The sequence below is a fragment of the Corynebacterium sp. UMB0012 genome (assembly GCF_030216265.1).
Taxonomy (GTDB): domain Bacteria; phylum Actinomycetota; class Actinomycetes; order Mycobacteriales; family Mycobacteriaceae; genus Corynebacterium.
Window position 1 is genome coordinate 1 of record NZ_JASOKQ010000010.1, and the last position, 83,709, is coordinate 83,709.

The 83,709-nt window shown below is 59.8% G+C and carries 79 protein-coding genes and 5 tRNA genes; 29 read left to right on the forward strand and 55 right to left on the reverse strand.

From position 1 onward, the window contains the following. On the forward strand, positions 1-521 hold a 521-nt coding region (locus QP324_RS06290), incomplete at its 5' end, for an IS30 family transposase (RefSeq protein WP_284815119.1). Positions 522-598: 77 nt separating this feature from the next. On the opposite strand, the gene QP324_RS06295 is transcribed toward QP324_RS06290, so the two are convergent. Then, positions 599-1,177, reverse strand: coding sequence for a TetR/AcrR family transcriptional regulator (locus tag QP324_RS06295; protein WP_225746569.1), 579 nt, complete (start codon positions 1,175-1,177; stop codon positions 599-601). A 333-nt stretch (positions 1,178-1,510) separates the two neighbouring features. Here QP324_RS06295 and QP324_RS06300 point away from each other — a divergent pair, with 333 nt between their 5' ends. Together QP324_RS06300 and QP324_RS06305 are read left to right on the forward strand one after the other, a co-directional pair. Beyond that, complete coding sequence (locus tag QP324_RS06300) at positions 1,511-2,353, forward strand: DNA adenine methylase (RefSeq protein ID WP_284815121.1); 843 nt, start codon at positions 1,511-1,513, stop codon at positions 2,351-2,353. Beyond that, positions 2,346-3,677 carry a hypothetical protein gene (locus tag QP324_RS06305; RefSeq protein ID WP_284815123.1) on the forward strand — a complete coding sequence of 444 codons (1,332 nt, stop codon included), beginning with the start codon at positions 2,346-2,348 and terminating at the stop codon, positions 3,675-3,677. Before QP324_RS06300 ends, QP324_RS06305 begins: the two co-directional genes overlap by 8 nt. Here the strand turns inward: QP324_RS06305 and QP324_RS06310 are convergent. The 17 genes from QP324_RS06310 to QP324_RS06390 all read right to left on the reverse strand — a co-directional run bounded on the left by QP324_RS06310 (position 3,674) and on the right by QP324_RS06390 (position 21,791). Next, complete coding sequence (locus tag QP324_RS06310) at positions 3,674-4,321, reverse strand: LysE family translocator (RefSeq protein WP_284815125.1); 648 nt, start codon at positions 4,319-4,321, stop codon at positions 3,674-3,676. The genes QP324_RS06305 and QP324_RS06310 overlap by 4 nt on opposite strands. Beyond that, complete coding sequence (locus QP324_RS06315) at positions 4,318-4,707, reverse strand: ankyrin repeat domain-containing protein (RefSeq protein WP_239273946.1); 390 nt, start codon at positions 4,705-4,707, stop codon at positions 4,318-4,320. Before QP324_RS06315 ends, QP324_RS06310 begins: the two co-directional genes overlap by 4 nt. A 10-nt stretch (positions 4,708-4,717) precedes the next feature. Further along, entirely contained in the window at positions 4,718-5,695 is a 978-nt protein-coding gene (gene holA / locus QP324_RS06320; RefSeq protein ID WP_239273947.1) for a DNA polymerase III subunit delta, read from the reverse strand. A 1-nt stretch (position 5,696) separates the two neighbouring features. Beyond that, positions 5,697-7,109 (reverse strand): ComEC/Rec2 family competence protein, encoded by a 1,413-nt coding sequence (locus tag QP324_RS06325; protein ID WP_284815128.1) that lies wholly within the window; start codon positions 7,107-7,109, stop codon positions 5,697-5,699. An 18-nt stretch (positions 7,110-7,127) separates the two neighbouring features. Continuing rightward, a complete protein-coding gene (locus QP324_RS06330; RefSeq protein ID WP_284815130.1) occupies positions 7,128-7,820 on the reverse strand; it encodes a ComEA family DNA-binding protein in 693 nt (230 codons plus the stop codon). 99 nt (positions 7,821-7,919) lie between these two features. Beyond that, complete coding sequence (locus QP324_RS06335; protein WP_284815133.1) at positions 7,920-8,795, reverse strand: DegV family protein; 876 nt, start codon at positions 8,793-8,795, stop codon at positions 7,920-7,922. Next, positions 8,795-9,493 (reverse strand): histidine phosphatase family protein, encoded by a 699-nt coding sequence (locus QP324_RS06340; RefSeq protein ID WP_284815135.1) that lies wholly within the window; start codon positions 9,491-9,493, stop codon positions 8,795-8,797. Before QP324_RS06340 ends, QP324_RS06335 begins: the two co-directional genes overlap by 1 nt. Positions 9,494-9,499: 6 nt before the next feature. Then, a complete protein-coding gene (gene rsfS, locus QP324_RS06345; protein ID WP_284815137.1) occupies positions 9,500-9,970 on the reverse strand; it encodes a ribosome silencing factor in 471 nt (156 codons plus the stop codon). Positions 9,971-10,089: 119 nt separating this feature from the next. Further along, positions 10,090-10,707, reverse strand: coding sequence for a nicotinate-nucleotide adenylyltransferase (nadD, locus tag QP324_RS06350; protein ID WP_269953599.1), 618 nt, complete (start codon positions 10,705-10,707; stop codon positions 10,090-10,092). 23 nt (positions 10,708-10,730) lie between these two features. Next, positions 10,731-11,999, reverse strand: a complete 1,269-nt coding sequence (locus QP324_RS06355) for a glutamate-5-semialdehyde dehydrogenase (protein WP_284768938.1) — start codon at positions 11,997-11,999, stop codon at positions 10,731-10,733. Positions 12,000-12,096: 97 nt separating this feature from the next. Then, complete coding sequence (locus tag QP324_RS06360) at positions 12,097-13,002, reverse strand: D-isomer specific 2-hydroxyacid dehydrogenase family protein (protein ID WP_284815139.1); 906 nt, start codon at positions 13,000-13,002, stop codon at positions 12,097-12,099. Beyond that, on the reverse strand, positions 13,002-13,931 hold the full coding sequence (locus QP324_RS06365) for a D-isomer specific 2-hydroxyacid dehydrogenase family protein (protein ID WP_284815141.1): 930 nt from the start codon (positions 13,929-13,931) through the stop codon (positions 13,002-13,004). The genes QP324_RS06360 and QP324_RS06365 overlap by 1 nt, the downstream gene beginning before the upstream one ends. Before the next feature lie 33 nt (positions 13,932-13,964). After that, positions 13,965-15,197: a glutamate 5-kinase gene (gene proB / locus QP324_RS06370; protein WP_284815143.1), complete on the reverse strand. Its 1,233-nt coding sequence runs from the start codon at positions 15,195-15,197 to the stop codon at positions 13,965-13,967. Between the two features lie 83 nt (positions 15,198-15,280). Further along, the gene (gene obgE / locus QP324_RS06375) at positions 15,281-16,813 is read right to left on the reverse strand and encodes a GTPase ObgE (RefSeq protein ID WP_239273958.1); all 1,533 of its coding nucleotides are present in this window, start codon (positions 16,811-16,813) and stop codon (positions 15,281-15,283) included. 237 nt (positions 16,814-17,050) lie between these two features. After that, positions 17,051-17,329: a 50S ribosomal protein L27 gene (gene rpmA / locus QP324_RS06380; RefSeq protein ID WP_005324079.1), complete on the reverse strand. Its 279-nt coding sequence runs from the start codon at positions 17,327-17,329 to the stop codon at positions 17,051-17,053. 42 nt (positions 17,330-17,371) lie between these two features. Beyond that, positions 17,372-17,677, reverse strand: coding sequence for a 50S ribosomal protein L21 (gene rplU, locus QP324_RS06385; RefSeq protein ID WP_005324077.1), 306 nt, complete (start codon positions 17,675-17,677; stop codon positions 17,372-17,374). Between the two features lie 226 nt (positions 17,678-17,903). Further along, complete coding sequence (locus QP324_RS06390) at positions 17,904-21,791, reverse strand: translation initiation factor IF-2 N-terminal domain-containing protein (RefSeq protein WP_284815146.1); 3,888 nt, start codon at positions 21,789-21,791, stop codon at positions 17,904-17,906. Between the two features lie 203 nt (positions 21,792-21,994). On the opposite strand from QP324_RS06390, the gene QP324_RS06395 reads away from it, so the two are divergent. Further along, positions 21,995-22,762, forward strand: a complete 768-nt coding sequence (locus QP324_RS06395; protein ID WP_284815148.1) for a hypothetical protein — start codon at positions 21,995-21,997, stop codon at positions 22,760-22,762. Here the strand turns inward: QP324_RS06395 and arsB are convergent. Continuing rightward, the gene (gene arsB / locus QP324_RS06400) at positions 22,759-23,823 is read right to left on the reverse strand and encodes an ACR3 family arsenite efflux transporter (protein ID WP_284815150.1); all 1,065 of its coding nucleotides are present in this window, start codon (positions 23,821-23,823) and stop codon (positions 22,759-22,761) included. The two genes, QP324_RS06395 and arsB, sit on opposite strands and share 4 nt — an antisense overlap. 108 nt (positions 23,824-23,931) lie before the next feature. Here arsB and QP324_RS06405 point away from each other — a divergent pair, with 108 nt between their 5' ends. After that, positions 23,932-24,282: a metalloregulator ArsR/SmtB family transcription factor gene (locus tag QP324_RS06405; protein ID WP_284815151.1), complete on the forward strand. Its 351-nt coding sequence runs from the start codon at positions 23,932-23,934 to the stop codon at positions 24,280-24,282. 13 nt (positions 24,283-24,295) lie between these two features. On the opposite strand, the gene QP324_RS06410 is transcribed toward QP324_RS06405, so the two are convergent. From QP324_RS06410 to QP324_RS06440, 7 genes are all read right to left on the reverse strand, one after another. Then, the gene (locus QP324_RS06410) at positions 24,296-25,600 is read right to left on the reverse strand and encodes an exonuclease domain-containing protein (protein WP_284766970.1); all 1,305 of its coding nucleotides are present in this window, start codon (positions 25,598-25,600) and stop codon (positions 24,296-24,298) included. A gap of 160 nt (positions 25,601-25,760) precedes the next feature. Further along, positions 25,761-26,171, reverse strand: a complete 411-nt coding sequence (gene ndk / locus QP324_RS06415) for a nucleoside-diphosphate kinase (RefSeq protein WP_005324068.1) — start codon at positions 26,169-26,171, stop codon at positions 25,761-25,763. A gap of 78 nt (positions 26,172-26,249) precedes the next feature. Then, the gene (locus tag QP324_RS06420) at positions 26,250-26,561 is read right to left on the reverse strand and encodes a hypothetical protein (RefSeq protein WP_204611171.1); all 312 of its coding nucleotides are present in this window, start codon (positions 26,559-26,561) and stop codon (positions 26,250-26,252) included. A 54-nt stretch (positions 26,562-26,615) separates the two neighbouring features. After that, a complete protein-coding gene (locus tag QP324_RS06425) occupies positions 26,616-27,122 on the reverse strand; it encodes a DUF4233 domain-containing protein (RefSeq protein WP_200435305.1) in 507 nt (168 codons plus the stop codon). Then, positions 27,119-28,654 carry a folylpolyglutamate synthase/dihydrofolate synthase family protein gene (locus tag QP324_RS06430; RefSeq protein WP_284815154.1) on the reverse strand — a complete coding sequence of 512 codons (1,536 nt, stop codon included), beginning with the start codon at positions 28,652-28,654 and terminating at the stop codon, positions 27,119-27,121. Before QP324_RS06430 ends, QP324_RS06425 begins: the two co-directional genes overlap by 4 nt. After that, positions 28,654-31,374: a valine--tRNA ligase gene (locus tag QP324_RS06435; protein ID WP_284815156.1), complete on the reverse strand. Its 2,721-nt coding sequence runs from the start codon at positions 31,372-31,374 to the stop codon at positions 28,654-28,656. Before QP324_RS06435 ends, QP324_RS06430 begins: the two co-directional genes overlap by 1 nt. Positions 31,375-31,454: 80 nt before the next feature. Next, complete coding sequence (locus tag QP324_RS06440; RefSeq protein WP_239278323.1) at positions 31,455-32,405, reverse strand: malate dehydrogenase; 951 nt, start codon at positions 32,403-32,405, stop codon at positions 31,455-31,457. Between the two features lie 373 nt (positions 32,406-32,778). Between QP324_RS06440 and QP324_RS06445 the strand changes: the two genes are divergently transcribed. Beyond that, positions 32,779-33,543: a TetR/AcrR family transcriptional regulator gene (locus QP324_RS06445; protein ID WP_049377220.1), complete on the forward strand. Its 765-nt coding sequence runs from the start codon at positions 32,779-32,781 to the stop codon at positions 33,541-33,543. Positions 33,544-33,612: 69 nt separating this feature from the next. Here the strand turns inward: QP324_RS06445 and clpX are convergent, their stop codons facing one another. After that, on the reverse strand, positions 33,613-34,908 hold the full coding sequence (gene clpX, locus QP324_RS06450; protein ID WP_049377221.1) for an ATP-dependent Clp protease ATP-binding subunit ClpX: 1,296 nt from the start codon (positions 34,906-34,908) through the stop codon (positions 33,613-33,615). 227 nt (positions 34,909-35,135) lie between these two features. On the opposite strand from clpX, the gene fabG reads away from it, so the two are divergent. Further along, positions 35,136-35,903 (forward strand): 3-oxoacyl-ACP reductase FabG, encoded by a 768-nt coding sequence (gene fabG, locus QP324_RS06455; protein ID WP_284815158.1) that lies wholly within the window; start codon positions 35,136-35,138, stop codon positions 35,901-35,903. Between the two features lie 96 nt (positions 35,904-35,999). On the opposite strand, the gene QP324_RS06460 is transcribed toward fabG, so the two are convergent. From QP324_RS06460 to QP324_RS06485, 6 genes are all read right to left on the reverse strand, one after another. Continuing rightward, complete coding sequence (locus QP324_RS06460; RefSeq protein WP_049377223.1) at positions 36,000-36,254, reverse strand: hypothetical protein; 255 nt, start codon at positions 36,252-36,254, stop codon at positions 36,000-36,002. Positions 36,255-36,418: 164 nt separating this feature from the next. Beyond that, positions 36,419-36,709 (reverse strand): hypothetical protein, encoded by a 291-nt coding sequence (locus QP324_RS06465; protein ID WP_049377224.1) that lies wholly within the window; start codon positions 36,707-36,709, stop codon positions 36,419-36,421. A gap of 3 nt (positions 36,710-36,712) precedes the next feature. After that, positions 36,713-38,011, reverse strand: a complete 1,299-nt coding sequence (locus QP324_RS06470) for an inorganic phosphate transporter (protein ID WP_284815195.1) — start codon at positions 38,009-38,011, stop codon at positions 36,713-36,715. Positions 38,012-38,329: 318 nt separating this feature from the next. Beyond that, on the reverse strand, positions 38,330-39,832 hold the full coding sequence (locus QP324_RS06475) for a peptide MFS transporter (protein WP_284766978.1): 1,503 nt from the start codon (positions 39,830-39,832) through the stop codon (positions 38,330-38,332). Positions 39,833-40,068: 236 nt separating this feature from the next. Continuing rightward, positions 40,069-40,692: an ATP-dependent Clp protease proteolytic subunit gene (locus tag QP324_RS06480; protein ID WP_005324052.1), complete on the reverse strand. Its 624-nt coding sequence runs from the start codon at positions 40,690-40,692 to the stop codon at positions 40,069-40,071. Positions 40,693-40,712: 20 nt separating this feature from the next. After that, positions 40,713-41,312, reverse strand: coding sequence for an ATP-dependent Clp protease proteolytic subunit (locus tag QP324_RS06485; protein ID WP_049377226.1), 600 nt, complete (start codon positions 41,310-41,312; stop codon positions 40,713-40,715). A gap of 138 nt (positions 41,313-41,450) precedes the next feature. Between QP324_RS06485 and QP324_RS06490 the strand changes: the two genes are divergently transcribed. From QP324_RS06490 to QP324_RS06515, 6 genes are all read left to right on the forward strand, one after another. Beyond that, positions 41,451-42,131, forward strand: a complete 681-nt coding sequence (locus QP324_RS06490; RefSeq protein WP_284815160.1) for a metal-dependent transcriptional regulator — start codon at positions 41,451-41,453, stop codon at positions 42,129-42,131. 115 nt (positions 42,132-42,246) lie between these two features. Beyond that, a complete protein-coding gene (gene nrdI, locus QP324_RS06495; protein WP_005324049.1) occupies positions 42,247-42,714 on the forward strand; it encodes a class Ib ribonucleoside-diphosphate reductase assembly flavoprotein NrdI in 468 nt (155 codons plus the stop codon). 50 nt (positions 42,715-42,764) lie between these two features. Beyond that, entirely contained in the window at positions 42,765-44,960 is a 2,196-nt protein-coding gene (nrdE, locus tag QP324_RS06500) for a class 1b ribonucleoside-diphosphate reductase subunit alpha (RefSeq protein WP_005324048.1), read from the forward strand. A gap of 52 nt (positions 44,961-45,012) precedes the next feature. Next, positions 45,013-46,038 carry a class 1b ribonucleoside-diphosphate reductase subunit beta gene (nrdF, locus tag QP324_RS06505; RefSeq protein WP_023020918.1) on the forward strand — a complete coding sequence of 342 codons (1,026 nt, stop codon included), beginning with the start codon at positions 45,013-45,015 and terminating at the stop codon, positions 46,036-46,038. Next, positions 46,019-46,294 carry a hypothetical protein gene (locus QP324_RS06510; protein ID WP_152691224.1) on the forward strand — a complete coding sequence of 92 codons (276 nt, stop codon included), beginning with the start codon at positions 46,019-46,021 and terminating at the stop codon, positions 46,292-46,294. The genes nrdF and QP324_RS06510 overlap by 20 nt, the downstream gene beginning before the upstream one ends. Before the next feature lie 39 nt (positions 46,295-46,333). Continuing rightward, positions 46,334-46,915 (forward strand): NADPH-dependent FMN reductase, encoded by a 582-nt coding sequence (locus QP324_RS06515; RefSeq protein ID WP_005324045.1) that lies wholly within the window; start codon positions 46,334-46,336, stop codon positions 46,913-46,915. Positions 46,916-47,093: 178 nt separating this feature from the next. Here QP324_RS06515 and tig read toward each other — a convergent pair whose 3' ends face one another. The 3 genes from tig to QP324_RS06530 form a co-directional block, all read right to left on the reverse strand. Then, a complete protein-coding gene (gene tig / locus QP324_RS06520) occupies positions 47,094-48,452 on the reverse strand; it encodes a trigger factor (protein WP_005324044.1) in 1,359 nt (452 codons plus the stop codon). 90 nt (positions 48,453-48,542) lie between these two features. Continuing rightward, positions 48,543-48,616 (reverse strand) — tRNA-Pro (locus tag QP324_RS06525). 134 nt (positions 48,617-48,750) lie between these two features. Then, complete coding sequence (locus QP324_RS06530) at positions 48,751-49,575, reverse strand: DUF1542 domain-containing protein (protein WP_284766979.1); 825 nt, start codon at positions 49,573-49,575, stop codon at positions 48,751-48,753. 121 nt (positions 49,576-49,696) lie between these two features. Between QP324_RS06530 and QP324_RS06535 the strand changes: the two genes are divergently transcribed. From QP324_RS06535 to QP324_RS06555, 5 genes are all read left to right on the forward strand, one after another. After that, positions 49,697-49,771: transfer RNA gene (locus QP324_RS06535), tRNA-Gly, on the forward strand. A 120-nt stretch (positions 49,772-49,891) separates the two neighbouring features. Beyond that, positions 49,892-50,089 (forward strand): nitroreductase family protein, encoded by a 198-nt coding sequence (locus QP324_RS06540; RefSeq protein WP_284815161.1) that lies wholly within the window; start codon positions 49,892-49,894, stop codon positions 50,087-50,089. Then, positions 50,035-50,583: a nitroreductase family protein gene (locus QP324_RS06545; RefSeq protein WP_284815162.1), complete on the forward strand. Its 549-nt coding sequence runs from the start codon at positions 50,035-50,037 to the stop codon at positions 50,581-50,583. The genes QP324_RS06540 and QP324_RS06545 overlap by 55 nt, the downstream gene beginning before the upstream one ends. A gap of 68 nt (positions 50,584-50,651) precedes the next feature. Further along, positions 50,652-51,284: a hypothetical protein gene (locus QP324_RS06550; RefSeq protein ID WP_239278334.1), complete on the forward strand. Its 633-nt coding sequence runs from the start codon at positions 50,652-50,654 to the stop codon at positions 51,282-51,284. An 18-nt stretch (positions 51,285-51,302) separates the two neighbouring features. Further along, entirely contained in the window at positions 51,303-52,136 is an 834-nt protein-coding gene (locus QP324_RS06555; protein WP_225746539.1) for an aldo/keto reductase, read from the forward strand. Between the two features lie 86 nt (positions 52,137-52,222). Here the strand turns inward: QP324_RS06555 and QP324_RS06560 are convergent, their stop codons facing one another. Then, positions 52,223-52,696 (reverse strand): ribose-5-phosphate isomerase, encoded by a 474-nt coding sequence (locus QP324_RS06560; RefSeq protein ID WP_005327249.1) that lies wholly within the window; start codon positions 52,694-52,696, stop codon positions 52,223-52,225. Between the two features lie 116 nt (positions 52,697-52,812). Between QP324_RS06560 and QP324_RS06565 the strand changes: the two genes are divergently transcribed. Next, entirely contained in the window at positions 52,813-53,217 is a 405-nt protein-coding gene (locus QP324_RS06565; RefSeq protein ID WP_225746538.1) for an MFS transporter, read from the forward strand. Here QP324_RS06565 and QP324_RS06570 read toward each other — a convergent pair. Beyond that, positions 53,214-53,837, reverse strand: coding sequence for a disulfide bond formation protein DsbA (locus QP324_RS06570; protein WP_284815164.1), 624 nt, complete (start codon positions 53,835-53,837; stop codon positions 53,214-53,216). The genes QP324_RS06565 and QP324_RS06570 overlap by 4 nt on opposite strands. A 98-nt stretch (positions 53,838-53,935) precedes the next feature. On the opposite strand from QP324_RS06570, the gene pepN reads away from it, so the two are divergent. Further along, positions 53,936-56,452, forward strand: a complete 2,517-nt coding sequence (gene pepN, locus QP324_RS06575) for an aminopeptidase N (protein WP_284815166.1) — start codon at positions 53,936-53,938, stop codon at positions 56,450-56,452. Here the strand turns inward: pepN and QP324_RS06580 are convergent. The 7 genes from QP324_RS06580 to QP324_RS06610 form a co-directional block, all read right to left on the reverse strand. Beyond that, positions 56,449-57,228: a GntR family transcriptional regulator gene (locus tag QP324_RS06580; RefSeq protein WP_284815168.1), complete on the reverse strand. Its 780-nt coding sequence runs from the start codon at positions 57,226-57,228 to the stop codon at positions 56,449-56,451. The genes pepN and QP324_RS06580 overlap by 4 nt on opposite strands. A gap of 75 nt (positions 57,229-57,303) precedes the next feature. Continuing rightward, positions 57,304-58,020: an SDR family oxidoreductase gene (locus QP324_RS06585; RefSeq protein WP_284815169.1), complete on the reverse strand. Its 717-nt coding sequence runs from the start codon at positions 58,018-58,020 to the stop codon at positions 57,304-57,306. Positions 58,021-58,085: 65 nt separating this feature from the next. Further along, on the reverse strand, positions 58,086-59,300 hold the full coding sequence (locus QP324_RS06590) for an alkylhydroperoxidase domain protein (protein ID WP_284815170.1): 1,215 nt from the start codon (positions 59,298-59,300) through the stop codon (positions 58,086-58,088). Positions 59,301-59,329: 29 nt separating this feature from the next. After that, positions 59,330-60,952 carry an ABC transporter ATP-binding protein gene (locus QP324_RS06595; protein ID WP_284815171.1) on the reverse strand — a complete coding sequence of 541 codons (1,623 nt, stop codon included), beginning with the start codon at positions 60,950-60,952 and terminating at the stop codon, positions 59,330-59,332. Then, positions 60,952-61,764 carry an ABC transporter permease gene (locus tag QP324_RS06600; RefSeq protein WP_284815172.1) on the reverse strand — a complete coding sequence of 271 codons (813 nt, stop codon included), beginning with the start codon at positions 61,762-61,764 and terminating at the stop codon, positions 60,952-60,954. The genes QP324_RS06595 and QP324_RS06600 overlap by 1 nt, the downstream gene beginning before the upstream one ends. Then, positions 61,761-62,774, reverse strand: a complete 1,014-nt coding sequence (locus tag QP324_RS06605) for an ABC transporter permease (RefSeq protein WP_284815174.1) — start codon at positions 62,772-62,774, stop codon at positions 61,761-61,763. The genes QP324_RS06600 and QP324_RS06605 overlap by 4 nt, the downstream gene beginning before the upstream one ends. Positions 62,775-62,777: 3 nt before the next feature. Beyond that, the gene (locus tag QP324_RS06610) at positions 62,778-64,433 is read right to left on the reverse strand and encodes a TIGR04028 family ABC transporter substrate-binding protein (protein WP_284815176.1); all 1,656 of its coding nucleotides are present in this window, start codon (positions 64,431-64,433) and stop codon (positions 62,778-62,780) included. A 202-nt stretch (positions 64,434-64,635) separates the two neighbouring features. On the opposite strand from QP324_RS06610, the gene QP324_RS06615 reads away from it, so the two are divergent. Further along, positions 64,636-66,504 carry an FAD/NAD(P)-binding protein gene (locus tag QP324_RS06615; RefSeq protein ID WP_284815178.1) on the forward strand — a complete coding sequence of 623 codons (1,869 nt, stop codon included), beginning with the start codon at positions 64,636-64,638 and terminating at the stop codon, positions 66,502-66,504. A gap of 35 nt (positions 66,505-66,539) precedes the next feature. On the opposite strand, the gene QP324_RS06620 is transcribed toward QP324_RS06615, so the two are convergent. Then, positions 66,540-67,697 carry a cystathionine gamma-synthase gene (locus tag QP324_RS06620; RefSeq protein WP_239278349.1) on the reverse strand — a complete coding sequence of 386 codons (1,158 nt, stop codon included), beginning with the start codon at positions 67,695-67,697 and terminating at the stop codon, positions 66,540-66,542. 144 nt (positions 67,698-67,841) lie between these two features. Between QP324_RS06620 and QP324_RS06625 the strand changes: the two genes are divergently transcribed. Beyond that, positions 67,842-68,852 carry a mechanosensitive ion channel family protein gene (locus QP324_RS06625; protein WP_239278351.1) on the forward strand — a complete coding sequence of 337 codons (1,011 nt, stop codon included), beginning with the start codon at positions 67,842-67,844 and terminating at the stop codon, positions 68,850-68,852. Then, positions 68,853-69,236 carry a globin gene (locus QP324_RS06630; RefSeq protein WP_239278353.1) on the forward strand — a complete coding sequence of 128 codons (384 nt, stop codon included), beginning with the start codon at positions 68,853-68,855 and terminating at the stop codon, positions 69,234-69,236. A 100-nt stretch (positions 69,237-69,336) separates the two neighbouring features. Here QP324_RS06630 and ald read toward each other — a convergent pair whose 3' ends face one another. The 6 genes from ald to QP324_RS06660 all read right to left on the reverse strand — a co-directional run bounded on the left by ald (position 69,337) and on the right by QP324_RS06660 (position 76,473). Then, on the reverse strand, positions 69,337-70,428 hold the full coding sequence (gene ald, locus QP324_RS06635; protein ID WP_239278354.1) for an alanine dehydrogenase: 1,092 nt from the start codon (positions 70,426-70,428) through the stop codon (positions 69,337-69,339). Positions 70,429-70,684: 256 nt separating this feature from the next. After that, positions 70,685-71,323, reverse strand: coding sequence for a hypothetical protein (locus QP324_RS06640; protein ID WP_239278355.1), 639 nt, complete (start codon positions 71,321-71,323; stop codon positions 70,685-70,687). A gap of 42 nt (positions 71,324-71,365) precedes the next feature. After that, on the reverse strand, positions 71,366-71,782 hold the full coding sequence (locus QP324_RS06645) for a thioesterase family protein (RefSeq protein ID WP_225746521.1): 417 nt from the start codon (positions 71,780-71,782) through the stop codon (positions 71,366-71,368). A gap of 25 nt (positions 71,783-71,807) precedes the next feature. Beyond that, a complete protein-coding gene (gene ettA / locus QP324_RS06650; RefSeq protein ID WP_284815186.1) occupies positions 71,808-73,478 on the reverse strand; it encodes an energy-dependent translational throttle protein EttA in 1,671 nt (556 codons plus the stop codon). A 119-nt stretch (positions 73,479-73,597) separates the two neighbouring features. Further along, positions 73,598-74,239, reverse strand: a complete 642-nt coding sequence (locus tag QP324_RS06655; RefSeq protein ID WP_225746519.1) for a single-stranded DNA-binding protein — start codon at positions 74,237-74,239, stop codon at positions 73,598-73,600. Between the two features lie 182 nt (positions 74,240-74,421). Then, entirely contained in the window at positions 74,422-76,473 is a 2,052-nt protein-coding gene (locus QP324_RS06660; protein ID WP_284815189.1) for a cytochrome c oxidase assembly protein, read from the reverse strand. Between the two features lie 66 nt (positions 76,474-76,539). Here QP324_RS06660 and QP324_RS06665 point away from each other — a divergent pair, with 66 nt between their 5' ends. The 3 genes from QP324_RS06665 (at position 76,540) to cmrA (ending at position 78,467) form a co-directional block, all read left to right on the forward strand. After that, positions 76,540-77,457, forward strand: coding sequence for a LysR family transcriptional regulator (locus QP324_RS06665; RefSeq protein WP_284815190.1), 918 nt, complete (start codon positions 76,540-76,542; stop codon positions 77,455-77,457). A gap of 39 nt (positions 77,458-77,496) precedes the next feature. Next, positions 77,497-77,570, forward strand: a tRNA-Arg gene (locus QP324_RS06670). Between the two features lie 96 nt (positions 77,571-77,666). Continuing rightward, positions 77,667-78,467, forward strand: coding sequence for a mycolate reductase (cmrA, locus tag QP324_RS06675; RefSeq protein ID WP_225746516.1), 801 nt, complete (start codon positions 77,667-77,669; stop codon positions 78,465-78,467). Here cmrA and QP324_RS06680 read toward each other — a convergent pair. Further along, a complete protein-coding gene (locus QP324_RS06680) occupies positions 78,464-80,011 on the reverse strand; it encodes a sodium:alanine symporter family protein (RefSeq protein WP_239278359.1) in 1,548 nt (515 codons plus the stop codon). The two genes, cmrA and QP324_RS06680, sit on opposite strands and share 4 nt — an antisense overlap. A 211-nt stretch (positions 80,012-80,222) precedes the next feature. Between QP324_RS06680 and orn the strand changes: the two genes are divergently transcribed. Together orn and QP324_RS06690 are read left to right on the forward strand one after the other, a co-directional pair. After that, positions 80,223-80,870: an oligoribonuclease gene (gene orn, locus QP324_RS06685; protein WP_250411916.1), complete on the forward strand. Its 648-nt coding sequence runs from the start codon at positions 80,223-80,225 to the stop codon at positions 80,868-80,870. A gap of 49 nt (positions 80,871-80,919) precedes the next feature. Then, a tRNA-His gene (locus QP324_RS06690) sits at positions 80,920-80,995 on the forward strand. Between the two features lie 28 nt (positions 80,996-81,023). Here QP324_RS06690 and QP324_RS06695 read toward each other — a convergent pair. Next, complete coding sequence (locus QP324_RS06695; RefSeq protein WP_284815193.1) at positions 81,024-81,980, reverse strand: MsnO8 family LLM class oxidoreductase; 957 nt, start codon at positions 81,978-81,980, stop codon at positions 81,024-81,026. Between the two features lie 29 nt (positions 81,981-82,009). After that, positions 82,010-83,239, reverse strand: coding sequence for an Ig-like domain-containing protein (locus QP324_RS06700; RefSeq protein ID WP_239278363.1), 1,230 nt, complete (start codon positions 83,237-83,239; stop codon positions 82,010-82,012). A gap of 212 nt (positions 83,240-83,451) precedes the next feature. Here QP324_RS06700 and QP324_RS06705 point away from each other — a divergent pair. Further along, positions 83,452-83,527, forward strand: a tRNA-Lys gene (locus tag QP324_RS06705). The last annotated feature ends 182 nt before the right edge of the window (positions 83,528-83,709 follow it).

The following is an 83,709-nucleotide window of genomic DNA, read 5'->3' on the forward strand; positions in this document are numbered from 1 at the left end:
CTATGGTGATGATTTCCGACCGGCCAGCAGAAGTAGATGACCGAGCAGTACCAGGTCATTGGGAAGGCGACCTCATTTTAGGCGCGGGTAATAAGTCTGCAATTGGCACGCTAGTAGAGCGAACCACGCGCTATGTCATCTTGCTGCATTTACCTAATGGGCATAGTGCTACCGAAGTAAATGAAGCACTTACTAAAGCGATTGCTACCTTGCCAGATCATCTCAAAGGATCACTTACCTGGGATCAGGGAAGTGAAATGGCCTGCCATAAGGCCTTTTCTGTAGCTACAAATTGTCCCGTGTTCTTCTGCGATCCTGGTTCACCGTGGCAGCGAGGCACCAATGAAAACACCAATGGACTACTAAGGCAGTACTTCCCTAAAGGCACAGACCTAAGCGTCCATAGTGCAGCGGACCTAGAATTCGTCGCCATGCAACTCAACCGCCGCCCCCGCAAAACCCTGGGCTTTCAAACACCAGCCGAGAAAATGGCCGCACTGATAAACTCAACCGAAACATAAGAAGTGTTTCCACGACCACTAGAATCCGCCGGGCGGCGGAACCGGCAGGCAGGGCCGGTGAGACTTAGGCGGGGCGCTTAGGCCAGATCGTCGTTGAAGTAGTCTTCGAAGATGGCGCCGGCGCTACGGAAGGCGTCGGCAAGCGAAGTTCCGCCACGGGTTTCCACGAAAGTCTCGAAGGCGGTCAGGAACTGGGTGTGGATGATATTGACGGTCGGCGTGAGACGCGGGTCGGAGGACTTCCAACCTTCGCGGGCCTGCACCGCCTGGCGGACGCGCTGAATTATGCGGCTATTGCGCTGGCAGTACAGAGCGCGCAGCTTCGTATCCTTAGCCAACGCCTGGGCCGTGAGCTGGGAGATTTCGGGGAAGAACTCATCGCCTACGGCACGATTGAATACGGTCATAGCCATGATTTTGGAATCTTCGCGCAGGCTTCCGGTGGGCAATCCTGCGGCGAAATTTTGGAATTGGTTCTCCACTTCCTCCGACATTTCGGGGCCTAAAACTGCCGATTCTTTGTCTTTTATGTAGTTAAAAAGCGTACGGCGGGAAACGCCCACTTCGTGAGCGAGCTCCTCCATGGTGAACCCGTCATAACCGTTCTCGATGACGAGGTTGAGCGCAGCGACTCGGATTTTTGATATACGCGGCATAAATGCCCCTTTCTGTCCCGACGCTCTTCAAGCTTCAGTAACTTTTCTTTCTCCCTAAGAAAATGTGAGGAAATTCTATTTTGTCTACAAACTAAGGGATTTTGGGGCGATTTTATTACCTTATATTCGGTCAGGGAAACCACCATACGCGCCATGAGGATCCCCCGCCGGCACGGCTGCGCGTTTGCGCCCGTCATGGCACCTTTCGGAAAAACTGTGACGTTAGACAACCAAGGCGCTAAGCTCACCCGGCCGCGCACTCGATTTATCCGCTCGCACGTTCGAAAGCCCGATGGTGCTCATGTCCGATGGGGCGGCTAAGATGAGTCAACGATGAAAAACGTTAAGCCACTGGTGAAATGGGCGGGCGGGAAGCGCCAGCTCTTGCCGCATATCCACGCCGCCCTGCCAGCGGATACCCCGCGGCGTTTCTATGAACCCTTCATCGGTGGCGGCGCGGTGCTTTTCTCTCTCGAACCGGCCAGCGCACGGGTCAACGATCTCAATAGTGAGCTCATTAACCTGTATGAGGTGGTGCGCGGCGGGGTCGATGAGCTCATTGAGGAGCTCGCGGGCTACCCCAATGAGGCAGAGTTTTTCTATGCGCTGCGCGCAGTGGACCGGGATGCCCACGAGTTTGCCGCCCTCTCCCCCGTCGAGCGCGCGGCACGAACGTTGTATCTGAATCGCACCTGCTATAACGGCCTGTACCGCGTGAACGCGGCCGGCCAATTTAATGCCCCGTTTGGGCGTTATAAGAATCCCACTATCTGCGATGAAGACACTCTGCGCGCGGTGCACCACTATTTTGCGGAGAATGATGTGGCCTTCTCGCAGGGCGATTTCGCCGCGGCGGTAGCACAGGCACGCGAGGGGGACTTTGTGTACTTCGACCCTCCTTATGACCCGGTGAACGTGACTAGCTCCTTTACCGGCTACCAAAAGGGCGGCTTTGACCGTGCGGAACAACAGCGCCTCAAAGAGGTCTGCGATGACTTGGATAGGCGCGGGGTGAAGTTCCTGTTGTCTAATTCGGCCACCGAGTTCATCCGCGAGCTTTATGCGGACTATGAAGTAGGAATCGTGGGGGCAACGCGGGCGATTAACTCCGTTGGTTCGAAACGCGGCAAAGTCGACGAGGTCCTGGTGCGCAATTACGAGGTCCGCGGTGACTAGCGGGCCGGAAGCGCCGGAGCTGCGGGCGCGCTTTGGTGTGCCGGAGTCGGTGAAGCTCGGCGTCAATGACTGGGGGTGGCTGCGCATCCTGGCGGCGGGATACGACGCGGAGCTGGAGCGGCGCGGGTATTTCTATATCGGCGCGCGGGAGCTAGAACGGCTGTCGGGCCGGCAGCCACGGCTGATGGCCAAGCATGATTTTTCCACCTCCCGGCCGTGGATTTTTCAGCGCCTCCAGCTGGGAATCGTACCGGTCAGCCGCAGCGAATATCTGGTGGGCCGGTTCAACCTCTACGAACGATTTCCAGAAACGCAGCGTGGCGAGGTACGCACACTGGAGTTGCCGGCGGGTCTGGACACCTTCTCGTTGGAGGGGGTGAGCTCGGAGGCGGTGGCGTTAAATGGGGCGTCGGCAAGCGGGATGCTGGAAAATTTTTTGGGGTGCGGGCCGCTGCAGGCGACGGTGGCCGGGCGCATGTCCACGCGCGGGCTTAAGGTGCGGCTGCCGGACTTGGGTGTAGATGTGGCAGTGGACCGCGCGCAGATGGAAATCGACGGCGGCTTTGAATCGCTCGAGCACCTGGTGCTGGTGGAGGCGAAGAACCACCTTTCGGATGATTTCAATATTCGGCAGCTGTATTTTCCGTATCGCCGTTTCCAGCAGCGTTTGGCCAAGGATGTGGTGCCGGTTTACCTGGTGTATTCCAATGGCATTTTCCACCTGTACCGCTATGAGTTTCGGGATCCGGCGGATTTTCGCAGCATTGCGCTGGTCGATAGCGCCCGCTACGCGCTGTCGGCCTCGCATTTGGACGCGCAGGCGGCGCTCGACATTGTGCGGGCGGTAGAGCCCGAACCCGAGCCGGCCGTGCCCTTCCCACAGGCTAATAGCTTCGAGCGGGTGGTCAACCTGCTCGAGCTCATGGCGCTGCAGCCGCTAAGCAAGGCGGAGATTACCCACCGCTATGACTTCGACCCGCGGCAGGCGGATTATTATGCCAACGCCGCGCGCTACTTGGGCCTGGCGGAGCCGGTGGAGGACACGTGGGAGCCGACGGAGCACGGACGGCGGGTTATCGAGCAGCCGCAGCGCGATGCCCGGAATGCGGCGCTCATACGGGCGCTGGCGGCGCGGCGGGTTTTCCGCGAAGTCCTAGAGCTCAGCCTGGCCCGCGGCGCGGTGGCTAGCACCGCGGAGATTTGTGCGGCCATGGAGGGGCTGGGGCTCAGCTTGGCGACGTCCCGGCGGCGCGCCTCCACCGTCGCCCGCTGGACCCAGTGGGTGCTGGACACGGTGGCCGAGGGCACGCCGCGCCTGTTTTAAGCCAGCAGGTTCTGCCCGCCGGAGATGATAAGGACGATGCCGGCGATGATAAAGAAGAGGCCAGAGCCGATGTCGATCCACGGGCCGGCGGCGATGAGCTTGCGGCGCACGGCATTGGTGGAAATTACCGTGGCGACGACGAGGAAGAAGAGGAAGGCCGACAGCGAAAGCGAGAGTGTCAGCGCAATCGCCAGCCAGACGGGTGGGCTGGCGGGAAGCAGCGGGGCGATCATCGCGGCAAGGAAAAGCACGATTTTCGGGTTGGACATATTCGTGGCCAGGCCGACCTTGAAGGCGGTGCGCAGGCGGCCGAGCTGGGCGGCGGCGTCTTCTAAGTCCACGGGCGGGTTGGCGCGCTGGGCGATGCCGCTGCGCAGCGCGCGCGAACCCATAAATACCAGGAAGCAGCCGCCGACGGCTTGGACCGCGCCGAGGATTTCCGGGAAGGCCGTCAGCAGCGCGGCGGCGCCGAAAACGGTGGCGGCGCACCAAAAGAGCACGCCGATCTGAATGCCGGCGGCCGCCGCAATGGCATGGCGGCGCGAGCGGGTGGCGTAGCGGGTCACCAAAATGATGTCCGGTCCCGGCGAGGCGACGCCCACCAGGTTCATCAACAAGAGGGTGAAAAAGGATGTCCAGGTCACTCCCCCGCCTCGCTTTCGAGGCGCGGGATGAGGTCCTCGCGGCCGAACAGGCGGGCGGAATCCAGCGCGGAAGGCTGGCCGGCGGTGGGGTCGGCGTGGGCGGAAAGGAGGGCGTCGATAACCGCGTCTTCCTTCTTGAAGATGGCGCCGGCCAGCGGGGACTGGCCGCGATCATTGAGCAGGTTGACGTCCGCGCCGGCGCGGGCAAGTGCGGCAACTAGCTCGGCGTGGCCATGATAGGCGGCGAGCATGATAAAGGACTGGCCTTCGTGGTTGACGAGGTCGATATTCACGCCGTGGTCGATATAGGCGAGGAGGTCCAGGTTGCCCTCGCGCGCCATGTCAAAGAGCCGACCGGCGAATTCTTGCACTTGCGTCTCAGACATGGTTTCTAGCTTATCGCGCCAGTTCCGCGACGCGTTTGACGGCCGCTTCTATGGCGAATTCGGGCTCACCGCCTTGGCCTTTGACGGCGGCATCGAGCTCTGAGACGAGGATGACAGCCTTGGTGACATTATCGGCGGACCAGCGGCGGGCCACCGGCTGGGTCATTTTGACCACGTAGGGTGCTAGGCCGGTTTGGCTCGCCAGCGAGTATTGGTCCCCGCGCGCGGAGTAGAGGCGGGCGACGGCGCCGACCTTATTGGCTAGCGCGGCGGCAATCGCTACGGGGCTCGCGCCCAGTTGGAGGGCGCGGCGGCAGGTGGATACGGCGGCTTCGACGCGGCCGGCGACGGCGGCGTCGGCAATGTCCCAGTTGGCCACCTCGGCCACGCCGACGTAGTAGTTTTGCACCGCCTCGCGGGTGACATTGCCGCCGGTATCGGAGACCAGCTGGGAGATGGCCGAGGCCAGCTCGCGCAGGTCAGAGCCCACTCCCTCGAGCACGGCGTGGATAACGTCCGGGGTGGGGCGCACGCCGTGGCTGGAAAATTCGCGGGTGGCCCATTGGCCCAGCTCATTGGGGTAGAGCGAAAAGACCTCGTGGACCTCCGCAATCTTGCGCAGCTTGGCCACGAGCTCGGGCTGTTTCTTCTTTTTCTTCAGCGTCTTGGCCGTCACGGAGTAGATGATGACCATGGTCATGCCCGGCGCGGGATTGGCGCAGGCGCGCAAGATGATATCGACTACTTCTTTGCCGGCGCGCTCGCAGTCGCTGATGACGATGACGCGGTTATCGCCAAACAGCGACGGGCTGGTGGCCTCCAGGATTTCGCCCTCAGAGACCTCGGAGGCTTTTAGCTTCGTCAGCTCGGGGCGGGCACCGGTGGGTCCGCTCTCCTCGGCCGCGGCGCGCTGGATGTGCAGGCGGGCGCGTTCGGTGAGGAATTCATCGTCGCCGAGGATGAGGTGTACTGGAGGCATGCCCGCCATTCTAGCCTGCGGCCAGGCCGAGCCAGGCGATGCCCGCCAGCGTCAGCACCAGGGTGAGCCACGGGCGGTGATAGAGGAGGCCGGCGATAATCCAGGCGTAGGCAAGCAGCGTAAAAAGCGGGGTGGCGGGGATGGTGACCACGGGCAGGTGGGCCACGCCGTGGGCGATGGTATTAATCCACCACGAGAAGGGCTCAATCAGGCGGAGCAAGCCGGCGCCCAGCACGTCCAGCGGGCCGAGCTGGGCAAAGATGGTGGCGATGAGCCCCACGATGGTAATCGGCACGGTGGCAGGCTCGACGAGGATATTGGCCAGCACGGAGACCACGGAGACCTCACCAGACATGAGTGCCACCAGCGGAAGGGTGACGATATCAGCGGCGATGGCCACGGCGACCACGCGCAGGAAGATGGCGGGCCAGCCGGTCACGGCCAAGTGCTTGTAGATGAGCGGACTCAGCGCCACGATGCCGAGCGTCGCGGCGCACGATAGGGCAAAACCAAAGTGCACGGCGAGGTCGGAATCCACAAAGAGCAGCGCGATGATGCCGAGGCTGAGCGCATGGATGGGCTCCATGCGCGTGGAATTGAGCACGGCAAGCAGGCCTACTACCCCGGCGACGGCCGCGCGTTGGACGGAGGGCTCGAAGCCCACAAGCAGAACATAGGTAGCAAGGGCGCACAGGGAGGCGGCCACGCGGGTGCGGGGACCGAGCGCGAAGGCGGCGCAGACCACGGCCGCGGCGGAGCAGACGATGGCCACATTGGCGCCAGATACAGCGCTCAAGTGCGAGAGCCCGGTGGCAATATACAAGTCGCGTTCGGCGGTATCTTGCAGCGCAGTATCGCCGAGCACCATGCCGGGAATCAGGCCTTGGCTGGAGGGCCCGACGGTATCAAGGACCAGCGCGCGGAAATTCTCGGCCACGCTGGCCGCCCAGCCGTCCAGGCCTTCGGGCTCGGCGGTCACCTGCACCTCGGTGGCATTGGCGCTGAGCTTTCCGACGCCCGCCCTATCCGACTCCCCTACCCTCACCCCGACCGTAAGCTCGGCGCCAGCAGCCGCCGGGACCGGTTCCGGGCTAAAGACCGGCAGCTGGGTCGGGTATCCCGGAACCTTGAGCTTGAGCAGCCAGCCACCCGTACTCGTCTGCGTCGGTGCAGTGACAAGGCGCCCGGTGACTTCGGTGCCGAGGTCGAAGGCGGCAGCACGAGCCTGGCGCACCGCGGCGACGAACGCCGCACCCCCAGCAACCGCCCCGCAAAAGAGCGCTTGGCCCCACTGACGGGCAACGAGGCACAGCGCGACGACGACCGCGATGAGTGCGATAGCCCAGCCGCGGCCGGCAAGCAGTACGGCGATGACGGCCAGCCAGGCGGTAGCCGCGCCGGGAACGAGCCGCAGTTCTCGCATCGCACGCTCGAATACGAACTAGAGCTGGACTTGGTCTTTGAGCTGTTCCAGCTTCGCCGGGCCGATGCCGGAGACTTCGAGGAGCTCTTCCACGTCCTTGAAGCCGCCGTGCTCCTCGCGGTAGGCCACAATGGCCTGCGCGGTCACCTCGCCGACGCCCTTGAGTTCGGTGAGCTCCTCGGCGGTGGCGCTATTGAGACTCACGCCGCTGCCGCTAGCGCTGCCGCCGGGGCTGCTGGAGTTGTCGCTGGCTGGGGCAGGTTCGCCGGGTGCGGGAGGTGGAGCGGCGCCGGAGGGCAGGATGTGGAGCTGTTGGCCGTCGGAAAGCTGCTGCGCATGGTTGAGAGCCATAGTCTCGGCGCCTGGTAGCGGCTGGGCGGCGTCGAGGGCATCGGCCACACGCGCGCCGGGCTCGAGTGTTTTCAGCCCGGGCTCTGCAACTTCGCCGATGACCGAGACGATGATTTCGCTGGGCTCCTCGCTAGGGGCATCGCTTAATGCCGCGGGCTCGGGCATGCCGGAGGATTCGTCCGAGCGTGCATTGATGCCGAGCCAGACCACCACGCCGATGACAAGGAGGACAGCCATGGCGCAGGCTTGCCAGGAGCTGATGCGCAGTCGCGGGCGCGGGTAATCGACGGCGAGGAGTTCTTCCTCGCCGGTGGGTTGGGTAAATTCGCGGAGTCGTTCGCTGATCTTGGGTGCCGCCATGGCGCTGAGGCTAAGCGCAGGCGCAATTTAGCGGTAGGTCGAGCGAAGGTAGCCTGTGGATAACTTGTTGTGGGCGTCAACGAACCCGGCGCGGTGGGCCTAGTTATCCACAGATCGGCGCGGCGGGAAGGCGCGAGGTCGACCACGTGTGTGAGAATGCACAGGTTCCGCGGGCGGCTCGGAGCTAAACACGGCGGAGACGCCAATGGCGGAGGGTCCGGCGTGGACAGCGAGGACGTCGTTAAGCGGAGTGCAGATAAAGGACGAACCTTGCGGCAGCGCCGCTTCAAGGAGCGCCTCCAGCTTGGCAGCCGCATCTTCGGCCTGGTTGTGCTGAATGGCGACGAAGGCCGGCTCACCGTCCGCGCGGGAGGCGATGAGGTCCACCAGCTTGGTAAAAGCCTTGGTCTGGGTGCGGGTCTTGCCCACCAGCTCCAGCTTGCCGCGGGTAATCGACATAATCGGCTTGGTGGCCAAAAGCGCCGTAGACAGCACGGCCGTGGCCGGGGAAAGGCGGCCAGAGCGGCGCAGATCCTCCGTGGAATGCAGGTAAACCCAGGTAGCCGCGCGTTTAAGGGTATCGATGGCCGCTGCGTAGCACTCGTCCAAACTGGCGTCACGGGAGGCGAGCTTAGCCGCGGACATGGCGGCCGCGCCCATGGCCATACCGGCCGAACCGGAGTCAATCACCCGCACCGTGTGCGGAAAGACGCCGGAGGCCGATACCGCGGCGGAATAAGTGGAAGATAGCTCTTTGGACAGGTGAATGGCCACCACTCCCTCATCTTGGGCGCGCTCCATTTCGCGGCCGTAGGCGGCGGCCAGCTCCAGCGCGCTCAAGCCCGAGGTGGAACGCTCCAGGCCATCTTTGCCGTGGCTTTCCATAAGGTGCAGGTCAACGACCGTGATGGATAGCTGCTCCGCCAGCTCCGGCGGCAGGCCCGCGGAGGAATCCGTAATGACGCGAACCGTCACTAGATATCCGCCCCGCCGTCCCCGGTGACCTCGCCGCCCATATTCCAGCCGTCGAAATACCACTGGGCGCTGCCCACATTATCTGGAGTGAACTCCAGCGAAGACAGCGGCGTGTCCGGGTTAAAATCAGGGCGGGCGGTCAGCTGCGACCAGTGGGTATTTTTCAATCCGGAAAGGATGCCGTACTGTGCATGGTCAAGGCCCAGCAGGTGGCAGGTCAGCGCCGAGATAGCGCCGCCATGGGCCACGATGAGGACGGGGCCCTGGTCCCAGCCGGCGAAGTCTGCCATGAGCTCATCGACGACGGGCCGGGCACGCTCGGCCACATCCACGCGGGATTCGCCCTGCGGCGGCGCCCAAGTGGGGTCGTGGCGCCAAATGGCGCGCGCGCCTGGAAACTCCTCATCCACCTCGGCGGAGGTCCTGCCCTGCCACCGGCCTAGGTGGGTCTCGCGCAGGCGGGCATCCGTGGTGAAATCCATGCCAAGGGCATCGGCGACCACGCGCGCGGTTTCGCGCGCACGGATGAGGTCGGAGGCGACAATTTTAGACACTCCCTGATCCTGCAGCAGGCGCGCGGCGGCGCGGGCCTGCTCATAGCCCAGCTCGGACAGCTCGGTATCCAAGTGGCCCTGCATGCGGCCGGTGGCGTTATAGGTAGTTTGTCCGTGGCGGATCAGGATCAGGCGGCGGCTCATGCGGGTTTAAAGCTCCTCGTCCTCACCAGGGACCTTATCGGCCAGTGGGAGCTCGTCGATGGAATCAACTTCGCGCGGGTTGACGCCATTGGTCCATTCGCCCGGGCGCTCTGGGGCCTCGATGCCCTCGATCTCCAGTGCTGGGCAATCGTGGTACAGGCGGTCTAGGCCGTAGAACTCGCGCTGGTCATTGCGCTGGACGTGGACGACGATATTGCCATAATCCAGCAGCACCCAACGGTTCTCTCGGTTGCCTTCGCGGCGCTGCGGCTCGAAGCCCTGCTTGGTCATTTCGTCTTCGACTTCATCCACGATGGAGCCCACCTGGCGCTCGTTGTCTGCAGAAGCGAGTACGAAGACCTCGGTAATGGCGAGGACATCGGAGACATCAATGGCCGCGATATTGGTGGCCAGTTTTTCTTGCGCGGCGTGGGCCGCGGTTTCTGCCATGCGGCGGGCGAGATTAGAAGTAGACAATGTGTAAAAATTCCCTTTTCGCGTCTGAATATATTCGGTATGAACTATCTCTATTGAGAGTCTATTCTTGCACGTTTAGCAGGCCCGTGCCCAAAATCTGGGGAAGGCTGCGGAAGTTTCTACAGGGGCTTATCTGGGTTAGGCCCGTAGAGATTGTTCTTGGTGATGTACTGCACCACCCCATCCGGAACTAGGTACCACACGGGCTGGCCTTGAGCGGCGCGTTCGCGGCAAGCGGTAGAAGAGATAGCCATCGCGGGAATGTCGATGAGATCGATATCCTCCTGCGCATCGGCGGGCAGCATATCTGCGCTTAGCTCATAGCCGGGGCGGGTAACGCCCACAAAGTGCGCCATCTCCAGCATCTCTTCCCAGTTATGCCAGCTCATGATGGATGCCAGCGAATCGGCACCGGTAATGAAATAAAACTCCGCCTCCGGGAAGAGTTCGCGCAGGTCGCGCAGCGTATCGATGGTATAGGTGGGCCCCTCGCGGTCAATGTCTACGCGCGAGACGGTAAAGCGCGGGTTGGATGCGGTGGCCACCATCGTCATCAGATAGCGGTGCTCGGCCGCCGTGACGTCGCGGTGGGACTTTTGCCACGGCTGGCCGGTGGGAACAAAGACGACGGTATCGAGGGCAAACCGGTGGGCAGCCTCGCTGGCCGCTACCAAGTGGCCATTGTGGATGGGATCAAAAGTGCCACCCATGATGCCGATGCGCTGTGGGCTAGTCATGGGTGATGATTATAGTCGCACTACTAGGGGCGGGTCTGACCGGTACCCTGCAGGATCCACTTGGTAGAGGTCAGCTCCGGCAGCGCCATCGGGCCGCGGGCATGCAGCTTCTGGGTGGAAATGCCGATTTCCGCACCCATGCCGTAGACCTCGCCATCGGTGAAGGCGGTAGAGGCGTTGAGCATGACTGCCGCGGCATCCACTTCGTTGCCGAACTTCACTAGGACGTCGGCGTCTTGCGCGGCGATGGCCTCGGTGTGGCCAGTGGTGAACTCGGCGATGTGGGCGATGGCACCATCGACGCCGTCGACCACCTTGGCGCAGATATCCATGGACAGCGACTCCTCGCGCCAGTCCTCATCGGTGGCTTGCACGGCATCCTTGACGCCGAAGGCCTCGAGCTCAGCGACGTCGCCGTGGATGGTCACGCCCGCCTCCTGCAGCGCGGTGATGATGCGCAGCTTGGCGGAGTCGTCCAAGGCGGCGTCGATAAGCACGCACTCCGTGGAGTTGCATACGGAGGTGCGGCGGGTCTTGCCGTTGATGACCATGTCGATAGCCTTGTCCAGGTCCGCGGAGGCATCCACATAGAAGTGGCAGTTGCCGGTGCCGGTCTCGATGGCCGGGACGGTGGCGCCGGTGACCACGGCTTCAATGAGCTTCGCACCACCGCGCGGAATGACCAGGTCCACCAGGCCACGAGCGGTGATGAGGTCCTGGACGGAATCGTGGGTCTCGCACGGCAGGAGCTGCACGGCCTCACGCGGTAGATCGAACTCGGCGAGGGTATCCTGCAGGATTTCTACCAGCTTGGCATTGGAGTTGCGGGCAGACTTGGAACCGCGCAGCAGCGGCACGTTGCCGGACTTGATGGCCAAACCAAAGGCGTCCACGGTGACGTTCGGGCGGGCCTCATAGACCATGCCCATCACGCCGAGCGGGACGCGCACCTGCTTCATCTGGATGCCGTTGTCCATGGTGCGGCCCTGCAGGATCTCCCCTACCGGGTCCTGGAGGCCGGCAACCTGGCGCAGGCCGCCAGCGATGCCCTCCACGCGGGCGGCGTCGAGGGATAGGCGGTCAATGAGGGACTCGGACATGCCGCGCTCGCGGCCAGCTTCGATATCTTGCTTATTAGCGGCGAGGATATCCTCGGTGTGGGCGATAAGGTTTTCGGCTGCGCGCTGCAAGATTTCGTTCTTGCGCGGCGTGGACAGCTGCGCCACGACGGGCGCAACATCCTTGGCAGCACGGGCTTTGGACAGAACTTCTTCGCGTTCAGTGTTGCTCATGCCATACCAGCCTAACGAAAGGCCACGCGCTTTTCAGCGACCTCAGCCGCGGTGGGGTTGAGCTGGCCATCATCAGCGCGGCTACCGGGACTATCCATCAGTAGCCGACTTCAGTATCTACTTCCGTAGGGATTGTCTCACCGGTGGCAAAGCGCTCCATGACCTTTGCTGCATGCGCGCCGATGCGGCGGCGCACCGAATACGGCGGATTGGCAAGGTGCGGGGTAATGACCACGTTGGGCATGTCCCACAGCGGGTGCCCATCGGGCAGCGGCTCGGGGTCGGTGACGTCCAGGCCGGCTCCGGCGATCTGGCCGGCGCGCAGGGCGTCGACCAGCGCATCGGTATCCACTAGCGGGCCGCGCCCAACGTTAATGACCACGGCGTGATTGGGCATGGAGCGGAAAGCGGCGGCGTTAAAAAGCTGACGGGTCTGTTCCGTGAGCGGAGCGAGCGCCACAAAATAGTCGGCGGCCGGCCACACGCGCTCGATATCGGAGGTGGAATAGGTTTCATCGGCGCCTTCAACCGGGTTACCGGAGCGATTGACCGCAATGATGCGTGGGCCGAAGCCTTCTAGCATGCGGATGAGCCGCTTTCCGATGCCCCCGGCACCCACCACCGCCACCGTCTTATCCTCAAAAAGGAAGCTGGTGTGGGCCTCGACCTCATCGCGGTTATCCCAGCTCGTTCCCACGCGCTTGTGCGCATGCAATTGGGCGAGCAGGAGCGCAATGGTGGACTCGGCCACGGTGGCATCATATAGCCCTGCTGCGTTCGACCAGCGGGCGGAGGTATTTCGCATGACGTCGAGCAGGTGGTCCACACCAGCAAACGGAACTTGGACTAGGCCCACGCTTGGCGGCAGCGGCTGTGGGAAATCATCCGGGCCACCGTTGAAGATGAGGGCTTCGGCCTCCTCCAGTGGGGCGCGTTCGTGCCCGGCGGCATCGAGGGCCTGCAGGGTTTCCTCCCACGGGGTGGGCAGCATCGCGTACTTCATTAGTATCCGGCCTCCACATCGACGCGGGTGGGCATGGCCTCTCCCCTCTCCCACGCCGCAGCATTGGCGTTGAAGATAGCGCCTAGGTGATATTGAGCTACGTGCGCGGAGGCGGCCATGTGCGGCGTCATGGTGCAATTGGGCAGATCATAAAGCGGATGGCCATCGGGCAGCGGCTCGGGATCCATAACCTCCAAGCCGGCGCCGGCGATGTCGCCGCTGCGCAAGGCTTCCACGAGGTCATCGGTTACTACGGTGCTGCCGCGGCCGACGTTGATGAAGATGGCGGAGGGCTTCATGGCGCGGAAAGTGGCGGCATCGATAAGCCCCTCCGTGTCTTTGGTCGCCGGGAGGATACAGAAAATAAAATCCGCCTCGCTCCACACGTGCTGGGCTTTATCCATGGGCACGACCTCATCGGCGCCTTCCACCGCGCGGCCGGAGCGATTGACCGCAGTAATGTGCACGCCAAAGGGCTGCAGGAGCTTAATGAGCTGCTTGCCGATGCCCCCAGCGCCAAAGATCGCTACCCTCTTCGGTCCTTGCTGGTTATAGAGCCAGGCCTGGGATTCATCCAGCTCCTTGGCCACCGACCAGGTAGCAGTTTGGGCGAAAGCCTTGTGGTGGTGCGCCTGGGAAAGGGCTAACCCGAGTGCGGACTCGGCCACGGGCTGGGCAAAGGCGCCGGCGGAGTTGCACCATGGCACGCCGTCTGGGGTAATGACGCCTGCATCGATGAGCTGATTGACGCCGGTATAACAATGCTGCACCCAGCCGATATTCGCCGGCATCTCCGGGATGCGGCGCGGGTTGGGCGCATTATTGATATAGACCTCGGCGTCCTCGATGCTGCTTACGCGTTGGTGCCCGGCAGCCTCGATGTCTTCTACCATCGGCTGCCAGGTTTCCGGTCCCATGAAATACTTCATGCCCCAACCATACGGGGAATCTCGGACTCGGGTTTAGATGCGGGAGGCGAAATTGGAGAGATAATCCGCGTGGACGACGGAACGGCGCTGCTCCTCAGGAAGCTCTTCCATCTTCTTGCCCTTAATGGCGTGCAGCTCCTCGGAATCGAAGCGCACTTCACCGCGGCCGATGACCTCACCATTCGGGCCCAGGATGTCGATGATTTCTCCCTTGTTGAACTCGCCTTGCACATCGGTAATACCAACGGCGAGCAGCGAGGTGCCGCCCTTGGTGACGGCCTCCTTGGCGCCTTCATCGAGGCGGACTGCTCCGCCGGTATCGGCGCAGTAGAGAGCCCAGAACTTCCAGGCAGACAGCTGGCGTTCCTCGCGAGTATGGAAGACGGTGCCCACGGAGGCGTCGGCAAGCGCGGGCCCAATATTGTCCGTAGAGGTCAGCAGCACTGGAATGCCGCCGCGGGTAGCCAGGCGGGCCGCGGAGACCTTGGTGGCCATTCCGCCGGTGCCGACCTTGCCGCCATCGCCAGCAACAACGCCCTTCAAGTCCTTGCCGGTGCGCACCTCATCGATGAACTTGGCATCCGGCTCGGCCGGGTTCTTATCGTAGAGGCCATCCACGTCGGAGAAGAGGAAGAGCGCGTCCGCGCCCACCAGGTTGGCCACCAGCGCGGAGAGGCGGTCGTTATCGCCAAAGTGCATCTCGGAGGTCGCCACCGCATCGTTCTCGTTCACGATAGGGATGGTGCGCAGCTGGCGCAGGCGATCGATGGTGCGCTGCGCATTGCGGGCACGGTCGCGGTGGCCGGTATCGGACGCGGTGAGGAGAACCTGGCCGATGGTGCGCTTATAGCGCGCAAAGGACTGGCCCCACACAGAGGCCAAGTGCACCTGGCCGACGGACGCGGAGGCCTGCTTGGTAGCCAAATCGGTGGGGCGCTGGTGCAGGCCGAGCGGGCCCATACCGGCGGCAACCGCACCGGAGGAGACGATGATGACATCGGAGCGGCCCATGCGCGCATGGACGGCATCAACGATGTGATCGATTTTTTCTTGAGAAACGCGGAAATTTTCATCCGTGAGGGAAGAGGAACCAATCTTGACCACTACGCGCTTTGCCTGCGCGATGTCGCGGCGGAGATCCGATTCAAAACCGGACGCCACCGGATTTTCATCGAGCGGTTCCGGGAAAGGGGTATCAGCGGTAGGACCGTCAAATGGCTCTACCGGAAGCGGAAGGATGGGCTCATTCTGTTGATCAGAAGACATAATTTCATAGTCTACAAAGGTTCCGAGCCCAGCACCCCGACTTTGGGGGCGCAGCGCACAAGGCCCGCGGCGGCGGGGCGGCTTTAGCCCTGCCACCTATCGCGGTTAGCGCCCTCGCGGGTGACCTCTTCATCGGTGCCGTAATCATACTCATCGATAAGACCACGGCGCGCCTGAGAAGCGCGCTTACGCTCGGCGGCGGAAACGCGGCCGGTGCCCTTCAGGCGGGCGTCCTCGCCACGGCTTGCCATTGTCGGATCACCGCCGGTCATCGGCTCCCACTCGAAGGTGATGCCACCGATGGTTACCGGGCAGCCCTCCACTGCGCCCTGCTCGCGCAGCTCATCCTCCACGCCGGCCTTGGCCAAGCGGTCCGCCAAGAAGCCCACTGCCTCATCATTTTCAAAGTCAGTCTGGGTAATCCAGCGATCAATCTTCTTGCCCTCAACAATGAAGCCACCCTCGACCTCAGGATCGGGCTTCACGGTGAAATCAGCAAACGCGCCGGTATGTTTCTTATGGCCCTGCGCCTTGGGATGGATAACGGTGTGGTTCTTATCCTTCTTTGGCAACGGCTGGGCCTTGCGGTGCTCGGTCACCATATCCATGAGCCGGAACTTCAGCGGGTCCAGACCCTTGCGAGCGACTGCCGAAATAATAAAGACAGGCCAGCCAAACTTCTCTTCCAGATCATCCTTGACAAATTCCGCCAGCTCTTCGGCCTCAGGCACATCTGCCTTATTCAAGATGATGACGCGGGGGCGCTCACGCAGATCCCCCAAACCAGTATCTTCCTGCAAAGCCTCCTGGTACTTTGCCAACTCATTTTCCATCGCCTCAATATCAGAGACCGGATCACGGCCGGGCTCAATGGTGGCGGTATCCACCACATGGGCAAGCACCGCCGTGCGTTCAATATGGCGCAAAAAGTCTAGGCCGAGCCCCTTGCCATCGGCCGCGCCCGGGATAAGCCCGGGCACGTCCGCGATAGTAAAGGAGCTATCTCCCATATCCACCACGCCAAGGTTCGGCTGCAGCGTGGTAAAGGGATAATCACCGATCTTTGGCTTCGCGGCAGAAAGAACCGAAATCAACGAAGACTTACCCGCCGAAGGGAAACCCACGAGCCCGACGTCCGCCATGGACTTCAGCTCGAGGATTAGATCGTGCGCTTGGCCCGGCTCGCCCTGCAAAGCAAAGCCGGGCGCCTTGCGGTTCTTAGAGGCAAGCGCCGCGTTGCCTAGGCCACCGAAGCCGCCTTCCGCAGCAACAAAGCGGGTACCAGGCACCGTCAGGTCAGCCAGGGTATCGCCCTTTTCATTGCGCACTACCGTGCCGGCGGGCACCTCGAGAATCAAATCCTCTCCGCGGGCGCCGTTGCGCATATCGCCGGCACCGTTGCCGCCGCGCTGGGCCTTAATGTGCGGACGGTAGTGAAAGTCCATCAGGGTATGGATCTGCTCGGAGACCTCGAGGACAATATCGCCACCGTGGCCGCCATTGCCGCCATCTGGGCCGCCCAAGGGCTTAAACTTCTCGCGGTGGACAGACACACAGCCGTGTCCACCGTCGCCTGCTTGCAGGTGCAGGACAACGCGGTCAATAAAACGTGCCATGGTCAAACCCTCCGTAAGTTAAATCTTTGTCCCCGCCAGTGTAATGCGTGTCTTGGGCTGGACTCCAACCGCAACCGGATTGAATCCGCCTACCTAGTCGGCCATCCCATCGGTTGTGTCCGCTAGCGTGGTGTATCTATTACCCGGATGGAGCCTCGTTTCGGTATGCACAAAACCAGAAAATCCTCGAGCCTCCCTCACCGGGGCAGACTCGAGGATTAACCTCATCGGCCTTAGTTAGGCAGTTGCCTCTGCAGCAACCTCTTCAGCCGGAACAATGTTGACCATGCGACGGCCACGCTTGATACCGAACTCCACGGAGCCAGCTGCAAGCGCGAACAGGGTATCGTCGCCGCCGCGGCCTACGTTCTCACCTGGGTGGAACTTGGTGCCGCGCTGACGCACGATGATCTCGCCGGCATTAACCTGCTGACCACCGAAGCGCTTGACACCGAGACGCTTGGACTCGGAATCGCGACCGTTGCTGGAGCTGGAAGCACCCTTCTTATGTGCCATGTGGTTTTCCCTCCTTTAGGGATAATTACAGCCGGTTAAGGCTTACTTGATACCGGTGATCTTCAAGGTGGTCACAGGCTGACGGTGACCCTGACGCTTCTTGTAACCAGTCTTGTTCTTGTACTTCAGGATATCGACCTTCGGGCCCTTACCCTGCTCAACGATTTCTGCGGAGACAGAAACCTTCTCCAAGTCGGAAGCCTTGGACTTAACATCGGCGCCATCGACGAGCAGAACCGGGGTGAGAGCTACGGCAGAGCCTGGCTCACCCTCGATCTTCTCGACCTTGACGAGGTCACCTTCAGCAACCTTGTACTGCTTGCCGCCGGTCTTGACGATCGCGTACATAGAGGGTTACCCCTTATCTAAACTCGCTCGGAAGCAACCGGGTAGGCCGCGTTCCGAATGGACACTTACACATTGCGTTTAGTTCCCGCGCGAACATGCCCGCACAGCTCACTAAGTGAGTGTCGGACTGATCCAGCGCCGTGAGTACTAAACAGCGACTGTCAAAGACTACCCCGTAGCGGGCACAAAATACAAACCACGCTTTTTGTGCCCGCGTGGCGTAGCCCTAAGACGTGCTTCGCCGTGCTACGCGGCGTCGGCCGCGCCCTGACTTTGCGGGCGACTTGTCCTGGTGCGCACCGCTCGCGGAAGCCTGCTTCTGCACTGCATTATGCTGCGCCTTTGAGGCCTTAGCGCTTGCCGACGCCCCCTTCTTGCGCACCGCCCTCTTCTTTCCGCGGCGCAGCACCTTGGTATCGCCCGTTGTCGCCCGCTGGCCAGCACCAGAACGCTCCGGCGAACCATCCTCCTGCGTCGAACGACCATGGGTAGACTTCGTTACCTTCGGATTCTCTGCTACCGCCTTTTTAGGAGCGGCATGGCGCACGGCACGGCGACGCCCACGGCCCTTGCCACCGGAACGCTCCGCGCGTGCGGCGCCAGCTGCCTTTTCATGGCGCTGCTCGGCGGACCCGCCCGCCTGCTTGTGTCCGTGCTCCTGTGCCTTTTCCTTGACCTCGTGCGGCACGCGCGAGGTGCTCCGGCGCTTGGCCGACTGGGTGCGCACTGAACGACGGCGGCCACGCCCGCGAGCCTTGCGCTCTTCGCGCGAGGTCTTCTGTCCGTGCTGGGATTCAGCGCCGCTAGCGTTACCGTCGCCGTCGGCAGAGTCCTGCTCACCGGCGGCCGCGAAATCCTGCGGCTGCGGGCGCCTATCGGAGCGCGAATTTCCGCGGGTGCGGCGCTTGCGACGCGGGGAAGCCTCAAACTCGGCTACTGCCTCGTCATAGGTCTTTCCAGTCGCTTTCTCCGGAGCTATTTTCTCCGGAGCGACTTCCTTCTCCGGTGCCTTCTGCTCGCCGCCTGTAGCCGCGCGGGTTACCTTCGAACGGCGCGTCGCCCGGCGCGGCTTTTTGCCGCGCTTGGAGCCGGCCCCTGCACCAGGGTGTGCCTGAGCAACGGCACCCGAGTCCGCGTCCGTATCCGCATCGGGGACGTAGGAATTAAATTCCTGCACCTCATCGCTCTCGGCGGCATTATCCGCCGCGGCGTACGCGATGGCCTCGATATCGGATACCTCAGTCTGAGTGCGCTTGCGCGCGCGGCGGCGACCGCGTCTGCGTCCGCGCTCCTTGTTGCGGTCGTGGTCACCACTCTGCTCTTCCGATCCAGCGTGGGACTCAGCCGGACCGCGCTCGTCAACAACGACGTTTGCGACGAGATCTTCCAACGACGTCTTGGCAGATTCCCGTGCGGCGTCCTCGCTCTCGGTGCCGTAGACCGGCGCCTGGGTCTTCTTGAAGCGCTTAGGCTTGGAGGAGTTTTCGGGGGCGTCGTCAAGTTCGTGCTTATGCATTGCCACAGCAGTCGGGTGCTGCTGCGGATCGTGGTGCTGCTTCTTGTGCGCCTTGGACTTGCGGCCAGAATGCTTGGAGCGCTGATCGTCCTCGGCCTCGTCCACCGGATACTGGTGAATGATAATGCCGCGACCGTTGCAGCATTCGCACTCGGTGGAGAAGGTCTCCACCAGGCCGGTACCCAGGCGCTTGCGGGTCATCTGTACCAAACCGAGCGAGGTGACCTCGGAGACCTGGTGGCGGGTGCGATCGCGGCCCAAGGCTTCCTTCAGGCGGCGCAGCACCAGATCCTGGTTTTCTGGCAGGACCATATCGATAAAGTCCACGACGATCATGCCGCCAAGATCGCGCAGGCGCATCTGGCGCACGATTTCTTCGGCCGCCTCGAGGTTATTGCGGGTAACGGTTTCTTCCAGGTTGCCGCCGGAACCGGTGAACTTGCCGGTGTTGACGTCAATGACGGTCATGGCCTCGGTGCGGTCAATAACCAGTGTGCCGCCCGAGGGCAGCCATACCTTGCGGGAGAGCGCCTTATGCAGCTGCTCATCAATGCGGTAGGCCTCGAAGGCATCCTGCCCGCCGTGGTCCTTGGCACGGTAGCGCACCACGCGGTCCGCAAGGTCCGGCGCCATGGAATCTACATAGGCGCGGACGGTATTGAAGGAACGCTTGCCATCGACGATGAGCTCGGTGAAGTCCTCGTTGAAGAGATCGCGCACCACCTTGATGAGCATGTTTGGTTCTTCATACATGGTCACCGGCTTGGCACCCTTGGAGGATTTTTCCTTCTTAGCGTGTGTCACGATGTCCTCCCACCGGCTGTGCAGGCGGTTGACGTCGGTAGCTATTGCCTCTTCTGGGACGTTTTCGGCGGCGGTGCGGATGATGGCGCCGCCATCGCCCGGCACTACGCGGCCGAGGATATCCTTCAAGCGCTTGCGCTCTGGGGCGGGCAGCTTGCGGGAAATGCCGGCGCTGCGCCCACCCGGTACGTAGACCAGGTAGCGGCCAGCGAGGGAAATCTGGGTGGTAAGCCGCGCGCCCTTGTGACCGATGGGATCCTTAGCCACCTGCACCAGCACCTGGTCACCAGACTTCAGGGCGTTTTCTACCTTGCGGGCGCGCCCGTGCAGCTTGGTCTTGCGCCAGTCGATTTCGCCGGCGTAGAGCACGCCGTTTCGGCCCTGTCCGATGTCCACGAAGGCCGCCTCCATGGACGGCAGCACATTTTGGACGCGGCCCAAGTAGATATTGCCAATGAGCGAGGCCTGGGACTCGGTGGTCACGAAGTGCTCGACCAACAGGTCATCTTCTAATACGCCCACCTGGGTGATGATGCCGGCGCCGTCCTCGCGCTCCTTATCGCGCACCACCATGGTGCGCTCCACGGCTTCGCGGCGGGCAAGGAACTCCGCCTGGGAGACGATGTGCTGGCGGGTGCGGCCTTTTTCGCGCAGCTCGGCACGACGGCGCTTCTGCGCCTCGATGCGCGTGGAGCCGCGGATCGCCTTCGGCTCTTCAATGTGCTCGGGCTCGTGTGCCTGCTCTTCACGCTTCGAACCCGCGCCGCGTCCACGGGATGCGCCGCGGCGCCCACGGCGGCGGCCCTCAGACTTTCCGGAACCACGGTCGGAGCCGGAGCCGGAGCGCTCACGGCTTTCGTCGGCGGAATCCGCCGCGTCCTCATTGTCATCGCGTGCGGCATCGTCGGTGGTGAAGTCCTCCTCTGCTGCATCTACTGCCGGTGCGAATGCCGCTGCCTCGTCCTGCTGCGGGGCCATAAAGATCGGCGCAAAGTCATAGTGCCCGGAGTCTTCCTCGGATTCAGCGCGCGGGACGATGTGCGGGGCGTAGTAGTCATCCTCGAAGTCCTCGCCGGCCTCGGCCAGCGCCTCGTGCAACTTCGCCGCATCAACCGTTCCGGTATCGAGCGCGCTAGCCGGTGCTTCGTCCGCCTCATCCGCAGGTACTGCTGCTTCGGGTTGTACCGCTTCAGCGTGCTCGGCGTCCTCGGCGGCTGCGCCAGTTTCGGCTGCGGCCTGGGCCAGCGATGCCTCTACCTTGTCTTCGATCTGGGAGATCTCATTGTCCACGTTCTTGCGCACGCGGTGGCGCAGGTGTTCTTCGTCTTCCGCGGACTGCTCCCCTTCCCCTGACTCGGCGGCATCTGCCGGCTCTTCAGGCGCTACAGCGGCGGACTTACGGGTGGCCTTGCGGGCGCGCTTGGCACGCTTCTTAGCTGGCTTCTTTTCCTGTTCCTCGTCCGCGTTTTCTTCCGGTTGCGCAGCGACCTTGCCCTCGGACTCTTCAGCCGGTACTTCGGTGGTGTCGCTCGCGGGGGCGTCGGCAACCGCGGCGGCGTTCGCTACAGCGTCCAGCACCTGGCCTGCTTCCTCGCGGGAAAGGGAGCTCTGCGCGCTCTTTTTCAGGCCCATATCTTTAAGCTGTGCCACCAGCTCGCGCGAGGAAAGCCCCAGCTGCTTGGCCAGGGAATACACGCGGGTCTTGTCCTTGAGCTGGCTGCGGTCCAGGTTCTGGGCCAAAGACGCCGCTGCCTTGAGGCTTTCAGTTGTTTCTTGAGAGTTCTGTGCCACCATGTTCGGGCTTACTCCTGTACATCGTCTGTATTTGGCGCGGCCTCGGGCGCAGGCACGGCCGAAGACCGTACCGCCGCCGCACGAGGCATAGTGCGCGCTAAAAAAGTTTGTGGGATATGAAGTTATGCCGCGTCTCGTACGCGCTATCCCCCATTGTGTCACAGAACCGCGGGCAAGCTGGCAGGCGGTGTTATGTTGGCGGGGTGGCAGAACTAACACGAATCCCCGCTCGCGAACTGGCGCAGCATCGGCAGCGCAATGAAGTCCCGGTGCGCTCGGCGCTCTACTTTGGCGTGCCGGCCGGCTTTGCCATTGGCTTCGCCAACACGGGCGTGGATTATATGTTGATGGGCGCCGGTGTTTTTGCCATTTTTGCGGTGCTGGGGTTGGTGCACCTCATCCGCAATTACCCGCGCGGCATCAACGCTGCGCAAGAGGAATTCCGCGATGGTGACTATCCCACGATTGCCTATATCGCCCCGTTTATTCCGATCGCTGCGCCGTTGGTCATGGCGCCACTGAGCGCGGCCGACCTGCTTCCAGAGGTAGAGCTGGCCCCGCCCGTTGCCGGGATGCTGTCCGGGGCGTGGTGGGCCTTTGGTTTGCCGCTGGGTATATGGGGCATGTTTTCCCAGTCCTTCCGCATCGGCCGGCGCCGCATTAACAAGATCCTGGAAAAAGACCCGCTCGACGGGGTTACGGAGGCTCGCTTGCAGCTTGCCGACGCCCACTCGGACATCCTCACCGCCCTCGTCGCCGCCGGCGCGGTGCAGGGAAACACGATTAATTCCACTGCCCTCTCGAAGTTCATGAAGGTAGACCTCGACCCTCTATCCGAGCACCTCGATGCTTTAGCAAAGGCGGACCTGGTGAAGCTCAGCCGCATGGGACTGCGCACCGCGCCCGCAAAGTGGACCATCACCATCACGCCGACTGGGGTTCGCTGTCTGTATCAGGTGGGCCGGCGTTAATTTGGCAAGCTTTTGTCTCCTGGGAAAATTTTCGGACCTATCCAGAGCATCGCGTAAACAAGTCCTACGAGTACTGGGATTTCAATCAGTGGCCCAATGGTACCGGCAAGGGCCTGTGCTGACGCGGCGCCAAAGGTGCCGATGGAAACTGCAATGGCTAGCTCGAAGTTATTTCCGGCTGCGGTAAAAGCCACGGAAGCAGACTGTGCGTAGTTCATTCCCCCGGCTTTTGCTACGCCCAAGGCAAGGAAAAACATTCCAACGAAGTAAATAACCAGCGGAATCGCCACTCTCACCACGGCTGTCGGCTGGGCTACCAGCTGCTCGCCTTGCAGTGAAAACAGCAGCACGATGGTGTAGAGCAAACCAATCATCGCCAAAGGCGAGACTGCCGGGAGAAAACGGTCTTCGAACCATTCGCGTCCTTTGATCTTTTCTCCCCACACCCGTGAGAGCACACCGAGCAGCAGGGGGACTCCCAAAAATACGAGCACCGCGGTGACGATGGACCAGAAAGAGAAATCAGCAGAGGTGGTATCTAGCCCCAACCACCCTGGCAAAATCTGCAAATAGAACCATCCCAGCACACCGAACATGGCTACCTGGAATACAGAGTTTATGGCGACAAGAACGGCGGTGGCCTCCCGATCGGCGCAGGAGAGATCGGACCACACAAGGACCATTGCGATACAACGGGCTAGCCCAACGATAATCAGGCCGGTTCGCAGCTCCGGCTGATCGGCAAGAAATATCCACGCCAGGGTGAACATCAATGCAGGCCCCACCAGCCAGTTCAACACAATCGATACCACCATCAACCGGCCATCGGCAGCAATATCTCGGGTCTTTTCATAGCGGACTTTAGCCAGGGGCGGATACATCATAACTAGCAGGCCCAGCGCGATTGGAAGAGAAATACCGCCAACCTCTAGAGCAGACAGTGCTTCTCCAATGCCTGGCAGGAAGTGGCCTATCAATAGCCCCACAGCCATGGCCATGATGATCCAAACGGGAAGGAATCTATCGAGAAATGACAACTTTGGGCGTTGCGCAACGGCCATGGCTCTCCTTGTGCGACGAGGAATTCAACTTTCGATCAGTACTTTAATCACCCATATTGATACTCGTCAATATAACGGAGTGGGAGGAAGGCTCCTTATACTGTGTGCATGGACTCCTCCCCTAGCAATGCCGACAACACCCCGGATGCACAGTGCTGTTCCCTGAGCAGTGGCCCGCTCAGCCAGGGCGACTCCCTCCGCTTTTCCCAGCAATTTAAAGTACTTGCTGACCCAGCCCGCCTGCGCCTGCTATCCATATTGTGCGACGAGGGCTGCGGCCCGATGAGTGTTACGGAGTTGACCGCGCTTTCCGGCCTTAGCCAACCGACGGTATCTCATCACCTCGGCAAGTTGAGGGAATCCGGTCTTTTAATCAAGCAACAATCGGGCCGTACCGTTACCCATCGAGTGCAAAAGGAAACCTTCCGCACACTGCGCCAGTTGCTCTCCTTCGATTAGAAGAACTCCAGTCCTAGTCTGCGAAGTGAATGACCTCACGGGCAACGTCTTCCGCAACGATGGGAATGCCGTACTGCTTCGCTTTCTTGGCTTTGCCCGATTGCGAGTCCGGGTCACCAGCGATGAGCACCTTGGTCTTTTTGGCTAGGCCGCCAATTTCCACGCCGTGCGCGGCAAAATACTCTTCCCATTCCGCAGTCGAGTAGGTCTTAGCGCCGGTAATGGTTACTCGCTCGCCAGCGCTCACCACAATGCCGCCCATGCTGGCGAGTCCGCCAATACTGCCGTCCTCTTCAGAACCTTGCGGTGCCTCTTCACTAGGGGCACCATGCCGACCTTCTGCCTGTGGAGCGGTATCGGGGTCTACGGCAGCCTCGATATCAGCAGCCGGGATCCCCAAGGCGCGGCCGGCAGAAGCCAGGATGGCACGTTCCTCAGCCGTGACAACACCATCAGCCCAGGCTTCTTCAATCAGCAGCGTGATATAGGCTTCATGCAGCTCGCGCAGACCATGTTCATCGAGCCCATGTGCTTGAGCAAAGGCCAGCAATTGGGTTTGCTCGGTGGCGGAGAGGCGGCGGTCAAGCAAGGCGGCATCGAGAAGCTTGAAATAGTCTTCCGCAGCCGTATTCGATGGCGTCTCACGTTGTGCGACGAGCCCAGCGAACCAGCCGCCGTACTGTGCCGCTTGCTTGGCGGATTCCGCAGCTGCGCGGCTGAGAAGTGCCGGCTCCGCCCAACCCGGGTGGGGTGCCAGGCTGCGATACAGCTGTTGCTCAGCCAAGCGCTCACTCATATAGTCCTCTTGGGCTGCCGGGGTATTGGCTAGGAAATGCTGGAATAGTTGGGCCGTGGCCATCGCATCCGCCAATGCGGAGTGTGCCAACTCATTATGAATTCCCAGATGGGCGCAGCAATCCCCCAGCTTCACCTTGGGAAGACCAAGATACCTGCGTGCCAACACGGCCGTATCGATCGCCGGCAACGCCTCTTCAGAACAGGCGCGACAAGCCAGCAGCTCGGACTGAACAAAGGTCCGATCGAATCCCGCATTGTGAGCAACGAATATGCGGTCTTCGAGAGAATTAGCCAGCTTGTCCGCTACTTGCGCAAAGGTGGGCGCGCCAAGAACATCAGAGGCGGAAATGCCGTGAATTTCCGTGTCCGCGATATGGCGTTGCGGGTTAATGAGCGTCTCCCAGGAATCCTGCACTGCTCCTTCCGGCGATAGCTCCACGACGCCAATTTCAACGATGCGGTGCCCGTGCTTATAGGAAAATCCGGTGGTCTCAATGTCTACGACCGCGTAGCCGCGCATATGCGCCTCCCTACGTCTTGTTGAAAATAGTTCTTAGCCGCACCAGTGTAGGCATGTTGCGCTCCTGCCCGCTGCCGATATGTCGGAAGACCAGGTGACGCTATGAATAAAGCCCGAGCCGGTGGCTCGGGCTTAAGTGCGTACGAAACGCTGGTAAGACTTAAAGGTTCGGGAACCAGATAGCGATCTCGCGCTCTGCAGACTCAGGGGAGTCAGAGCCGTGCACGATGTTCTCGCCAACGGTCAGAGCAAAGTCGCCGCGGATGGTGCCCGGGGTGGCCTTGGAAACTGGATCGGTGCCACCGGCCAGCTGACGCCATGCCTCGATGGCACGCTCACCCTCAACAACACCAGCGATAAGCGGTGCGGAGGTGATGAACTCGACGAGGTCACCGAAGAATGGCTTATCCTTGTGCTCCTCGTAGTGCTTCTCCGCGGTCTCGCGGTCAGCAACGCGCAGATCGAGCTCGGCCAGCTTCAGGCCCTTGCGCTCGATGCGGGAGATGATTTCGCCTACGTGGCCGTTCTTTACGCCGTCCGGCTTGATGAGAATCAGTGTACGTTCAGTCATGCCCCACACTGTACCGAAACCGCACGCATGCGTCGCGCGCTGGGGTATTCCTTTGGGGTAAAAGTATAGGGTCCAGGGCTATGCGAGTTGTTTAACTATCTCTTCGGCACGCTCCTGCGAGGTGCCCCGAAACCACAGGCGCACTTGGCCTACTGCGGCGCCAAACTGGCCATTGGCCAGCAAGCGTTGCAGCTCCGCGCGCTGTTCCTTATCCAAATCCTCGAAGGTGGCTTCTTTGGCCGGTTCGAAGTTGCTCCGCAGGGCCAAAACCAGAAAAACACCGCCAATAATGAGGGCGACTAGAGGTAGCCACGGCGTTCCCGTTGCGGCGCGGGCTACCACCGCAGCGATGCAGGCGAGTGCGGCAAGGACGAGATAGAGAGTGCGCATGGCCGCCAGTCTATCGCGTCTTGCCCACTCGCCGAAGGCGTCAAGGCTACCGTGCTATTTCTCGTTGAGGTGCTGCGTGGTGAGGTAACCGCGCTTCATGCGGGCGATGAGGTTGCTGCGCAGGTAGACGGCCAGCAGCCACTCCATGCCAAAGATGATGAAGATGGCGGCCACAGCCCAGTGGACCATAAAGCCCACAATGACGCACAACAGCTGCGCCCATACGATGACAGACAGCGCCCACTTCTTATTCATGAATGCGATCATCACGAGGTGGAATACCACTGCGGCGATGACAAAGCCGTAGTTAAAGGGGGTCCACAAGGTGCCGTCATAGAGCTTGTACAGCATCGGCAGTGCGAAGGATAGGGCAAGCGCCTCCATGGTCAGGGAGCTGGCAATGACCATCCCGTTAAAGCTTTTGAGCGGATCCTTGACTGGGGCTTGGCCCATGCCGAGGGGGCCGATCTCGCTTTCCGGGATCTGTTCTTCGCGGCCGCGGGTGCGGCGGGGCGGGCGGGGTTGGTGCTCTCCGCGCGGGTGGTGATTGTCGCGGCTCATGCAGGTTCCTTTCCAAACATCGCGCGGGCATCGCCAGCGGTGACGACCGAGCCGGTGATGATGATGCCGGAGCCGGATTGGACCTCGGCGTCCTCGGCAAGCTCCACGGCCTGGGCATAGGCGCCCGGCAGGCTATCGGCTACGTGCACGCGCTCTTCGCCAAAGATATCGCGGGCGGTCTCTGCCAAGTCGTAGGCATCGAGGGCGCGCGGCGAGGAGTTTTGGGTGATGACTACCTCGGTGAGGTAAGGCTCAAGTGCGGTGAGGATGCCGATGGAGTCCTTATCCGCGAAAATGGACAGCACACCGATGAGGCGAGCGAAGTCGAAATCGCGGTCCAATGCAGCACCTAGGGCCTTGGCGCCATGTGGATTATGGGCGGCGTCAATAAACGTCGTCGGCGACGTGCGCACGCGTTCCAGGCGGCCGGGTGAAATAGCTTGGGCAAAACCATTGCGCACGGTCGCAACATCCAGCGGGTGGCCGGCCGAGGCGCCGAAGAAAGCCTCCACCGCAGCAAGAGCCACAGCGGAATTTTTGGCCTGGTGCTCGCCATGCAGGGGCAGGAAAATGTCCTCGTACAGGCCGCCAAGGCCCTGGATGTTGACCTGTTGACCGCCGACGGCGATGCGGGACTCGAGGGCGGCAAATTCGGAGCCGGAGCGGGCGACGCCCGCCTCGACGTCCACGGCCTGCTGCAGGATAACCCGCATTGCTTCCGGATCCTGTTCCGCGATGACCACAATGTTTTCGTTTGGAGTCAGCGGATCATCGGCATCCTCGCGCGGCTTGATAATGCCGGCCTTTTCACCGGCAATCTCTGCGAGAGTGTCGCCCAGGTAATCCGTGTGGTCCAAGCCCACCGGGGTAATGACGGAGACGTCCGCGTTGACCACGTTGGTGGCATCCCACCGGCCGCCGAGGCCGACTTCAACAACGGCGACGTCCACGGGGGCGTCGGCAAACGCGGCATAGGACAAGCCGACGAGGACCTCGAACTTGGACATGGGGACGTCCGACTGGGCATCGACCATCTCCACAAAGGGCTTGATCTCGTGCCAGATGCGCACATAATCGCGCGGGTGGATGGGCTGGCCATCGATGCCGATGCGCTCCGTAACGCGCTGCAGGTGCGGGCTGGTGACAAGGCCGACGCGGCGGTGGAAGGCGCGCAGGAGCGAATCCACCATGCGCGCGGTAGAGGACTTGCCGTTGGTGCCGGCAATGTGGATGACGTCGAAGGAACGCTCAGGATGGCCGAGCAGATCCATGAGCATCTCGATGCGATCGAGGGAAGGCTCAATCTTGGTCTCGGGCCAGCGCTCATTGAGCTCTTCTTCGACCTCTGCGAGGGCGCGCAGCTCTTCGGCCGACACCTCTTGTGGTGCAGCCTCGTTGTACTCGTCCTCGCTGCCCATGCCCAAGTTGAGCGTCAGGCCGGACTCGGTGATTTCCACCGGGCCACCGTCGGTGCCTTCTTTGAGGGCATCGACGATTTCGAAGTCCTCTGTCTCCTTGTCCTTGTCCGCCACTACTTCAGCCCCTCCAAACGGCTGGTGATGCGCTCGACCTCTTCGCGGGCGACCTGCTGGCGCTCCTTAATCTTATTGACCACTTCTTCCGGTGCCTTGGACAAGAAGTTCTCGTTGCCCAGCTTCTTGCCGGTCTGCTCCAGTTCCTTATTGGCCTTGGCCAGGTCCTTTTCTAGGCGCTTGCGCTCGGCTTCTACGTCCACCGCGCCGTGGGTATCCAGGGTGACCTCCACGGTGGCCTGGGAAAGGCGCACCTCGATGGAGGCGGAAGGATCGAAATCCTCGCCCGGGGCGGTGGTATTGGCCAGATTGCGCACCAGTTCCTCTTGGCCGGCGAGATCCGCTGCGGTGAAATCGAGGCGGCCCGGCACCTTCTGAGAAGGCTTTACGCCCTGGTCCGAGCGGAAGCGGCGCAGCTCGGTGATGAGCTTATCGGCGTCCTCGATGCGGCGGGCGGCCACCTCATCCTTGGTGGCGCCACCATTGGTATCGGCAACGGTAGGCCACGGTGCAACGACGATGGACTCGCCGCCGGTCAGCGCCTTCCAGAGCACCTCGGTGACGAAAGGCATGGTCGGGTGCAGCAGGCGCAGGACGACGTCGAGCACGCGGCCCAACACGATCTGGGTATTGCGGCCCTGCTCGCTTACGCCATCGCGCGGGATCTGGGTCTTAGCAATCTCCAAGTACCAGTCACACAGCTCGTCCCAGGTGAAGTGGTAGAGCAGCTCGTTGGCCTTAGCAAACTGGAAGTCATCCAGGTAGGCATCCACCTTGGCGCGGACCTCTTCGGCACGGTCAAGGATCCACCGGTCGGCGTCGCTAAGCTCCTCGCGGTTCGGCAGCGCAGCCACACCCGCGCCATTCATGAGCGCGAACTTGGTGGCGTTGAACAACTTGGTGGCAAAATTGCGGGCGGCCGCAGCGGCGTCGGATCCCAGCGGCAAGTCGACGCCCGGGTTAGCGCCGCGCGCCAGGGTAAAGCGCAGGGCGTCCGCACCGTAATCGCGTACCCAATCCATCGGGTCAATGCCGTTACCCAAGGACTTGGACATCTTGCGGCCCTGCTCATCGCGGACCAGGCCGTGCAGGTAGAGATCCTTGAACGGCACCTGCGGGCGACCATCGGTGCCCTCACCCAAAAGCTCCGGGGTGTGGGTGCCGGCAAAGGTGCCGAACATCATCATGCGGACCACCCAGAAGAACAAGATGTCATAGGCGGTGACCAGCACGTTGGTGGGATAGAACTTCTCCAGATCCGGGGTCTTTTCTGGCCAACCCAGGGTGGAAAATGGCCACAGCGCGGAGGAGAACCAGGTATCCAGCACGTCCGGATCCTGCTCGTATCCTGCCGGCGGCTCATCATCAGGGCCGACACAGACGATGTCTCGCTGGCCGTCCTCGCCTTCTGGTCCATACCAGATAGGAATGCGGTGGCCCCACCACAGCTGGCGGGAGATGCACCAATCGTGCATGTCATCGACCCACTCGAAGTAGCGCGGCTCGAGCGACTGCGGGTGCAGGGTGGTATCGCCCTCACGCACGGCGTCGCCAGAGGCCTTGGCCATCTTGGCTACGTCCACAAACCACTGCAGGGACAGGCGCGGCTCGATAGGCTCGCCGGAGCGCTCCGAGTGGCCCACGGAGTGGACGTACGGGCGGATTTCCTTGACGATGCGGCCCTGCTCGCGCAGCGCTTCGCGGATCTCCACGCGGGCTTCCTCGCGGGTCAGGCCGTCGAAGCGGGTGCCGGTATTGGCAATGTGGCCGGTGGTATCGATAACGGTGGGCATATCCAAGTTGTGACGGGTGCCCATCGCGTAGTCATTCGGGTCGTGCGCCGGGGTGATCTTCACCGCGCCGGTACCGAATTCCATGTCCACGTAGTCATCGGCGATGATCTTGAGCGTCAGGTCATCGCGGAACGGGTGCGGCAGCTCCTTGCCCACCAAGTCAGCATAGCGCTCGTCGTCTGGGTGTACGGCAATGGCAACGTCACCCAGCATGGTTTCTACACGGGTGGTGGCCACGATGAGGTGCGGTTCATCGTCATTGAGCGAGCCATAGCGGATAGATACCAGCTCGCCCTCGACGTCCTTGTACACGACCTCGATATCGGAGACGGCGGTCTCTAGCACCGGCGACCAGTTCACCAGGCGGTTGGCCTGGTAGATCATGCCCTCATCGTAGAGGTTCTTAAAGATGGTCTGGACGGCGCGGGAGAGACCATCATCCAAGGTGAAGCGCTCGCGGGACCAGTCCACGGAGTCACCGATGGCGCGCATCTGGTTCTGGATGGTGCCGCCGTACTGCTCCTTCCACTCCCAGACCTTGCCAATGAATTCTTCGCGCTCATAGTCCCAGCGCTTTTTGCCCTCGGTCTCCTTGAGCTTGGCCTCGACCTTGGTCTGGGTGGCAATGCCGGCGTGATCGGCACCGGGCAACCACAAGGTGGCGTAGCCCTGCATGCGCTTGCGGCGGATAATGGAATCAATCAGCGTGTGGTCCAGGGCGTGGCCCATGTGCAGCTGGCCGGTCACATTTGGCGGCGGCAGCACGATGGAATAAGGCTCGGCCTCCGAATTCGCATCCGGAGTGAAGTAGCCCTTTTCTACCCAGCCCTCATAGAGGTCCTTCTCTACGGCCTGCGGCTCCCACGACTTAGGCAGCGCATCGGCGCGGTTGGTACCAACTAATTGCTCATTATTTTGCTCAGTCACCTGGCCGATTCTACCTTGCACGTCAACCGGCTCAGCCAGGCAGGGTGCGCACCGAGTATAAGGTGCGCACCGAGCGGGTTCTAGAGCAGGTCCGCCACGGCCTTGCGCTCCTCACGCAGCTCGGCCACGGAGGCCTCGATGCGCTCCTTTTGGAACTCAGTGAGCTCCAGTCCCTGCACGATCTCCCACTGGCCATTGCGGCTGACCGTGGGGAATCCGCAAATAAGGCCCTTGTCGACGCCGTAGGATCCGTCCGATGGCACCGCCGCGGTGCGCCAGTCCTCGGTGCCATGAATCCAGTCATGCATGTGGTCCACGGCTGCCGACGCCGCCGAAGCAGCCGAGGAGCTGCCGCGAACCTCAATAATCTCCGCACCGCGCTTGGCCACCTTGGGGATCATTTCTTCGCGGTACCAGTCCTGGTCCACCTCAGCGTTGGAGTAGGTAATATCCGGGAATTGGCTAGCAGAATGGTTGCCCCATACCGCCACCTTGTTGAAATCGGTGGTGGACTTTCCGGTCTTCAGTGCTAGCTGGCTCAGGGTGCGGTTGTGGTCCAGGCGCATGAGGGCAGTGAACTGGGAATCATCCAAATCCGGGGCATTATTCGCCGCGATGAGGGCATTGGTATTAGCCGGGTTGCCCACGACTAGCACGCGGACATCGCGCGCGGCGTAGTCATTGATGGCCTTGCCCTGCTTGGTGAAGATGGCGCCATTAGCCTCCAGCAGGTCGGCGCGCTCCATGCCCTTGCTGCGGGGGCGAGCGCCGACGAGGAAGGCGGCGGAGGTGTTTTCAAAGGCTTCCTTGAGATCATCAGTAACCGTAATGGAGTTAACCAACGGCAGGGCGGAGTCATTGAGCTCCATGGCAACACCTTGGGCCTTTTCCACCGCAGCGGGAATTTCCAGCAATGCTAGGTCCACCGGGGTGTCCTTGCCATACACATCTCCAGCAGCGATGCGCCACAGCAGCGAATACGCGATGTTGCCGGCGGCGCCGGTGACAGTGATTTTGACGGGCTGGGTCATGGTGTAAAGCCTCCTCAATAATGGCTGCGACATGGGCGGCACACGCGAGCCAGTGTGCTCGCACCGCCACGGAATGTAATCCACCACCGAGCTTAGCCCCACTGCCAGCATTCGCGCTGTGAATCTGGCCCCCTCTTTTGGAGGGAAAATCTAGAGCACTTGCGTTAAATTACCCCCATTTACCTCCAAATTAGCGCCCCCAATGGGCCAGATACTCCCGCACGGGGTGATTAATCGGGCATGATAGGAAAAGGAAATGCGGGACACTCCCCCACGCTGCACACCCAGAATGCCTAGGGATTTCCTACTCCCGCACTATGAGACATCAGTTCACCGCGCCACCGCCGCGCCGCAAGGATTAAGGACTTACGCAATGAGCACTGAGAATACTGACCCACTGCAAGCTGCAGACCAGGCAGATTCTGCTCTCGCGGCCCACGCGGAGTCCGTCAGCATTGACTCCGTGGTGGACGTTGCGATCAAGCAGTTTTCTCGCTTTGGCTTTGCAGAAACCAAGCTGGAATCCATCGCCCAAGAATCCGGCATGTCCAAGCGCATGATCCATTACCACTTTGGTGATAAGAAGGGCCTTTACCTACGAGCGCTGAGCACCGCCGCGCAGCGCCTCAATCCGCCTGAGGATGCCCTGGAAATCGATACCACGGTTCCGGTCGAAGGCGTGCGCAAGCTGGTGGATTGGCTCTTTCGCGAGCGCGTAGCCAACCCGGAGGCCATCCGCATGCTGGTGTGGGAAACTAACCAGCAGATTCTGGACCCGGCACAGCAGGCTATTGCCGACGTCGCCGGGGTAGCCCTCCACCTCGACCGCCTGCTGCTCTTGGGCCAAGATGCCGGCGCCTTCCGCCCCGGCATCTCCGCCAATGACATTTTCACCCTGATTTCCTCGTTGACGGTCTACCGCGTAACCAACCAGGTGATGGTGGAAAACATGCTGGGCGTTAATTTCAATACCCAAGAAAATATCGACGGCATGCATAGGCTCACCGTTGATGCTGTGCTGGCGTTTTTGACCGCCAATATTCCGGCCTCGGGCCACGAGTCCTACCTCACCTCGTCCTCGTTCGATACCAAGGAAGGCGACGAGGCCTCCCCGCAGGATATCTACAGCGAGGAGTAATAGCGCGGACCTTCCGACCCACGCCCTACCCTGCCTGCGGACAGTGGCAAGGATGTAAGCGGAGAGCCCTTAGGCAGATTCTTTTGCCTCATCCTTATAGCTAAACTGCGGCTCCGCGCCTTCGGTCACGCACTCTGGGGTGATATGCACCGTGGCGATGTCTTCGCGGTCCGGCAGATCGTACATGACCGGGACTAAAAGCTCTTCCATGATGGCGCGCAGGCCACGCGCACCCGTCTTGCGCTCCAAGGCGAGCTCCGCGATGGCATCCAAAGCCGCAGGCTCAATCTCCAATTCGCAGTCATCCATCTCGAAGAGGCGGCTGTACTGCTTAACCAGCGAGTTCTTTGGCTCGGTGAGCACCTTCACCAGGGATTCACGGTCCAGGTTATCCACCGTGGCCACGACAGGTAGGCGGCCGATGAACTCTGGAATAAGGCCGAACTTCACTAGGTCCTCGGGACGCACCTGGGAGAAAAGGTCAACCTTTTCGCGCTCGTCCTTGGTATCCAAGTTGGCGCCAAAGCCCACGCCTTTCTTGCCCACGCGATCCGCAATGACCTGATCCAGGCCTGCGAAGGCGCCGGCCACAATGAACAAGATATTGGAGGTATCCAGCTGGATAAACTCCTGATTCGGGTGCTTGCGGCCGCCTTGCGGCGGAATGGCCGCCACGGTGCCTTCTAGAATCTTCAGCAGCGCCTGCTGCACGCCCTCACCGGAGACATCGCGGGTAATGGACGGATTTTCGGACTTGCGGGAAATCTTGTCCACCTCATCGACGTAGATGATGCCGCGCTGGGCACGCTCCACGTCAAAGTCCGCGGCCTGCAGCAGCTTCAGGAGGATATTTTCCACATCTTCGCCCACGTAGCCGGCCTCGGTGAGGCTGGTGGCATCGGCGATGGCAAAGGGGACATCGAGAAGCCGGGCCAAGGTCTGCGCTAGGTAGGTCTTACCGGAACCGGTGGGGCCCAACATCAAGATATTGGACTTAGAAATCTCCACCTCATCGCCCTCGGCCTTCTTGCGGCGGGCCTCCAATGCGGCCGACTCTTCGGCCTTGATGCGCTTGTAGTGGTTATACACTGCCACAGACAAGACGCGCTTGGCCTTGTCTTGGCCGATGACGTACTTATCAAGGAAGGCGGAAATCTGCGAGGGCCGAGGCAGGCGCACCTCCGCATCGGAGGATTCCTGCGCCTGCTCTTGGCCCAGTTCCTCTTCGATGATCTCATTGCATAGCTCGATGCACTCATCGCAGATGTAGACACCGCCGCCGGCGATGAGCTTTTTCACCTGCTTCTGACTCTTGCCACAAAAGGAACACTTGAGCAGGTCAGCGCTTTCTTGCATACGTGCCATTAAGTTCTTTCACACTCGCTTTTCGTACCGCTATCCACAGTTGGAAGGACGATTCTACCCTTCCGAGCGGCTTAATCTTCATCTGTTTCTACCTTAGTAAATCAACCCGACAGGCCCTTCATTCATTCCCTCCCGCGTGGCGAATTTCCCAGGCCTTTCCTGCTCCTGCGGCCTAAACTAGAAGGTGAAATCACCCTCATCCCACCCCTTTTAGGAACAGGAGCATAATGTTCGATCTCACAGGACGAGTAGCCATTGTCACCGGCGGCGCCTCCGGCATTGGCCGCGGCATCGTCGCCTCGCTGCGGGAGGCCGGCGCCACCGTTGTCATCGCCGATATAGACCTCGACCACGCCACCGCTACCGCTAAGGAGTTGGGTGCCAGCGCCATTCGTGTGGACGTCACCGACCGCGCTTCGGTTAAGGACATGTACCGCCAGGTCACTGCCGAGCACGGCGGCTTCGACATTGTGTGCTCCAATGCCGGGGTCTTTCCCAACTGTCCGCTGGCAGAGATGACCGATGAAAAGTGGGAGGCGATGTTTGCCATCAACACCCACGGCACCTTCAAGGTGGTCCAAGAGGCACTCCCCTACCTCAAGCAACGCCGCTATGGGCGCATCGTCATCACCACATCTATCACCGGCTCACACACGGGCTTTCCGGGTTGGGCCCACTACGGCGCCTCCAAGGCCGCCCAGCAGGGGTTTATGCGTTCAGCCGCGCTGGAAGTGGCCCGCGATGGCATCACCATTAACGGCGTCCTCCCAGGCAATATCCTCACCGAGGGCCTCGAGACCCAAGGCCAGGAGTACCTCGATCAAATGACGCGGTCAGTACCGCTGCACCGCCTGGGCACCCCGCGCGATATTGGCACTGCTGCAGCCTTCCTGGCCTCGGAAGAGGCAGGCTACATCACCGGCCAAACCCTCGTCATAGATGGCGGCCAGCTCTTGCCTGAGACTCCCGAAGCCATACTGCCGCCGTGCGATTAGCCGCGCTTGCCGACGCCCCCCATGTGCACAAAGCACGAGGCCCCTCACTACACAGTATGCGGCGAGGGGCCTCGTGGGATTTCATTCATTTGCTACTTACTGTAGCCAGTCGAAGTCGAGCAGAAAAAGTTCTGCATCGAGCATCTCAAGTTCATCCGGTGCATGACCGGTAACGGTTTCTAGTGCCTCTGCAACGTCTTTGGTCGTAGCAGGAGTCTTATCAGCGTCAAGCAGGGTTTCTGCCACCAAAGCACGAACTGGAGCTTCCGAAATGGTGTCCAGGCCGGTACCAGTGGTGGAGCTCTTGAACGCATCAGCGATGCCGTCCATCAAAGAACGCATCATGTTCATTTCTCACACCTCCATGTGGCTTTCTCTCTGTTTGATACAGAGGAATATACGCGACATACCCTCGTTAGGCAACCCTTTGGTCGCTTTAAGTTAACCTTTTGTTAACTTAAAGAAAGTGTGTCGCACGCCACATTAGAGGTTTACCCCCAAGGAAGGACAATGACTTAGAGGTCACCAAACGGCGTGAAGCCAAAGTAGTGGTCCAGCGTATCGCGGGCAATCCACATGATGGCCACCAGGATAACTACGGCCAGCACCGCATAGACAGTCCAGCCAAGCACCTTCATCTGAGGGCTTGCAGGGGTATCGCCAACAACGACGCCGTTGTCGTCGCGAATGGGGTCACCGGTCATACACCGCATGCCCAAGGAGAAAAGTAGCGGAATGCCAGCGCCGAAGACCAACGCCAAGCCTGCAACGTGAATGAGGGACTGGAAGATTTCTGCAGCAGTCATGGTTTAGCGCTCCTCTTGAACAGTAGACGGCGCGGAGGCATCCTCCGCATTGGTAGCGGACACTGGTGCGGCGCCGGCAGCAACTGGCTCCTTGCGGTCAGAGCCCGCACCCATGGAAGAATCCACGGACTCGGAGTTTGGTTCCCAGTCGTTGTTGACGTTGGAAGCATCCACCGGGTTCATGCGGGAACGGATGACAATGAGCGCGGCCATTGCCAGCAGCAAGACGAAGTCCACGATGGCACCGGTTGCCACGTTAGTGAAGGAGGAGACGCCATACGCTAACCACCAGGTAGCAAAGCCCACGAACGCAGCGCACGGCAAGGTGATGAGCCATGCGGACACCATGCGCATGGCAACACCCCAGCGAACCTCGGCACCACGGCGACCCAGGCCGGTACCCAGGATGGAACCGGTGGACACGTGGGTGGTGGACAGTGCCATACCACCGGTAGCAGAGGTGAGGATGATGGCTGCAGAAGTAGCTTCAGCGGCCATGCCCTGTGGGGACTCAATCTCCACCAGACCCTTGCCCAGGGTGCGGATAACGCGCCAGCCGCCGGACAGAGTGCCGGCCGCGATAGCCACAGCACAAGAAACGATAACCCAGGTTGGAATGCGGGCGTCTGCAACCGCATGCCCAGAGGCAACCAGCGCCAGGAAGATAACGCCCATGGTCTTCTGTGCATCGCCAGCGCCGTGCGCCAGGGACACCAGGCACGCAGTGACGATCTGACCGTGGCGGAAGTGCTCGTTCTTAGCCTTATTCGGGATGGTGTTGGTTACCCAGTAGATAAGGAACGTGGCACACGCCGAAACCAGCGCCGCGATGATAGGCGAGGCAACGGCCGGGATAATGATCTTGCCGGCAATGGAGGACCACTCCACGCCAGCCGAGCCCATCGCAGCGAAGGCGGCACCAATAAGGCCACCGAACAAGGCGTGGGAGGAACTGGACGGCATACCCAGCAACCAGGTGAACAGGTTCCAGATGATGCCGCCGATAAGGCCAGTGAAGACGACCATCAACAGTGCCTGGCCGTCGGTATCAGCGGCGGCGCCAGACAGGTCGTAGGAATCAAGGTTAACAATGCCCTTTGCCACGGTCGCAGCAACATTGACCGAAAGGAAGGCACCCACAAGGTTAAGCGCTGCGGAGATGGCTACCGCGGTAAAAGGCTTCAAAGCACCAGTGGCAATGGACGTAGCCATCGCGTTGGCAGTGTCATGAAATCCGTTCGTAAAGTCAAAGGCAAGGGCGGTCACCACCACAATGCCGAGGATAATCAGAGTCGCTGTCACAGCGTTGGCCCCTTGGAAAGAAAAGATGAACACGGTACGCATCTGCGGCGCCTTCACACGTCGCGGACGAAATGCAGATTACTCCTGCACCTATCCGCAGACAATTGCTTTTCTTTAACATTTCCTTTGGTTAACCTTTTGTTAACCTGCTGGGGCTCAGAATCGAGCCCAAGAGAATTCCAAAGGGATAAAATTTCCCCAGCTAATGCCAATTAAATGCCCCCACCTCCCCTGCTTAACCCGAGTGATAAAAACCACTTAGGGAGTTATGCCAACATCACGCCGACATACCTCCCATTTAAGGATGTTTTACAGCATCTAGCGGAAGGTAGAGAACTTCTTTACCACCCAGCGGCTTAGAACAAGCAGGATGGCACCCAACACGATGGATACAACACCAAGGGAGATGAAGAAGGTATTCTCCGCGCCTGCATCATCCGGGTTATAGAAGCTAGCCAAGGAGCCGGCCAGCGAGGTACCCATAGCCACCGCCATCATCCACACCGCCATCATGCGGGACGGGAATGCCACCGGCGCCACCTTGGTGGCAAGCGCATTGCCCACCGGCGAAAGAAGGAGCTCCGCCATGGTGAAAAGGAAGAGGATGAAAACGATGACAAACATCGGGGTGGAGTTCGCTTCCGCACCCGAGAAAGGAAGGAAGAAGAACAAGGAGATGCCGATGACGATATTGGCTACGCCGAACTTTACTGGGGTGGACCACTGCCTATCCCCTAGCTTCGTCCACATCGTTGCGAAGACAGCGGAGAAAATAACAATAAAGATCGGGTTAATGGACTGTACCAGTGATGGCGGGATTTCCCAGCCAAACATGTGGCGGTCCAGGCGCACATCCGAATAAATCGTCATCACCGTAAACTGCTGCTGGAAGATTCCGAAGAACAAAACACCGGAAATAAACATCGGAATAAACCCCAACAGGCGGTTCTTTTCCTCCCGGGTCACCAACTTCGAGGTATACATCTGTGCCCACAGATAGATTGCTGCAACCAGAGCAACCGTGGTGACAATATTGGACAGCCAATCAACCTGAATAGCGCCGGTAGCCAATGCCACCACCATAACCACGATGATGGCTGCAACTACCACCACACCCATGAGCAATTGCTTCCGGCTAGCCGGGTTTGGAACCTCGTGCCCCGCATCCTTAATGGTGGTCTTGCGCATGAGCGAATACTGGATCAGGCCGAGCGCCATGCCAATTGCTGCAATACCGAAACCCCAATGGAAACCCTGCCAGCCCCACAGCGCGGTGGTGAGCAGCGGACCAACAAGCGCGCCGATATTAACGCCCATATAGAAGATGGAGAAGCCACCATCGCGGCGCGGGTCATCGCGACTGTACATAGCACCAAGCACGACCTGCGCGGTGGTCTTAACACCGCCGGAGCCGATGGCAATAAGGACGAGGCCAATAGCCAAACCAGTTATTTCGGGAACAAATGCCAAAGCAATGTGGCCAAGCATCACCATGCTGGCCGAGTAAAACAGTGTGCGTTCTGCACCCAAGACACGGTCAGCAACAAGAGAAGCCAATAAGCAGGCCATGTAGACCAAGCCACCGTAGGCTCCCACAATAGACGTCGCGTCCGCTCGGTCGAGGCCGAGACCACCATCGGTAGTGGAGTAATACATGTAAAGCAAGACAAGAGCTTGCATGCCATAGAAGCTAAATCGCTCCCACATTTCCACGCCAAAGAGGTTGGCCAAGCCCCATGGGTGGCCAAAGAATGTACGTTCGCCGCTCTGCGGCGTGGGCGTAGCAGCCTGGGCCACCGCGTCAGATGTGTGTTTCTCCATAAAAATATCTGACCACTTGGAGGCCTAAATCACAAATCAGTCATTATAAGTTTAGTGTCGCACGATAGAAATAAACCTAACGACCTGCAGATATTGCGCAGAGAGACTTACCCCATTCGGGTGCAGCAAGAATTACCGGGCATTGCCCCTTCCCTGCCCTACAATGCTGAAAGCCCCTGCCTCACAACCGGAATTCGGTTGAGCGGCAGGGGCTACCTAGAATGAGTTATTCCAAATTAAGCGTTGAGCTTGCGGTAATCAAAGACCGTATCGATGATGCCATATTCAACGGCTTCCTGAGCGGTCAGAATCTTATCGCGATCCGTATCAATGCGGATCTGCTCAGCGGTACGACCGGTGTGCTCAGACAGGGTGGTTTCCATCAGCTTGCGCATGCGCTCAATCTCGGCGGCCTGAATCTCCAGATCAGAAACCTGACCCTGAGTACCCTGAGTTGCCGGCTGGTGAATGAGCACACGGGAGTTAGGTAGCGCGGCACGCTTACCCGGCGCACCCGCAGCCAAGAGCACAGCGGCGGCGGAAGCAGCCTGACCCAGGCACACGGTCTGCACATCGGGACGAACGTAGCGCATGGTGTCATAGATAGCCATCAACGCGGTGAAGGAACCACCGGGCGAGTTGATGTACATGGTGATATCGCGGTCTGGGTCCTGGCTCTCCAGAACCAGCAGCTGGGCCATAATGTCATTTGCGGAAGTGTCATCCACCTGGGTGCCCAAGAAGATAATGCGCTCTTCAAAAAGCTTGGAATATGGATTGGTTTCCTTAGTGCCCTGTGCGGACTGCTCAATGAAGGACGGCAGAACGTAGCGGGAACTTGGCATCTGGGACTGATTCATAGTGATTTTCTCCTTATTCCCTAGTTACTCAGCGGGCCGTTGACGGACTCAATGACGTGGTCAACAATGCCGTAGTCCTTGGCCTGCTGGGCGGTCATCCAACGGTCACGGTCGGAGTCCTTGGTGATCTGCTCAAAGGTCTGTCCGGTGTGCTCGGCAATGAGCTCGGCCATCTCGCGCTTGGTCTGAGCAAATTGCTCAGCCTGAATGGCGATATCCGCAGCGGTACCGCCAACACCGGCAGAAGGCTGGTGCATCATGATGCGTGCGTGCGGCAGCGCGAAGCGCTTGCCCTTGGTGCCGCCGGAAAGCAGGAACTGACCCATGGAGGCAGCCAGGCCCATGCCGTACGTGGCAATATCGCACGGCGAGTACTTCATGGTGTCATAAATAGCCATGCCCGCAGTGACAGAGCCACCCGGGGAGTTGATGTAGAGCGAAATGTCGCGAGTGGGGTCCTCGGCGGACAGCAGGAGGATCTGGGCGCACAGCTTGTTCGCAATCTCATCATCGACCTGGGTTCCCAGGAAGATAATGCGCTCGCGCAACAGGCGCTCGTACACGCTATCGCTCAGATTCATACCCGTAGACGACGAGTTCATTGAAATCTTCTCAGACATTAGTGGTTCTCCTTCAAGTGAAGAATGCTTTAACTGGCCCCACCTTACCGGCATTCCTCTCAAACTTGGCCTCTGTTCGCTATGAGCGTTGGGCCACAGCGCCAAAGGCGCACACGGAAGCTGGGTTAACATTTACTCATGTCTGTTTCCGAGCTGTCCACCAGTACCCAGAACTATTTGAAAGCTATCTGGGGGCTAAAGGAATGGTCATCCGAGCCCGTTACCGCCACGCTTATAGCGAAACAGCTGGGACTCAAGCTCTCCTCGGTTTCCGATGCAGTGCGCAAAATGGCGAAGCAAGGGCTCGTGTCACACACGCCCTATGGCTCTGTGGAGTTAACCGAACTTGGCAGGCAGTACGCATTGGTCATGGTGCGCCGTCACCGATTGCTTGAGTCTTTTTTGGTTCAAGCATTGGGCTACACCTGGGACGAAGTCCATAATGAAGCCGAAAATCTCGAACACGCGGTGTCTGACATGCTCATAGAACGTGTGGATAAGTTCCTTGATTACCCCACTAGGGATCCGCACGGCGATCCTATCCCTACGGTTGATGGACAGATCACCATCCCCAGTGCGCATCGCCTCACCGACAGCGGTGCACAATCGCGGGTGACCGTGGAACGCATTTCTGATTCCGACCCACAACTGCTGAAGTTCCTTGAAGAGCGCGGCATTGTCACTGGGGCTGTTCTTAGCACGCGCGAGGGAGCGCCCTTTTCAGATTCTCTCGAAATACAGGTGGCCGGCGGCACTCAGTGGGTAGTACTTGGACGCCCAGCTACCGACGCAGTGTTTGTAGCACACCACAACCTTTAGACATTCCCCTTTGCATTAATCCTGCTCTCACCTGCCCTTTTCAAAACTACGTTAGACCGTAGTTGCAACTACGGCATTGCGTAGTTAGTCTTTTCGAATATCACCTACCCCACTTATGGCTAAGGCCAGGATGAGCAGGATTGCCATGTCAGACTCACCAGATTTGGTGTACTTTTCCAGCGTTTCAGAGAACACGAAAAGATTCGTCGAACGCTTAGATAGACCCGCGGTGCGCATTCCACTGCGCCCCAAGAAAACCGGGATGATCCAGGTTTCACACCCGTACGTACTCATCGTTCCCACCTACGGCGGCGGCTCGCTCAAACGCGCAGTCCCCAAACAGGTCATCGACTTCCTCAATGACCCAATCAACCGCTCCTTTATCCGGGGCGTTATTACCTCAGGGAATACCAACTTCGGAAGTGCTTACTGCGTCGCCGGACGCATCATTTCCGCCAAGTGCCACGTACCGGAGCTGTATCACTTCGAGCTTCTCGGCACCCAGAAGGACATCGCCGCCGTAAAGCAGGGCCTTCAGAAGTTTTGGGAGCAGCAAAAGCAGCTAACGATGACACCCCATTAATCCCCCACAAGATGAAGAACACATCCGCATCACACAGATTGGAAAACACAATGTGGCCTCTTGATGCCACCCCCACACAGACTATTGGCGCTACGCCCCGCACCGCTTCAGCAGACAATGCCGGCGGTGTCGGCAAGCGCAAGAGCTACCACGCACTCAACGCGCAGCTGAACTTGTTCGACGCTTCTGGAAAAATCCAGTTTGACAAGGACATTCAGGCAGCACAAGACTATGTCACGCACCATGTCGCTCCCCGCATGCATCAGTTCGATTCCACCAAGCAACGCTTGGAATGGTTGGTTGATAACGAGTACTACGAGCGGGATTTCCTTGAGCTTTATGATGACGCCTTTCTGTGCGCCATGTACGACAGAGCACATCGAGTTAAGCATCAGTTCCGCACCTTCCTCGGCGCATTTAAGTTCTTCACTTCATATGCACTGAAAACCTTTGATGGCTCCCGATTCCTAGAAGGCTACGAAGAACGCGTCGCCACCACAGCTTTATACCTTGCACAGGGCGACGAAGAGCTCGCAGAAAAGCTGGTGGATGACATCATGACCGGACGCTTCCAGCCCGCCACCCCTACTTTTCTCAACGCAGGCAAAGCCCAGCGCGGCGAAATGGTCTCCTGCTTCCTCCTGCGAATCGAAGACAATTTGGAGAGCATTGGCCGCTGCGTGAACTCTGCACTGCAACTATCAAAGCGCGGTGGTGGAGTGGCCCTGTTGCTGAGCAATCTGCGCGAATCCGGAGCCCCGATCAAAAAGATTGAGAACCAGGCTTCCGGCGTAGTCCCAGTCATGAAGATTCTCGAAGATAGCTTCAGCTATGCCAACCAATTGGGCTCCCGGCAGGGCGCTGGAGCCGTCTACCTGCATGCGCACCATCCAGATATTCTTCGCTTCCTGGATACCAAGCGGGAAAATGCCGATGAGAAAGTCCGCATCAAGACTCTTTCGCTGGGGGTTGTTATTCCAGATATAACCTTCCGTCTGGCCAAAGAGAACAAGGATATGCATCTTTTTAGCCCGTATGACATCGCTCGCGAGTACGGCGTAGCCATGTCTGACATGTCCATCACCGAGTACTACGACGAGCTGGTTGCCAATCCGCGAATCTCTCACACGACCATTAAGGCCCGCGAGTTTTTCACCACGCTGGCTGAGCTTCAGTTTGAATCCGGATACCCCTACATCCTCTTTGAGGATACGGTCAACCGCGCTAATCCCCTCAAAGGACATATCAATATGTCCAACCTGTGTAGCGAAATCCTCCAGGTCAACACGCCATCGACCTACGGAGCTTCGGGTGACTACACCACCGTTGGCCAGGATATTTCCTGCAATCTAGGTTCGCTCAACATTGCGAAGGCTTTTGAATCGCCGGACTTCGGGGAGACCGTCGAAACCGCAGTGCGTGCCCTCACGAAGGTTTCAGACCTGACGAATATCGAAGCTGTTCCCTCCATCGCTCACGGAAATGCTTCCATGCATGCCATTGGTCTGGGCCAAATGAATCTCCACGGCTTCCTTGCTTCACAGCGTATTCCTTATGGCTGCGCCGAGGCACTGGACTTTACAAATATCTATTTCCTCACGGTGACCTACCATGCGCTCCGCGCATCCCATGCACTCGCGGTTGAAAAAGGTCAACGATTCACAGGCTTCGAAGAATCCACCTATGCCACTGGCGCCTACTTTGACAAATACATCGACCAAGACTGGGCGCCAGCCACTGAACACGTAAAACAGCTCTTCCACGAAGCAGGCGTGCAGATCCCTCAACGCGAGGATTGGCTACGGCTCAAGAATCAAGTGATGCAAGACGGCATCTACAACGCCTACTTGCAGGCAGTTCCACCCACTGGATCAATTTCCTACATCAATGACTCCACCGCGTCCATCCACCCAATTGCCTCCAAAATTGAAATACGCAAGGAAGGCCGCTTGGGGCGCGTGTACTACCCCGCGCCGGAAATGACCAACGACAACCTGGAGTATTTCGATGACTCCTACGCCGTGGGATACGAAAAGATCATCGACACCTACGCCATGGCCACCCAACACGTGGACCAAGGGCTTTCCCTGACCTTGTTCTTTACCGCTGATACCACCACGCGGGACATCAACAAGGCACAAATCTATGCCTGGAAAGCCGGAATCAAGACCCTCTACTACATCCGTTTACGCCAATCCGCGCTCCAAGGAACCGAGGTCGAAGGCTGCGTCTCCTGTGCTTTGTAGGAGCACGGTCCTCCCCCTTGTCCACAACCATTCACTCAGAAAGAAAGAAGCTATGTCGTCAACATCGAATAGTGCTGAACTAACCAGCATTTCAGTTACTCCGCCGAGCTACCGGCATGATCCTTCAGCCCGCATCCGCGCCATCAATTGGAACCGGGTGAGCGATGACAAGGATCTTGAAGTGTGGAACCGTCTAACCGCCAACTTTTGGTTGCCAGAGAAGGTCCCGCTTTCTAATGATCTCCCGGCGTGGCAGAAGATGACACCCGAGGAACGCAACCTCACCATGCGGGTGTTCACGGGACTCACCACCCTGGATACTGTCCAGGCCACCGTGGGTGAAATCTGTCAGATTCAAGATGCCCGCACCGAACACGAGGAGGCCGTGTATACCAACATCGCCTTCATGCAGTCAGTCCATGCCCGTTCATACTCTTCAGTGTTTTCTACCCTGAGCAGTACAAAGGAAATTGATGAAGCATACCGCTGGGCGGTGAATAACGACCTTCTCCAGGCACGCGCTAAGAAAGTTCTCGCGCACTATTTTGGGCCGGATCCACTCAAACGCAAGGTGTCATCGACGTTGCTTTCCTCGCTGCTTCTCTACGCGGGTTTCTATCTTCCCTTGCACTTTTCTGTCCACGCCACCCTGACAAATACGGCAGACATGATCCGCCTCATTCTGCGTGACAAGGCAGTGCACGGCTACTACTCGGGTTACAAATATCAGCGCGGTCTGGAATCCACGACCCCGCTACGGCAGAAGGAGATGCATGATTTCACCATTTCTTTGCTCGAAGAGCTTTATGCACTAGAGCTGGACTATTCCGGCGAGCTATATGAGCCTTTGGGACTCATGGATGATGTAGCCGTGTTCGTTCGCTATAACGCCAATAAGGCACTCATGAATTTGGGCTACCCGGATTATTTCCCGCCCGAAGAAACGGAAGTGAACCCAGAAATCCTCGCGGCCCTAGCCCCCGGAGCAGATGAGAACCATGACTTCTTCTCCGGATCTGGTTCCTCCTATGTCATTGGTACTGCTGAAGAAACGAGTGATGATGACTGGGATTTCTAAACCTTTTCCGCGACCGGACCAAGGAAGCTGGCTTGAGACCATCGCGCTGTTTGAAGCCATCCGCGAAGGAAACCAACCCGCAGCCATGCGGCTGTTGAATACATCCGCCGCACGAGAGGCCGTCCTCGGGGGGCTTCTAGGACTCATCGAACTGTACTTCCGCCATGAAGAAGGAAACAAAGTAGATGGCTTCCTCACCGCCGCCCACGCTGCCGGCCCACCACCGGCCTTTGGCTGCAAGCCTTTTCTCCCTTGACCACGTCTCCCTACACCCAACTAAGAAAGAAGGTTTACCATGACCACCCCACGTATCAGCGTTATCGTCGGCAGCCTGCGCCGAGAGTCATTTGCACGCAAGATTGCACACGAGGTGCTCACGATGATCCCTGAAGGCTACGAGGCAAACATCGTGGAAATCCGTGACTTGCCGCTCTATGACTTCGACTACGATGACCCCGCCGTCACGGACAAGCCCACTCCGGCTGAGTACACCACCTTTCGCGAGACCATCAAGAACTCGAGCGGGATCCTCTTCATTACGCCAGAGAACAACCGCACTATCCCTGCCTGCCTCAAAAACGCAGTGGACATCGGCTCTAAACCCAACTCAGATGTGGCGTGGAAGAACCTTCCCGCAGGTATCATTAGCCACTCTGTAGGCCGCATGGGCGGCTACAGTTCACAGAAGAACCTTCGCCTCGCTCTGTCCTACTTCGACATGCCGCTCCCTGGTCAGCCCGAAGTATTTCTGGGCCAATCCCCCACCCTTTTCGAAGAGTCCGGACATCTCAATCAACGTACCGCAGACTTTGTCAAGGATTACGTTATGCGCTTCCTGCAGTTGACCGACGAGGCCTTTAGAGCCAAGAACGGCTAGCGGTATCCCCAGCCAACACACATCACATCACGCCCTCTTCGAAGTACTCAAAGACTCCTAGAGGGCGTCCACAATGACACAAACCCCGGATTCAGGCTCATCCTTGAGTTACCTGAATCCGGGGTTTCATGCGCGCTCGCCACCACACATGTGGCAGCAGCGCGTTACAAGTGGGAGATTACTTCTCCTCGGAAGCTTCTGCAGCGTCCTCTTCTTCGATTTCACCGAAGTACTGGTCAACGTCTACGTCATTGCCCTCTTCATCCTTGACGGTGGTGCGGCAGATAGCGGCAGCCAGTGCCTTGCCACGGCGCACGTCAGAGAAGAGGTTTGCGATCTGGCCGTTGGACTGCAGCTGCTGGATGAACTGGTTCGGGTCCATGCCGTAGGACTGAGCGGTGAACAGGATGTGGTCGGTCAGCTCCTGCTGGGAAACTTCCGGCTCTTCCTTCTCGGCTACGGCGTCAAGGAACAGCTGGGTGCGGACGGACTCTTCTGCTTGCTCGCGAGTCTGCTTATCAAACTCTTCGCGGGAGGTGCCCTGTGCCTCAAGGAGCTGAGCCAGTGCCTTCTCATCGTGAGCCAGCTGGCCCAGGATCTGGTGCAGCTGGGAGTGTGCCTGCTCGTCCACTACGGACTGCGGCAGTTCGAATTCAACCTCAGACAGTGCGGACTTCAGAACCTCATCGCGGATCTGTGCAGCCTGCTCAGCCTTCTTGGTCTCCTCCACCTGGGTCTTGGTGGACTCACGCAGCTCGTCCATGGTGTCGAACTCAGAAGCCATCTGAGCGAACTCATCGTCCATAGCCGGCAGCTTGCGCTCCTTGGACTGCTGGACGTGGACCTTGATGGTGGCCTCTTCGTCCTTGTGCTCACCGGACTGGATGGTGGAGGTGAACTCGTTATCCTCACCGGTCTTCATGCCGCGCAGGGCAGTGTCCAGACCCTTGATAAGGTCATCGTCGCCAATGCGGTAGGACAGGCCCTCGGTGGAAGCGTCTTCAATCTTCTCGCCGTCAATCTCAGCGGTGATGTCGATGATGGCGTAGTCGCCGGTCTTCATCTTGCGCTTGGTGTCCTTGAGCTCACCAAAGCGCTCTGCCAGCTCCTCCAGAGCCTTGTCGACGTCCTCTTCGTCAGCCTTCAAGGCCGGGACGGTAACGGAGATCTTGGAGAAGTCCGGAATCTCAAACTCAGGGCGGATATCAACCTCTGCGGTGAACTCCACGAAGTCCTTGTCCTCGATCTTGGAAATGTCAACGTCCGGCTGGCCGATGACCTTCAGATCGTTTTCCTTGACTGCCTGCTCGTAGCGGGAAGGCAGCATGTCATTGACAACCTGCTCCAGGATGGGGCCGCGGCCGAAGCGAGCATCAATAAGCTGGCGCGGTGCCTTGCCCTTACGGAAACCTGGAATAGAAACCTGCTGCGCGATTGCCGCGTAAGCTTGATCGATTTCCTGGTCCAGCTCCGCAAACGGAACGTTGACGGTGAGCTTAACGCGGGTATCGCTCAGCTTGTCTACGGTGGTCTTCACGAGTGAATCTCCCTGGCTTCATTGTTTTACGTACATAAACTTAAAGGGGGTCCGGAAATCCTTATTAGGGCATTTCCAGACCCCCATACGTCGGGGCGACAGGATTTGAACCTGCGACCCCCTGCTCCCAAAGCAGGTGCGCTACCAAACTGCGCCACGCCCCGTATGTAGGCCACCAAGTTGCCTTGGCTGCGTTGCATACCTGAGACAGTGTACCGTGTCCGTTTTAAATCTCCTAAACGGACCCCCACCTAATGGAATCAACGCAGCACAGAGGCCACTTTTGACAGCCATGCGGCTAGAAATCGAAATCAAACATTCCGTCAAAGAATCCGCCGCCATCACCATCGCCAAGGCCATCAAACAGGCCGCCGCCGTCATCGCCGCCGCCCATGTCACCGGCGCCGCCAGCATCGCCAGCGTCACCACCCATGTCGCCAGCATCGCCCATGCCTTCACCGCCACCCCAGTCGCCGCTTTCAGCAGCGGCCGCGGAATAGCCAATGCCAGACATACCGGAGAATAGGGCATTAAACATCATGGAGTAGCCCACCATCCACACGCCGGTCTGCAAAGCATCCGCCCACCACGGACGGGAATACCAACCCGCCGGAACCGGACGGCCGGCCACGGTTCCGCCTGGGTAGTAGTTCGGGGTATCCGCGGAGGCGTACGGCGAAGCAGTGATCTGCTGGCCATTCGCTTCCACCGTGCGCTTTTCCGTCACCTTGCCGGCGGCGCGCTGCCCCTCGAGCGGTGGCAGCTCTGGGCCCGGGTTCATGCCCATAATCTCGCGCGCGGCATTCACATAATGCATGCCTTCCAAAGCGGACTCACGCGCTAGGTTCGCCTGCTTTGCGGTGGTGGCGCGTGAAATCGCCGAGTTAGCTGCCGTGAAACGCTCGGACGCATCGGCCATTGCCTGTTGGGAGGCAGAGTCTGTGCCTGAAATCTGCATTACTTGGCCACCCAGGCGTTCAATCCACCGGCGAGCGTCAGCTTGTGCATCAGCCAATTGCTGCGCTTCTCGTTCCTCGCGGCGTTTTTGGGAGTTGCGCGAAGACATAAACCACGCGCCTCCGCCCACTGCCAGCACAAGGAGCAAAATTTCCACTACGATCATCGCTTTCTATTGGTAGGGCCATTCCTCTTATAACAACGGCTCAAGCGCCACCCTAGTTCCCTATTTTCATTTTTGCCCCCGCGTGCGCTAAAGTATGGCGCAGCGTTCAATAGCGCGCTGTGGGAATGTCGTATAGTGGCTAATACCTCAGCCTTCCAAGCTGAAGACGCGGGTTCGATTCCCGTCATTCCCTCCATTTTTCGCCCATCGTTCAGGTGGGCGATTTTTCGTTTTCCACTTACTCCAGTCCCGCCCATCCCCGCTGGACCCACATGGTTTACGGCGGACACATGCGGCGAAGTGTAGGGTGGCGCGCATGACTTCAACCAATAAGTATTCCGAATTTATCCGCAACCGCCATTCTCCCCGTGCGTTCCTGCCGGAACCCATGCCGGTAGAAGACATCAAGCAGGTCTTGGAGGATGCTCAATCCGCACCGTCCAACTCCAATACCCAGCCGTGGCACGTGCACGTGGTGGGAGGGGAAAGCTCAAGGAGCTCAGCGCTGCGCTGATTAAGGAATTCGATACCAACGGCCTTAGCCCAGACTTCACCACCGATTACGGTGAGGGCATCCACCCCCAGCGTTCCCAAGAACTGGCCGCCAAAATGTACGGGCTGCTTGGCATTAAGCGCGAAGATAAAGAAGGCCGCGTAGAGTTCATCCGCGAAAACCTGCGCTTCTTTGGCGCACCCCATGCGGTACTGCTTTTTATCCCGCCGATGGGCGACCGCATCCGCGCCGCCTTTGACCAGGGAACCTACACCGAAAACTTCCTGCTTTCCCTCGAGGCACATGGTTATCACGGCATCCCGCAAGGCATGATTTCCCTGATTGCGCCAACCGCACGTAAATTCCTCGGCGTGGATGAGGACTACAAACTGGTCACCGCCATTACCTTTGGTACGGCCGATGAATCTAGCCCAGTCTTTAACACGGCTCCGGGCCGCGCGCCGCTCTCAGAGACCGTGACGGTGCACGGCATCGAGGGACTAGAGCTCGATTAATACCGCGGCGGTGATTTGTGTGGGCAAAGTTGGCCGAAGGGGGCGTCGGCAAGCATAGAATTGAGTCCATGGATATCACTCTTGCGACCTTTGACCATGCGCCTGAGACCGCACTGCGCGGCGTTCGGTTTAAAAACACGTGGGTGCCTTCGGAAACGTATGCGGACTCCCGCCGCGGCACCCTGACCGGCCAGTACCCGCAGCGCCAGGCCACCACGCGCATCAGCGAGGTTTTTGCTGGGGTGGGCTATGAGGTCCGCGAAGACACGCAACCGGCCGGTGAAGACGTCTTTCGCCTCCTAGAACAGCCCAGCCTGGAGGAACTCGACCAGGTTGAAGGCGTCATTGCCGTCTGCTCCCTGCTGGGCGGAAATGCCCCAATGTCGGTGCTGTGGCCGGGTGTGGCGGAAAGCGGGGAGAATAACGAGCTGGTCTCCCCTATTGACTTGGCTCCCACCCTCGCCGCCATTGCCGGGCTGGATGTGCGGCCCAATGCGCGCCTGTCCTTCGATGGGTTGAACTTGGTTCCGGTACTGCGCCATGGTGCCTCGGGGCACGCCGCGTTGTTCTTTGACAATGGCGTGCGCATGATAGATGCCGCGCTTATCGACGACACCGCTACCCCACCCCATGAGCGCGCCCGCCTGCAAGATGAGTGGGAGACGTGGAATAAATTCATCACGCTCGGCCCGCTGCAGTAGATAGGTAGTCTGGGGCGCATGAGCGTACCTAACATCACCCTGAATGACGGCAATACCATCCCGCAGCTGGGCTTCGGCGTATTCCAGATGGACCCGGACAAGACCGAAGCGCTGGTAGCCGAGGCCCTGCGGGTGGGCTATCGCCATATCGATACCGCCGCTATCTATGGCAATGAAGAAGGCGTAGGTAAGGCTATTGCCAAATCCGGCATCCCTCGCGAGGAACTTTTTGTCACCACCAAGCTGTGGAATGACCGCCAGACCGATGCCGCCGCAGCACTCGATGAGTCTTTGGACAAGCTCGGCCTAGAGTATGTGGATCTCTACCTCATCCACTGGCCTACCCCGGCGAAGGGAACCTACGTCGAGGCCTGGCAGCAGCTCATTGAGCTGCAGAAGCAGGGCAAGGCAAAGTCCATCGGCGTCTCCAACTTTGAGCTGGAACACTTGGAGGAGCTGGAGCTCAAGACCGACGTCAAGCCGGCGGTCAATCAGGTTGAGCTTCACCCTTACCTGCAGCGGTGGCGCGAGCTGGATGCTTTCCGCGCCCACACCGTAGCTATCGAGGCATGGGGGCCTTTGGGCCAGGGTAAGAGCGATATCTTGGACGCGCCCGAGGTCACCGACGCCGCTGCGGCGCACGATGTCAGCCCAGCGCAGGTCGTCATCCGCTGGCACCTGCAGAATGGCGTCATCCTCTTCCCTAAGTCCGCCACGCCATCGCGCATCGCGGAGAATTTCGACGTCTTTGGCTTCGAGCTCACCGAGGACGAGATGGCTGCCATTACCGCCCTGGATGAGGGCGAAGAGGGGCGCGGCGGTCCGCACCCGAATGACATGAATGACGCTTAAGCCTTAGCGCCTCGGCCAAGCCGGCCGAACCACACAAATAAACGCCGCGGAACCAGCTTTGGTCCGCGGCGTTTATTCCTCGTGGCTTAGGCCTCCGGCAGCTCTGGGGCGATGCCGGTGCGCTCGTATTCCGCCAAGATGTCGATGCGGCGCTGGTGGCGCTCCGCGCGGGACCATTCTTGGTCCAGGAAAGCATCGACGATTTCCAGTGCCTGCTCCTCGGTGTGCATACGACCACCGATGCCGATGAGCTGGGCATTGTTGTGTTCGCGGGCAAGGCGGGCGGTCTCTGCGGACCACGCCAGTGCGCAACGAGCACCCTTGACCTTATTGGCGGCAATCTGCTCGCCGTTGCCGGAGCCACCAAGCACGATGCCCAGGGAGCCTGGGTCATTGACGGTGCGTTGTGCCGCTTCGATGCAAAATGCCGGGTAATCATCCTCGGCATCGTAGGTATGGGCTCCGCAGTCAATGACTTCGTGGCCCTGCTTGGTGAGGTGTTCAGCAATCAGGTTCTTGGTTTCGAAACCTGCGTGGTCTGCTCCTAGATATACGCGCATGGCCCACATCCTACCGGCCCGGCGCGCCTTGAGGAGGCTTAGCGCCCACCCTGTTTCGTATTACATTGTCTTGATAAGCTCGCGGGCAACCACTATCGCTATAAAGGAGGAAAGTCATGCCTATAACCAAACCAGTCCTCGCGCTCTACGGCGGGAGCCTTCTCGCCTGCATCATCCTGCTTGGTGTTCAGGTTTCCGGCGCCGGAGGCTTCCTCCTCCCGCTTATCACGAGCATTCTTGCCACTTTGGCTCACCTAGGCCTGGGTGTGTGGTGGATTGCACAAAAGGTGCGCGGGAACCCGCGGGCCAACGGGGGCGCGATTGCGGCCGGCATTATCGCGCTTCTCGCTGGAGCCTCGTGGGCATCCTGGGCGCTAGTCGCGTGGGACGACTTTCGGGCCGGCATGGAACTTCCCTCTATCAATATCGCAGGTCTGCCGGCATTCATCTTGACCCCACTGACCATCGCACTGTGTGTCGGCGCCGCAATTCAGCTGCGCCGACGTAAAAAGACCGCTTAGTTTTCCTCCACCTGCGGCATCTCGGTGCGGGAGCGCTTGAGCTCGAAGAAGTAGGGGTACTGGGCAAGGCGCAGGGAGGCGTCGAAAAGCTCGCCTGCTTCTTCACCGGTAGGGATACGGGTAATGACTGGGCCGAAGAAGGCGGTATCACCCAGCTTGATAACCGGGGTGCCTACCTCATCACCCACAGAAGAAATGCCGTTGTGGTGGTACTCATGCAGCTTTTCGTCATAATCCTCGGTATTGGCTACCTCGGCGAACTCTGCTGGGAGGTCCACCTCCGCTAGGGCCTGAGCGATGATGTCATCATAAGCGCCAAAGCCGGTGCGCCCGCCATTGCCCTTGGCGTGAACCAGGGTGCCCATCGCAGTGTAGAGCTCGTCTACCTTCTCAGGGCGTTCGGCCTTGACCTTGGCAAAGACGCGGGCTGGACCCCAGTTAGCCTTCATCATGTCCATGTAGGTGGAGTCAAGATCGCGGCCGTCATTGAGCACGGAGAGGGACATCGGCTCGAACTCGACCTCAATGTCGCGTACCTTTTCCACTTCCTTAATCCAGCGCGAGGTAGCCCAAGCGAAGGGGCAGGATACGTCGAACCAGAACTTTACTGCGTCAGCCATAAATACTCCTCTGATTGAAAAAGTTTGCCCCACCAGCCTAGGTGCACGACTACTGTGGATGCAGAACTATTTTTCAGCTTAGAAGGAGAATATAGGCTATGACCTCTATAAACCTGACTCGCGAGGAAGCTGCCCAGCGCTCCCGAATGATCGAGGTAGACCACTACGACGTCACTTTAGACCTCAAGTATTCAGACACCCACTTCCTGTCCACCACGAAGGTGAGCTTTACCTCGCGAGAGATCGGCTCGACCTTTATCGATCTGCGCGCCGAGGAAATCCAGGAGGTACGCCTCAACGGCAACCCGCTGCCCACTGATTCCTATAACCCCACCTACGGCATTCCCCTGTCTGGCCTCCAGGTAGCCGATTACACGCTAGAAGTCACCGCTACGATCCCGTATTCCCGCACCGGCGAGGGCCTGCACCGCTTTGTGGACCCCGCCGATGACAAGGTCTACCTTTATACCCAGTTTGAAACCGCCGATGCCAAGCGAGTCTTCGCCTGCTTTGACCAGCCGGATATGAAGGCCACCTACGCGCTGCATTTCAAGGCGCCCGAAGAGTGGACCATCATTAGCAATGGCCCGGTGAACTGGGAAGGCGATGTAGCCAGCACGGCTATTGACTATCCATTGTCCACCTACCTGGTAGCCCTGTGCGCCGGCCCGTACCACGAGGTCACCGATACCTGGCACGGCGAGCTAACCGCGCACCCAGAGGGCAAGCCGGCCCAAAAACTCGAGGTGCCACTCGGCATCTACTGCCGCGCTTCGCTCGCCCACGCACTGGATGCCGAGCGCCTATTTACCGAGACCAAGCAGGGCTTTGATTTCTACCACCGCAACTTCGGTTTCCCCTACCCCTTTGGCAAATACGACCAGATTTTCGTGCCGGAGTTCAACGCCGGCGCGATGGAGAATGCCGGCTGCGTTACCATCCGCGATGAGTACGTCTTTACTTCCCAGGCCACGCACTACAAGTACGAGCGCCGCGCCGATACCGTCCTACACGAGTTGGCCCATATGTGGTTCGGTGACTTGGTCACCATGCAGTGGTGGGACGATTTGTGGCTCAATGAGTCCTTCGCCACCTGGTCCGCGGCCATCTCGCAGGCGGAGGAAACCGAATACGATACCGCGTGGGTGACCTTTGCCAATGTGGAAAAATCCTGGGCCTATCAGCAGGATCAGCTGCCGACCACCCACCCGATTTCCACCGACGCCAGCGATATCGAAACGGTGGAGCAAAACTTCGATGGCATCACCTATGCCAAGGGCGCTTCGGTGCTCAAGCAGCTGCAGGCTTATGTCGGCCGCGACAACTTCCTCGCCGGTGTGCGCCGCCACTTCGCCGCCCATGCATGGGGCAATGCCACCTTTGATGATCTGCTGCGCCACCTAGAAGAGGCCTCCGGCCGCGACCTTTCCTTCTGGGCGCAACAGTGGCTCAAGACCTCCGGCATCAATACGCTCAGCGTGGCGCTCAATGCGGATGAGTCTGGCACGATTACCCATGCTTACCTCACCCAGGCCGGCGATACCCTGCGCACCCACCGCGTGGCGGTAGGCCTGTATAACCTGCAGGACGGCAAGGTGGTGCGCACCGATCGCATCGAGATGGATATCGATGGCGCTACCACTGAGATTCCAGAGCTCATCGGCCGCCAGTTGGGAGACATTGACTTCCTCCTACCCAACGACGATGACCTGACCTATTGCCTCATCGAGCTGGACGCGGGTTCCCTGCAATTCCTGCTGGACAATATTGATAAGTTCGCCGATCCCATGGCCCGTACCCTGTGCTGGTCTACCGCGTGGGAGATGACCCGCGCCGGTACTATGCGCGCCCGCGATTTCATCCAGCTGGTTGCCCGCGGCATGCAGGCGGAGACGGAGCTCGCCGTCCTCGAACGCATTGTCTTGCAGGCGTCTAGCGCGTTGAAGAACTATGCCGACCCGCACTGGGCCGCCCAGAGCACCCTGCTTGCCGACGCCCTCCTTGACGGCGCCCACAGCTCCGATGCCCAGCGCTCCATCATCTGCACCCAGGCACTGGCGAAGATTCGCCTGCACGATAGTGCGCGCGACTATCTGCGCGGCGTGCTCGAGTCCTCCGCGGATGCGGGACTGCGCTGGTCCGCACTGGCGGCACTTGCCGCCGATGGCGCGATAGAGGACGTCCCCGCTGCCGCGGATGCGCAACTCGAGCGCGATAATTCCGCCACCGGCTACTACTCTTCGCTGCGTGCCCGCGCAGCCGTGGCAACCGCCGAGAACAAGCGCGCGATATGGGAAGAAATCGTGGCGGGAAATCTCACCAACCGCGAGCTCACCTCCAAGCTGGAAGGCCTGCTCTACCCGCATAGCGATGAATTCCTGCCCACCGCGGAGTTCTTCGACATCGCAAAAAAGGTATGGTCTTCCCAGTCCTCCGAGGTGGCACTAACCACCGTGACGGGTCTCTTCCCTTCCTGGGATATCACCCACAAGGGCCTAGAACGCGCCGATGCCTTCTTGAAGAAGGAGCTGCCGGGTGGTCTGCGCCGCACGGTCACCGAGCAGCGTGACCGCGTGGCCCGCGCGCTGCGCAACCGCCAGGTAGACGCTGGCTAAGCCGGCTTTCCCGCGCCGTTGCCCTGGCCCGGTAGGGGTTGCGGCGCGGGATCCTCACCCAGGACCACCTCGACGTTGGCGATATCAGAGCGCAGCGACTCTTCAATATAGGCAAAGACCGCGCCCGATTTAGTCTTTAGCAGCCGCACGAACCGAAGCAGCGGGTGCGATCGGCTCACGTGCAATAGTTTCTGCTCTTCGGTGCGAGCGGTAGCGGCGCGCATGCTCTCGCGCTTAAAGACGGGCTTGAGGTTGTAGCCAGCCAGGATTTCCATAATGGGCTCGCGCAGATCGTGTTGATTGAGATCGGGAGCCATATCTACCGGGATGGTGTAGCGCGAAAGGATGACGGGCTTGCCATCGACGGTATAGAGGCGCTTGATATCCCACGCAAAGGTGGAATCGCTAACACCCAGTACCGCTGCCACATGCTTGGGCACGTGGGCTTTGTTAACCGAGACCACGCGTACGGCGGTGTCGTGCCCGCGCTCGCGCAGCTGGGTGACGATATTGTCCTTGTTGGTCAGGCTCAGTGTAGGGGGAACCGTGCGCACGTAGGTGCCACCACTGCGCCCGCGGCGGCGGTCAATGAGGCCTTCTACCTCCAATATGTCTAAAGCATGGCGCACGGTCATGCGTGCAACATGAAATTCCCGGACCAATTCGCGTTCGGTAGGAAATTTCTGACCGGGTTCTAATTCATTGCGTTCGATCTTGTCGCGTAGGGCATCCGAGATACGGAGATAGGCGGGCCGCTTTCGGCTTTGGGAACTCACAGCCCCCGAGTGTAATGGACACCCCTGGAAACCAAACCCATTAATGTGTGATGTCCATTACCACTACTTGCGTTCCTACTTGCGCAGATGTAACTCGATTCGCGGCCTGACCTGGATTTCCGTCAGCTGAGTGGTGGGGCCTGCCTCTACCACGGTACGAATGGCACGAGCCACCTCAGCCGGGGCAATAACCTGGGAGGGATCATAATCCTGCAACCCCTTAAGCATCGGGGTATCGGTAGGCCCTGGAGCCACGGTGGATACGCGGATTCCCGGCTCAGAGATGCGCAGTCCATCGGCGAGTGCATACAACGCGTGCTTGGTCGCCGCGTAGATGACGTTATCGCCGTAGCTGTGGCGTCCAGCGCCAGAGTTAATAAAGACCACGGTGCCTTCCGCTTTGCGCAGCTGCGGCAGCAAGGCGCGGGTCAGTTCTGCAGGGGCATGCACGTTGAGGTCCATGTGCGCACGCCAATTTTCCGGCGTGGCTTCCTCCACGGAGTACTTGGTAGCTCGTGCAGCAGCGTGGACGAGCACGTCCACGCGGTCCAGCTCCGGCAGTTTCATGCCTTCATCGAGGCCGGCGACGAGGTCGATGACTACCGGCGTAATAGAGTCCGATTCGGGCAGTTCCGCCGCGCTACGGCCCAGTGCATACACGTGGTAATCACCGGCTAGGTCAGCGATGATCTCGCGCCCCATGCCGCCGGTAGCGCCGGTGACAACGGCGACCTTCTGCGGGGTTTCGCTCTCCGCGTGTGCTGGTGCGGTGGCATTCTTTGTATCAGTCATGCCGCCCCATCATAGGGATCCTTTGCTTTAAGCGCCGCACCGGACCAGTCACCGGCGGTAGCCGATTAACGGAAGCGCTTAGGCACGTCCGGCTGGCCCAAGGTGAGCATCAAGCGATTAGCCCAGTTGAAGAAGGAGGAAGCGTAGATGAGGTCCAAGATGGACTGATCATCGAATCCGGCCGCACGCAGGTCCGCGCATAGTGCCGCATCGAAGGCGAAGGGGGTTTCCGTCAGCGCCACGGCGGCGCGACGGATAAGGTCCCATTCCTTTGAGCCAAGGTCAGCATCGATGCCCTCGTCCAAGAGGCGGTCTACGATTTCACGGTCGCCACCTTCCTGGACGCACCGCGCCTGGTGCACGGAGGCACAGTACTCGCAGCCGTTGTAGCGCGAAGCCACAGTAGCGGCGAGCTCGCGGTCCGCACGGGAGAGCCCACCTTCGGTGTTATAGAAAATGTCCAGGTCAGTCAGCGTGCGCGCCTTCAAGGCCGCAGGGTCGCGGGCGAGCAAGCGGAAGTACTCGGAATCGATACGCTCTGGCTTGATGAGGGCATCAGTATGCACCGCGGTGAAATCCTCCTTCGCCAGCGCCTCCACCCAGGGCTTCCAGCCCAGGGAGTGGTTGACAAAGTGGTCCGGCAGCACAGTATTGGGCTGCAACGCGTTCGCGGTTACCTCCCAACCCGGATCGGCCACGCCGGCGGCGCGCTCGGCTGCGGGGTGGGGTGCGGAATCCTCGCCAGAAAGTACGCGCAGGCCGTGGACCACGCGCAGCTGGAAGGCCAAAAATGCCACCAGCTGGGACAGGCTGATGATATCCGTAGCGGACCATCCTGCGGCATCGAGGTGCCCGATGGCCTGCGGGGAGGCGTCCTTAGGGTGGAAAGCCAGAAGGTGCGCCCAATCAAAGGCCGCAGCTAGGCGTGTGCCCAGCGCGGCTTCCGCGGCGGTATCGCCGAAGATAAGGAAATCACCCTGGTGATACGGGCCGGTGGACACACCGCGCTGGCTCGCGGCGCGCACGGCGGCAACAAGGTCCTCGTCGGCCTCATCTTCCAGCAAGTCGAAGTAGAAATCCGCAGCCTCGCTTGCCCGGTAGATTGCAGCGGTAAAAGCCGCTACGGCATAGCGCTCCGTATAGGAGAACTCGCCTGGTTCTGCAGGCTCGAGCAAAGCGCTAAAGCTCAGTTGCGCATTGTCCTGTGCATCGTGTCGCGCACGGCGCAGCTGTTGCACCTCGGCGGTGGCGTGGGAGAGCTCATTAATAATGTCGGTCATATTTTCAATCCAACCTTTCTGGGGCGCGGTTATAGCCCCAAGTTTAGGTCTCCGGCACGATAGCGGGAGCCTGGGATGGCGTCAATTAGCTGGCGCGTGTACTCGGTTTCCGGATGCGCAAAAACCTGCGCGGTAGGTCCGGATTCCACTTGCGTGCCGTGGGAGAGCACGGAAACGGTATCGGAAATTTGATTAACTACCGCCAGATCGTGGGAGATGAAGATATAGGTAAGCTCCAGCTCGCGCTGTAGCTCGTCGAGCAAGCGCAGGATCTGCGCCTGCACGGTGACGTCGAGCGCGGACACGGCCTCATCGAGCACCACGAGATCGGGCTCAATGATCATGGCGCGGGCGATGGCCACGCGCTGGCGTTGGCCACCGGAGAGCTCGCGGGGACGGCGGGAAGCCATGGAAGAATCCAAGGCCACCAAATCAAGAAATTCGCGTGCTTTGGCACGCGCATCCCGCTTGGAAGCGCCGGTGAAATTGCGCACCGGTTCGGCAATAGTATCGCCGATGCTCAAGCGCGGATCCAGCGAACCAAAGGGATTTTGGTAGACCATCTGGATTGAACGGCGCAGCTCGCGACGGCGCTTGCCACGGGCGGAGCTAATCTCTTCCCCGCCCAAGCGAATGCTGCCGGAGGTGGGCGTGCTCAACAAGGAAATGGCTCGGCCGGTGGTGGTCTTACCGGAACCGGACTCCCCCACCAATGCATGGGTGGTGCCTCGGGCCACGGAAAAGTTGATGTCCTCCACCGCGGTAAAATCCCCGAAGCGTTGGCTCAGCCCCTCCACCTCGAGCAGGGTTTCGCGGTGCGCGGGCGCGGCGGCCCGCACAGGAGCTGCGGCCGGGGAGGAAGTGGGGGCGGTGAGCGAGGGGGCGTCGGCAAGCAGGCGCTTGGAGTAGGCGTGCTGGGGATCGGTGAGCACGCGGGCAGCAACGCCCGACTCGCGGACAGTGCCCTTTTCCATCACCACGATGTTATTGGCACGGTCGCCTGCCACGGCCAGATCATGGGTAATGAAAAGTATGCCCATGGTGAGCTCTTCGCGCATCTCATCCAGGAGGTCCAGGATGATCTTCTGCACGGTGACATCGAGCGCGGAGGTAGGCTCATCGGCGATGATGAGCTCCGGCTCCAATGCCACGGCCGCGGCAATGAGCACGCGCTGCTTCATGCCGCCGGAAAGCTCATGCGGGTACTGGTGATAGCGGCGCTGCGGATCATCAATGCCCACGCGCTCCAAAAGCTCCAGTGCACGCTTCTTCCGGGAGGCCTTATCGCCCTGCCCATGGATGGCCATGCCCTCCTCCACCGAGGCACCGATAGTCTTGAGCGGGTTAAGCGAGTTATTGGGATCCTGCGGAATCAAACCAATGCGGCGACCGCGCAACTCCCGCCACTGCTTTTGGGAATACTGGGTAACGTCGTGGCCGTCGACAGTAATGGTGCCAGAAACGATCGACGCATTGTCTGGCAGCAGGCCAATGGCGGCCATGGCGGAGGTGGACTTGCCGGAACCGGACTCGCCAACGATGGCGGTCATTTCGCCAGGGTTTACCTCGAGCTCAATGCCGCTTACCGCTTCTACCTCACCGTGCGCGGTGCGGTAGGTAATGGATAGATCACTAATGCTAAGCAGGGACATTAGGCCGCCTTTCGAAGTGTCTGGCTGAGGTGGTTAGCCGCGAGGACCACGGCGACGATCACAATGCCCGGGGCGATGGTCAACCAGCCGGCCGTGGCGATGTAATCGCGCGATTCAGAGATGAGCAAGCCCCATTCCGGGGTTGGGGGCGGTGCGCCATAGCCCAGGAAGCCTAGGGTGGCTAGCTGCAAAATGGCCAGGCCAAATTGCAGGGCTGCTACAGCGAAGACCGCAGTGAGTGAATTGGGAAGAATATGGCGCATGAGTACCTGGAAGGAAGAACCGCCGGAGCCATAGGCGGCCTCGACGAAATCGGAGCCGGCGACGCTGAGCACCTGGGAACGTGCAAGGCGCGCAAAGGTGGCCACGGAGGTGATACCTACGGCGATGGCGGCATTGAAAATGCCGTGTCCGAGCACGATGATGACGGACAGGGAGAGCAAGAGTCCGGGGATGGACAGCAGCACGTCCACGATGCGCATGATGACGGCATCGACCCAGCCGCGGCGCACGCCGGCGATGATGCCCAAGATGGTGCCGACGATGAGGCCGAAAAGGACGGCCAGCAGCGCGCCGAGTAGAGATTGGCGCGCGCCATAGACCACGCGGGTATAGAGATCGCGGCCGACGGCGTCGGTGCCGAACCAGTGTTGGAAGCTGGGTTGCAAGAGCGCCGTGGTGTCCCCGCCCTGGTTAGGGTCCTGGGAGGTAAATAGTTGGGGGAACAGGGCGCAGAGCACCGCCAGGCCCAGCACAATCAGCGAGATGATGGTGCCCGGGGTGAGCTTCAGCTGTGTGGATTTAAGCTTCATGCTTGGACCTTCTTCTCGTTCGTTGCGGTGGTATCGGCGGTGGTGGCAGCGGTGGCGGAGCTAGGTGCAGCCTCGTGCTCGCGCTCGCGCAGGCGCACGTCAAGCACTGGGTAGAGCAGGTCCACAATCAGATTGATAAGGACAAAGACGGCGGCGGCAAGCACCACGATGGCCAGCAGCACCGAGGTATCACGGTTAGCCACCGCATCCACGGTCAGCGCGCCAATGCCGTGGCGGGCGAAGACCGCTTCCGTCACCACTGAGCCGCCGACGAGCTCACCAAAGGTAAGGCCAGCCATGGTCAGCGCCGGCAGCAACGCGTTGCGCAAGACGTTGCGCCACAACAACCAGGCGCCGCTAGCACCCTTGGCGCGCACGACCTGCACGAAGGACATATCCATGACCTCATCGATGGAGCGCAGCAGCACCTGCGCCAGCGGCGCGGCCACGAAGATACCCAGGGTAATTACCGGCAGGATGAGGTTTTGGGCGTCGCTCGCGCCGATGACCGGCACCCAGCCCAAGCCAAAGGAGAATATCTGGATCAAAATGATGCCGATCCAAAAGGTGGGCAGGGAAACCATCACGGAAGGCAAGCTGCGGAAGAAACTGCGCAGCCAAGAAAATGGGCCAAAGGTGGAGACAATAGCCACCACGAAAGCCAAGACCACGCCTACGAGGAAGGCGAAGACCGCCAGCGCCAGTGTGGAGGGAAGGGCATCTGCCAGCATTTCCGATACGGCGGTACCGGTGGCGACGGAAAAGCCGAAATCACCGGTGAGGAATCCGCCGAGCGCGCTGAAATAGCGGCTCACGATCGGTTCATCGGCACCATAAACCTCGCGGATGGCGGCCAGCTGCTCGGCGTTGAGACCCAAGTTGGGGTTGTCATAGCGGGTCGCGACGGCGTCACCAGGCAGTGCTGCTAGGAGGATGAAAGAAAGGGTGAAGGTTGCCCAGATGACGAGCACGGCTTGGCCGATGCGCAGGGCAATAGTTTTCAGGCTCATGGTTTAGTCCTCCCCTTCTGTGGGGTTGATGTCTACCGCATAGAACGACGGACGGCCAATGGCCTCGGTGCTAAAGCCCTCGATATAGGGCTGGAAACCATAGACCTGCGGCTCTTCAAACATGGGCAGGATATAGGCCTGTTCGGACAGATAGTCCTGCATGCGGCCGGTCATGGCGAGGCGATCCTTTTCACTGCTGAGGTTGAAGTAGTCCTCCACCAGTTTCTGCAGCTTCTCATCGCCAAAGCTATCGGTCTTCTCGTCATAGTTGAGGAAAGAATTGCGCCCGGTGCCATCCAGCCACGTGGCCAAGGTGTCCACATTGGCACGGCCGGTCATGGTGTGGCGTACCTGCACGGTGTCTTGGTCCTTCATGGCCTTTTGCTGCGCAGAGCGGTCGCCTGGGCTGAGGTTGGCCTCGATGCCGACGTTCTTGAGCATCTCCTGGGCCTTGGTGAACATCTCTTTAGAGCGCGGCTGTGGGACGGCTTCATTGAAGGTCACGGACAGGCGCTTGCCGTCCTTTTCGCGAATGCCCTCTTCACCTGGGCGCCAGCCGGCCTCATCGAGCAGGCGCTTGGATTCTTCTGGATCGAAGGCATAGTTCGCGGACTGATCCTTATAGCCAATAGCCGTCTTGGCCAGAATCGATGTGCCCTTGGGGTAGGAATCAGAAAAGAGAGTGTCCAGGATGTTGTCGCGGTCAATGGCGTGGATGATGGCCTGGCGCACTCGCTTGTCTTCCAAGAGTGGATGGCGGAAGTGGAAGTGGAAGCTATTGTTCACGCCACGGGTGGGGGCGGCGAAAATCTGCAGGTTTTGATCCTTCAGGTGTTTCTCATCGGGAGCTTCGATCTGGCGCGCGACATCGGACTGGCCGGCTACAAGCGAGCCCACGCGCACGGAGTCTTCGGCCGCGAGCACGATATTGATGCCCTCAATATCGGCCGGGCCCTGGTGGTCCTTGCGGGCCGGAGGCGCCCAGTCATAATCCTCGCGCTTCTTGAGCACCAGCTTGGTGCCCAGCTCTTCTTCCTCAATCACGAAGGGGCCAGAACCGGAAATCGCGGTGGCATTGCCCGGCGCGAAGCCGGTGTCATCCAAATCCAGGGTGGCATTAGAAAGCAAGCCCTGGTTCATCACGGAGGTGGACTGCGGGAAGCCTGGGGAAGGCTCGCTGAAGTAGAACTTCACCGTGTAGTCATCGATGACCTCGGACTTTTCATAGTTGGGCAGCTGCTCCGATGGAGTGAGCATGCGATCTTCGTCGCCTAGGGCATAAAGGTCATAGTTCTTCTTCACGTTCGCGGCATCTAGGCGGGAGCCATCAGAGTAGGTCACGCCCTTGCGAATCTTGAAGGTGAATTCGGTGTTGTCCTTGTTTGCCTTGGGCATCTCCTCCGCAATCCACGGGTGCAGCTCGAGGGTATCCGGGTCCTGCCAGAGCAGGCGGTCCGTGATGTTATTGAGCACACCACCGTTGGGGTAATAGCCGCCGGAGGGTGGATAGAGGTTGTTGAACATATTGGGCTCGACATAGGTGACCATGCCATCTTCCGCGGCGTGGGAAGTAGAGGCGCACGAGGTAAGCGAGAGAGCTAGCGCGCCGCTGGCCAGGACCGCGGCCACGGGCCGCAGGAGCCGAGAAAGTTGCTTCATAAAAGCTCGAGTTCCTTTAAGTCTTAAGTAGTACTCGCCCATTAGACCACACTCATACCCCCAATTACAAGACCGGACGGTCTACCGTATTACCTGCCAAAACGGCTTAACAAAATGATCACGGTAGACTGAAAGGTCTATTTTGCTCTTACTGCCAGGTCCAATGATCCTGAAAGGGCCTGAATGTGGCACGATAGGAGGTATGTCTACTCCAGCAATCGCGATCGTCGGAATGGGCCCGCGCGGCATTTCCATCTTGGAACGCCTCTCCGCCCGCATGGACGATTCCAGCGACCCCATTACCGTCCACCTCATCGATGATGCCCAGCATGGCGCCGGCCGCATCTGGGAAACGGACCAAACCAAGACCCTGTGCATGAATACTCGCGCCGGGGCGGTCACCCTCTTTACCGAGCCCGGCTCCACCGTTGATGCCCCTGTGCTCGAGGGGCCCATTCAATACGAGTGGATTCAGCTGTTGCGCGGCGATGGCGAGAATATCTCCGCAGCCAAGCGCGAGCTTTTTGAGCAGCATCCACCGGCCGCACATATTGCCCAGGACTACCGCGAAGAGCTCGCGGCTACCCGTCCCGAATCCAACCCTTCGCGCGCACTGTATGGCGAATACCTGCGCTGGGTCTATGACGTGGTCATTGCGCGGCTACCCAAGAGCATTTCCACCGTAAATCACTTCAGCAGGTTGGAGACCATCACTGAGGACGAGGGCATAGACGTCCTCCACCTGGCCGATGGCTCCGAGGTGCGCGCCGATGCCACGGTGCTGGCCTATGGCTGGATGATTCCGGAATACAACGAGCAAGAAAAGCAGTTGGCCGCTTCCGGCTTGAACTGGATCGCCCCTAATAACCCGGTAGAGCAGGACTACGCCGCCATTCCGGGCGGCGAGGACGTGCTGGTGCGCGGTCTGGGCATGGGCTTTTATGACATCATGGCGCTGACCACCATCGAGCGCGGCGGCACATTCGTGGAGGACCCTTCCGCGCGCTCCGGCCTGCGCTATGAGCCTTGCGGCCAGGAGCCCAACTTCATTATTTCCTCCGGCCGCGGCTACCCCTACCACCCCAAGTCCGAGTACGGCGAGCTGCCGCCTACCATGCCGCGCCGCCGCCTGAAAAATGTCATTGCGGAGCTCAGTGGCACCCAGGACATCGACTTTGACGCCCAGGTCTGGCCTGCCATCGCGCGCGATAGCTACGAGGCCTATATCACCACCTTGGAGCGCGTGCGCCCGGATTCCCTCCTGCGCCCGCGCGCAGAGATTCTCGAGGCCATCGATGCCACCGCCCCCGATGAGCTGGGCGCGGCCATTGCGCCCATGGTCACCGAGCCATGGGACATGAACGATCTCATGTACCAGATTGCCGGGTTTACCGGGGACATCGCTGAGCTCACCGAGCACATTGCCCAGTCCATGGAAGGCGATATCCGGGAGGCCGCCGCCGGCCATGACTCCCCCATCAAGGCCGCGCTGTGGTCGCTTTCGCAATCGCGCAAGCCGGCCTCCATCCTCGGCGCAGAGGGCCGCTACACCCGCGAGTCCCGCACCGGCCGCTACGGCCAGGTCATGTCCTTTGGCCAGATGATCGGCTCCGGCCCGCCGCTCTTCCGCGTGCGCCAGTTGCTCGCGCTTGTCGACGCCGGCCTGGCCCACTTCTTAGGCGATCACCCCACCGTGTCCATCGAGGCCGATCACTTCACCTTGACCTCCGGCCCGCGCTCGGCTTCGGCGTCCACGCTTGTCGACGCCTTTATGCACCGCCCCGACATCCGCACCGCCGGCGATGCCATGACGCGCTGCTTGGTGGATTCCGCCCGCGTGCGCCCCTTCCCCGATCACGGCCAGCCCACCGGTTCGCCGGAAACGGATGGGGCCACCCGCCGCACCGTTCATCCGGACGGCGAGTTGGATGCGCGCCTGCACATCGTGGGCATCCCCACCTATTCCCAGTGGCCGGACACCACCATTTCCCCCATGCCGGGCACGGACCCGCTCATGCTGCAAGAAACCGACAAGGCTGCCGGTTCCCTTCTTGCCGTGGTGCGCTCCTAGCCACGGCACCTGCGCTATGGGACCAGTGCCGCGGCCTATAGAGCGTCGAGGGCCTGCTCCAAGTCCGCGAGCAGGTCATCGATGTCTTCGATACCGATGGAGACGCGCACCAGATCCTCCGGCGGCACCAGCTCGGACCCTTCCGCGGATACGTGCGTCATATTCTTCGGATGCTCGATGAGCGATTCCACTCCGCCCAGCGATTCTGCCAGGCAGATAAGCCGCGTATTGAGGCAGATCTGCTTGGCATGCTCCGCACTGTGGAAGCGCACGGACATCATGCCGCCGAAGCCACGCATCTGCTGTGCTGCCAGCGCATGCCCCGGGTGCTCCTTGAGCCCTGGGTAGAGCACCTGCTTGACCTCGGGTCGCGCCTGCAAGAATTCCGCTACTCGCTGCGCATTCGCGCAATGGCGGTCCATACGCACCGACAGCGTCTTGACGCCACGGGCGGTTAAGTAGGCGTCGAAAGGCGAGCTCACCGCGCCCACATTGCCCTGGAAGTAGAGCAGGCGCTCGTCCACGTGGGCGTCATTAGTAACTACCGCGCCACCTAGTACATCGGAATGCCCGCCCAGGTACTTGGTGGTCGAGTGCAGCACGTGGTCGGCGCCGAGTTCCAGGGGGTTCTGCAGGTAGGGCGTGGCAAAAGTATTGTCCACCAGCACCTGCGCATTCCCCTTAATCTTGGCCACCGCGGCAATATCGGTGATATTTAGCGCCGGATTAGTGGGCGTTTCCAGCCAGATGAGCTTGGTATTCTCTTGGACCGCGGCGGCAACCGCTGCGGTATCGCTGGTGTTCACGATGGACATCTCCACGCCCCACTCGGTGAAATCATTGAGCAGGCGGTAGGAACCACCGTAGGCGTCATTGCCCAAAATGACGTGATCTCCTGGGCGCACCAAGATGCGGATCAGCGTATCGGCGGCGGCCATGCCGGAAGAAAACACGCGCGCATACTCCGCGCCCTCCAATGCCGCTAGGGTGCGCTCGAGCGAGCGCACGGTCGGATTGGCCACACGGCCGTATTCGAATCCGCCGCGCAGCTGCGCCAAGCCGTCTTGCGCAAACGTGGTCGAGGCATAGATCGGCACGTTGATAGAGCCCATGTGCGGATCCGGGTGATAGCCGCCATGGATGGAACGGGACGTAAAGCCTTGAGCGAGGTTCTGCGTGCTGCGTTCAGTCATAGCACCACAGTCTAGACCAAGCTGTTCATTTCCAACCGAGAGATGGGTATTTATTTTCACACTCTCAGACACCCACGACTCATCGCACTTTCAGCCTCTGCCCTTACAATGGGCGCAGTTCATTTTGTCCTCGACTAAGAAAGAATGATGAATACGCAATTCTTAGCATCCGCCGCTTCCACCACGGACTCGGCCATCGAGTCCGTGTCCAATTTTTGGAATGACGAGAAGGTACAAAGCTGGCTTATCGAGCGCCCGATTCGCATCGCTATCATCCTTATCCTGGCCATTATCGCCCACTGGCTCCTCCACCGAGTTATCAACAAAGTGGCCGAAAATAGCATCAAGTCCTCCGGGCTAGATAAGCAGCGCCTGCGCGGGAAATTCAAGGGCCGCGCCAATCGCCCCGAGCTCAGCCAACAAGAAGAGGCCATGCGCCAAACCCGCGAGACCCGGCGCGCCTCCCGCATCAAGACACTTGCCGGCGTAGCCCGTTCCGCCGCCGCCATCTTCGTCTGGGTGTGGGCCGTTATTGCCATCCTGGACGAGTTAGAGGTCAACGTAGCACCGCTTATCGCCTCCGCCGGTGTCATCGGTGTCGCCCTCGGCTTTGGCGCACAGGCGCTGGTGAAGGACTTCCTTTCTGGCATCTTCATGCTCATTGAGGACCAGTACGGCATTGGTGACGTGGTTGATTTGGGCAATGGCGTCTTTGGCGATGTCGAGTCCATCTCCCTGCGCATCACCACGGTCCGCGATATCGATGGTGCCCTGTGGTACGTGCGCAACGGTGAAATTCTCCAGGTGGCCAACCACTCCGATGAGTACTCCGTTGCCCGCATCCAGATTCCGGTAGGCCTTTCTAATGACCCAGAGGTTGCTGGCGAAGTCATTGAGGACGCAGTGAAAGAAGCCGCACAGGACGATAAGGTGCGCAAGCTCATCCTCAGCACGCCCCGTGTGGACGGCATGTCTGGCTTTGAGCCGGATTATGTTTCCTTCCGCGTCTCGACCAAGACCTTGCCGGGCAAGCAGTGGGACGTTCAGCGTTTCCTACAATCGCGCGTGCTCAATGTCATGCACACTAAAGGTATTACCACGCCCTACCCACACGGCATCGGCATTACCGATCCCCGCAAGGAAGAAGAAGCGTAAATGGATTCTGTTTATGAGGCCATCGGTGGCATGGAGACCTTTGAGCGCCTCGTCCACGGCTTTTATTCCCAGGTCAAAGAGGACGATGTCATTGGCCCGATGTACCCCGATAACGACTGGGAAGGCGCAGAACAGCGCCTTACCTGGTTCTTGGCGCAATACTGGGGCGGCCCGCAGCTATTTTCTGAAAACCGTGGGCACCCGCGCCTGCGCATGCGCCACGCCCCCTACCCCATCGATATCACGGCGCACGACCGGTGGCTAGAACTCATGGGCAATTCCCTCGCGGACATAGACGAGGAAACCATCCCACCCGCCTACCGCGAGATGATCTGGGATCACATGCAGCACGTGGCCGCCATGATGATCAACAAGGCACCATAACCGCACCGTCTTCCCCGCGCACGAGACAAGCCCGGCCCCCGCTATTTAGCGAGGAACCGGGCTTGTGGTTTATCTAGCCCACACTATGAAGACCCGATGCTTAGTCTTCCCAGTCAAAGGCCTTGCGCACAGGCTCGGACACCAGACGACCGCCTCGGGTCATCACGCCGCCTTCTAGGCCTGGGAAGCGCTTGATGGCGGCATCCAAGTTGTCCTTGGCTACCGCGCGGATATACGGCAGCGTCGCAGACGATAGCGCGCGGGTCGAGGTATTAGCCACCGCGCCTGGCATATTAGCCACGCAGTAGAACAAGGTGTCGTGCACCTTAAAGGTGGGATCATCGTGGGAGGTCTTCTTCGAGTTTTCGAAGCAACCGCCCTGGTCGATGGCCACGTCCACGAGAACAGCGCCCTTCTTCATCTTCTTCACGGTCTCCTCGCGCACCAGTTTCGGCGCAGCGGAACCTGGAATGAGCACGGCACCGATGACGAGGTCGGCTTCCTGTAGCTCCTTTTCGATGGTGGCCGGATCCGAGATCAGAGTGCGCACGCCACCGGCGTACTGGTCATCGAAGCGCTGCAAGACGTGTGGATCAAGGTCCAGCACGGTGACTTCGGCGCGCAGGCCGTGGGCCATCGCAACGGCGGAGGCACCAACTTGGCCGCCGCCGATCACGACGACGCGTGCCGGCTGGGTGCCCGGAACGCCAGAGACCAGCAAACCGCGGCCGCCCTGGGTGGACAGCAGGTGGTGGGTGCCTTCGATAACGGCAAGGCGACCAGCCACCTGGGACATTGGAGTCAGCAGCGGCAAAGTACCGTGGCGGTCGGTGACCGTTTCATAGGCAATCGAGGTGGTATTGGCCTCGACCAGTGCCTCCGCCAGCGGGCGGTCCGCAGCGAGGTGAAGGTAGGTAAAGACGGTAAGGTCCGAGCGTAGGTACTTGTACTCGGACTCGAGTGGCTCCTTGACTTTGAGCAGCAGTTCCGCTTGCGACCACGTCTCTTCCGCTGAGTCCACAATTGTGGCACCGGCATCCTTGTAGGCAGAATCGGGGAAGGATGCGCCTTCACCGGCACCGGTTTCAACGAACACTTCATGGCCATCAGCAACGAGGGTTTGCGCTCCCATAGGGGTGAGAGCCACGCGGTTCTCGTTATTCATGATTTCTTTTGGTACCGCAATACGCATTACACCGTCTCCTTGTAGGTGCAGGAAATTACTTTTACATTTCTAGAGTAACGCAGCACACGTTTAGCTGGGTGTCTAATCTAAAACTCACATAGCCGAAAAAGCACGAACCTATATGACTACCGTTATTGTCCTGCTAGACGAGTGTTTTGCGAGATAAGCACCACTCCTCACCCTCCCAAAGGTGGACCGCTTTTGGGGGTCCATGTTCTCCGAGGAGGAGGCCCTCGCCGAGTCTTGCGGTAGATGGATGGGCTTAAAACAGCGAGAGGCGGGTGGACCGATAAATGCTGCCGAAGGGGGCGTCGAGACGCACCCAGCGGCCCAGCTGAGCCACGCGCAAGTGGCGTGGCACGTCCATCGGGGCGGAAAATCCAGGAATAAGGCCCAGATTGGTGCAGGCAAAAATCATGCGCATGGGAATTTCCACCGTGGCGCCATCGCTTTCTACGGTAACGACGGTTTGATTCAAGAGGCTGGACGGCGGGCCCATGGGGCCAGAAAATTGCCGGGTCATTTGCTGACCTTTATCGGAAAGTTCACGAACAACGGTGACCGGCAAGGTATCGACCACACTGTAGCCAGTCGCCGGCGGCAAGGCTCCCGGCCAGGATGGATCGCGGGCTGGACCCAAATCTAACGTGCCGCTAGATTCATGCTCTTTGAGATGCTCGGCAAGGGTGGCAGCAGAAACCACTGCCCCATCGCGGGAAACGACGCCCTGCACGCGACGGGAGGCAACCACCTCGAAAGGGGTGGTGACAAAGACATCGACGACGTCGTCAGTCAGCTGGCGCAGCCGCACCGAAGCACCCGCGTCCAAGCCAACTGCGCGCGTGACAAGGGCCCGAAGGCCAGGTCCACCGCTTCCAATTTCTAGAGTCTCGGTGACCATACCTTCGGGCCCTGCCTTTCTAATCTGTGCTCTGCTCCGCTGCTAGTTAGCGGCGGTATTTTGCAGAATATCCTTTTCCTGGTCCGTCAGCGGACGAGGAGTCTGCTGCTGACGGTCGATGACTACCTGCACGCACTCCACAGTTGCCGCGACTTCCCCTTGGTCATCCTTGACCTGCTGGGTAGTGGTAAACGAGGTCGTGCCAATCTGCGAAATGGTAGTTTCTACCTCCACCGTAGTGGTGTCCTTAAACTCCATCGGGCGAAGGAAGTCCACATCGAGGTGGCGCACGAATGCGATGAAGTCAAGGCCCTTGGAATAGATATGCTCCTTCGCAAAGGCCAAGCGCGCTTCCTGGGCGAGCTCGATGTAGTTTGCGTTCATCATGTGGCCGTACATATCAAAGTCCGACCAGCGGGTTTGAATACGATACGTGTGCACACTTGGGGTTGCCATCATTCTCCTCAATAAAGGCTTCAGCTACTTAGCGGGTCAGCTTGCGGTGGGTCACGCGAGAAGGACGAGCTGCCTCTTCACCGAGGCGGTCGACCTTATTCTTCTCATAGTCGCCGAAGTTACCCTCAAACCAGAACCACTGGCCTTCTTCCACATTGCCCTCCCAGGCCAGGATGTGGGTACAGGTGCGGTCCAGGAACCAACGGTCGTGGGAAATGACCACGGCACAACCCGGGAACTTCTCCAGCGCGTTTTCCAGCGAGCCGAGGGTTTCCACATCCAAGTCGTTGGTCGGCTCGTCAAGGAGGATCAGGTTGCCGCCTTCCTTCAGGGTCAGAGCCAGGTTCAAGCGGTTGCGTTCACCACCGGAGAGCACCTTGGACGGCTTTTGCTGATCCGGGCCCTTGAAGCCGAAGGCGGACAGGTAGGCACGCGAAGGCATCTCGTTCTGGCCCACGTGGATGTAGTCTAGACCGCCGGAGACGACCTCCCACACGGTTGCCTCGGGGTCGATATTCTCACGGTTCTGGTCCACGTAGGACAGCTTGACGGTATCGCCCACCTCGACGGAACCGGAATCCGGCTGCTCCAGGCCAACGATGGTCTTAAACAGGGTGGTCTTACCCACGCCGTTCGGGCCGATAACGCCCACGATGCCGTTACGCGGCAGGGTGAAGGAGAGGTCCTTAATCAAGGTGCGGCCATCAAAGCCCTTCTGCAAGTCCTTGACCTCTACAACCTTATTACCCAAGCGCGGCGGGGTAGGAATCTGAATTTCTTCGAAGTCGAGCTTCTTGTATTTCTCGGCCTCGGCTGCCATCTCCTCGTAGCGCTCCAGACGAGCCTTGTTTTTGGCTTGGCGGGCCTTTGCACCGGAGCGTACCCACTCCAGTTCGTCCTTCAGGCGCTTGCGCAGCTTCGCATCCTTCTTGCCAGCAACTTCGAGGCGCTCCTGCTTCTTATCCAGGTAGGTAGAGTAGTTGCCCTCGTATGGATAGAGCTTGCCGCGGTCAACCTCACAGATCCAGCCCGCGACGTGGTCCAAGAAGTAACGGTCGTGGGTCACGGCCAAGACAGCACCCGGGTAATCGGCCAAGTGCTTCTCCAGCCACTGCACGGACTCGGCGTCCAGGTGGTTCGTAGGCTCGTCGAGCAGCAGCAGGTCCGGCTCGGTGAGCAAGAGCTTAGCCAGCGCTACACGACGGCGCTCGCCACCAGAAAGGTTGGTCACCGGGGCGTCGGAAGGCGGGCAGCGCAAAGCTTCCATGGCCTGCTCGATCTTGGAATCAACCTCCCATGCATCGGCGGCGTCCAGCTCTTCTTGCAGCTTGCCCATCTCTTCCATGAGCTCATCGCTGTAGTTGGTGGCCATTTCCTCGGCGATCTGCTCGAAGCGCTGCTTCTTTTCAAAGATATCGCCCAAGCCCTCTTCGACGTTGCCGCGCACGGTCTTTTCGTCATTGAGCGGCGGCTCCTGCTGCAGGATGCCCACGGTGGCACCCGGATCCAGGAAAGCTTCGCCGTTGGAAGGCTGGTCCAGGCCGGCCATAATCCTCAGAATGGAGGACTTACCGGCACCGTTAGGGCCGACCACACCAATCTTGGCACCTGGGTAGAACGCCATTGTTACATCGTCAAGGATGACTTTATCGCCAATTGCCTTGCGCACGTTTTTCATCGTGTAGATGAATTCGCCCACTTTTACCCCTTTGCAAAAATTTGGGAGACGTATTTATCTACACAAACACTACATCAGAACCACCGCCCAAGTGCCTCGGGTCAGGTACACCCGAGGCGATCAAGCCGGTGGGGAAACGCTTAAGCGTTTACTGGGGCGGATTCTGCCTCGGCAGCCTCCTCTTCCACTTCGACGTCGAAAGTATCTTCTTCCCCACCGCGTCCAGGTGCGGATCGTTCGGCTAGATAGCGGTCCGCTGCGGTATCGGCAGCGGTATCTCCCTGCCCCGCCTGCTGCGGCGGCAGGCTGTGGTCCACGTCCGGTTCGATGGCATTGTCCCCCAGTTCTGGGACCGCAATATTTTCCTGGTTGTACTGCGGAGCGAGCCGCTTCGTACCGATAACGTGGCGGTTCAGATCCAGGCCCACATACTGCGCCTTAATGAATGTGCGGAAGTGATCGGTGCCCTGGTCATCGCGCCATTGTTCTGTCACTAAGGAGCCCACGATGACCAGCGGCATGCCTTTAGCCAGGGATTTGCGCACATTGATGGCGAATTGATTCCACATTTCGACATCGATGTAGAGGTGGTCTACGTCGCGCCACTGCGGGGCCTTGGAGTTGTGTCCTTCCGGATCATTGGCGCCGGCATCGACCTGACGGTCCGGAATTCGGCGCGAGGAAGCTACGCGCAGTTTGGCCTTATAGGCCCCAGTTGAAGTCTTGGTCAGGATGGGATCGCGAGTAAGGCGACCGGTCAAGGTAATTGGGTATTGGGACATGGTGCTAGAAAATCCTTTGCTGGATAGTTGGATAGGCGAGTTCGGTTTTCCTCGCTCGCTTCCACATCCTGATACCGGCGCGCAAGCCACACCATGCCGGCGACCACTACCCTGTGAATAACTTGTTGTACCCGTCAGCAAAACTCGGGTTTGGGGGCGATTTTGGGCCGGTTATCCACAGGCTAGCGCCCGCGGAAGCTCGATTCATCGCCGTGGCCCATATCCTGCAGCATCGCGTTATAGCGTTCCAGTTCGGCATCATCGTCCGCATCCGCTTGCATATCGTGGCGGCGGGCGGTAGCACGATCATCGCTGAGCCAATCCAGGAAGAGCTTGCCAAAGACAATAACCAGCGGGAATTGACCAAAGCCCCACGCGATGCCGCCGCCCACGCGTTGATCTTGGAGCAGATCCTGATCCCAGGGCAGCTCCAAATACTGGTAGAAGTCTGCACCCAACACACTTTGCAGCTGCATCAGGTACACGCCGGCAAAGAGGTGGAATGGCATGGAAAGGAACAACACGGCCAATCGGAACGGGGTGGAGTGGCGCTTGGGAAGCGGATCCGGCCCGATGATTTCCCAGAAGTAGAAGCAGCCGGAGATGATGAACGTGAAGTTCATAATGAGGTGGCCGGCGTGCTCGGAGATAGCGAATTGATACAGGCCCGGGAACAAATACAGCACGTAGAGGAAAAATAGGTACTGCACGAGGTTGACAAACGGATTGGTAATAAACGCGACGATCTTGGACTGGGTGGCCGCCAGCGCATAGTCGTGCAGGCTGGGCTTTCCCTTCGGTCCCGCCTCAAAGGCCTCCATGAGCAGGGTCAATGGCGCACCCAGGACGAGCAGGAGCGGTATTGCCATCGACAAAATCATGTGCACCAACATGTGCATGGAATACATCGCCGGCATATACAGGCCTAGGCCGGTGGACATCACAAGGGTCAGGCCCAGCGCACCGCACATAAACCACGCAGTACGCCCCTTGCTCCAGGTCAGGCCACGCTTGTGTACGCGGTAGACGCAGTAACCATAGGCCGCAGCCAAAAGCAGGCCAATGGTGCCAAACATGATGTCAAAGCGGAACATGGTCCACACGTTGAGCACCGTGGGCTTTTCAAACAGCTCATATCCCATCAGAATCTGCATCGAGTTGAGGTTGGGATCCCGCGGCGCCGGGGGCACAGTGCGGCCCAGCGTGATGGCTACGCCAATAGTGGCGGCCATGACCGCTACTTCCACGATGGCAATACGAAGGAAAAGGCGCGGATTCTTGCCCAGCTGCGGGATGGTGAGCTCGCGGTGAGCAAGGCCGAAAATGCCCAGCAAAATCGTCAGCACGAACTTGGTAATCAGAATGATTCCGTACGCGGAATCCACCAGATCGGAGATATTCATGCGGATGAGCGTGTTAATCAAGCCCGAAACAGCAAGCACCACAATGGCCATAAAGGCGATGCCGGAGTAACGCTTCACCGCAAAGGCGAGGTTGGGGCCAAGGCGCCGACCATGGGCGATAAGCGCCATGAGCCCGCCTACCCAAAGCATGACAAAGACCAAGTGCCACAGGAGCGAATTGGTGCCGTAATCATGGTCGCCGCCCGTCGCGGAGTGGCCTTCCATGCCAATTGGTACGACCTGCATTATGGACAAGAAAAGCAGGACCGGCTGCATGGACCAGCCGCGGCCCACGAGACCGAGAATGCCCACTACTAGAGCGATGAGTACGGAGATTGCCCACACGATGGTGGTGGAAATTTCCGTCAGCGCCATTTTCATGATGGAAGGCTCGAATACCTGGGAAAAGGGCGCGCCGGTGAGGTCAGACATAATGAGTGGAATTTCCACGAGACCCACGGCCGCCACACCAAAGGAAGCCCACGTACCGGTGCGCGCGGCGATGTGGCCGTCGACGGACAAGGGGGCATCGATAAGCGTGGCATTGTCCCCGAGCGGTGCGATGAGGAACGACGAGGCCAAGAATGAGCCCACGGACAAAGCCATAAGCACCCACGCCATGCCACGAAAGAGTGGCAGGCCAAAGGTAGTTATGCGACCGGGATCCGGGATACCCAGGGCCGCCAGGGAATCGGCTAAAAGGAACAGGGAAATAAAACCGGCAATTAGGCCGGCAATAAGCATCGCTGCGATATAAATTCCCCAGGAAGGGCGGGGCTTCTTACCCGCCGCGTTCACACTGTTAACCTGCTCATTTGCCATAGTGCGCATTGTATAGCGCGACCTGGTTTCTCACATAACACCCATTTTGTCTTTACATGTGCCATCATGGACCTTATGGACACCCGTCAACTTCTTTATTTTCGCGCCGTTGTAGACCATGGCTCCTTCACGCACGCTGCCGAATCCCTCGATATGACCCAGCCATCTCTGAGCCTTTCCATCCGGAAGCTAGAAAAGGAGCTAAACGCCCAGCTACTTTCGCGCGGTCGCTCCGGTGTCTCCACCACTGACGCTGGCGATTATGTCTACGAAACGGCCGTCAAGGTTGATGCGCTGCTAAGCGAAACCCAGCGCCATATCAGCGAAATCACCGGCGACAAGGCCAGCACCGTATCCCTCGCCTCCGGCGCCATTTTGAACTGGGAATTTACCCCTGCCGCCCTCGCTGAGCTCAAGCGGATTTACCCCACCGCCAATATCTCGCTGGATGACGCCGAGCCGGCTACCGCTATCAAGCACCTACTGGATGGCCAGGTGGACCTAGCGCTCTTGCCGACGTCCGATCCGAAGGCCTTCATTCGCCGCTACTCCCCCGAGCTAACCGTCCACCAGGTGGCCACGTTCGACTACTCCGTCGCCCTTCCCCAGCGCCTCGCCGAGTTGGAATCCCCCGTCTCCCTCGCTGACCTGAAGAAGGAAACATGGCTTGTCCCACCGCGCAGCCGCGAACTTCCTGAACTAGCCGAGTTCTATCAAGACCTATGGAATAGCCGCCCGGGCCTCAAGCCGGAAAAGACCCAGGAGGTCGCCAGCCTCAATAGCGCGATTCCTATGGTCTCCAGTGGCCTCGGCGTCAGCATCGTGCCCAATTGCGCACCCGCTGTGCAGCCACACGGCATCATCACCCGCCCCATTGCTGATGACCTACCCCGCTACTACGCCATCGTGGCCTACCGCACGGATCGCGAGCTGACCGCAGCCACCCAAGACTTAGTGGACATCCTGCGCACGCCGCAGCGCACCCTGGCTTAGGTTTCCCCGCCCTCGTGGGCTACTATAAGTGCGTTGTAAGCCCCCATAGCTCAGTGGATTAGAGCAGTGGGTTTCTACCCCATGTGTCGCGGGTTCGAATCCTGCTGGGGGCACCGTGTGAAAGCCTTGAGGCGCCGAGTTTCTCGCCGCTTCAGGGCTTTTTGTTTACGCTAGGACTCACCATGCCCCCACTCCGGAAAGGCTTAACCATGTCACTTCCCGCTCCTTCCCGAACGTCCTACGCCCTCGTTACGGGCGCCAGCCAAGGCATTGGCAAGGCCATGGCGCAAGATTTCGCAGCCCTGGGCTATAACGTTATCCTTGTGGCTCGACGCCGCGAGCTCCTGGAGTCCATCGCCGCCGAGCTCGAACAGCGCCATAGTATCGAGGCCATTGCCCTGCCAGCGGATCTAGCGGTGGCTGACGACGTCGCCCGCGTGGCCGAGACCATCGCCACCCGCGAGGTGTCGATCCTGGTCAACTCCGCCGGCATCGCCAGCTTCGGCCCCTTCATGGACCAGGACTGGTCGTACGAGACGACACAGTTCGAGCTCAACGGAACTGCCGTCCACCACCTCACGCGAGCCGCCTTGGAACAGATGCTGCCTCGCCGCAGCGGCGCCATCTGTAATGTCGGCTCTGCCGCGGGCAATATCCCCATCCCTAATAACGCCACCTACGTTTTCACCAAGGCGGGCGTCAATGCGTTTACGGAGGCCCTGCACTATGAGCTGAAGGGCTCCGGCGTCTCGTGCACCCTGCTCGCCCCCGGCCCCGTGCGCGAGGCCACCATCGCAGAGGAAGACCAGTCGATCGTGGACAAGGTGGTACCGGACTTTTTGTGGACCACCTACGAGTCGTGCTCCCAAGAAACCATCGAGGCCATGCGCCGCAATCAGCGCCGCGTGGTGCCCGGCCCGCTATCTAAGGCGATGAATACCCTCAGCCAGGTGCTGCCCACCCCGGTGATTGCACCGCTGGTAGGCAGCTTCTACGCCAAGATGGGCTAGGCCCCGGTGCCTTCTAAGTCCTTGTCTTTGTCTTTGAGCACGCTGCCCTCGCCGCGTGCTCGTTTGCGCTCGACCCAGAAGTCCGCGTTCTTAATGCCCACAGCTTCTGGGTCGAACTGCGGATCCTTGCCGGCCTTCTTCTGCTTTTCGTAGTCCTTGAGTGCCTTGATGGCAGGAACCTGCAGGAAGAGGATGGCGATGATATTGAGCCATGCGGTCGTGCCGACGCCGATATCGCCCAGCGCCCACGCCGCACCCGGAGTGGTGGTGGCGCCAACCACGACAGAAACAATAATCAGCGCGCGCAGCACCCAAATCAGGCCACGGCGGGCCGTGCGGGAGCGGACCCAACGGTTGAAGTAGGTCAAGTTCACCTCGGACATGTAGTAGTACGCCAGGACCGTCGTAAAGGCGAAGAAGGCAATGGAGACGGCAATGAAGGTTGGGCCCCAACCGGCAAAGACGCTATCGAGGCCGGACTGCACGTAGCCAGGACCAACCTCGACGCCCTCAGGAAGCGAGCCGTTGTAGACCACTTCTCCGTCCTCGGAGCTGCCGCGGAAGACGGTGTACATGTCCGTAGAAATAATCATGAACGCGGTAGCCGAGCAGACAAAGAGCGTATCGACGTACACCGCGAAAGACTGCACGAAGCCCTGCTTAGCGGGGTGGGAAACCTCGGCGGCCGCAGCGGACTGCGGGCCGGTACCCTGGCCGGCCTCATTGGAGTAGATGCCGCGCTTAACACCCCACATGATGGCCGCGCCCAACATGCCGGAGAATCCGGCTTCCATATTGAATGCGGACTTGAAGATGAGCCCAAAGACCTCCGGAATCTGCGAGAAGTTCATGCACATGACCACCACGGAAATCACGATATAAATGAGCGCCATAAAGGGCACGACAATGGTGGCGAAGTTCGCAATACGCTTGACGCCACCAATAATGATGATGGCCAGGATGCCTGCGAGGACGACGGCCGCCCAGGTGGAGTTGATTCCCCACGCGGTATCGGCCGCAGCGGCCACCGCATTGGCCTGGATGGCAGGCAAGAAGTAGCTGGTAGCCAAGATCATGGCGACGGCGAACACGATGCCATAGACCACCATGAAAGGCGCGGCCTTAGTGTGCTTGTAGGCCTTTTCGATGTAGTACGCGGGCCCTCCGCGGTACTCACCGGTGTCCTGATCCTTTTCCTTGTAAATCTGAGCCAACGTACATTCGATGAACGAGGTGGACGAGCCCAAAAGCGCCACTGCCCACATCCAGAACACGGCGCCTGGCCCACCGAAGGCGATGGCTGTGGCCACGCCGGCGATATTGCCCACGCCCACGCGGCCGGAGAGCGAGACCATCAAGGATTGGAAGGAAGAAACGCCATCTGCGGACTTTTCTCCGTTAACTATCTGCTTGAGCATGTCCGGGATGCAGCGCACCTGCAGGCCGCGTGTCACCACGGTGAAATAAATACCCGCGCCGAGGCATAAAAACACCAAGACGGGGGACCAAATTGCGGTATTGAGGGCATCGAGAAAGTTTGCCATCTGGTCTCTCCTAAGTCTGTCGCACCTCCCGAATGAAGAGCGATTAACCAGAGTATGCCCTAACTCACATCGATGAGTGAGGCAAATCACCGATTAATTTTATGCAGTTCGGTGCCACACCTTCTAAAAGGCTGTGTTGTCCAGTAGTAATCGCCCCTCCAGGGCAGCCCGTCTCGTACCCCATACAGGGGTAAAAGCACGCGGGCGTAGAATGGGCCGCATGCCACATTCCGAGATAGCCGCAAAACACGACCGCCTCGTCTGGATCGATTTGGAGATGACGGGCCTCGATCCCGAGCGCCACGTCATTGTTGAGGTCGCTGCCGTCATCACCGATGGCAACCTCAACATCCTGGGCGAAGGCATCGACCTCGTCGTCCACGCCACCGAGGATGAGCTGGCACAGATGGATTCCTTTGTCACGCAGATGCACGCTAAGTCCGGGCTGGATAAGGAAATCCGCGAGTCCACCACCTCCATCGGAGAAGCCGAGGATGCCGTACTCGCGCTCATCAATGAGCATTGCGATCCTGAGCACCCCGCTCCCCTAGCCGGCAATTCCATCGCCACGGATCGCACCTTCATCCGCGCTTATATGCCGCGGCTCGACAGCGCCCTGCACTACCGCATGATCGACGTCTCCACCATCAAGGAGCTTGCTCGCCGGTGGCACCCGCGCGCTTACTTCAACCAGCCCGATAAGGGCATGGCCCACCGCGCGCTACAGGACATCATCGAATCCATCCGCGAGTTGGACTTCTACCGCCGCAGCGTCTTCCGCACCGACGAGGGCCCCACCTCCCCCGAAGCGGAGGAGATCAAGGCCGAAACCACCGCAGATTACCAGGCGTTTTTGTAATTTAGGCGGCGTGAGTTAACCTATATCTCGTTGCTTTCACGCAGCGATGGTGGCTGTAGTTCAGCTGGTAGAGCACCAGGTTGTGATCCTGGGTGTCGCGGGTTCGAGTCCCGTCAGCCACCCCAAGTGCCCGAGCCTTGCGCTCGGGCTTTTTCAGTTTTCCGCCTGCAGGCTCGCCAGCAGCTCCTCCGAACGTGCCCGACCGGCTACATCTGGCATGTCTCCGGTCACCACAAACTCGCTTACGCCCAGCCGCTTGCCGACGCCCCTAAGTTCCTCCCCCACCTCCTCTACCGTCCCCCACACGTCATGGGCCAGCGCCTCCTCAATGCGCCGGCGCTGCTGCCCCGTCAGCGCATCCATGTCCAGCTCTCCTGCAGGCCGCAGGGCCGCGAACTCGCCGGTAGATTGCGCGAGTGCCTTGGCATAGGCCTCCGGTAACAACAGATCACGGGCGGCCGCGGACGTATCGGCAACGGCAATATTGAGCGAGGAGATGATAGGTGGGGCGTCGGCAAGCGCATGCTCCCGATACACCCGCGCGGCCGCCTCCTGCGTAGCCACCGGACCACCCAAAATGACGCCGAGCCCCATCTTGGCCGCAATCATGGCCGAGCGAAAGCCCGCCAACACGTAGATCGGAGTGCCCGCATACTCCGGCCGCACCGTCACCGCCTCCTCGCCGCGCAGGTAGCGCAGCAGCGTCGCCAACTCCGCCTCAAAGCGCTGCTTCACTTCAGCCGGTTCGCCCTGGCGCAGTGCCCGCCGCACCGGGCCGGTAAAGCCGACAGAGGAACCAATTCCAATATCGATTCGCCCGGGATACAGCGCCTCGAGAAGATTAATCTGCTCGGCCACCAGAAACGGCGGATGATTTAACAGCATGATTCCGGCCGTGCCCACCCGAATGCGCTGCGTGTGCGCCGCCACGTGAGCCGCCAACATCCCCGGCTGGCCCGCCGGAATTCCCGGCACACCGTGGTGCTCGGCCACCAGAAAGCGCCGGAAACCAAGCCGCTCCACATGCCGCGCGTGCTCAGCCACCTGGTCCAACGGCCCGGCCGCCCCGCGGTCTAAAACAGAAAAGCGCATGGCCACCACTGTAGCCATGCGCTCATCGCCCGCGCCGCTCGTGGGCGCTACTGATTGGCGCCCGCGTTGCCCTTGGACCACTCGTCCCAGGACATATTCCAGTCACCTAGGCCATCCATCGCATTAAGCGTTTCACCGTAGGTATTGAATACACGCACTACGTCGCCGCGCTTCATCGTCTCCTGGAACCACTGGGCAGCCTCCGGCGTCACGTTGATGCAGCCGTGCGAGGTATTGGTATTGCCCTGCGCCCACACTGACCACGGAGCGGAGTGGACATAGATGCCGGAATAGGACATCTGGGTAGCCCAGTCCACGGTCGTGCGGTAGCCGCCTGCCTCATGGGCTAGGCCAAAGGTCTCCGAGTCCATGACTAGCTGCGGGTGCTCGTCACCGATGATGTAGCGCCCGTTCGGCGTATCGTACTGATAATCGCGGCCTAGCGAGACCGGGATGGCGCGCAAGAACTTCTTATTCTTGAAGACCTTCATGGTCTTGGTGGCGTTATCAATAATCGCAACGGTGCGGTCCCCAATGGTGAAATTGGTCTTGGCGTTCTCGCCGCCATAGATTCCGCCGCCTAGGTCTTTGCCGTACTGGTCCACCTTCACCTCAACCTTGGTGCCAGGCTCCCAGTATTCCTTTGGACGCCAGCGCACCTCCTGGTTGTTGACCCAGTAGAACGCGCCCTTAACCTCTGGGTTGGTGGTCACAGTAATAGTCTTCTCGGCCGCCTTGCGGTCCGTAATCGGCACACCAAAGTTCACACCAATAACCTGGCCTACGCCCACCTCAGAGTCCGGGATCGGAGTAAGCGAGACTTCGGCAACGCCCGCTGCTTGCGGGGTGGAAAAGCTGAGGTTCTTCTTGTTGCCGTCCACATCGGAGGCAACGATGGAATAGGTGTGGTTATAGCCCAAGTCCTCCGCCGTAGACCAGGTCTTAGCATCCTTCGAGAGCTTTTCTTTGACTTCCACGCCCACTTCATTGGTCATGGTGACGCTCTTGAGTTTGCCGTTGGTCTCCACCGTTACCGGCTTCGACGGGTCTACGTTCTGCGCCCCGTCCTTTACGGAAACCTTCAGGCCGCCCTTTTTCTTTTCGGACTCTTTGTCACCATCCTTCGCGCCGCTCGCGCTCGCGGCGGCGGTGGATTCTTGGTCAGCGGTTTGATCCTCGGCAGAGGAATCAGAGGAGCAGGAGGCGGCGGCTAGGGAAATGCACGCAACGCCCGCAGCCGCGATGAGGCGGCGCGCAATAGGGAGGGAATGTTTCACTGAGTTGCCCTTAGACACGTAATTGCTGCTTTCAAAGACCAATTTAGATTAGCGTCTCACTCCAGCAATTACCAGAAGCCACTTCAGGCATTAACCAATTCGTTATAGACCCCTCAAAACACGCCATAACCAGGCGATTTTACACTTTTCAAGAATGGCTGCTAGAGTATCTACTCGTTGCACAGAGAGCCACACGGCAGGAAGTCAACGATGCGCCATTAGCTCAATTGGCAGAGCAACTGACTCTTAATCAGTGGGTTCGGGGTTCGATTCCCTGATGGCGCACCACTGTGAAGTCTCGAGACATCGTTCCTATTTCGATGTTTCGAGACTTTCTTCGTTTTGGGGGTTCGTTTTCTAGATTTCGCCGAGTTGGTTGCGGTGGTATTTTTTGGCTTAAACGACAAAATGTGTGTCTGGCTCGGCGTGTCGCGCGGGGGTTAGATTTGGCCTTTCTGGATGCCGATTGA

Excerpts from the sequence above, each read along its gene's own strand:
- QP324_RS06295 (WP_225746569.1), bottom strand. The coding sequence starts at position 1,177 with ATGCCGCGTATATCAAAAATCCGAGTCGCTGCGCTCAACCTCGTCATC.
- QP324_RS06300 (WP_284815121.1), top strand. The coding sequence starts at position 1,511 with ATGAAAAACGTTAAGCCACTGGTGAAATGGGCGGGCGGGAAGCGCCAG.
- QP324_RS06315 (WP_239273946.1), bottom strand. The coding sequence starts at position 4,707 with ATGTCTGAGACGCAAGTGCAAGAATTCGCCGGTCGGCTCTTTGACATG.
- holA (WP_239273947.1), bottom strand. The coding sequence starts at position 5,695 with ATGGCGGGCATGCCTCCAGTACACCTCATCCTCGGCGACGATGAATTC.
- QP324_RS06325 (WP_284815128.1), bottom strand. The coding sequence starts at position 7,109 with ATGCGAGAACTGCGGCTCGTTCCCGGCGCGGCTACCGCCTGGCTGGCC.
- QP324_RS06330 (WP_284815130.1), bottom strand. The coding sequence starts at position 7,820 with ATGGCGGCACCCAAGATCAGCGAACGACTCCGCGAATTTACCCAACCC.
- QP324_RS06340 (WP_284815135.1), bottom strand. The coding sequence starts at position 9,493 with ATGAGCCGCCGCCTGATCCTGATCCGCCACGGACAAACTACCTATAAC.
- nadD (WP_269953599.1), bottom strand. The coding sequence starts at position 10,707 with ATGACTAGCCCACAGCGCATCGGCATCATGGGTGGCACTTTTGATCCC.
- QP324_RS06355 (WP_284768938.1), bottom strand. The coding sequence starts at position 11,999 with ATGAGCAACACTGAACGCGAAGAAGTTCTGTCCAAAGCCCGTGCTGCC.
- QP324_RS06360 (WP_284815139.1), bottom strand. The coding sequence starts at position 13,002 with ATGAAGTACGCGATGCTGCCCACCCCGTGGGAGGAAACCCTGCAGGCC.
- QP324_RS06365 (WP_284815141.1), bottom strand. The coding sequence starts at position 13,931 with ATGAAGTATTTCATGGGACCGGAAACCTGGCAGCCGATGGTAGAAGAC.
- proB (WP_284815143.1), bottom strand. The coding sequence starts at position 15,197 with ATGTCTTCTGATCAACAGAATGAGCCCATCCTTCCGCTTCCGGTAGAG.
- obgE (WP_239273958.1), bottom strand. The coding sequence starts at position 16,813 with ATGGCACGTTTTATTGACCGCGTTGTCCTGCACCTGCAAGCAGGCGAC.
- rpmA (WP_005324079.1), bottom strand. The coding sequence starts at position 17,329 with ATGGCACATAAGAAGGGTGCTTCCAGCTCCAGCAACGGTCGCGATTCC.
- rplU (WP_005324077.1), bottom strand. The coding sequence starts at position 17,677 with ATGTACGCGATCGTCAAGACCGGCGGCAAGCAGTACAAGGTTGCTGAA.
- QP324_RS06390 (WP_284815146.1), bottom strand. The coding sequence starts at position 21,791 with ATGGTGGCACAGAACTCTCAAGAAACAACTGAAAGCCTCAAGGCAGCG.
- arsB (WP_284815150.1), bottom strand. The coding sequence starts at position 23,823 with ATGGCCGTTGCGCAACGCCCAAAGTTGTCATTTCTCGATAGATTCCTT.
- QP324_RS06405 (WP_284815151.1), top strand. The coding sequence starts at position 23,932 with ATGGACTCCTCCCCTAGCAATGCCGACAACACCCCGGATGCACAGTGC.
- QP324_RS06410 (WP_284766970.1), bottom strand. The coding sequence starts at position 25,600 with ATGCGCGGCTACGCGGTCGTAGACATTGAGACCACCGGATTTTCCTAT.
- ndk (WP_005324068.1), bottom strand. The coding sequence starts at position 26,171 with ATGACTGAACGTACACTGATTCTCATCAAGCCGGACGGCGTAAAGAAC.
- QP324_RS06420 (WP_204611171.1), bottom strand. The coding sequence starts at position 26,561 with ATGCGCACTCTCTATCTCGTCCTTGCCGCACTCGCCTGCATCGCTGCG.
- QP324_RS06425 (WP_200435305.1), bottom strand. The coding sequence starts at position 27,122 with ATGAGCCGCGACAATCACCACCCGCGCGGAGAGCACCAACCCCGCCCG.
- QP324_RS06440 (WP_239278323.1), bottom strand. The coding sequence starts at position 32,405 with ATGACCCAGCCCGTCAAAATCACTGTCACCGGCGCCGCCGGCAACATC.
- QP324_RS06445 (WP_049377220.1), top strand. The coding sequence starts at position 32,779 with ATGAGCACTGAGAATACTGACCCACTGCAAGCTGCAGACCAGGCAGAT.
- clpX (WP_049377221.1), bottom strand. The coding sequence starts at position 34,908 with ATGGCACGTATGCAAGAAAGCGCTGACCTGCTCAAGTGTTCCTTTTGT.
- fabG (WP_284815158.1), top strand. The coding sequence starts at position 35,136 with ATGTTCGATCTCACAGGACGAGTAGCCATTGTCACCGGCGGCGCCTCC.
- QP324_RS06460 (WP_049377223.1), bottom strand. The coding sequence starts at position 36,254 with ATGAACATGATGCGTTCTTTGATGGACGGCATCGCTGATGCGTTCAAG.
- QP324_RS06465 (WP_049377224.1), bottom strand. The coding sequence starts at position 36,709 with ATGACTGCTGCAGAAATCTTCCAGTCCCTCATTCACGTTGCAGGCTTG.
- QP324_RS06475 (WP_284766978.1), bottom strand. The coding sequence starts at position 39,832 with ATGGAGAAACACACATCTGACGCGGTGGCCCAGGCTGCTACGCCCACG.
- QP324_RS06480 (WP_005324052.1), bottom strand. The coding sequence starts at position 40,692 with ATGAATCAGTCCCAGATGCCAAGTTCCCGCTACGTTCTGCCGTCCTTC.
- QP324_RS06485 (WP_049377226.1), bottom strand. The coding sequence starts at position 41,312 with ATGTCTGAGAAGATTTCAATGAACTCGTCGTCTACGGGTATGAATCTG.
- QP324_RS06490 (WP_284815160.1), top strand. The coding sequence starts at position 41,451 with ATGTCTGTTTCCGAGCTGTCCACCAGTACCCAGAACTATTTGAAAGCT.
- nrdI (WP_005324049.1), top strand. The coding sequence starts at position 42,247 with ATGGCTAAGGCCAGGATGAGCAGGATTGCCATGTCAGACTCACCAGAT.
- nrdE (WP_005324048.1), top strand. The coding sequence starts at position 42,765 with ATGTGGCCTCTTGATGCCACCCCCACACAGACTATTGGCGCTACGCCC.
- nrdF (WP_023020918.1), top strand. The coding sequence starts at position 45,013 with ATGTCGTCAACATCGAATAGTGCTGAACTAACCAGCATTTCAGTTACT.
- QP324_RS06510 (WP_152691224.1), top strand. The coding sequence starts at position 46,019 with ATGATGACTGGGATTTCTAAACCTTTTCCGCGACCGGACCAAGGAAGC.
- QP324_RS06515 (WP_005324045.1), top strand. The coding sequence starts at position 46,334 with ATGACCACCCCACGTATCAGCGTTATCGTCGGCAGCCTGCGCCGAGAG.
- QP324_RS06530 (WP_284766979.1), bottom strand. The coding sequence starts at position 49,575 with ATGATCGTAGTGGAAATTTTGCTCCTTGTGCTGGCAGTGGGCGGAGGC.
- QP324_RS06540 (WP_284815161.1), top strand. The coding sequence starts at position 49,892 with ATGACTTCAACCAATAAGTATTCCGAATTTATCCGCAACCGCCATTCT.
- QP324_RS06550 (WP_239278334.1), top strand. The coding sequence starts at position 50,652 with ATGGATATCACTCTTGCGACCTTTGACCATGCGCCTGAGACCGCACTG.
- QP324_RS06555 (WP_225746539.1), top strand. The coding sequence starts at position 51,303 with ATGAGCGTACCTAACATCACCCTGAATGACGGCAATACCATCCCGCAG.
- QP324_RS06560 (WP_005327249.1), bottom strand. The coding sequence starts at position 52,696 with ATGCGCGTATATCTAGGAGCAGACCACGCAGGTTTCGAAACCAAGAAC.
- QP324_RS06565 (WP_225746538.1), top strand. The coding sequence starts at position 52,813 with ATGCCTATAACCAAACCAGTCCTCGCGCTCTACGGCGGGAGCCTTCTC.
- QP324_RS06570 (WP_284815164.1), bottom strand. The coding sequence starts at position 53,837 with ATGGCTGACGCAGTAAAGTTCTGGTTCGACGTATCCTGCCCCTTCGCT.
- pepN (WP_284815166.1), top strand. The coding sequence starts at position 53,936 with ATGACCTCTATAAACCTGACTCGCGAGGAAGCTGCCCAGCGCTCCCGA.
- QP324_RS06585 (WP_284815169.1), bottom strand. The coding sequence starts at position 58,020 with ATGACTGATACAAAGAATGCCACCGCACCAGCACACGCGGAGAGCGAA.
- QP324_RS06590 (WP_284815170.1), bottom strand. The coding sequence starts at position 59,300 with ATGACCGACATTATTAATGAGCTCTCCCACGCCACCGCCGAGGTGCAA.
- QP324_RS06595 (WP_284815171.1), bottom strand. The coding sequence starts at position 60,952 with ATGTCCCTGCTTAGCATTAGTGATCTATCCATTACCTACCGCACCGCG.
- QP324_RS06600 (WP_284815172.1), bottom strand. The coding sequence starts at position 61,764 with ATGAAGCTTAAATCCACACAGCTGAAGCTCACCCCGGGCACCATCATC.
- QP324_RS06605 (WP_284815174.1), bottom strand. The coding sequence starts at position 62,774 with ATGAGCCTGAAAACTATTGCCCTGCGCATCGGCCAAGCCGTGCTCGTC.
- QP324_RS06610 (WP_284815176.1), bottom strand. The coding sequence starts at position 64,433 with ATGAAGCAACTTTCTCGGCTCCTGCGGCCCGTGGCCGCGGTCCTGGCC.
- QP324_RS06615 (WP_284815178.1), top strand. The coding sequence starts at position 64,636 with ATGTCTACTCCAGCAATCGCGATCGTCGGAATGGGCCCGCGCGGCATT.
- QP324_RS06620 (WP_239278349.1), bottom strand. The coding sequence starts at position 67,697 with ATGACTGAACGCAGCACGCAGAACCTCGCTCAAGGCTTTACGTCCCGT.
- QP324_RS06625 (WP_239278351.1), top strand. The coding sequence starts at position 67,842 with ATGATGAATACGCAATTCTTAGCATCCGCCGCTTCCACCACGGACTCG.
- QP324_RS06630 (WP_239278353.1), top strand. The coding sequence starts at position 68,853 with ATGGATTCTGTTTATGAGGCCATCGGTGGCATGGAGACCTTTGAGCGC.
- ald (WP_239278354.1), bottom strand. The coding sequence starts at position 70,428 with ATGCGTATTGCGGTACCAAAAGAAATCATGAATAACGAGAACCGCGTG.
- QP324_RS06640 (WP_239278355.1), bottom strand. The coding sequence starts at position 71,323 with ATGGTCACCGAGACTCTAGAAATTGGAAGCGGTGGACCTGGCCTTCGG.
- QP324_RS06645 (WP_225746521.1), bottom strand. The coding sequence starts at position 71,782 with ATGATGGCAACCCCAAGTGTGCACACGTATCGTATTCAAACCCGCTGG.
- QP324_RS06655 (WP_225746519.1), bottom strand. The coding sequence starts at position 74,239 with ATGTCCCAATACCCAATTACCTTGACCGGTCGCCTTACTCGCGATCCC.
- QP324_RS06660 (WP_284815189.1), bottom strand. The coding sequence starts at position 76,473 with ATGCGCACTATGGCAAATGAGCAGGTTAACAGTGTGAACGCGGCGGGT.
- QP324_RS06665 (WP_284815190.1), top strand. The coding sequence starts at position 76,540 with ATGGACACCCGTCAACTTCTTTATTTTCGCGCCGTTGTAGACCATGGC.
- cmrA (WP_225746516.1), top strand. The coding sequence starts at position 77,667 with ATGTCACTTCCCGCTCCTTCCCGAACGTCCTACGCCCTCGTTACGGGC.
- QP324_RS06680 (WP_239278359.1), bottom strand. The coding sequence starts at position 80,011 with ATGGCAAACTTTCTCGATGCCCTCAATACCGCAATTTGGTCCCCCGTC.
- orn (WP_250411916.1), top strand. The coding sequence starts at position 80,223 with ATGGGCCGCATGCCACATTCCGAGATAGCCGCAAAACACGACCGCCTC.
- QP324_RS06695 (WP_284815193.1), bottom strand. The coding sequence starts at position 81,980 with ATGGCTACAGTGGTGGCCATGCGCTTTTCTGTTTTAGACCGCGGGGCG.